The following is a 115,343-nucleotide window of genomic DNA, read 5'->3' on the forward strand; positions in this document are numbered from 1 at the left end:
ACTTGTGCATTTGAACTAGGATTGTTCTCCCCCTAAAAAAAGAAGCAGGGCGCCTTCGTCACGATGCCGTAAGGTGCCCTTGTTCTATTCCCGCGACAAGGAGTGAGTAAGTTGAAACAGAAAAGCCGCGGTGTGATCCTGGCACTCCTTCCGTTTGCACTGATGGTGTTGGCATTTCAGCTGGTACCTGTATTGTCCATGCTGACGGGAAGCTTCCAAAAGGCAGATGGGACTGGGTTTACGCTAGGTAATTATCTGCACGCACTGCAAAGTGCCTATTACATGCAGGCAATTAAAAACAGCTTGCTGATCTCTTTAACCTCTAGTCTGATAGGGATCATTGTCGGACTTTTTTGTGCCTATTGTATTACTCGGTTCACTCCAAGGGTAAGGGACAGACTCTTAATGTTGTCGAATATGACCTCTAACTTCGCAGGGGTTCCCTTAGCTTTTGCATATATTATATTGCTCGGAAATAACGGGGTATTTACGCTCTTATTCAAACAGTGGGGCTGGAGTGTTTTTACTGATTTTGATTTATATAGCTGGTCTGGTCTGATTCTGGTGTATGTATATTTTCAGGTTCCGTTAGCTTTACTGCTCTTATATCCGTCTTTTTATGGCATTCGTGAGCAGTGGAGAGAGGCAGCATCCTTGCTGGGGGCTGGGCCGTGGCAGTTCTGGAAGACGATCGGGCTACCAATTCTAACGCCGGCGATCTTCGGCACACTGGGGATACTGTTTGCCAATGCGATGGGGGCTTATGCTACGGCATACGCTTTAGTTGGCGGCAATTATAATCTGCTGGCGGTACGTATCGGTTCGCTCGTTGCCGGAGATGTGGTGACTCAGCCGGAAATGGGCAGTACGCTTGCTGTTCTGCTGGGTCTGACTACGATTTTGGCCGTCTATTTGAATCACCTGATGGTTCGGCGTACGGAGAGATTCGGAGCTAAAGCGGTCAGTAAAACGAATGTAAAAGCCAAGTCTTCTCGGCGCTTATGGACAGCAGCTAATGAGGAGGCTCGGCAATGAATATACGTAAAGCGGGCTTCGCTCCACGGACCTTTATGCTATTGCTCATGGTGTATTTATTACTTCCACTGTTGGCAACCGGTATGTATGCTTTTGCGTTGGACTGGCAGAATACCTTATTGCCTCAAGCTTGGACACTGGATTGGTTCAGCGAAATGTTTAAGGATATTCGTTTTTTAGAGGCGCTTTGGACCTCGCTGTATTTATGCCTGATTAGCGTGGTGCTGAGTCTGGCCGTGATGCTGCCAGCTGTTTTTGTCATCACGATTTATTTTCCACATTGGGAGAGCTTTATGAAAGTGATTGTTGTTCTGCCCTATGCCGTGCCCGGTGTAGTGGCTGCGGTGGGACTTATCCGTACCTATTCCACGGGTCTCTTTGACATCGCTGGAACAGCTTACTTACTGGTAGGAGCGTACTTTGTGGTCATCCTTCCCTATATGTATCAGGGCATTCGTAATAGTCTGTTGACCGTTAACGCTGTAGAACTGCTGCATGCCGCGGAATTGCTTGGTGCCCGCCGCAGAACGGCCTTTGTGAATGTGATTTTACCAAATATCTGGCCTGGGGTTATCGTCTCGACCCTGTTATCCTTCTCCGTTCTATTCGGCGAATTTGTCCTTACAAACATGCTAGTTGGGGGGCATATTCAGACGATTCAGGTATATCTTTATCAAAGAATGGGCGAAAGCGGACATTTAGCCAGCGCGATTGCAATCTCGTATTTTCTGTTTATTCTAGTCCTTTCAATGGTACTGATGAAGCTTGGCAAAAAGATGGGAGGAGGCGTTAAGGGATGAACGATTATCTGAAGCTGCAGGGGATACGCAAAATGTTCGGTGATACCTGTGTGCTAGACAATATAGATTTGGAGATTCGCGAAGGGGAGCTTGTGACGCTGTTGGGCCCCTCCGGTTGTGGAAAAAGCACATTACTGCGCTGCATTGCTGGCCTTTCGGAGCTGGATGGCGGAAGAATTCTCTTGGAGAATAAAGATCTGGCCAATCTGCCGCCTCGTAAACGCGAGGTAGGCATGGTGTTTCAGTCCTATGCTTTGTTCCCTAATCTGACGGTGAGCCAAAATATTGAGTATGGCATGAAGATGCGCGGCTTATCCAAATCTGCCCGACGTAGTCGCATTGCAGAATTGCTGGCTTTGGTTGATCTGGAGGAGAAGCGGGACGTCTATCCGCAGTCACTCTCCGGTGGACAGCAGCAGCGGGTAGCGCTGGCCCGTTCTCTAGCCGTGCAGCCCAAAGTGTTACTGCTGGATGAACCCCTGAGTGCACTCGATGCTAAGATTCGTAAGAATCTACGTGCCGAAATTCGCGATATTCAGAAGCGCTTTAACATGACGACACTATTCGTTACACATGATCAGGAGGAAGCACTGATTCTATCCGACCGCATCTGTATTATGAACGGGGGACGAATTGTTCAGGATGGAACACCGGAAGGACTGTATACTGCGCCGCGCACAGAGTTCGTTGCTCGATTCATGGGCAGTTATAACGTGTTAACTCGGCCCGAAGTAATGGCGCTGTTCCACGGAATAGATAGTGGTATGGACAGCTTTGCTATTCGCCCTGAGGCTGTAACCCTACTGCATGAGGGAGCAGGTCAACAGGAGGCCGCTGCCGGAGCACAGCTTGTGAATGGAATCATTAAATCGGTATCTGTGTTAGGGAATATCATTCGGTGTACGGTTGAGGCTGAAGGCATCCGATTAACGGTTGATCTTTTAAATGATGGACGCTGGCTGCGGGTTGGAGAAGGGGATAAAGTCACGTTAGCGCTGAACCCTTCCGAGCTTTTACATTTAGAGCGAGAAGGAGCGTGAGTAGAATGACGGAAATGACCAATAAACTTATTGTGGTGGTCTTAGACGGACTTAGATATGATGCAGCTCGCACATACATGGGGTATCTGGAGCATCTTGTGGAGCAGGAACTCTTATCTTGTTATCGAGTACAGTCGGAATTACCCAGTTTGTCACGTCCGCTGTATGAAGTGCTCTTAACGGGTACACCCGTATCCAAAAATGGAATTACGGCTAACCATATTGTCAGACCAAGCCATGAAGAGAGCGTATTCCATCTGGCAGTGAACGCTAATCTGCGTACAGCTGCTGTCGCCTATCATTGGGTCAGTGAGCTTTATAATTCTGCCCCCTTTGATCCGCTGGCTGACCGCCATCAGCACAATGTGATGAAGCCGATTCAGCATGGCAGTTTTTATTTCGAGGATCACTATCCTGATAGCCATGTGTTTGCCGACGCTGTATATTTACGGAGTGCTTTTGATCCGCATTTTCTATACATTCACTCCATGAACATAGATGATGCCGGGCATCGTTATGGCGGGGAGAGCAAGGAATATGAGCTTTCCGTGCGTACTGCCGACGGTTTGCTGGCCACTGTTTTGCCCATTTGGATGGAGCAGGGATATAAGATTCTGATTACGGCAGATCATGGGATGAATGCCAATGGGTACCACGGTGGAAAAACCACTTCTGAACGGGATGTGCCGTTATATACGTTTGGAGTAGATGGATTACCGCTGGAAAAAGAGGATCAAACCATTCCTCAGTTGCGGATCGCTCCGCTAATGTGCCACTGTTTAGGTCTTGCTCCTTCGGCTGCAATGAGTAAGGAAGGATTGCCTCCTTTTGTACAGAAGCAATTACAGCATGAAGTGGAGGAACCTGTAATTTTAGGATAAACATAAAATAGTAAAGCACGATAAAAATCATATACGGGAACGCTGGATTTTTGTATACTAAATAGTATATTCTACCTATTTAGGAGGTTGTCTTTTGAGCGCTTCTAGAGCTTTGAAATGGATTACAGGCTCGTTTGAAATTATTTTGGCAATTCCACTTCTGGGTGCTGCTATTGTAATTGGCACTGGTTACTCCGCACTGGGGTTGATGTTTATTCTTCACCTGGTTACTTTGATTTTATCTTCAAAGAACCAAGAATCTATTTATGGTTCAGTACTCGGAATTATAACTTCTTTACTCGCTTGGATTCCATTTGTGGGATGGGTATTGCACTTGATTACAGGGATTCTGTTGATGGTAAGTGGCGGGCAGAAGACTCGTCATTCTTCGAATCATACATATCCACAATAATTAGAAACAGCCTAATACAGCCCGATTCGGACGTTTGTCCGGTCGGGCTGTATTCATGTTATAATGAGGGCACATTGTAGCATGAAGTACACGAAAGGAGGCATATCCATATGGAAGTAACCGCACAAGAAGTAGCGGAATGGATGGTTAAGGAAATTCGTTTTACGGGTACCTTGTATCAGACTGCGGCGATTGAATATGTGAAAGAAAATTTTGGAGAACAATTTGTATTTGTGAATGAGAACGGCAATGCCTCACTGTCCAAGGAAGTAAAGAAAGCTTTCCGGAAGCTGCATGGCGGCAAAATTGCATGGGATCGGGATGGATTTTTGTGGGCGTGGACCTAAGCTGAACCCTGGCGTGTTATATTAAAAAGCAAGTTTCCAAGGAAGTGGAAACTTGCTTTTTTTGCGTATAAATTATACAGGAACTTCTCTTTGATCTTTCGTCATAGATGAGCTACAGAGTGGGCAGGGCTTTGAGGTCAAGTGATCCTCAGCTCCGCCTGCTTTCATGCGTGTCCAACCAGGACAGCTGCTGCTCGTGCAATTCCATACTGGAACGACATGGGTTTTTGTTGTGGTTGTTCGGCTGGTCGGCAAGGATCTTGTCGTTACCGCTCTTGTCGATACAGTTCTGCCCACCGTAGTCGCTACGGTAGCAGAAACGGCGGATCGAAAGGCGGATAACATGAAGCGGGAGACCTCCGCTTTTTTACCCCGATGTTGTGCGGGTGAGCTGATAAATAGCTCCTCTCGGGCTCTCGTAACGGCTACATACGCCAGTCTCCGTTCTTCCTCCAATGCTGCTAAGCTTGAAGCTCCGCTGCTTCCGGCCGCAAGCTTGCGGTCTTTTAGCCGGTCGCCCTCCAGTGCAGAGCTATGCGGAAGGATTCCCTCAGACGCTCCAATTAAAAAGACTACAGGGAACTCAAGTCCCTTTGATTTATGAATGGTCATTAATGCAATCCGGTTGCCTTGCTCTTTCGTACCAGGTTGACGATTATGCTCGTTGCGCTCGGTAACATTATCTATGAAATCAAGAAAGGCAGGGATGCTGTCAAAACGCGCCGCGGAGGATTCTAGCTCATCTAGCATTTCTTTTAACGTCTCTCGGTGCAGCGTCGCTTGATGCCGTTCATTCGCCTCGATGAAATAATCATAGAATTGGGTACGAATCTGACGGATCGCTTGTATCGGGGTCAGTTCACGTATATTCCGAATGAGATCGAGCCGATCTCTTAGCTTACCTCCCTTAAAGTCTTCCATGCCAGGCATAGACAACAGGTGGATCAGCGGTCCTTGCTTGGGCTGTCTCGCTTCCATCTGGCGGATGTGATTCATGCCTTTTTCACGGTTCATATACAGCGTTGGCAAGATATTCTCCATCGCTGCAAAATTCCGCCGATTTACGGAGAGTCTCAAATGATCCACTACCGGCGAGATCAACCAGTGCTCGTACAATAATTGTCCTTCTCCGTAATCAATATAAGGAATATCGCGTAAAAGGAGCAGTTCGAGAACGGCCCGATTGCTGCTGGACGCTCGGTACAACATGGCGAAGTCTCGATATTCTCTTTTGCCGGTAGAGACCTCATTTAAAATATGCTCGACCATCTGCTCAGCTTCCTCGTCTGCTGTCTGCGGACGCAGATACCGGGGCTGACTTCCGCTGCCTTTGGCCGCTTGCAGGGTTTTGGAGCGCCGGCGTGTATTGTGCTTGATAATGCCGTTGCCGAGACCGACTATGGCTGGGCCCGAGCGGTAATTAATATCGAGAGTAATGACCTTTGCTCCCGGATAGAGCTTCTCGAACTCCAAAATGAACTCGCTGCGCGCCCCGTTGAAGGAATAAATCGTTTGGTCATCATCACCAACCACCATTAGATTATGCTGTGGGTGAGCAACCATTTTGACAAGCTCGTACTGCAAGGCGTTAGTATCTTGAAACTCATCGACCATTACATACAAATATCTCATCTGCAATTCCTGCAAAAGCGCCGGACGCTCCTTCAGCATCCGATAAGCAATTAAGAGGACATCATCGAAATCAATTTTGAAATTGTCTTGTTTCCATTGTTCATATATTTCTAGAATGGATTTCATTTCTTTTTCGGCAGTGGTTCCTTCCGGTAGATCTTCCACGGTGCCCATGTTCATTTTGCAGGAAGAGAGTAGTGAGAGTAGGGTTTCTGGAGGATAAGCATCCTTCGGCAGCCCGAGTTCCCGCATGATCTGCTTCAATAGGATATGCTGGCGCCGTGTCTCACTGAAAATTTCCTGCTGCAATCCCTGTCTGCGTAAGAAAAACAGGAAAAAGGAATGGAACGTCCGAGCCTGCAGCCTTGCGACGTCCGCTGTGCTTACGCCCGGCAAGAGAGCGATACGTTCGCGCATTTCTGCCGCGGCTTTGCTAGAGAAAGTCAGCAATAGCAGTTGACTTGGCGAGACGCCGCGCACGGACAACAAATAACCGGTTCTGCAGATCAGAACCGAGGTTTTGCCGGAGCCTGCGCCGGCCAGTGTCAGCAGCGGCCCTTTATGATGCCGCACCGCGGCAATCTGCGGGCGGTTGAGCAGGATGCCGCCTTCCTCCAGCCTGCGGAAATAAGCGGAGTCCCCCTCTTCCCGCTTCACTAGTTCCTTGCTGGTCTGTGCTGAAGCTACTGCCGCTTGCGGGATGCGTTCGCCGGTTGCTCCCAGCGGGATATTATGAAATAAGAGCTTATTCAATAGATTCACCTTCATATATTTCGGTATAGAGTGTCCTCAAAGAATCTAATCTTATGATGCTTTGAGTTCATCTTAAATAGTGTCTTAAATTTAGCCAATCTACAATATACCATCCCAGCGTTTTTGCTGCACAGAAAAAAATGCTGGATATAGTGTGGATAAAGGGTGAGGTTTGGTTGAGTGGGTGAGGATCGGTGAGCGGAAAGTACGGTATAAACCCCGTAGAAATGCTGGAATTAGGCTCCGTGAGCGCCCCGCTCTTATGTTTACAGTAAAGCCCATTCCCTTTCCTTATCATGCTCATATCCTAAAGCAAAATCATGATATGGAGATGAACCTATGCCCTCGCCCCGTAAAGTCAGCATAAGACATGCCGCTACTATAGATGTACTGATTCCGGCTATTGAAAAAGATCTGGCTACACTGCCCTATGTAATTGACGCTGTTCGAGCACATGTTAAGCATCCCATCGGCGAAATTTTGATTGTTGCTCCCAAGAAGCAGCGGATCATCGATTTCTGCCGTGCTAAGGGCTGCACATTTATTAATGAGAATACGGTCCTGCCGATTACGAAAAAAGACATTCATTACCGTTCACGCACATGGGAACGGTCGGGGTGGTTGTTTCAGCAATTGCTGAAATTGAATGGTGACAAGCTGTGTACGGCTGACTATTTTTTAGTCATCGATGCAGATACGGTCTTAATCGCTCCTCATAGATTCCGTGAGAAGGGAAAGACGATTTTTTACAGCCGCAATTGGAGTCAGCCTCAGTACTTTACAACCTATAGGAAGCTGATGGGTAGAAAGGCGTCATCTACATCCTCTTTTGTGACCCATTACATGCTGTTTGAACGTAGTCAATTGGCCCAAATGAAAAGAGAAATAGAAGCAAAGCATCAGAAGCCCTGGTATTCGGCGATTTTACACAGTATGAACCGTACTAAGCAATTTGCTTTCTCTGAATTCGAAACTTATGGGAATTACCTGTATTCGAAGGAACGTGGGGGCATGAAGATCCAAACAGCACGCAATAAAGGTCTTCATATGAATGCAGGTCAGCTGTCCAAGCAGAAGCTGAATGAGCTGGCGAAAAAATACAGATCATTATCTTTTCATAAACGGAAGGGGTATGTGAGAACACCGGGTAGTAAGTCCAGCGCAGGGGGGCGATAACGTTGCAGATCGTGCTCCTTTCAGGGGGATCGGGGAAGAGGCTGTGGCCGCTGTCAAATGAGATCAGGTCAAAGGCATTTTTAAGACTTCTCCCAACAGAAAATGGCGGCATGGAGTCGATGATCGAGCGAGTATGCAGAGGGCTGGATGAGGCAGGATTGTTAGATTCAAGCTGCATTGTAACCCATCGCAGTCAGGTGGAAATTACCCGCAAATCTGTTGGAAATCAGGTTGCTTTACTGGCGGAGCCACAGAAGCGGGGAACCTTTACTGCAGTTGCACTGGCGGCGAGCTATTTGTATTCCGTAAAGAAAATAAACTTAGAAGAGATCGTTGTGGTCATTCCGGTGGACTCTTATGTAGAGGCTTCTTTTTTCAGTCAGCTTCGGCAGTTTCCCAGCGTGCTGTCCGAATCACAAGCGGATATTGCCCTGATCGGTGTTACGCCTGAATTCCCATCCACACAGTTCGGGTATATATTGCCGAGTGAAGGTTCAGAGGGGACGTCTTTTCTAAATGTGAAGCAATTTGCAGAGAAACCCGGCGAATTGGCGGCGGCCGAGTTCATTTCCCGTGGAGGACTTTGGAACTGTGGGGTGTTCTCCTGCTCATTAGGACACTTGCTCTCAAGTATGGTGGCACGGAAGCTTCCAGTAGATTACACGGAGCTAGTGGAGCTTTATGACGAATTGCCAGAACGAAGTTTTGACTATGAAGTGCTTGAGCATACGCAGCGAGCGGTAGTTATTCCTTACACCGGAGTTTGGGCGGATATTGGTAGTTGGGATGCACTTACCCCTCATTTGCAGGTAAAAACAATTGGCAGAGGGAGCATTTCTGAGGATTCAAAAGGAACCTATTTGGTGAACGAGCTCTCTTGTCCCGTGCATGTTATTGGTGCCCCAGGTTTGATTGTGGCGGCGGGTGCGGATGGTATTTTGGTTGCTGGGATCGAGCAGGCGAAACGGATTAAGCAGAAGCTGGAGGGTCATGCGGCGAAGCCGATGATTGAAGAAAAGCGGTGGGGAAGCTCGCGAATTCTCGATTTCTCACGAACAGCTGCAGGGGTTGAGGTTACGACTTCCAAAATCACGATGTTGGCAGGAAAGCACACCAGCTATCATTTTCACAGGCATACCAAAGAAATATGGTCCTTACTTTCGGGGGATGGAGAGTACCGTATGAACGGCGTTCTTCATGCAGTTACAGCCGGAGACACGGTCACAGTACCTGCCGGTGCGAGACATGGCTTGCGGGCGATTACACCGCTCGAATTGATCATTATTGAACTGGTGACGTCTCCTGATGTGGGGGACTATGTGCGTGTTTCTGCCGAATGGGCGGGGGAGGAAAGCGCTCCTGATCATTTGTAAATCAATGAATTGAAGTAAATCAACCGGGTCTTTTTGAAACCAGCGTACTTGTCCCGGTTGATTTTGAGTATAATCGTTATAAATTTGAGCCACCTTCGTACCTTTTGGACGGAAATCGAAATGTGACCTCCGTTCCCAGACCTAGAATACTGGTAATGGACAAGCCGTATTCTGGTCCGTACATTAGCATTGCCCGGTCATTTACATTTTTGAGCCCATAGCCTATCGACTGGGATTTTAGCAGAAGATTAAGTCGTTCTTGTGGGATGCCAACGCCATTATCCTTTACTTTGAAGAGGATACACTCCTCCACCATTTCTCCGGATAGAATAATTTTGCTTCCTTCTTCTTCTCTATTCTCGATGCCATGAATAATAGCATTCTCTATTAGAGGCTGAAGCATCAGGTTAGGCATGTAATAAGAGAGAATGGCCTCGTCGATTTGGTATTCTACCTCAAAGCTGTTGCTATGCATGTTAAGCTGAATTTGTATATAAGCTTGTACATTCAATAGTTCATCCGAAACCGAAATGATATTATTCCCTTTATTCAGGGTAGTCCGATAGAACGTGGACAGAAGCTGCGCCATTTCACTAATATCTGTGGCATGGATTCGAATGGCTCTCCAATTGATGAGCGAAAGAGCATTATATAGAAAATGGGGATTGATCTGAGATTGTAGGGCTTTCATTTCATATTCTTTTCGTGAAATTTCCTCAATATATACTTTATCGATTAACACTTTAGTTTTGTCAACCATATTGCCAAAACCTCTGATTAAATCTCCGATTTCATCTTTGGATGTACTGGTGACCGTAACTTCCAGGGATCCCTCTTCTACGGTACGCATATTATTGCGTAGACGCTTAATTTGTGAATTGAATTTTCGAGAGAATAGATTGGCAGTTATAGCAACGGCAGCAATACAGGCAACAATAACAAGCCCGATTGTCGTGAGGATTTTCCAGGCAGAATTCGTAATCATCTTCGTAGGTTTGCATAACATCACTGTCCATCCTGATATAGGAACTTCAGATTGCAATACAGTGTACTTTGTATTTTTCCATTGCAGCGTATCCATGTTGTCTGTGCTATTGGAAGGAATATATCCTTCTATACCAGGCGAGGCATAGATCGATTTTCCATAAGCATCTTTGACAAGAATCTCTGAACCCTGAGAGAGTAGGGGGTCAAAAGGATTAAATAGCGAATCGTAATTCACACGTGCATACAGCACATTTTCTTTAGGATTTTTCTGTTTCGTATTGATAATGCGTCGAACAGCAAAAATTTCCTTGTTATCCGTAAACCACAGGACATCGACTGACTTCATCAACGCCGGGTACCAATGTTTCTGTTTAATATCATTTAAGGCTCGGACGGTATTGCCATGTGCCAAAAGATTGGTTCCTGTATACAGCGTTATTTGTTCTACACCGGTATTTAGATACCGTGCCGTATTGAAATTTTGGTCAATCACATGGGTTAACTGATCATACATTTCATACATACTTGTATAGGTATGATTGGCTGAATTAATAATTTCCTGATTAAAACTCAAGAAATTCATGAGTTTATTGTAGACATCTAAATGACTATTTAAAGCTAAAGCCCCTTGATTTAAGGCTGCCTTCAAATCAGATTTGGATTGCTTAATGAGGGAAGATTTGGCTTCCTGATAGCAGAAGCTGCCCAATACAATAACAGGGATCATACTGATTAACATAAATGAAAGCATGATCTTGGTTTGAAACTTCAAATCGTGAATATTTTGCTTAAGTGTCCGCCAAAGTTGCATAATGCTCCTCCCGATATACAGAGGACTTCTGATTATACTGTCTATATTTTTCTGGTGTGTACCCATAGAAATCCCTGAAATTTTGGCAGAAGTATGAAATATTGCGATAGCCCACTGCGGTGCAAATGCTTGATATTTTTTGATGCGTATTTGTTAACAACTCTTTTGCGTTTTGCATGCGGACATTCTTAATATATTTATTAAGCCCACAGCCTGTCTGCTTCTTGAAGATGGAGCTAAGATAATGTGGAGATAAATACACTTTAGCAGCAAGCATTTCCAGACTGAGATCATCTGCATAATATTGTTCAATATATTGTTTGACGGCATCGACATCACGGTTCTGAATAGGCTCATGGTTGGTGGAGTTCTGATCAATCCGAGCGATACCTTCAAATATGATATCTTTGATGTCCCGCAAATCTTCAGATCCATATATGGTCTCGACGGCAGTCTGCAGCTCCATTTCTGATATCGGTGCAGCTTGTGTCATGATTTCTTGATAGATGGTGGAGAACATATACTTTACATACAAATGTGAATACTGTACTTGATGTACGTATTTTTGATATAAAATTTCAGTATTTGCCCGTAAGCTAAAAATATCTTGATCCTTCAAATTATTACGAATCTGATCTAGTAGATGACTATCTGTAAGGTCTGGATACAAGGCCTCAGAGAAATGTAAGTCATTTTGTGTATTAAATACAAAAGTATCTGGGAGAAAAAAACGATATTCCATCAATTCTTCTAATGAAGTCAAAATTGAACCTAAATCTAGTATTGAGGTTACTTCCTCTTTCATAGCGAGATAACAATTCACTTTATATTTATCAAGGATACAATGATGCAGGTGCATCGCTGAATGATTATCAAACTGGGAAGAAGGGGACTTTTGCTCAGGAAACAGTAGTAGGCTTTGACATCCGTTTAGATTTAAGTAATCAGCAGATGAGTCTACTAAACCAAGTACAAACTCTTCGAATTCCGAATCTACAGATTCAAAAAATGGCTTATCGAATTCTAACAAAAGCATTTTATTGTATTGGCTCGGTAATTCAATAGACAGCTCTTGAAGAGGAGGCGGGCTTCCGATGCCGTTGACTAGAGAGAAGAGTAGATGTTTTCTCACATAGCTTAGCTTTCTTTGAGACGCTTTTTCTTTTTGCTGCTGGTGCTTTAATTCCTGAATAACCTTTTCCAAAGTAGTCTGGAACGCTTCTATATTAACCGGTTTCAAAAGATACTCGGATACGCCCAGGGAGAGGGCTGTTTTAGCATACTCAAATTCAGCGAATCCGCTGAATAAGATCACCTTAAGTTTGGAGTGCAGCTTTAATGCTTCCTTTGTTAGCTGTAATCCATCCATTATAGGCATCCGCACATCGGTAAATAGAATATCGACAGAGTGTGCGCTTACATATTCAAGTGCTTTACGGCCGTTTTCTGCAACATGCAATTGGAGGGGGAAGCCAAGCTCCTTAATGAGGAAAGCAATTCCCTCTCGCTCCTCCTTATGATCATCTACCACCAGTATGGATAACATTATGTACCACCTTTCGACATGTAGTGACATTGATATTGTAGTATAACATCTTCGACCGTAGCAATAATTCCCCGATATTATCATCAATGATGAGTATTTATTTGTGTAAAACATAATTTTTTTGCGTTTACGATGGATGGCAAGAATCTATAAACTTAAGGAAGTAACGATATAAATTTTTTTGAAGCTGGCCGGCGCTTTGAAATCGTTTTCTAATACGAGTTTTTTATAGAAAAAGGGAGGCTCTTATAATGAAACATAAATTAAGAAAATCAAGCTCCATCATATTAGCATCACTATTAGCTGTTGCTATGGTAGGTTGTTCGAGTTCTAATAATTCTTCAGCATCTACCCCAAAGACAGATGCGAGTGATCCTGCATGGAAAGAAGCACAGACGACTCCGTTTGGCGCATATCCTGAAACGGTTTCTTATTCTGTTGGACAAGTGGCAACAAGCTATTCGGCACTTGCAGGAACCTCTTATGAGGGTGATAATTCCACAAACAATGTATGGACAAGATATTTCAAGAATAAGCTGAATATCCAAAATACGACCTCGTTTGAATCGAATGATGGTACAGACTATAGTCAGAAAGTTTCGATGGCCATTGTAAGTGGTGAAATCCCTGATCTTATGGTGGTTCCCGACTATGCGACATTGCAACAGCTTTATGAGAACGATCTGATTGCAGATCTGACAGAAGCTTATGAGAATACGGCCAGTGACCGTATTAAGGAAATTTATGATTCCTACGGTGGACGTGTTCTGGATAGTGCAAAGTTTGATGGCAAGCTGATGGCTATACCAACAACTGAAATCTCACATGGCCCTGGTATCCTCTGGCTTCGTAAAGACTGGATGGACAAATTGGGACTTGCTGATCCAAAAACAATGGCCGATGTCGAGAACATTATTAAGCAATTTGTAGAAAAAGATCCAGGTGGCAACGGAGCGGGTAAAACGCTAGGTCTTATTGTTGATAATGAAAACGTTGCTGGTGTTTCTGGTGGACAATTCTCATTTAATAATATCTTTTCATTATATGGTGCGTATCCAAAACAGTGGATTGATGATGGAAGTGGAAAGGCCGTATACGGATCTGTTCAACCAGAGATGAAGCCAGCACTGGCCAAGTTGTCTGAAATGTACAAGAATAACTTGATTGATCGTCAGTTTGCCGTACGTACTGGTGATGATCGCAAGGCGCTACTTACAAGCGGAAAAAGTGGTTCGTTCATGGATAACTGGTGGGGAAGCTGGACTGTGGCTGACACGCTTAAGCTGAATCCAGAAGCGAAATGGGTATCTTATGTTGCCCCACAATCAGAGGATGGCTCGCTTACCATGTTCACTGGAAATCCTTCCAGCAGTTATTTGGTTGTTCGCAAAGGCTTTGAACATCCTGAACTGGCAGCCAAGCTCGTGAGTGTTCAATATGACTATCAGCGTTACCAAGAAAAAGATGCAAAAGCTCTGAAAGAATTTGAAGATTATAAGAGCATGAATGTTGGCGGATCTCCACTTGCCATTAATATCGATTATTATGACGCTTTCTATCGTAATGTTGACATCATGAAAGAAGCATTAGAAACAGGAGATACAAGTAAATTGACTAGCAATGAGGATTTGACGGCTTATAACTCCTATAAGAAATATCTTGATAGTGAGAAGAATGGAGGAACACCAGATTCTAATGCATGGGCTGGCTACACTTCCAGTATTACAACAGCTAGTTTGGTGAAAGCCTCAAATATTAAAGAAGTGAATCCATTGTTCTTTGGAAGTACAGCATCCATGACTTTGAAATGGCCAACACTTACTAAAATGGAGCTTGAAATGTATTTGAAAATCATTACAGGTGAGCAGAAACCTGACGCATTTGATAAGTTTGTAGAGAGCTGGAATAAAACTGGCGGCGAAGTCATTACTAAGGAAGTTAACGAAGCGATAGCAACCAAATGATGTTGAAAGAGATGATCCGTAAATGAAAAATAAAAAAGATCAGACAGCATTCCATCTCATGATGGCGCCAGGCATGATTTTCCTAATTATCTTTTCGTTTATTCCAATGTTCGGGATTATAATGGCTTTTCAGAATTATATTCCGGCTAAAGGAATGAGTGGTTCATCCTGGGTAGGTCTTGATAATTTCAAATTTATGCTACAAATTCCAGACAGCAAACAGATTTTCAGTAATACGATCGTTATCGCGTTATGGAAGATTATTGTGGGTACTTTTACATCCATTGTGTTTGCCCTGTTATTAAATGAAATTCGTGTGAAGTTTGCTAAGCGATTTGTACAGACAGTTGTATATCTGCCGAACTTCTTGTCATGGGCGATCTTGGCTACTGTAGTCATGAACATCTTCTCTTATGAAGGTCCCGTTAATGCCATGTTAAGCTGGTTTGGGATTGACCCAGTCTTGTTTATGGCCAGCAATACCTGGTTTAGACCGATGCTAGTATTAACAGATGTTTGGAAAGGTTTCGGGTACGGTTCAATCATCTACCTAGCTTCCCTGACATCTATTGATCCCGGACTTTATGAGGCGGGCTCCATCGATGGAGCCAACCGGTTTAAGAAACTGTGGCATATCACGTTGCCAGGTTTGATGCCAACTATTTTGCTGGTTACAACCTTGAACTTGCCGAATGTATTAAATGCTGGTTTTGATCAGATCTTCAATCTGTATAATCCTTTGGTGTATGAATCTTCGGATATTATTGATACCTACGTTTATCGGGTGGGTCTGGTAGAAAGACAATACAGCTTAGGTACAGCAGTTGGCCTATTACGGTCGGTCGTTGGTATCGTACTGATTCTTTCTGCGAATAAATTGGCCCAAAAACTTACGGATTATCGTATTTTCTAAAGAAAGGGGGGTTCTCCCATTTACGCATCTAACATCAAGGGTCGTATTGCAGATGTTATTATCTGGGTATTTGTTCTAGCGTTCGCTTTGTCCTGTCTTATACCGTTAGTCAATTTAGTAGCCATCTCTTTCAGTGATAATGCGGCGGCTTCGGCAAATCTTGTAAGTATATTCCCGGTTAATCCGACATTTAGCTCCTATGAAAAATTATTGTCTGACAGCCAGTTCTGGCGTTCATTCATGATCTCTGTAGAACGGGTAGTGTTAGGTCTGCTTGTGAATATGGTACTGATGATTCTTACAGCCTATCCATTGTCTAAAAGTTCACGAGTATTCACAGGTCAGAAGATTTATATGAATCTCGTTATCTTTGCAATGTTATTCTCAGGCGGATTGATTCCAACCTTTATGGTAGTCAAAGAGCTTAACCTTTTAGACTCCATCTGGTCATTGATCTTACCGGGTGCTGTACCGATAGGGAATGTTATCTTGCTGATGAATGCATTCCGGGCTGTACCGAAATCGCTAGAGGAAGCTGCGAATATAGATGGAGCCTCGCAGTGGAGAATATTAGGGACAATTTATCTTCCGATAGTATTGCCTACGCTTGCCACGGTTACGCTCTTTACTATTGTGGGCCATTGGAATGATTACTTTGGTGCCCTGGTGTATATTAATAAAACGGCGAATTATCCATTGCAGACCTATATCCAACAGCTTAGCGTTGAGGTTCAGAATATTACAGATCCGGAGAAATTAATGGAATTAGCAAAGGTTTCGAATAAGACTTTGAACGCTGCTAAAATCGTAGTCTCCACGCTGCCATTGTTGTTGATTTATCCGTTTATGCAAAAGTATTTCGTATCAGGGATTGTCGTTGGTTCGGTTAAAGAATAAATATTAGTAGACAGCCGCTATGAAGCTTCATAGCGGCCTACTATTTTCAAGTAGGAGGCTTACAATGAATAGTAATAGTAATCAAGTTCATCCATCAATTCTGGATGAAATGAAGATGTTTATCTCTCCAGAAGCTAATCGGAGTATTTCATTTACGAATAAAGAGGCCGCATTTTATTTTACGCAATCTCATCATACGAATCATGTGGAACATGCCTTTTTTGAGGGATTGAATATTGCTAAGAATAGAATTTTTGGTGGATACACTTTATTTGTGGGTGAGCAGAAGCTAGACAATCGACAATCTGAAGTTTGGGCCTATCCTTACAAAATGGTGCGTAACCATGCGGATTTGACAGAAGAGCTGTGGTTGTTGGATTATCATAATCTATTAGAAATTAGTCTCGCTAATGTGCAGGAAGCCATAGGTATTACTTTAAGAGGAGAGAATGTTACTTATATCAACCAACTGGATCAAATCGCGTTCTTTAGCCCTATCGAGGGAGATTGGGTCATTGCAGTTAGTGCTATTAACCCTTCGCCTTTGCACATGGATAATGAAATTCTAATGGCCGACGCAAACGCTGGAGGCTATTATATCGCTGTAGGGAAGACGAACGAAGCAGCAGCAGGTTTAATCCTTAAAGCTAAGCGAGATATAGGTGCTCTGAAAGATGAACGTGTTAAGCGGATGGAAGAGTTCTTACACCACAATGCCCATCTAACCAGCAGTGATGATACATTTACTTTAGCGATGAATTGGTTGAACATCACCATGGATCAGTTGGTTACTAGACAGCAGGGTGATGGTATCTATGCAGGACTGCCATGGTTTAACGAATATTGGGGACGGGATCAATTCATAGCTCTTCCAGGCGCGGTGCTCGTTACAGGGCAATTCGAAACGGCTAGAAATATCTTGCTGTCATTCGCAGAATTTCAGAATACGGACGAAGATTCTAAATACTTTGGTAGGATTCCAAATATCTTATCTCCTGGAAAGGTAGATTACCATACAACGGATGGTACGCCGCGATTCATTATCCAGTTGCAGGATTACGTTAAGTATTCAGGAGATACAGCGATCATTAAAGAGCTTTATCACAATGTACAATATAGTATTGAAGGTTCCATAAAATATTGGGTAGATGATAAAGGGTACTTGAAGCACGCAGATAATGAAACTTGGATGGATGCCCGGGATGGCAACTTGGAGTCGTATTCTCCGCGGGATACCCGTGCCAATGATATTCAAGCACTCTGGTATAACCAATTGCTTGCTGGTGTTTACTTTGCTGAATATATGAATGACAAGGTGAATGCGGATAAATGGAAGGGTATTGCTGACACCTTGAAGCACCATTTTGAGTTGGATTTCTGTGATCAGGCTCATCCTTATTTAGCGGATAGACTAGACGCAGAGGACAAGCCGGAATTCTCCTTGCGCCCGAACCAGTTATTTGCTTTTGAAATGTTTAACGATAATGACTTTAAAGCAAGAGCGATTCGTACCGCATGGGAAGAGTTGGTCTACCCTTGGGGCGTTGCTTCTTTAGATAGACATCATCCTTTGTTCCGTCCATTTCATTTAACACCTCATTATCCGAAAGACGAGGCTTACCATAACGGTGCGGTCTGGATTTGGCTTAATGGTATTGCGATGCAGCGTATGATTGAAGCGGGGCAGGAAGAAACCGCCTATCAGCTATTCAAGAATATGAACTGGCAGGCCTTGAATCTAGGTGTTGTTGGTGGACTTTGTGAGAATATGGATGCTTATCCTGTGGAAGGGGAGAACTGGGCGAAGTTGACGGGGGCATACCTGCAAGCTTGGTCTAATGCTGAGCAGCTGCGTGTGTGGTATCAATATTTCTTAGGTATCCGTCCAGACCTGATTAACAATACACTGACCATTGCTCCAAGAATTCCGCAAGAGCTTGAATCCTTGGCTTATAATGTGAATATAGGAAAGGGACAGATCGAAGCCACGTATAACCGTGGACTTGAAGTCACTTACGCCTATACATTCAAGAATGTGGGACTGGAAGTTATGATCGATGTGTCTCCTTTTGAGAAGGTATCGCTTGAGGTTAAACCAAATATGGAGCTGGTTGTAAGACAAGAGGAACATTTACTGGCAGTCACCTTATATGATGAGAATCATCAAATACTCAAGGAGATTCAGTCAGGGCTGTCCGAATCACGTGTTATGCATAATAAGCAGAATAACGAGTTGTTAAAAGACGTTGAGTTTGCTAAGCCATTGAGCTTGGACAATCATCCTTGTATAAAGCGGTAGAAAAAAAACCTCTGACCCATCCTCAGGATGCTGTCAGAGGTTATTTAGCTGTTTATGATTAAGGTATGTTGGTTCAGAATTTAGCCAAAAGATGCTCAATTCCTACCGCTACCCCATCTTCATCATTACTGACGGTAACAAACTCAGCCATTTCCTTCAGAATGGGTGCCGCGTTAGCCATGGCAATTCGGTAGCCGGCCACCTCGAACATCGGTTGATCATTATAACTGTCACCCATTACGGCTACATCTGCTAGCGGGATGCCATAGTGGGCGGCGAGTATAGTTACACCTGAGCCTTTGTTGGCGTCCTCATGGTTAATTTCGATATTATTGACATGGGAGGCTGTAATAATGAGGCCAGGGATCGCGGCGAAGCGGGTGGAGGCTTCTTTGAGCAGCTCCCGGTTTAGAGAAAAGGCTAATGTTTTATAAATGACGTTTTCTTCTTTACTCCAGATCTCTTCCATACTTTCGACGTATGTTACAGCCGCTTGTTGAAACTGCTGATCGATCATTGCTTTGAGCAGCCAGCTGACCTCCTCGGGTACTTCTTCTTCACTTAGTGCAGATAGCTTCTCTAATCTTACCCGTTTATTGAGTTCCACATATACGTTGTCCTCTGTGTATACCTCGTAATACAAATCAGGAATTTCGTTCATCCAGCGTAATGCAGGAATGATGTCCTCCTTATTCAGCGGCTTACTTGCTGCAAGCGTGTGGTCAGACAATGTAACCACTGCGCCATTCAGACTGACTACAGGGCATTCCAGATCTGCCAGCCGAAGTTGTCGTTCCGCATCCATAAAGGAGCGTCCCGTAGCAATAATTACGATATGACCTAAATTCTGAGCCTTTATAATCGCCTCACGGTTCTTTGGGCTAATTTGTCCTTCTTCGTTTAGCAATGTACCATCCATATCTAAAGCAATAAGCATAGTGTATGATCTCCTTGTCCAGTCATAGTTGTGCCCTTCGCGGGCCAGTGAGAACGTTACTTGTATCTTATCATTAATATTCTGAAAACCAAAAACACCTTTTCATTCCTATTCTAATCGTATATTTTTAGAAAATAGTTCAGTCGTGGTACAATAGTGGTTAAACTAATCGACTAGCCGAGTCTATCGTCTGTTCATGTCGTGGGACGTGATCCGCCGATATTTTTCCTGCGTAAGGACATCGGCAGCTGTGTATGTAAGGGGGACTAATCGTGAGATCCAAAAACTTGGCCACCATGTCACTAGCTTTTATGGCATGTGGGTTTCTGATTACACTATTTCTACCTGAAAATCTCGCTGTAATTCTACTAAGAGGCGGCTTTGAGGCCGGGCTCGTCGGGGGGATTGCCGACTGGTTCGCGGTAACCGCGTTATTCCGCCATCCGCTCGGGCTGCGTATTCCACATACCTCACTGCTGCTCAAGAATCGGGATAAGATTATTCAGTCGTTAATTACCGCTATGGAGACTGAGCTGCTGAACAAAGAGAGTATTGAGAACAAGCTGCGCAAGTTTGGTATTATGTCTATGGGTTCCAAGCTGCTGACAAAGTTCTTTAGCAAGAAGAAGGTGAGAGCCCAGATCCTAGAGCAGCTTAGCGAATTCGTGTCACGTCTTCCGGTAGAAAAAGCCGTACCTTTTCTTCAAAAGGCCGCTTCCGATTATATTCGTGAAGCAGAGCTTGGGGTTGCGGCTGATAAAATTGTCACTAAATTAATGAACGATGGAAAAGATGTAGCGGCTCTGGATTATGCGCTGGAAGGGGTATCTAATTGGAGCGGTCGTCCTGAAACGAAAGCTATGCTGGGTAAGATCGCCAGTGAGAAACTGGCTGAAGTGAAGCTCGGTGGACTTAAGGGGATGGCTTTCCAGGCTTTCGTTGGATTTATGGATGCGGATATGCTTGGTGAAATGCTGCAAGGAATGCTACAGTCCGGTATTCGCGATTTCCGTGAGGAGGATAGCCCTTACCGTGAAGAGATCATCCGTGAAATTCGGGTGGCGCTGTTCCAGATTGTTAATGATGAGGCTAGAATGACTTCTGTAAAAGAATGGGCACTGCATGAGCTTGAGGGAGAAGCGGCAACCGCTTTTCTGCATACTCAATTGGGGAACGCACGTAGCAAGGCGCTTTCTTTATTGGAAGAGGATCGGGCAGCTGGCGGACGCAAGTTATTTGCACTATACGCCATGCTTGTGCGCCGTATCAGTAAGGAACAAGAGTGGATTGGTAGCTGGGAGGAGCGGATTCGCGCTTCATTAATTGCATTTGTAGAGGCTAACCACTTCCGAATTGGTCTTTTGGTGAAAGAGAATCTAGATAGCATGGACGATGCTAGTTTAGTGAATATGCTGGAGGATAAAGTAGGTAAAGATCTTCAGTGGATTCGCGTAAACGGCGCGTTATGCGGCTTTGTTGTAGGGCTTGTCCTTACGGTTGTTCAGTTTATTTAAATCAAAATAGTCCGTCTCCAGTGATTGGAGGCGGACTATTTTTTTTGAAATATATGAGAGTATAAGTTTCACACTATACTTTCTGTCTTATATTTCTCGCTTAAACGCTTATCGTCCTTATAAGGATGCCGAAGGCGTTTATGCTTGTAGGAATCTATTGTTGTACTAAGGCAGCTTGATAAAGCCGCTCCAAATCAGTTGCTGTACGTTGCCAATTGAAGGCATCAAGCGCATCCGCTCGTCCTTGTCTGCCAATGGTTGCTGCTACCTCCGGATTCCGGCCTAGTCGCAGCAAATCTCTAGCAAAGGGTAAGGCCTCCCGATATCGTTCCACCAGATATCCATTATGGCCGGAGTCGATAATCTCACGGATACCGCCATTGCTAGAAGCGATGACCGGTAGTCCCGAGGCCATAGCCTCTACATTAACAAGTCCAAAGGATTCATGATTCTGAGAAGGACATACGAAGCAGTCGGCTGCTTGATAAAGGGTATGGATATCCTCATGAGCTACATTTCCAAGAAAGGAGACGGATACGCCTAGTCGCCGAGCAAGCAGCTTCAGCTGTCGCAAATACGTCGGTTTCCCTTTGCCTGCAATAACAAGATGAGCGGGAAGGTGTTTATTTAAATGGTACATAGCACGTATCAATACGGGCACCCCTTTGCGGGGAATGACTCGACCGACGAACAATACGGTAAAGATTCTCGGGAGTCTGTAAAGTCTGCGAAGATGGTATTTTTCCTGTAACGCTACAGGAGTAAATCGATCAAGATCTGCTCCGAGCAGGACGATGCGGATTTCATTGTTCAATTGAGGGAAACGACGGCTTAGTCTTCGCTGTAGAGAGTGGCTATTCGCAATAATCAGATCTGCTCTAGCCAAGGCACTGGCAGTCTTAACTGTGTCCGGTGTGAATGTAAGAGAATGCAGAAATAGAAATACAGGAAGATGAGGGAGCCGTTTCTTTACAGCAGACATAAGATGGGGACGATTATCGATCTGAACGATATCAAATGACTCATTCTGAATGTAGTCTAACACCGAAGTACGATAATGAACGGGAGTACTTGCGGGTAATCGAATGATTCTTACCTGCTCCAATATGGAAGCATCGGGCAGTCCCGGCGCTCTGCGGCTCACAATGGTAACCCTATGTTTCTCAGCCAGCCTTCTGGCAATGGCCCAAATGCAGATTTCTACTGACCCGTCTCCTGGAACCGGGAGACGTTCCGGCGCAATAATACAAATATGCATGGTTCATGCCTCCTCTGATCCGCTAATGGTTATCCTCTTCCCACCATATGCAGCTTGAGTATCTGGAGATACATCTGAGAGCGGAGAGGGCGTTCAACCCATTCCATTCATATAGTCGGAGCATAAAATACTAAGGTTAAGCAAGGCTGTGATCATTATTTGAGTGACAGGGGAGAGGGCAATTGGGAACGAAGTTAAAGTCTGCGTTGACCAGCAAATGGATTAAAACCAAGGTGCTCATGCAAAGTTCCGAGATTTCACCGCTCATTCCAGAAACAGTGAAGTTTAGTAAAGCAAACTTAAGAACGATGCTCTTGAAATATGGGATGATTTACGTTAAGCCGGAACATGGCACCTATGGTAACGGTGTAATGAAGGTTGAACAGAGTAAGGATTCTCATGGAACAGAATACAAATACCAAAGTGGAACAAAGATAAAAACCTTTGGAGCCTATGACACCTTTTATTCATCCCTTAAGAAAGCGACACGCGGACGTAGTTACTTGATTCAGAGAGGGATTGTTTTGCTAAAGCACGGAAAGCATCGTTTTGATATCCGTGTGATGGTCCAGCTCAGTCCGCGTGGCAAATGGGAAACTACCGGATTGATTGGCCGAGTAGCTGAGAAGGGCAAGATTGTTACCAATTATCATAACGGTGGTACGTTAATGTCTATGGAGAAGCTGCTGTCGCCTTATTTGAACGATGCTCAGCAAACTCAGATGCTTAAGATATTGCGAAAGCTAGGTGAGGATACCGGACGTTTCTACCATAAGAAATATCCTGGCTTTAAACAGATTGGTGTAGATGTAGGATTAGATAACCACATGACGCCTTGGATTATTGAAGTGAATACGAGTCCAGATCCATATATTTTTAAACATCTTTCTAATAAAAGCATGTACCGCAAAGTGATGGCTTACCGCAGAGCAAATGAGAAAAAGAAGTCCGCTAACTGATTTGCTTCTTCGTATTCGCAATAACAAGGGAAATCTTTTGTTCGAGCTCAATTATTTTTTGCTTATGGGTTGCAATCTGACGATAACCGGAGACCAGTGCAGCTAAGGACTGGGTAGTTAGGGTAAGGTTTTGTTTGCGAATCGCTGCTTTAAAGTCAGTCCAATCTGCTGAAATACGTTTGTTTAAAGAGGTGATCACGCTCTTGTTAGATTTGATCGTGATTTGAGGACTTTCAATGCCAGACAAGGTTTTGCGAGTCTCGGCTATCTTTTGGGAACGTTTCTTTTTCGCGGCGTTCAGCTGATTCTGCTTGTCACTGATCTCTTGGCGTGCCAACTGAACCAAGATCTTCATAGCATCACCTTGGGCACGCAGTACGGTATTTAAGGTCTTGTCCTTAAGAGACTTGGCGATACTAATTCGCTTGTTAAGTGCACTATACTGGTCGAATAAGGGCTGATAGCGCTGCTTGCTGCTCTTAACGGAGGCTTCCAATCGGGTCACTGCTTCAAGATCAATCCCTTTAATTTGTTGACGTACCACAACCAGCGATTGCTCATTATTGTAGTGAAGGATTCGGATTTGCTCCTCGCGCTGATCATACTGCAGCTTTAAGGTGGATAAATCATTGTAAAGAGAAGTCAGCTTAACCCTGGCAGGACCTTCTGCCGTTGCGGCCGTCAGATCAAAAGCCGCTTTAACAGAAGGGGTTAATTCTGTTGTAGATGCAGCAATAGCTTCGGATGATGTGCTTAGCAGTAGCAGGATCGTAAGCAGTAGTAAGGGCACTGACTTAAATATTTTCATTTATTCTCCTCCTATTGTCGCAACCTAATGGCAACAAAAAAAGCACCCGTAGCAAAGGCAAAAGCCTTTATTACGGGTGCTTCCAGCGTAATAGGTCACGAACGATATTATTAAAATATAAGAAAGTATAAGTTTCACGCTATACATTATTCTTATATTTCTCGCTTAAACGCTTATCGTCCTAACGAGGACGCCGAAGGCGTTTGTACTTGTGTTTAATAATAGTTTGCCCCAAGCCATCCAGTCAATATTTAAAATTAAGCTATTCCCTATTCAAAATGATACGCAGGACATTTCTATACTCACTTCCTTAGGATGGAATAAAGGATGCAACGTTCGCAACAAAGGAGGTCTGGCGTAGATGGATAACGCGGTGGAATATAGCACAATGTTGGAACATGCATTTATGAGGTCCCCAGAGGGAATAGCCGCACTGTCTTTATACGATGGTAAGGGCAAGTGGCTGAAGGTCAATCCGGCTTTTTGCAATTTACTTGGCTTAACGGAAGCTGAGTTTCTTGCTGGGGCTATTTTTGCAGAAATGGAAAATAGACAGACGTCTTCGAAAGAGCTTTCCTATAGATTGGTGATGGACGAGCTTCGGAATTCTCCAGCAGGGAGCTGGAAGAAGGAAGAATGCTTTCGCAAAGGGGATCACCTGGTATGGCTTTCCCTGACATTCTCAGGATTTGGAACAGTAGGACAAGCCCCTTCGTGTATTATTGTGTATGCCGAAGATATTACAGAACGAAAGATTGCAGATCAACAAATGGCAGTTCAACGAGATCTAGAGGAACAGATCTATCAAAGTGAACGTAATTATAGATTGATGTCCGAGAATTCGCTGGATTTAATCTCGCGTCATGCAGTTGAAGAGCGTAAACAGTTTGAATTCAAGCTTCAGGAGAATGAACAGCGCTATAAATCTTTATTTGAATATAATCCCTCTGCTGTGTACTCAATGAATTTGCAAGGAGATTATTTAACGGCCAATGCGAATCTGGAGAAGCTGACCGGGTATTCGCTGGAAGAACTGATCGGAATGTACTTTGGTCCCGTTGTGCATGAGAAGGATATGGAGAAGACACTGTATCATTTTAACTTAGCCGCTAAGGGATATCCCCAAAGCTATGAACTGACGCTTATTCATAAAGACGGTCATTTTGTAGAGATCAATACCACTAATATTCCGATCATTGTAGACGATCAAGTGGTTGGTGTATATGGTATTTCCCGTGACATTACGGAACGTATAAGATATACAGAACAAATTGAGAAGCTAAGCAATGAGTACACCCTGATATTAAATGCAGTCTCGGAGGGTATTTTTGGGCTCGATATGGAGGAGAAGGTGACTTTCATTAACCCTGCAGGTTTGCATATGCTCGGCTATGAACATGATGAGATCATGGGCCATTCTTATCTGGATCATATGCAGCAGACAGCACTTGATGGGATCCACTACAGGCCCGAGGAGTCCCCGCTTATCAAGGCTATTAGGTCAGGGGGATCTTATCAGAGCAAGGATGCAGTCTTATGGCGTAAAGATGGCACGAGCTTTCTTGCAGAGTACCAGGTAACGCCTCTTTTTGATAAAGGTGAACCTAAGGGTGTTGTAGTCGTGTTCAGAGATATTACGGATGAGAAGGAGATCATTCGTGCCAAGGAATCTGCGGAGAAAGCGGACCAAGCTAAATCAGAGTTTCTAGCCATTATGAGCCATGAAATTCGTACGCCTATGAATGGTATTGTGGGGATGACTGATCTGCTTGCAGAGACGGAACTAGATGAAGAACAACGTGAGTACACCAATATTATTAAGGAGAGTAGTAGCTCTCTTCTATATATTTTGAATGAAATTCTTGATTACAGTAAAATTGAAGCCGGAAAAATGATGATCGTACATGAGCCCGTGTATCTTCAAGAGGTACTGGACAGTGTAACGGATTTGTTTATGGCTAAGGCTTTGGAAAAAAATCTTGAGCTGTCTTACAGCATGGCACAAGGGGTTCCTACGTGCATTATGGGAGATGCAGGCCGATTACGTCAGGTATTGGTTAATCTGGTCAGCAATGCGATTAAATTTACTGACCGAGGCAATGTCTGTATTTATGTGGAGCAGAAATTGTCCGTGGTTTCAAAGAAATCGACTTTGAAGTTTAATGTCAGAGACACGGGGATAGGTATTCCTTTAGAAAAGCAGCATCAGTTGTTTCAATCATTTTACCAGCTGCACTCCTCGTTTAACCGTAAGTATGCCGGGACGGGGTTAGGCCTAGCCATTTGCAAGAAGCTTGTCGAGCTGATGGGCGGAGCCATTGCGGTGGAGAGTAGTGAAGGAAACGGCTCTAATTTCTATTTTACGCTACAGATTAATCCTGAAAGTAAATATGAGGGCGATGAGGTAGATATTACTCTGGCAGAGCAGAAGCCCGCACAGGAAATGGAATCACAATCTAATTCAGAGGGATCTATGGATGTTGGTGGAAATGTGATTTTACTTCCGGAAGGCTCTGCCCTTTCAGCTTCTAAGCCAAACTCTTCAAAGGGAGAAACATCCTGATGAAGCATAGAAACTCCAGTCTCAGTAACAAACTATCAGTAGATCCATACACACAGTGGGAGGCTGGGGTTTCATCCCCGTCTTCTGCATGTGGACCAGCGACCCTGGCAGCTTTAACGGAGTATTGGAATACCCGGCTAAGAATGGGCTTTATTCGTGGCAAAGGTCATTTTCACTCTAAAGCAGCTCATATTAATTACATATACAGTCATCACGGAGGTACCCCTTTAGGCATGAGTGTACGTCGGTTTGTAAAGGGAATCACAGCTTATATCCACTCCTCAATCTCGCCAAAAGGGGGACATAAGCTATCTATCTCTACTTTTAACGATTTCGATGTGTATAAAGTGGAGATTGATGCAGGTCGGCCAGTAGCTGTTAAATTTGATAAATGGTTTAATTTTCGGTGGAGAGGGAATTTTGCTTACGATTACCACTGGGTATTAGGAATAGGATATGAAGTACCTGATAACGGGGATTGTCCAATCCTCATCGTTCAGGATAATGGTGTGAGGTATAGGGATGGAAGGATTGCTCTCTGTAAAGAACGCCGCATCCCATATTATGCAAATAAAGACATCATCACAATGGTGGGAATGAATATCTTAGAAACGCCAAGTTAGTCGTGATTTAGCTATGCAATTACCCTGGAAAAATGATCTGGTTATTTTGAGTCCAAACGTTTGCACAAATTTGAGGATCATACTATAATCCAGTTAATAACTGGAAAGGGGATAGGTGCTTTGTCCGTACAAAAGGAAATGAAGGAACCGATTTTTTATGGTGATCCTGCGACTACTAGAGGGATTTCCGTATTTGCTCAGGAGTTTGATCAGTTGTTTAGTTATGACGGGGATGATCTCGGACTTACATATTCATCGGCCTCTTCATCATTTTGCTTGTGGGCTCCTACGGCTCAGGAGGCAGAGCTAGTAATTTATGATTCATGGCAGGGAGCTGCGGAGTCCGAATATGCTATGATCCGCGATATTCGGGGAACGTGGAGAGCTACGGTTGACGGTGATTTAGATGGCAAGTTCTATACCTACCGAGTTCGTCTAGGTGAACAGTGGAATGAAGCAGCTGATCCTTACGCACGGGCTGTTGGCGTGAATGGGGACAGAGGCGCTATTCTAGATTTGCGCAAGACGGACCCTGAGCGGTGGACAGAAGATAAGCCGTCGTTTGAGGATCCTGTAGACGCCATTATTTATGAGCTTCATTTGCGTGACTTATCCATTCATCCAGCAAGCGGAATGGCTCATAAGGGTCAATATCTCGCTTTGGCGGAAGAAGGAACCCGCGGACCAGAGGGCATTCTCACCGGACTCGATCATATCGCAGATCTCGGTGTAACCCACGTGCAGCTATTGCCTATTTATGATTATTCTACAGAGAGTGTAGATGAGACGAAGCTGGATGAGCCGCATTTTAACTGGGGTTATGATCCGAAGAACTACAATGCTCCTGAAGGCTCCTATGCTACGGATCCTTATGTGCCCGGACTACGTATTCAAGAACTAAAAACAATGATTCAAGCGCTTCATGATCGTGGACTCCGCGTCATTATGGATGTAGTTTACAACCATGTGTACGACGGATACCGCGTGAATTTCACTAAACTGGTTCCTGGCTATTATTTGCGTTATAAACAAGATGGAAGCCTGTCGAATGGCTCAGGCTGCGGAAATGACGTGGCTACAGAACGTATGATGATGTCCCGCTTCATTGTGGACTCCGTGGTCTATTGGGCTAAAGAATACCATATCGACGGCTTCCGCTTCGATTTGATGGGCTTGATGGATGTCGATACAATGCGGGAAACCCGGCGGCGTCTGGATGGAATAGATCCGTCCATCATGACGATCGGTGAAGGCTGGATGATGGGGACTGAGCTACCGGTGGAACGGCTCGCTCATCAGAAGAATGCTTCCCTTATGCCGGGAATCGGACATTTTAATGATGATTTCAGGGATGCTATTAAAGGAAATATCTTTTTGTATGATCAGCCGGGCTTCATCAGTGGAATGATGGGTCTGGAGCCTGCGATCAAAGCAGGGGTTGCGGGAGGAATTGACTTCAGCCCAGGAATTAAGCAATTTGCCGTGGAGCCTCAGCAAAACGTTAATTATGTAGAGTGTCATGATAATCATACCTTATGGGATAAGATCGTATTGTCCACCGAGGGTGAGACGGTTACGCAGCGCCGTTCCATGCATAGACTGGCTTCTGCGATAGTGTTCATGAGTCAGGGGATTCCTTTTATCCATGCAGGGCAGGAGTTTATGCGTACGAAGGACGGGGTGGAGAACAGCTATAAATCTTCGGTCGAAATCAATCGTATGGACTGGGAATTGTGCGCCGCGCATCAGGAAGATGTGGCGTATATGAAACAGTTAATCGCACTGCGTAAAGCTCACCCGGCCTTCCGCATGCGAACAGCAGCTGACATTCGGAACCATTTGGTTTTTGAAAAAGCACCCGCAAGTGCAGTAGCTTACACGCTACGTGGTCATGCTGGAGAAGATGCAGCGAAGCATATTTATGTTCTTTTTAATGCGAATGCTGAACACACTACTGTGGTTCTGCCGCAGCTTGGAGCATGGAAGACCATCTTCGGGGCTGATCTTACGCAGGAGCTGACTGGAAATAAGCTAACTGTAAATGGGATTGGGACAGTAGTCCTGACGGCGTAATAAATAGTCTTTTACAAGATCATTATTGAAAAGCATGCAGAGTAACGTACTTTAATCAGGTACATTACACTGTGTGCTTTTTTTGTTTTTCTATTTCCTTAATTTGATTGTTTCATTTTACATAAAAAGGTGACATTACTCATTTTCGATGATGATATTGGATGTTAATATGAAGACATTTACTTTGGTGCTTTAGAGTGGTATAGGCTTGGCAGCAGACAAACATAGAAAGTATCTTTCTTTTTTAGCGGTTCAGAAAGTATATATTTGTGGGGTATTTAGAGAGGATGAGAGAGATGGGGAAAGCAACCGGATTTTTGGAATTTGAACGGCAGACGCCTTCGGAGTGTGAGGCGCTGGAGCGGATTAAGAATTGGGATGAATTCTCGATCCCTATGGATGAAGAGAAGCTGCGCGAGCAAGGCGCACGTTGTATGGACTGTGGTACGCCATTTTGTCATGTAGGACGTCTGTTATCTGGTATGGCTTCCGGCTGCCCTCTACACAACTTGATTCCTGAATGGAATGATATGGTTTATCGTGGAAACTGGGAGGTTGCACTGCAACGTCTGCATAAGACCAATAACTTCCCTGAATTTACTGGACGTGTATGTCCGGCACCTTGTGAAGGTTCTTGTACAGTAGGGATGAACGGCAAGCCTGTAACGATAAAGTCGATTGAAAAGTCGATTGTAGATAGAGGTTTTGAAGAAGGTTGGATTGTTCCTGAGCCACCGCTTATTCGCACAGGTAAAAAGGTAGCCGTAGTGGGCTCGGGTCCAGCAGGTCTTGCCTGTGCAGCTCAGCTTAACAAGGCGGGGCATTCGGTGACCGTGTATGAACGGGCAGATCGGATTGGCGGTTTGTTAACGTATGGTATTCCGAACATGAAGCTGGATAAGAAAACGGTTCAGCGCCGGGTAGACCTGCTGAAGGCTGAAGGCATTACATTCGTAACTCGTACAGAGATTGGGAGAGATATCTCGGCGACACAACTCAAGGCGGAGCACGATGCTGTTGTTTTGTGTGGCGGGTCTACGCAGGCACGAGAGCTTCCTCTAGAGGGTCGTGAGCTGCGGGGCATTCATCAGGCGATGGAGTTTCTGACACTGAATACTAAGAGCTTACTGGATTCAGAGCTTGCTGATGGCGAATACTTGTCTGCGGCAGATAAGGATGTAGTTGTAATCGGTGGCGGGGATACTGGCACAGACTGTGTAGCTACGTCGATCCGCCACGGTTGCCGTAGTGTGATCCAGCTTGAGATAATGCCACAGGCTCCACTGACCCGTCAGCCTAGCAATCCATGGCCGGAATGGCCAAAGGTTCTTAAGGTGGACTATGGTCAAAAAGAGGCAGCTTCACTGTATAAGGAAGATCCACGTCGTTATCTGGTTTCGACGAAACGTTTTGTTGGTGACGATGGTGGATATGTGCAGGAGCTGCATACCGTGCGAATTGAGTGGAATCGTAATGAACAGGGAAGGATAGTTCCGGTTGAAGTACCAGGCAGTGAAGAAGTTCTAACGGCACAGCTGGTACTACTCGCATTAGGATTCACAGGGCCCGAAGAGATTGTGCTAGGTGAGCTTGGGGTGGCACGTGATGAGCGCGGAAATGCCAAGGCGGAGTTCGGAGCACAAGCGACCAATGTAGAAGGGGTATTCACAGCAGGTGATATGCGCCGCGGACAAAGCCTTGTAGTTTGGGCCATTGATGAGGGGCGTCAGACAGCCCGCGAAGTGGACCGATTCTTGATGGGATCATCGAACTTGCCGTAAGAATAGAGGCATATAGGGCAGGGCGTTCCTTTTGGAGGAACGTCCGCTTTTGCGTTGTTTGCCTGTTCAAGGTTAAAATTGAAACCTAAGCACAAGATCTATTTAAGTCGAAAAGGAGAATACATGATGAAGCTAATGTTTATTTCCGATATTCACGGTTCTTTATTCTGGTTAGAACGGGCTTTGGAAAAGGTAGAGGAAGAACAGCCAGACAGTCTTGTAATCGTAGGAGACTTTTTATATCACGGTCCCAGAAATCCACTGCCGAAGGGTTATGACCCGCAGGGAGTTGCTAATAAACTGAATGAATATAACAAAAAGAAGCCTATTACGGCAGTACGTGGTAACTGCGATGCTGAGGTAGACCAGATGCTGCTGCAGTTCCCGATGATGGGCGATTATGTGATGCTCCTGCATGAAGGCAGACGAATCTATGTTACACACGGTCATGGCTTTAGTATTGAGAATTTACCGGCACTGTCTGAGAAGGATATCTTTATTCAGGGGCATACCCATCTTCCGGTTGCGGATGTAAAAGAGGGCGTATACGTGCTGAATCCTGGTTCGATATCGCTGCCTAAGGAGAATCATCCGAATTCCTATGGTATTCTTGAGGGTGGAGAATTCATCGTTAAGGATTTTGAGGGCGATGTGGTAAAAAGGATTACACTATAAGCTCAGTCAGATCCCATATGACCCGAATTCCTTCCAACATTATTAGTGTTCCAGGGAATTGAGCACTAGAACATATTATTGTATGATGAGGTAGGAGTTTTAGGGCAGGGCTGGCTCCAAATATAATAGTAAAGGTAGTTAACACATGAATCCTAAAGATTTGAACTATACAATGCCACCGGAATGGGGCAAGCATGAACGTACTTTTATCTCCTGGCCGGTGCAGGAATCTATGTGTTTCCCGGATAACCACGAGTCGGTATGCCAAGGTTATGCTGACATTATTACAGCTATTGCGGAGTTTGAACCGATTACGGTCATCGTTAACCCGGAGGACGTGGAAAAGGTAGAACGTCTGGTCAGCGGACCGAATGTAACGCTGCTGCCTATAAAGCATAGCGATGCTTGGCTGCGTGATAACGGGCCTACCTTTGTTGTTAATAAAGACGGCGTTCTAGCAGGCGTGAACTGGAAGTTTAATGCCTGGGGCGGTAAATATTCACCTTGGGATCTGGATGATGAGGTAGCTCCACAGATTCTCGAACACTCACAAGTGACACGCTTTGATGCGCCGCTTGTGATGGAAGGCGGCTCGATCCATACGGATGGAGAAGGCACCTTGATTACTACAGAAGAATGTCTGCTCAATACGAACCGCAACCCGGATTTGAAGCGCGAGAATATTGAAGAGTACGTGCGCAATTATACAGGTACAGAAACTATTATCTGGCTTAAGCGTGGTCTAAGTGGTGATGAAACCGATGGTCATGTGGATAATATCGCTTGCTTTGCTGCTCCAGGTAAAGTCATTATTCAGGTCTGTGAGGATTCGCAGGACGAGAATTTTGAGATTACACAGGAGAATCTTCGTATTTTGGAGAATGCCATAGATGCAAAAGGGCGTAAGCTGGAGATTATCAAGATTCAGCAGCCTCCACGGGTGGATCATGACGGCAGCCGTCTGACGCTCAGTTATTTGAACTTCTATTTCGTAAATGGTGGAATTATATTGCCTGTGTTTGGCGGTACAGCGGTGGAAACGGATAAGCTTGCTGAGGAAGTACTGGCTGGTTTGTTCCCGGAACGTAAGATTCGTACCGTTAACGGTATGGCGGTCATCACCGAGGGCGGGAATGTTCACTGCACTACGCAACAGATGCCTGCTCAGCAATAATTGAAGGAAACTAAACGTCCAATGGGACATTTATATATATAAGGAGGACAGATTCTTGAGAAATGTAAAAGTAGCTGCGACGCAAATGAGCTGTTCCAGCAATATTGATGAGAATATCAGCAAAGCCGAAACCTTGGTCAGAGAAGCGGCGGCACAGGGAGCACAAATTATTTTGCTGCAGGAGCTGTTCGAGACACCGTATTTCTGCCAGAAAGAGAAAGCTGATTATTACGCATATGCAACAGAGCTTGAGCATAACAAAGCGATTAATCATTTCACAGCTATAGCCAAGGAACTGCAAGTGGTGCTGCCAATCAGTTTTTATGAGAAAAAGAACTACGCACGTTACAATTCACTAGCTATTATCGACGCCGATGGAACGATATTGGGGAAATACCGCAAGAGCCATATTCCAGATGGCCCAGGGTATGAAGAGAAATTCTACTTCAATCCGGGAGATACTGGCTTTAAAGTATGGAACACTCGCTATGCCAAGATTGGTGTAGGGATTTGCTGGGATCAGTGGTACCCGGAAGCGGCTAGAGTGATGAGCCTGATGGGAGCAGAAATTCTGTTCTATCCAACCGCTATCGGATCAGAACCACAGGATGGATCGATCGACTCTAAGGATCATTGGCAGACTTGTATGCTTGGGCATGCAGCGGCTAACCTTATTCCAGTCATTGCCTCCAACCGTATCGGTGAAGAAATTGATGAAGATTCTAGCATTAATTTCTACGGCTCTTCGTTCATTGCGGGACCGCAAGGCAATAAAATTGTTGAAGCAGGCCGAGACGAGCAAACTGTAATAGTGAGTGAATTTGATCTGGATGCTTTGGAAGTCGGACGGATCGAGTGGGGCGTCTTCCGTGATCGCCGGCCGGATCTGTACAAAATGATTGGTTCTTATGATGGGGACATCATTCTTTAATAGAATTTACAGGTGAATGTGCTAAAGGCATTGCTAGAGAGGATAGAATCTCTGGCAATGCCTTTTTTTGGTGTTTCAACTTTCTGTCAAAAGAGCTGTAAAAGTCTGGAAAAGTAGAATATTGCTATTTTATCAGGTATATTAGAAGAGTAAACCGTGATTCAGGGATCTACTATGAAAATTCTGTCGGATACGTGGAGAGGAGGCTCTGGGATATCTTTTGTTATCATAATCTTACGGTGATAGAAGGAGAATACGATGAGCACATTTAAAAGCTGGTTGAACACAACCAAAAACGGACTAACAGATCAAGTGAAGAAATTCAAAAATAAAGATTTCATGAATGCGGTAGTTGCGGGTTGCGCCTTAGTTGCTGCTGCCGACGGTAAGATAGAAGAAGCTGAAAAGAACAAAATGGCCGGCTATATGAATATGAGCAATGAGCTAAAGGTGTTTGACATGAGAGACGTCATTACCCAGTTCAACTTTTATGTAAGTAACTTTGAGTTCTCACCAGAAATCGGTAAGCAGGAAGCACTGAAAGCCATCGGTAAGTTTACTGGCAAACCAGATGTAGGACGTGTAATTGTGGGTGTGTGCTCAGCTATTGGATCAGCTGATGGTGATTTTGATGACAATGAAAAAGCAGTTGTGCGGCATATTTGCGGTGTCTTGGGATTAAACCCTAGTGAATTCAGTTTATAAATGATGTAATACCCTATACATGAGTTCGGATGAAACGTATTTAGTTCTTTAGCGTATCACTCATATAACATCCAAAAGCTAGACTACTAGATGGTGATTCTTTTTAGAGAATGGAGGTACGTAAAGTTGGCTGGAATTAATCTGGTAAAAGGTCAGAAGATTGATCTCACAAAAGGTAATGCAGGCTTATCTAACGTAATTGTAGGTTTAGGCTGGGATCCGGCTGCGCCGGCTCGAGGATTCTTCGGTGTGAAGAAACAGGCCAACGTGGACTGTGATGCCTCAGCATTGATGCTTAATGAGAATGGTAAGTTAGTTAAGAAGGGAAACCTGATTTGCTTCCATAATAAGCAAAGTCCTTGTAACTCTGTCATTCACTCTGGAGACAATCTCACGGGTGATGGAGACGGAGACGATGAACAAATCATGGTCAACCTGAATGCTATTCCTTCTGATGTGCACAAGGTTCTTGTAGTGGTGAATATTTATGATGCCACAAATCGTAAACAGGATTTTGGTCTGATCAAATCAGCGTATATCCGTGTTATGAATGCTGTAGGCAATAATGAACTAATCCGCTTTAACCTATCTGATAATTACAATGGCTACACGGCACTGATTTGTGGGGAGCTGTACCGACAAGGTGGAGAATGGAAATTCGCCGCAATTGGTGAAGGTAGTCACGCGGCACATATCAATCAACTGGCAGAACGCTACGTATAATCCAAATAAAAGAAAAGAGGAATGTTATCATGGCAATTAATCTATCTAAAGGTCAAAAGATCGATTTAACAAAAACAAATCCGGGTCTATCCAAAATCACAGTAGGTCTTGGTTGGGACACTAATAAATATGATGGCGGTAAAGATTTCGATTTGGACGTTTCTGTATTCTTGACTAATGCGAACAGCAAAGTTGAAAAAGAAACGAACTTTATTTACTTCAATAATAAACAGAATGAGAATGGTTCAGTTGTTCATACAGGTGATAACCGTACGGGTGACGGCGATGGTGATGATGAGCAGGTTCAAGTGGATCTTCTGAGTATCCCAGCAGATGTGGAAAAGGTAGCTTTCACTATTACGATTTATGAAGCTGACGCAAGAAGCCAAAACTTCGGACAAGTTTCCCGTTCTTATGTACGTATTGTAAATGATTTAAACAATGAGGAGCTCATTCGTTTCGATTTGGGTGAAGACTTCTCTATTGAAACTGGTGTTGTTGTTGGTGAGCTATACCGTCATGGTGCAGAGTGGAAGTTCAATGCCATCGGTAGCGGCTACAAAGACGGCTTGAGCGGTTTGACTCGCGATTACGGCCTGCAATAAGCCTTGTAGTATAGAGCTTAGAGTTACACAGTGAACTGAATCTACTCAATGAAAGAAGGTTATGTCCGTGACGATCAGTCTCTCCAAAGGACAGCGAATTGATCTTACCAAGACTAATCCAGGTCTGACAAAGGTAGTAGTTGGATTGGGCTGGGACACTAATAAATATAGTGGAGGTCAAGAATTTGACCTCGATGCTTCAGCGTTTCTGCTTCATGAAGACGGCAAGGCTAAAGGTACAGATGATTTTGTATTCTATAACAATCCAAATGGTGGTGCGAGTTCTGTAATCTACACTGGAGATAACCGTACAGGTGAAGGTGACGGAGATGACGAGCAAATCATCGTTGATTTCACCAAAATCCCTGCCCATATTCAGCGTATTGGGATAACAGTAACCATTTATGATTACGAATCTCGTGCACAGAACTTTGGACAAGTCTCCAATGCTTTTGTACGAGTTGTGGATGCTTCGTCGGATCGGGAAGTACTTCGTTTCGACCTGGGTGAAGAATTCTCAACAGAGACAGCCGTTGTATTCTGTGAATTCTACCGCAATGGTGCGGATTGGAAGTTCCAGGCTATTGGTAGTGGTTTTGGCGGCGGTCTTAGCGCATTGTGTAGAAATTATGGGCTGGACGCGCAATAGCATCTTCCGGGCGGGGTCATCACCGATCCTGCCCTTTTTTTAATTCTTTATGGATTCCCTCACAAAGGACATGGAAGGGATCTCGAAGGATAAACTCCATTATGTGGGGTTATTTAAAAATATAAGCAAGTTAAGGTTCATACGATACTATATATCTTATATTTCTCGCTTAAACGCTTGTCGTCCTTATAAGGACATCGAAGGCGTTTATGCTTGCTCCATTTATAAAGGTGGTGTAAGAATGGGTATTACAGTTGTTAAAGGACAAAAGGTCGATTTAACTAAAGGCAATCCTGGACTTGATTGTCTTATCGTAGAGATTGGCTGGCAATCGCCATCTTCACTTGAGATTGATACTTCTGCTTTTCTGCTTGGAGCGCAAGGTAAAGTAAGCAAAGATGAGGATTTGATATTTTATAATAATCCGTCTACACCTTATATCAGATATAAGGAAATGCCTATATCAGACAGCCTCAAGCAATTTGACGTGGAACTAAACAAAATTCCTTCTGATGTGATGAAACTCGCGTTTACACTTACCATTTATGATGGCGAGAAGCTAGGTCAAAGTTTTAGGCAGGTAAATCAGGCCTATTTTCGGATTCTGAATCAAGTAACAGGTGCGGAGCTTCTCCGATGTGATCTTGAAAATCATTTCTCCGTGGAAACGGCTGTTGTGGTAGGAGAATTATATAGATATAACGGTGAATGGAAATTCAGCGCCATTGCCGCGGGTTTTGCTGGTGGTCTACAGGAACTGTGTAAGAACTTTGGGTTAGAAACGAACGATGAACCAGCACCGGCACCAATACCAGTGCCTAAGCCTGCTGCTCCACCGCAGCCAGAGCTTAAACGTCAATCAGCGCCGGTAGCGGAGCCTAAGATTCAGATTCCACCTTCTCCTGCAGCTGCGCCTTCAGCTGTAACACCCCCTCCGGTCAATCTCAACCTGAAGAAGATCGAACTGAAGAAAAAAGGTGATTCGATCAACCTGAAGAAATCAGCTGGTGGTTTGGGTGAATTGCTAATTAACCTCAACTGGAATCAGAAGCAGGGTGGAGGGCTATTTAATCGTAAAAATGGTGTGGATTTAGATCTTGCTTGTCTATATGAGTTGAAGAATGGCAGCAAGGGAGTAGTTCAGGCGCTGGGCAATGCTTTTGGCTCATTGAACCAACCTCCTTATGTCATGCTTGATGGAGATGACCGGACAGGCTCTGTAACAACCGGTGAGAATCTGCGGATTAACGGCAGCAAAATTGCTGATATTGAACGGATTCTAATTTTTTCTTTTATTTATAAAGGTGTTACCAATTGGTCAGAAGCTGACGGTGTTGTCACGATTACCCAGAGTGGCGGCCCCGATATTATTGTCAATTTGGACGAGCATAACAACCGCAAAGGCATGTGTGCTATCGCGTTATTTCGGAATGTGAATAACGAGACATTCAGTGTTGAACGGCTGGTCCAATATTACAGTGGTCATCGGGAGATTGATGAGGCATATGGTTGGGGACTGCGCTGGGTTGCTGGCAGTAAATAGACGATTTTTTCGGAGGCGCAAGTGTAATGGATTGGTTCGCTGATTTTTTTAGGAATATTAGTGAGAACTACGGTCATTTTTTCTCATGGAGCGATGTGGTAGGTACGCTCTCAGACCCGGTTAGCTGGGGCATTATTGGTAGTTTAGTTCTGCTAGAGGGACTGCTCTCTGCAGATAATGCGCTTGTTCTCGCCGTCATGGTTAAGCATTTACCTAAGGAACAACAGAAGAAGGCGCTCTTTTACGGTATTATAGGCGCTTATGTATTCAGGTTTTTGGCTATCGGTCTAGGGACATTTCTTATTAAATTTATGTTGGTTAAGGTTCTTGGTGCAGCCTATCTCTTTTATATCGCCTATGGCGGGTTATTTAAGGGCGGTGGCGATGAGAAGATCGAGAATAAGGGGTTCTCTTTTTGGAAGACGGTTTTCCTTGTTGAATTAATGGATATTGCTTTCAGCATTGATAGTGTTATTGCTGCATTTGGTGTTAGTAACCAGGTTTGGGTGCTCTTTATGGGCGGAATCATAGGCGTTCTGATGATGCGGGGAGTAGCGCAATTATTCTTGAAGCTTATTGATAAAATTCCGGAACTTGAGCGTGCCGCCTTTGCGCTTATTGCCATTATTGCTGGTAAAATGCTCGCGGGCGCTTTTGGGTACGAAATGCCACATGTATTATTCTTTTCAATCATTATTCTTGTATTCGGTGGTACGATCCTTTACAGCGTACTGCGTAAGAAAAAAGAAGCCCATAGAAATGCTTGATTTCAAAGCTAGTTGAACACTGCTGCTTTCAGGTAATCGTATATGTTTATAGCGTAGGCCTTCACTTATATATGAGAGAACCGGATAGGGTATAGCTGGTTCTGCCACTCTCTATAGGAGAGGCCTGCGCTTGTTTTGCTTGGCTTCGCAAAACTATAAGGGGGAACCATCTTGAGATACTTCGATTACCTGACGAAAGAACAAGAAATAGCCTTATTTTATAATCCGCCGATTTCATTTAACCATAATACTACGAGTAAAGATTTGCTGGCTCATGCTGTTGGAGCTGCCCTTTATATGCCAGCAACTCGTGCTAGTGTTCCCGAAGACATTTTGAAGCTCAAAAGTGCAGGACTTGTAACCGTTATTATTGATCTGGAGGATGCGATCGGAGATAACGAGGTTGACCATGCAGAGGAGTCTCTCATTCAGCATCTTATTTTTCTCGCCGCATATGAGGAGAACGAGCCAAGCGGGAGTGATAGTCTTCCGCTCCTCTTCATCCGAGTTCGTAACCCGGAGCAGCTACGGCAGCTGATTTTTCGGTTAGGGTCTTTGGTTACGATGTTAACAGGGTTTGTTTTCCCTAAGTTTTCGGTCGACAACGGAATCCAATATTTCGAGGCGATAGCCGATTACAATAGAACGCGCAGTTACTCAGACCCAGTGCTTTATGGCATGCCAATTCTGGAAAGTGCGCCTATTATTTACCGGGAGAGCCGGGTAGATAGTCTTTTATCTATTCGTAATTTGCTAGGCAATTACCGCGAATATGTGTTGAACGTTAGAATTGGAGCAACAGACTTCTCAAGTTTATTCGGACTGCGCCGTAGTCCTGATATTAGTATTTATGATCTTACCCCTATTCGAGACTGCATATCGGATATTATTAATATTTTTGGCAGAGTGGAAGAAGGGTATGTAATTTCCGGACCAGTCTGGGAATATTTTGCGAATAAAGGGCATCGGGTGCTCAGACCACAGCTACGGCAGACTCCATTTGAGGACACCTATGGTAAAAACGGCCGCGACATGCGAAATAGTTACATTTCTAGCAGCATGGATGGGCTTATTCGTGAAGTGATTTTAGATAAAGAAAATGGGATCTTGGGCAAGACGATTATACATCCCTCACATCTCAGACCTGTTCAGGCCATGTACACGGTAATGCACGAGGAATATGTTGACGCCTGCAGTATCGTAGAGAGTAACGATGGTAGCCTAGGCGTCTTCAAGAGTCAATATTCTAATAAGATGAACGAGATTAAGCCGCATTTGAACTGGGCAAAACGGATTTTACTACGATCACAAATATACGGGGTGTTACATGAACAACAGCATTTTGTCGGATTATTACCCGAAAACGAATTTACACACGTATAACATAGTCGAGAACCTGCAGGTTATGGTTACCGAAACATCTAATCCCTTTCATTTGCCTGTGGATACTTTATTCTCCATGGCAGCCCGGATTAATAAGAAACGCTCCTTTTTGTTCGTCAGCAAGGTACTTGGTAAACATATCCCTGTTAATCCGTACACCTCTCTGCTAAGTGGTGCTGCATTAGCGCTGCTGTTATATCAGGAGATGAACGGTAATTCTGCGGATAATGATAGGATGGAAGATTTATTAGATAAAGCTGTACACGGACTGATACATCCTGAGTCTGCCAAGGAAGCCTATGAGCATTTATTAGCTGCACGATTAGTTCTTCCTAGGCCTGTTGTCTTTATTGGCTTTGCTGAGACTGCAACTGCACTGGGTCACAGTGTGTACAACATGTTTGCTGATGCAGCATCATATATTCATACTACCCGTGAACATATCATCGATTTGGAGTCCATTGTTAGCTTTGAAGAAGAGCATTCACATGCGGTTGACCATCTATGTTACGCCTTGAATACTAAGCTATTATCAGGGACTGAGCCGATTATTTTGGTGGATGATGAGATTACAACAGGGAATACAGCCATTAATACGATCCGTGATATTCAGTCCAAATTCCCTCGGGAGGAATACGTAGTCGTTTCTATTTTGGATTGGAGGAGCGGTAATAATCTTCATACCTATAGCGAATTAGAACAGGAACTGGGGATTCGGATTAAGTCCTTATGTTTGCTTCAAGGAAGTATTGAAGTAAAAGGCACGCCTTTGCTAAATGCTGGGAATGACAAAGATTTGTTATCGTCTTCAGTGGAATCCGAAGTAGTGACCACTTATGTAGTGGACGGTTTAGAACGTCTGCAGGCAACATCCGTAGATTCATATGGTGACACCAACTCGTCTCCTTATGTGAAAAACAGTGGACGTTTCGGACTGGAGTCGCTGAATAATGATGATCTTGATGTAGGGGTAACCCGGATAGCCGCTCAGCTAAGAGAACTACGAGGGGGGAATTCTAAGACTCTAGTGATGGGTGTAGGTGAATTTATGTACCTTCCTATGCGGATAGCGGCTGAGATGGGGGAAGGCATTTCGTATCAGTCCTCTACTCGCAGTCCAATCCACCCTGAACGTCGACCAGATTACGGAGTGCATAGTGCTGCCGCATATCCTTCAGCTAGCGATCCGGAAATTACAAACTTTATTTATAATGTGGATTCTGATCAGTATGATGAAATATTCGTGATGATTGAGCGTGATGTACCGCATGAACGAATGAAACCCATGCTTGATATACTGAAGACACTTGCTCGCCATAAAGTGCATCTTATTGTACTGACTCCTGAAGGAAGAAGTGGAGGGCCTCCAGTATGAAGGGAACAAGTAATCATAAAGTCATGGACAAAAAAATAGCAGAACCGGTTCCCTTAGGTAGCTATCCACCGTCAGATGTTACGTTTCTGCTTAAGGATCTTAGTGACGTTTCGCTGGAGCTGGCGACGGAGGAAAGGGAGGAGGCTATTCAATCGGGTGTCCATTATTCTGAGATGTTACCCGTTGAATATCAGCCTACCGAGCAGTATGTCGACATGTTTCATGAGATGCTGCAGCAATCAGCTAAGAAGGTTGCTTTAGCTGTTGCCATTGTTTCTGAAATGATTGTCTCGAGAAGAGGACGCAGTACAGTGCTTGTCTCTTTAGCTAGAGCTGGAACACCCGTTGGTATACTGATTAAGCGTTATATAACTGAGAGATACGAGGTAGACTTGCCGCATTATAGTATTTCTATTATTCGAGGAAAAGGTATAGATGAGAATGCGATACTCTACATTCTGCAGAAGCATGGACTTGATGCTGATTTGCAGTTTGTGGATGGGTGGACAGGAAAAGGGGCTATCCGTGGGGTGCTGATTGATTCTTGCAATACCTTCTATGAGAAGTATGGTATTCGCTTAAATGATGATCTTGCCGTATTGGCTGACCCTGGAAGCTGCGCAGGTATGTTTGGGACTAGAGAAGACTATCTCATTCCTAGCGCCTGCTTAAACTCTACCGTTTCAGGGCTGATGAGCCGAACGGTGTTACACGCTGATCTCATTGGTCCGGAGGAATTTCATGGTTCAAAGTTTTATAAGGAGTGGCTGAATGCGGACGAGTCCAATGTATTTATTGATACGATTTGCCCGTATTTTCCTTCCGTAGTAGAAGAAGCGAAGAATATTGCTGAACAGATGCTGGAGCATCCGCCAGAAATTACTTGGCAGGGTCTTCGTGATATTCAGTGTATTCAGGAGACTTTCGGAATAGATAACATTAATCTGATAAAGCCGGGAGTCGGCGAAACAACCCGCGTATTACTACGTAGAGTACCTTGGAAAATTCTTGTCGATACTATGGATAATCCGAATCTAAAGCATATTCTTCTCTTAGCGAAGGACCGGGGCGTTCCTGTTGAGATCTTTCCTGGGATGACGTACTCCTGCTGCGGAATAATTAAACCGCTGAAGGGGGAGACAGAATGATATATGCTAGTGATCTAGATCGTACTTTGATCTATTCTTTAGGTGCAATAGGTGTGCCGGAGAATACTCCAGGTCTAATTCCGGCGGAAATTATCGAGGGAAAGACGAGATCCTATATTTCGCAGCATGCATTAAATCAGCTGATGGATCTGAACACACGGATTATTTTCATCCCGGTTACTACGCGTACGATACAACAATATAAGCGTATTAATCTGTTTCAAGAAACAGTAATACCGGACTATGCGGTTACAAGCAATGGGGGGAATATCTTAATCGGTGGTGTTGTCGATAAGGAATGGAGAGAATCAATCGGTAGATTGGTAGCTCGTCACTCTGCTGGGGCTGAAGAGGTTAGATCATATATCAAGGCGGTTGTACGTGAGGATTGGATCATTAGTGAGAATTATTGTGATGATCTATTCTATTCCTTCATGGTTTATCGGGAGCAGTTACCTTTAGATGAAATCACTAATCTATCAGATCGGCTCTATAATCTTGGCTGGAGGGTTTCTTTACAAGGCCGCAAGCTGTACGCTGTGCCGGCTGCCGTGAACAAAAGCGACGCTATACTCCATTTGCGGCGCACCGTTCGTTCTGAACCTATGGTAGCCTCCGGGGACTCACTGCTAGATAAGAGTCTGCTTGAGAGTGCCGACTATGCTATTGCTCCTTGCCATGGTGAAATATTTGCAGAGCAACAGAGTGGTCTTGTAAAATCAAGATATCCATTTACGAAAGAATCAGGCGTATTTGCTGGAGATGAGATTTTGCAGTATGTAAATATGATCTATAATAATCTAACTGCATTGGGAGTGGGGCCACTATGAAAAAGGTAAATATTTATTTCAATCGTTGGTTTTCCGTGGCTTACCATTATATGAATCTCCTTCGCAATAACGAGGATGGTATACCGGTTCAAATCTTTGCAACACACCCGGATATCCGCCATATGTCGCTACAAGGTGCTGACTTTGCTGAAACCGAGCCGGCGCTGAAGGGAATAGAATATGTTCAGTTTTGCGTTGATTTCTGTCGGCGTAATGAGATCGATGTCTTTATTCCACGGTTGCATATGCTTGATATTGCTCTCCATGTGGCAATGTTTGATGCGATTGGTACTAAGGTTCTGGTCTGTAGAGATCTTGATCTGCTGGAGTCCATTATGGACAAAGGTAAATTTTACGAGAATGTTAGTGAGCAGGGCATCATGAGTATCCCGGATTATCATGTAGTTAGTACAGCGGAGCAGTTTAAAGACGCTTACACGGACCTTGTTGCCAAGGGACATCGTGTTTGCTTTAAACCTACTGAAACAGAAGGCGGGTTAGGCTTCCGAATTATCGACAATACCCGCGATCCGCTTCAAGAGCTTTTTGGGTATGTAACTCCATTGATTACGTTTGAGGATGCCTATCATATTCTTGCAAGCAAAGAGAGCTTCCCTGATTTGATGGTGATGGAATTACTGGAGGGTTACGAGTATAGTATAGATTGTCTGGCAGATGAGAACGGTAAGCTATTAGTGGCTGTGCCACGTCGAAAAGTGGGCGGTCGTCTGCGATTGATGGAGCATATTCCTGAACTGGAGGAGATTGCAGCTAGAGTTGCAGAAGTTTACAAGATCCCCTTCAATTTCAATATTCAAATGAAATACAATGGAGATATTCCAAAGTTGTTGGAAATTAACCCACGAATGTCCGGTGGACTGCATATGTCATGTCTGTCAGGGATTAACTTTCCTTATTTAGCCGTCAAAAGCGCACTCGGTGGCGAGGTTCAGCCTATGAATTTTGAAGGTGATGTATTGGCTAGCCATCTGGAGCAACCGATGATTATGAAAATAAACGGCCAATCTGTCATTCCGGATGCCGTGAATTGAGCGTTCATAAAGTCGCTCACAAGAGGTGAGAACAATTCAGTTTAAATCGAAAGTGTTGCTTTACGCCGGTATCGGTTATGTTGTTGCTGTATTAACGAGCTCTTTTCTGCCCGAATTCATCTCTCTGCTGTTGCCTTTAGCGGGTGCGGGGATAGGTGCTCTGGTAACGAGAAGTCCAAGAACCAATCTCCCAGCGGAGGTGTTGCCAGCAGGCCCTGTGACGACACCTATTGCTAAGGCACCCGCTGAGAGTGCTCCTCAATTAAGCACCACGACAAATGATACCACATCAGGTAATCACAGCTATGACAGTAGAACTGAGAGCGCGGTGAAGATTGGACCGGAGTTCGCTCCGGTTGTGGAGTATCTTAGTATTCTGGAAGATATGATTATCTCAGAAGGGCAGAAGGATACGCTGGATAATGAAATTGTCGAGAAATCATTGGCGCTCTTCGCGAGGCTTCAACGTGTAATTCCACTGCTGCAGGAGCTGAATAACGGCGAGATTAATCATACGGTCCGCAGATTGATTCTGAAGGATTTGAATGGTGTAATCAATCCGTTCTTACGGCTAGGCGGTGAAGCAAAGACGAAGAATCGGAGAATGCTGCTGAACGGTCTAAGAGATGTCGACTCCAAAATATCGGATATCGCGTCCACGATCGAACATAAAGACCTGATGGAACTTCAGACGAAGGCGGAACTGATTCATCAGCGGTACAGCAGTTCCGAACTATAGGAGGGAATCCCATGTCCACGCAGTTGATCCAATTAAAAAAAGAAGATGAACAAAAGGTAGTCGAGGAAGCGGCACAATTAATTGAGAAGGTATCCCAAACGGATACGGTTACACTGGATTCCTTGATGGATGATATCGGCAAGCTTGGGGTTAAGACGCAGGAAAAAGCAGGACAAACCTTGAAGCTGCTGGATCGCCCAGTGAATGACCTGATGTCTGGTAAGCGCGTTGAAGTGCCTAATATGATTATGAAGCTGCGGAATGAGTGTGAGAATCTGCAGCAAAGTAAGAATGTGAGCTTCTTTGGCAAGATGCTGCGCAAGAGTCCAATGAAGAACTATGTGTATAAATATCAGTCGGTTCGTACGAACATTGATGCCATAGTTACAGGGCTTCGCGATGGTAGAGATACCCTCGAAGAGAGCATTGTGAATATGCGTCAGCTGAAACGTACCTCTATGGAAGAGATCTATAACCTACAGACCAAAATTGCTTTCGGCACTAAGTTGAAAGAATTGTTCGAGGTAGAGATCGCGAAGCCAGAGAATGAGTACCGTAAAGCTTATCTGGAGCGCGGATTGCGTAAAGTGATGGTTCGAATTCAGTCGATGACAGAAATGATTCTGCTGTACAATCAAGCGATTGCTGCTACAGACATCATTAATGATAATAATGACAAGCTGATTGATTCCGTGAATAACGCAATTGATAAGACCTCTAATCTGATCACGGTGTCGGCAATGATTGCGATGTCTTTAGCGGATCAGGAGAACGTCATCAATGCTGTAGAAGCGACGAATAAGACGATTGAAGATCAATTTAAAGAAAATGCACGTCTGCTGCGTACCACTACAGAGAAAACAACCGAGTTGCTGTCTAAGCCTTCTATGTCTATGGAAGCTGTGAATCAAGCGATTGGTGATCTGCTTAGCGCACTAGATACTTCAGAACAGTCCAACCGTCGTATTATTGAGAGCTGCCAAGATTATACGTCTAAAATGACGGCAATCAATACTCAGTTGGGTAATCGTTTAGGACTAAATGAGGCGGACAAGCCGCAGGCACTGAAGCAAGGAGAGGCTGAGAGTCAACTGAGCAGTTTCTTGAACTAAATTGTTTCTGACAATAATAAAAATACAGAGAATAGATTGAGATGCCTGTTGAATTCATTCAACAGGCTTTTTTTAACGCCAATACTCAATCATAAAGTCCTATCTTCACACATAAGTTGTCACAAGACTACATGTGGAGGAAGTGAGGATAGGCATATGATCTTAGGGTGCTTGATACTCGTGCTTATCATCGTAGCCAGTAGTGAAAGAGCAGAAGCGATTGCAAAAATGAATGAGGACACTTAGGATTTTTACCATGATTTGGTTCAAGTAATTTCCAGCGGGTTATTGGGTATAATAACGCAAGATTGCACGATTAGCCCATAACTAGCTGGAAAACCCAAATTCCTAAGGAGGTCACATGGAGAACGAGGCGCTGCTACAGGTTGAACAATTAGCACTTAAGAAACAGAAGATCTATCGGCAAAGTATATTGCGCTATATTGCCAGAGCCATGCTGGCCAGTATGTTTATCGGGTTCGGCGTAATTGTAGCATTCAAGACAGGCAACTACTTCTATATGGAGCATTCACCGTTTGCGTATCCAATGGCTGCGATTACTTTCGGAGCAGCGATCATCCTAATCTCATACGGTGGAGGGGACTTATTTACCGGAGATACTTTCTATTACACGTACACGGCTTTGAGACGCAAAATGAAATGGTCCGAGGTTGTACGCATGTGGGTCATGAGTTATATAGGTAACATTCTTGGTGCTGCTGCATTTGCACTGTTGATTTTTTTAACAGGGCTGTTTTACAGTTCTGATGTAAATGGTTTTTTACTATATGTGGTTGAGCATAAAATGGAGGCTCCGGCAGGGCAGCTTTTTTTCCGCGCTATCCTCTGTAACTGGCTCGTTTGTATGGCTTTTTTCATCCCGATGAATATCAAAGGCGATGGGGCCAAAATGTTCGCAATGGTCTTATTCGTATTCTGTTTTTTCATCTCCGGTTATGAGCATAGTATTGCCAATATGTGTACCTTTGCAATTGCATTAGTCCTTGACCATCCGGGAACGGTTTCGTGGGGCGGTGTGGTGCATAATCTTGTGCCCGTTACAATCGGAAATCTAATTGGCGGCGGGGTTCTGATGGGGGTTATGTATTATTATGTGAACAAACCTTTTTTGGATGATCCGAAACATTAAGAAGAAATAATGTGAATCCGCAACTTCGCTCTTTAAAAGAGCGGAGTTTTTTGTGCTGTAAGATATTTCTTCATCTTTGGGATATTTTGATTTTTTAGGGTTGAAAAGGATTAGGGGGAAAGAAGTAGAATACATATTAGTATTGCAAAATTGAAGAATCATACAGAATGGGGTAAGGCTTTGGAAAAGACAACAGGGATACTGACGGATGAGACTATCATTAAGGCTTCCAATCAGCATTGCATTGATCAAGGAATAGATCCAGAGCAGCCTCCTATTTTTCCAAAATGTTATGCTGCAGATGAATTGGGGTCACAACTCCATGTATATAGTGAAGTGATTGAGGTTATTGATTTTTTTGTAAACAAGTTCCTTTCTTCAGTAAAAGGTAATCCGATCCTTGTTACGATATCGGATGATGCAGGTTATCTATTGGCGTTCAAGGGGGATCCGACGATTATTGATCTCGTAGGGCAGGTTGGCATCAAAGAAGGTGTGCAACTAAACAAAGAAGTGGGTACAAACTCAATTGCATTGTGTCTGGAACATCAGCGGCCTTTTCAGTTGAAGGGACAAGATCATTATCATCAAATTCTTCATCGTTTAGTGTGCTGTACGGCTCCTTTTTATAAAGAGGATGGGCTTGAAATATTAGGGACGATATCATTTATGGCGGATATTGATGTGGCGCATCCCCACTTATTGCCTTTGCTCTGTACCATGGCTGACTCTATCGAACGCGAGATTTTGCTGCGTAGGGGGAATGCTGAGCTTCAGCTTTTAAATCGAATTCTATTGGATACCAATTACTTGGGTGTTATTATAACGGATGAACTTGGAACGGTCGTCAATATAAATGAGAACTGCTTAACCATGCTTCATTTGGATGGTGAGCATCAAGCATCTGTTATCGGTGCCAGTGTCTTCGAAATTCGGAATGTGGGCTCTTATTTTCAACATGTCATTCTTCAGCAAGAGGCATGTGCTGGGCTGGAAGTGATTCAGGAGAGCAACGGTTTATTTGAGCATTATATGCTGGATGTGCTTCCGGTTTACGATTCGAATGCATGTTTAGCTCGTGTGATAGGGAGTCTTCGTAATATCACAGAGATGAAAAAAACGGAAGAAGTGTTGCGCAATACAGAGAAGCTAGTGGTCGCTGGACAACTAGCCATGAGTATCGCACATGAGATTCGTAATCCGCTAACTACAGTCAAAGGAATGCTTCAACTAGCCAATAAAGATTCGCAACTGCTACATTATGATCTTATCATGTCAGAAGTAGAAAGAATGAACCTCATTGTGAGCGAGTTCCTCATACTAGGTAAACCGCAGGCCGCGCATTATAGGGTAGAACAATGTAGCACGATTCTGCAGGAAGTGCTCAGCATTTTTGCGATTCAAGTGGAGATGAATAATATATCATTGAAAACACAATTCCATTGTGATGCGAATATCTTGTGTGACCGTAATCAGATTAAGCAGGTCTTCCTAAACATCCTAAGAAACTCAATGGAAGCCTTGCCCTTTGGCGGAAGCATTACAGTTGCCCTAGATGTGGAGAATGGATTCCAGACGATTACCTTCAAAGATAACGGAGAGGGTATGAACAAGGAAGTGCTGGATAAATTAGGGCAGCCTTTTCACACAACCAGAGGTGACGGTAATGGACTGGGAATCATGATTGTTAAAAAAATAGTGTCTGCACATAGAGGACGCGTGGCCATAGCAAGTGAAGAGGGCGTAGGTACAGCTGTTACGATTTATCTGCCAATAAAATAAAGGGCTTATCTTGGCTATTTCTTCGTCGTGCGAGCAGTAATTCATAATAAAAGACTCTTCCGCCTATGCAGGCTGGAAGAGTCTTTTATTTGGAGAAAGTCTACCACTTGGATCCGCCTGATGAATTTCGGCCGGACTTCCCTCCGCCGCCCCAAGAAGATCCGCCGGAGGATTTGCCACCGCTGCCGCCTCCACCCCAGGAGGAGCCTCCGGACGAGCGTCCTCCACCGAATCCACCTGATGAAGGTGGGCCAGAGGACATTCGTTTGCGAGCCTGTGCGCGACGTTGTTGTTCTCTCAGCATAGCTAATTGAGCTAGTCGCTCTTCTTCTTCCTTCTGACGAACGAGTCGGTTCGCTTCATTCACAAAGGAATTGATCTGTGAATCATAAGAACGGCCAAGGGATTCCAGTTCCTCAAGATTGTAAGGCCGGGATGCCAAACGATGTTCCAGTGCACTGTATTCCGGCAGTAAGGATAGCTCGAAGCGAATTCTAGAAGATAACCCTCTGCTATGCAGCATACGCTGGGTTGTTTCCACCCGGCTTTGCCCTTCGGAAAAGAGGCGAGTGACCTTATCCAGTCTTTCATGAAGTGCATTTAGACTTTCTGAGACACCATCGAACTGCTTTGCAGCTTCATCTTGGAGGGATAGCAACTGTTCTAGCGCATTGTGGGCCTTATCATATTCGCCGCGCTCATCACTGGTCCAATTCTCAATCTGCGCCACTTCACTAGCACCTTCCCGAAGGCGTGTGCTCCACGCTGTAAGGATGTTCTCCACAGTTGATACATGTTGTTCTTCAAAATACATACGTGCTTCGGTAATCCGGCTTTGCAGTCCGTCTCGCCGCTGTTTTAATTGGCTCCACTGGGTACGGAATAACTCTAAATCTCTGCGGTTATTCTGCCGAAGAAGTGCTTGTTGTTCTGTCATAGCAACAGCCTCATCCAGGAGAAGGTCAAGAGTAGCGCCTATCTTGCGCACCTCATCCATATCTCCAACACGCAGCGGCGCTTCAAGCGTTAGCGATTCTGCGCGGGCCTGCTCCAGACGGTCAAATGGTTTTACCTTCATGTTGTGGAGTGAACTCTGCTCGATGATGTTTGTGATTTTGGCACGGGTTGCAGCTAAAACCGTAGGGAACTTATTTAGCTTATCATCGTAGAGATCGACATCCTTCAGGTCTTGTTCAATCTTTTCTTGGCGATCTTGTGCATCCTCGGTAATTTCTTGTGCGGCGATAGGGTCAAAAAGCTCCAATTGATCTGCCTTAGAGGTCTCCTCGGCAAGCTCCTTGAGCTCTTCTACAATTTCTTGAAGTGCATAGCCAGTTTCTTTAACCGCACCCTGCAGCTGCTCTTCAAGCTCTGGTGCATCCTCTTTCAGCTCTGTAATTCGCTGTTTAACATTGCGATCAGCTTCACTGATGACAGCAATGTTCTTCTCTTCTTCCTCGAGCGCTGCGCGGAAGGAGGCCTCTGTCTGCTGTAATTGTTCCACGGCTGCCTTAAGGGCAGTCAAATGATAAAAGGGTGGCTGTACACCTTGCCCATCACTTTGCAGTGAAGAGATTTCAACAAGCTTTGCAGAGAGCCGTTTTGAAATGCCTTCTACCAGTACCTCGGTTTTTCCCTGAACGATCCCTTGAAATGGCTTTAATGACTCCAATGCTCGATTTGCCTGTACTAGCAAATCGGATAATTGCTCTTGTTGTGCGTTTAGCTGTTTGCGTCGACGTAGACCTGTGACCACTATGAATAGCACAAGTAGTATTAGTCCGATTCCGATTAGAATGGCGGCAATCGTAAACATGGAGCTATTGGAGCGGCTTCCGGTACTGACCGAGGTCCCTGGTTTACCGGAGGTTCCGTTCCCTGAACCGCTATTCGTACTGCCAACTGCACTACCACTTCCTGCATTTCCTCCAGTATTTCCGGTACTCTCCCCGATGGAATGGACCGCTTTAATTAGAGCCTTTGTCCCTCCAGCGAAGTCACCTTCTCTGGCATAAGGGATGAAATAAGTATTAACTAGCGCTGTAATGGCAGCACTTCCTGATTTTCCTCCCTGATTTTGGGACCAGGCATTTAACGAGGTTTGAAAGCCCGGATTGTTAAAATTTAGTTCAATGGACTGGTCGCCAGCGGAGATCAGCAAGAGAATATCGCGTGTGGATAATCCCCAAGAGGTGTAAGTATCCTCGGCGTACTTATCGGCCGGAGTGCCGTTTAGGGAATCTACGGTGAGTACATGCATAGTAATCAGATCTCCAGTGGCAGCAGCAGAAATGGACGTCGCTTCTGCGGAACTGAACATTCCAGCTTTATCGGTTACTAATCCCTGCTCAGCAGGGATTTCGGCGGCGTATGCACCGGGTATCCATAACACGCTGATCAATAAGAATAAAGCTATATACTTTTTCAAGCTGACACGCTCCAATCTGAAGGACTTTGTATTCAGTATATTATGCTGATAATTATACTATATCATTAACCCTCAAGTGACCCGGGGATACCTATTCTTACATAGCTGCCAATCATAAAAGCAAAAAAAGCCGCATTCCCTAAAAGGAATGCGGCGAATATTCAGAAAGGTTATCTTGTCGGCAGACAGAGAATGTATTGCAATCTGGATTTAATTTCTTTTTGCCATTTTAAATCTCCAACTTTAACGGCAAGATTGAGCAGATCCAGATAATCGTCAACCTGTAGTGTTGTTCGGGTAGAGGTAACGTTCATGGGTGATCAGTCTCCTTTTAACTTAAATATAGTAAAGTGAAATCAATAACTTATTTAATAATGATAATCATTATCAACTTGTATCATTATTGCTATTATCCACATTTTCCATCTAAAAAGCAATATAAAAATGTAGCATCCGTAATTTTATATAATTTACAAAGGGAAGGGTTCATTGATGGGATTTGCGTATATTATGTGACGAGGAAAGAAAAAGCAGGGGTATTGCCATATTTTGTCGAATAACATTTAGGATATTACTGTAAATTCAGTAAAAAGGGGGAACGAGCGATGAAGCAGTGCAGACTGTTGCTTCTGATTAGTATTTTATTTATGCTCTTACCTCCTACTGCTCTTCACGCCGAAAGAAAGGAGATCGAATATCAAGTAGAGCTGGAATATCCACCTTATAAATATATAAAAGATGGGTACATGACCGGTTTTGATATTGAATTGAGTAATATGATCTTTGAGAAGCAGGATTATGATGTCCACTACAGTACAGGGAAGTGGCCTGATGTGTATAATCGGCTCGTTCAGGGTGATATCGAAACAGCGGGTCTAATGGCAGTAACGGAAGGACGAAAACAAGAGTTGTTATTTTCAGATCCTGTTTTCAAAAGCTATATTTCCATCTACGCAAGGCGAGGGCTTAAGGGTAAGATTGATTTAAATAAGCTTGGAGGTTATAAGATAGGTCTAGGAAACGGGCAGTATTCTGAAACAGTACTGAACGGGAAATTGGGAATTAATGATTACGTAGAATTTGCTACGATTCCTGAAGCCTTGGAGGCTTTAGGAAAAGGGGAGATCGACCTTCTATTTGAGAATCAGGAGGTGGTCGATTATCTGCTCGTTGAACAGGGGAAGACAGACAGTATTATTAAGGAAATGAATGATCTTTATCCCAGGGATGTAGCTTTTGCAATCAATAAGTCTGCACCGGAGTTAGTTTCTTATGTTAACGAGAGATTGGGGGAATTGAAGCATTCGGGTGCTTTTGAAGAGTTGTACCAGAACTATTTTTTCGTTCATTCTGATTATTATAAAGGCATGATCCACAAAAGATGGGTTTACGGAGCAATCTTTCTATTCTGTCTTCTTATCCTGGGTGGAGTCCTGCTTAAAATGAATATTAATCGTTTACGGCGTGCTGTTTATTCAGAGCATCAATTTTTTGAAGATGTTATAGAGCATAGTGGCATGGTAGTTTGGGCGGTGCAGGCAGATAAAAAGGTAGTGCGGTTTAATAAATTCGCTGAACAGATGACGGGTTTAAGTGAAAAAGAGGTACTGGGTGTAAATATTGAGGATATCGCAGGTCTGGAAGGCAGCACGGCTATAATCCGGGATCTACTGAAGCAGGCAATACGTCTCGAATATGTCAGCAACGTAGAAATTAAACTCCCAGACCAGTCATCTGAAGCGCGATATTTCTCATTCCGGACAGCCTTATTAAAAGGACTTGATAAGCAAGCAGCCGATATCTTTGTCCTTGTAGGTGTGGATATCGATAATCGTAAACAGAATGAGCTTAGGCTACAGTTAAGTTTTAAAGAATTGGAAGCTACATACGAAGAGTTATCAGCGACAGAGATCGATCTACAGGAGCAATTTAATAAGCTACAAATCAGTGAAAGGCGTATTCGGCTCTCCACAGAAGGTTCTGGTGCGTATATGTGGGAGTTTGATTTGGAGGCGAGACACTTTAATTTATCGGATCGATGGTATGAACTCATGGGTTACACGAAGGATGAAATCAATTCGTTTGAAGATGGAGTGCTTAGTATTGTTCATCCGGAAGACCTTGCTACAACCCTCAAGCTTAAACAAGATCACCTGAAGGGTGTCACACCTATTTTCGAAACGGAGTTCCGCATGATTACCAAAGATAATCAAATCGTGTGGTTTGAGGTTAGGGGGAAGGCTACCGTTAATCCAAAGGATAAAGTTCTGTTATTCATGGGCTCCTTGATTGATATCAGCGAACGGAAGCAAGCGGAGCTTAAACTGAGCAACAGCTACCAAGAGCTTGGGGCGACCTATGAGCAGCTCGCGACTACTCAACAGGAGCTCCTAGTACAATATAATATGCTTCTAGACAATCAGAAACATATGCATCGTCTGGCTTATGTGGATGCGCTTAGTAACTTACCTAACCGTTTATGTCTGCTGGAGACCATGGAGAAGTATCTAAAGCATCCGGGAGGGAAATTTGCACTGCTGTTTCTGGATTCAGATAATTTTAAATACATCAACGATACCCTAGGTCATAAATCCGGGGATGTACTCATCCGGAAGGCAAGTGAGAGATTGCAGTCACTGATGCGGGAAGGAGATATGCTCTCACGGCTAGGTGGAGATGAATTTGTTATTTTTATTAAAGATACAGAGGATCGTGAGGCTGTATTGCGTCTGGCAGAGCGTATAATGAGAGCGTTCAGGCAGTCCTTTTTAATAGGAGAGAGTAATCTGTACGTCTCGCTAAGCATCGGAATTTCCTTTTATCCAGAGGATGGGGAGACGGCCGAGCAAATTTTGAGTAATGCGGATGTGGCGATGTACCGTGCTAAAGAGGATGGCAAAGGAACTTATGTAGTCTATGACAAATCGATGCATACAGCGTTTAATGAACGAATGAATATAGAGAAACATTTGCGCAGTGCTATGAACAATAATGAATTTGAACTGAACTATCAGCCCCAGATGGATATCGAATCCGGATTCATCTCTGGCTTTGAAGCTTTAATTCGTTGGAACAGCCCATCTCTCGGTTCTGTATCTCCACTTTCTTTTATAAAAATTGCTGAGGATTCAAGACTGATCATCGATATTGGTGAATGGGTGCTTCGCGAATCTTGCATCTTTATGAAAGGTATTCAAGATCGTACTGGTGTTCCTTATAAAATATCGGTCAACATTTCGATTATTCAGCTATTCCAGAACGATTTTATCGAGAGGGTACAGGATAGTCTGGCAGTAAGTGGCCTAAATCCAAGCTGCCTTGAGCTGGAAATCACCGAGTCTATTTTTATGAAATCATTTGAGAGTATTCTGGGTAAGCTGCAGTTTCTAAAGTCTAAGGGCATTAGTATCGCCTTGGATGATTTCGGAACGGGTTATTCATCACTTAGCTATTTGCAGCAATTGCCGATTTCAACGCTCAAGATGGATAAAACCTTTATTGATTCGCTTTCAGAAAAAGCTGACAGCCAGTCTTTTGTGCAGTCCATTATACAGTTGGGGCATAATATGGGACTGAAAGTTGTAGCAGAGGGTGTAGAAGAGGTCATTCAGATGGATGTGCTCAAGCAATTAGGCTGCGACAAGATCCAAGGCTACCTGATTAGCAGACCTGTGCCAAAGCAGGCAGTCGAAGAGCTTTTGGAAACACAGAGGCGCTATGGGATACAGCAGTCAGATTCAAGCAGATGAACACAAAAACACTTACCGTCCATTAGGGACGCCGAAGGCGTTTTTGCTTGTGTTCGGCCTTTAGCTGATTACGATTTTGTTCTTCCCGGTGTTCTTAGCCTCATAAAGTGCATCGTCTGCTTTCTGAAATGTAGAGTTTTTGGAATCTGTACCTATAAAATCGTGCATACCGATACTGACGGTTACGTTTTTGTCGTTCATTTCCGCAAAGGGGGTATCGGAGATGGACGTTAGAATATGCTTCATAATCTCATGAGAATGATTAAGGGTCTTAGAAGTCAGAATGACGACAAATTCTTCCCCGCCAAAGCGAGCCGCGAAATCATCAGGACCGACATGCTCGAGGAGGATCGCTGCAACCTTTTGCAATACGATATCTCCAACGGAGTGCCCATAGGAATCATTTACTTTTTTGAAGTTGTCGATGTCCATGACGGCTAGCTGCATAGGAAATGGATTACTCTGCTGATGATCGATCAGCCATCCTAAGTATTCATGAAACGTCTTATGATTATAAAGGTCCGTCAGAGGATCGATCTTGGATAGCCGGTCCATGATTATATTCTGAATGCGTAACTCCTGTTCTGACTTTACGGAGTTCTCCAGGGATCGCATCAAATCACGCCCGCGACCGATAACTGCAAAGCCTGCTAAAGCAGTAGAAGCAAAAATAAGAACAATAATGATAGTTTGGGCGATGGGGACATACCCGTGATTAGATGCCTTGATGAATAAAATGATCGTGTACAGTAGACAAACAGCAGAAGAGGCTATCATATAACTAGACTTCATATAGATCATGGATACAAGCAGCGGCAGCAGCATAATTAATGACTTAACATACAGTTCATCATTGAGATTGATGATAATAAGAAGCGCAAATAAATGGCTCGCTACTGTAATCGCTAGCTCGGACCATTGGGGTTTCCATCTATAGATAAATTCCAGAATAATGATCAAAGTCAATATGACGGAATCAGGAATCAGCGACTGAGTAATAAACTCTCCTCTGGTTAGGGTATCCGAATGTTGGCCCCATAAGCATTGAGAAACAAACATATGAATACTTAAATCCACAATCAGGATGATCCAGAATGCATTGAGCAGCACGCGATTCCAATGGGTCTGACGAGGAGTTTGAGATGTAGTATGCATAATGTGTTCCTCTTTTCCAGTGGCAATTTGCTTATATATTCGACAATAATTACGGATTCCCTCTCGACCAATTATCTCCAAATATATTCGTATATTACGGTAACGTTGGTATAGGTCCTCCATAGATATGGATTTGCGTGTGGAAGGACTGATCGAAAAGGAATAGTATAGAAAGTATTTCCTTTAATTAACTCTGCTGATATAATGTTAGAATACATAACATCAATCGAGTGGAGTGGGAATAATGATGCAGATTCGTCGAAGCCAGATTTTTGTAGTCGTCCTGTTGCTCCTGGTCAGTGTTTACAGTTTGTTGATAGACATGTTTTGGATTCATAAGCTGGTAATCATCCTGCTTATGGCTTCTCTAGGCTGGGTCCTGCTAAATTTGTCCCGCTACGTTTATCGTAAAGAAGTACTGCTGAAGGAAGCTAATAGTAAGGTGGAGCTGCTTGGCAATGAGATTGTAGTTACTTCGGACCGACTGCATGGTGCACTCGAAGAAATCAGCCGTCATACAGAAAAGCTGCAGCGGACAGCTGATTATTCACATGAATATGAAATGGATTTGCGGATTCGCAGTAACGAAGCTAAAGCTAACATTGAAGATGCTTATCGGACAATGGGCGGAGTAGCATCCGTTACCACACATATCGAAGAGTTGACGGAGAGACTGGGGTCAAATATGCAATATGCCCGTCAAGGAATGACAACCATGGTAGATTCCTTGAGCATCGCAGATGCTGTGATGAAGGATTTACAGATGCAGAGCGGGGACATGTTAGCTAAGTTTACTATCTTGAGTAATCATATTGCGATGGTAGAAGAGATCAATACGCTTATTAACGGAATTGTGGATGAGACCTCGCTGCTAGCACTTAATGCTTCCATAGAAGCGGCCCGGGCCGGGGAACAGGGCCGCGGATTTGCGGTGGTGGCCAGCCGGATTCGGCAGCTGGCTGATCAAAGCAAGAGCTCGGTCGATCGTTCCTCCGGCATCTTGCTCGACATTAATAACGGAGTACAGCAGGTGCTGGAATCCGTTACGAAAGAGCAAGCTTCAGTGGAACGTGGGGTGAACGAGGTCGGCACGGTGAAGCTTCGACTCGATGATATTGCTTCGAGAGTCGATGAGGTAGGCAGCGCAGTAACGGAAACCATCGATGCTGCCGCGAAGCAGGGCAAGCTGATAGTTGAAGTGACGACGGAGCTGAGTGGGGCAGTGGCTATCGTGAATGAGACGATTGCCAATGTGGATCTTACGCTGGAACAGGTGACACGGCAGCGGAGCCAGATCGGGCAGCTGAACGAAGTCAGCGCCAATCTGTTAGCCGAGTCGCAATCGTTGCAGCAGTCGGTTACCGGCATTGCGGGTCGAGAAGAAATCGAGATGAGCCAATATGCAGCCCGGCTTCAAGAAATGCAGAGTCTCTTGGAGACAATTTCAGCTAAGGAAGAACTGTACGACCCAGATACTGAAGTTCATCAAGGTGTTTTGATCTCTTACATTAAAAAAAATCCGGATGTACAAGCCATTTGGTCCAATCGGACGGATGGGACCTTTATCTATTCCGAGCCAGCGGCTGGCCTCTTGAATGCCAAGCGGCGTGATTGGTGGAATGGGGCCATAAATGAAGGTGAATATGTCTCGAAGCCTTATGTATCTGCGATTACGAAGCGTTCTTGTGTTACATTATCCAGAGCGATTAAGAATCGTCAGGGAGATGTCGTTGGTGTAGTAGGTATCGATTTGGCGGTGTAATAAAACCAGAAAAGCAAGCCCTGCTATATTAGCGGCTTGCTTTTTGTTATTTTAGGTAGCGCTGATCTGCAACTGTTTCCACGTCGCCTGCCAGTTCTTTTTAATAACGCGTTGTTCATAAATAGGGAGTAAGCTCGGGTTTTCAGTAAAATGTGGGGTAGGTCGTAATACTACATGAATAACATCGTAAATTCCGTGTGGAGCGACTAGGAGGATTTTCCCTGATGGATCTAGGGAGAGTCCAAGCGCTGTAGCGGTTTCCGGAAACTTGGATATCGCATCAACAGCTGATGTATACGGTGGAAGTTGATTGACGGTATGCATTCTTGCTTCATTCTTAACAGACCAGGGAATAGCAGGATTCAGGCTTCGTAGTCTCGCCTCCCAATCCTTCTCCACCTCCTCTTGAAGATTGCTGTCGTCATAATAAATAACATCAACATCTGGCAAAGGTGTCCGTTCTTCGAAGCCGTGAAGGGTGTCCCAAATTTTTGCACGCACAAAGCCGGCGCAAACCCACCAGTCAGGTAACTGCAGCGATCTAGCATTCTCTAATATATCCATCATCCAGGGATCATTTTGTACAAGCTGTATGATATCTGCCTCATGTTCTAATTTTTGCAAACCGCCCACCTCCGTATATGTATGCTTTTATTCTGTTCCTATCATACAACAAGAGTTTCAATAGAGGTATTAAAGGATAGGCTGAATGGACAGAGGCATGAACTATCTTTATAATAAGTCGACATCTAGTCCTTTGGAGGCGGAGACCGTGCAATATACGTTTACGATATTACTGCAATTATTCGAAAGAGCTGCACTACTGCTGATGTGTCTGTTCGTGCTGACTCGTCTGCCGCGGTTTAAAGAGATTTTTCAAAAAGGAACCTACGCCCCGCAGGAGCTTGCCATTGCGACTACGATCTTCAGTTTATTCGCTATCTTTGGTACCTATAGTGGGATTAATGTGGAAGGCTCGCTTGTGAATGTACGAATTATCGCCATCGTGTCTGGTGGGATTTTGTTCGGGCCATGGGTAGGGCTCATAACAGGCATCATCTCAGGGGTTCACCGTTTTCTAATTGATATTGGAGGGGTAACCTCTCTTCCTTGTCTGATTACGAGTATTACCGCAGGGATTGTGTCAGGGGTAATATACCGCCGCACTTCAGGTGAACGTCGCTGGATGGCCGGTATTTTGGCCGGGATGGCCTGTGAAGCCCTGACGATGTTGCTCATTCTGGTGATGGCCGAACCGTCATCGCTGGGTGTGGATATCGTGTCCAAAATTGCTTTTCCGATGATTATGAGCCAGATTAGTGTTGGTCTGATTGTCATGCTAGTGCAGAGTGTGGAGGGTGAAAAGGAACGGATTGCAGCGAAGCAGTCCAAGCTGGCACTGGATATTGCCAATAAGACCTTGCCATATTTTCGCAATATTAATCCCGAGTCGCTTCGTACCATCTGCCAAATTATCAAAGAAGATATCGGTGCAGACGCTGTAGCTATTTCGGATACAAGACTCATTCTCGCTTACGTTGGTGTTGGAGAAGAGGATTATACTACGACCAATGAAATTATAAGCGAAGAAACGAAAGTGACGTTGTCCAGTGGTGAGATTACGATCCGTAACGACGATAGTGATTATGTGAATCCGGAGATTAAATCGCTGATTATTATTCCATTGAAGGAAAAAGGTGAAGTGACGGGAGCGCTCAAAATCTATTACACCAGAGCCCACAAGATCACTTATTCTTTACAAGCTATGGCTGTAGGTTTGTCGCAAATGATCTCTACGCTAATGGAAGTATCGCGGGTTGAGGGCATTAAAGAAATGGCGAACAAAGCGGAGCTAAAGGCGCTGCAGACAAGCATTAACCCACACTTTCTGTTCAATGCGCTGAACGCGATTGCGTCCTCGATCCGGATTAATCCGGATAAGGCGCGTGAGTTGATCGTGAATCTGTCCGGTTATATGAGATACAATCTGGAGCTGACGGATGAATTTATCGACATTAAACGAGAGCTACAGCAGGTCCAGCAATACGTTGAGATTGAAAAGGCGCGCTTCGGAAGCCGTCTTAACGTGCTTTATGATATTGATGAGGTTCAAGTTCGGATTCCGAGTCTGATTATTCAGCCGCTTGTAGAGAATGCGATCATCCATGGCATACTGAAGGTAAGAGGGACGGGAACGGTAACGATTTCTGTAAAAGATCAAGGCGATAATGTGCGGGTTGGCATTCGGGATACCGGAGCTGGCATCAGCGAAGATACCATAGAGAAGGTCTATGCTGGCGATATGCCGGAGAATAAAATCGGACTATTTAATGTACATCAACGGGTCAAGCTGATCTATGGGACAGGACTTACCATTCAGAGATTGGATAAAGGGACGGACATCTTTTTTGATGTCAAAAAGGAGGGGCTATGAGAGCGATCATCGTAGAGGATGAAGAGCTGGCAAGACAGGAGCTGGCTTATTTAATAGAGACACACAGCGGGATCGATATTGCCGCACAATTTGAAGATGGGCTGGATGCACTCAAATTTTTACAGGTTGAGACGGTAGATGTGATCTTTCTGGACATTAACATTCCCTCGATAGACGGAGTGCTGCTGGCTCAGAATATTAGCAGATTCTCGGTAAAACCTTATATAGTGTTTATTACTGCGTATAAGGAGCATGCCGCTGAGGCATTTGAGATTGAAGCGTTTGACTATATTCTTAAACCCTACAGTGAGGTTCGCATTAAAGCTATGCTGCACAAGCTAGAGGGGGCATTCGTTGCTCGCGGAAGACAGGGGGAAGAGGAACGTAATCCCGTCAGTGATAAGGTGAATCTGTGGAAAAACGAAAAGATTATCGTAGTGAATGCCGACGATATTTATTACGCCTCCGCACAAGAGAAAAGTACGAGCGTAATAACTAAAGGTGAGGAATATAGTATGGCGCTCAGCATCAGCGATTTTTATAATCGACTGCCGGAGGATCGTTTTTTTCGCTGCCATCGTTCCTATATCGTTAACCTGTCCAAAATCAAGGAAATCATCCCTTGGTTCAACAATACGTACTTGCTGCGTTTGCATGATTTGGAGTTTGAGGTGCCCGTAAGTCGCAGTAAGGTAAAAGAATTCAGGCAGATCATGCGCTTATAAATGCAGTTCATTCTTCATTTGCGTCATTTCATGCCAGATTTCTCTCAACATCCGCTGGTTTAGCTACAATAAAGAGGCGATAGAAGCTCTTGTAGCACATCACGAGAGAGAAAGAAGGAATAGACCATGACTTCGACGAAAGACAACAAAAACGCAAAACGGTGGCTTATCGTATTAGGAACCGTAATTATGCAGATGGGTCTAGGTACCATTTATACATGGAGCTTGTTCAATGCACATCTGGTAACAAAATTCGGATGGGAGCTTAACGCTGTTTCGATTACGTTTTCGATCACGAGCTTTGCACTCGCTTTTGCGACTTTGTTCGCAGGGAAATTGCAGGATCGTTTTGGTCTTCGCCGGTTAACTGCCACCGCAGGGATTGTGCTTGGTCTAGGATTGATTCTTAGCTCTCAGGCGAATTCGCTGCTAATGTTCTATATATTGGCTGGGGTAATCGTTGGTTTTGCAGACGGAACAGCTTATATCACTTCATTATCTAACTTAATTAAATGGTTTCCGAATAATAAAGGCTTAATCTCCGGTGTGTCCGTGGGTGCTTACGGAACGGGGAGCTTGATATTTAAATATATCAATGGTAGTTTGATCGACTCGGTGGGTGTGTCTAATACGTTTATGTATTGGGGCATGATTGTTATGGTGATGATTGTAATCGGTTCCTTACTTGTCAGAGAAGCTCCAGTACAAACGGCATCACTGGGTGCAACATCAGCTTCGACTATCGCTAAACCGAAGGACTACACGGTAAAAGAAATGCTACGTACAAAAGAAGCTTATCTGTTATTCATCATTTTCTTTACCGCTTGTATGTGTGGTCTGTATTTGATCGGTATTGTTAAAGACATCGGGGTGCAGCTGGCTGGACTTGATGTACAGACGGCAGCTAATGCCGTAGCGATGATTGCAATTTTTAATACAGCAGGGCGTTTAATCTTGGGTGCCTTGTCTGACAAAATGAGCCGTTTGAAGCTGGTAGGTGCTTCGCTTGCAGTAACGGCAGCCGCTATGCTGACCCTTAGCTATGCGACGCTGAATTTCGGACTGTTCTTCACTTGTGTAGCAGCCATTGCATTCTGTTTCGGGGGTAACATTACAGTGTTCCCGGCGATTGTCAGTGACTTCTTTGGTCTTAAAAATCACAGTAAGAACTATGGAATCGTATATCAAGGTTTCGGTATTGGAGCCCTTTCCGGTTCGTTCATCGCCGTCTTCCTGGGCGGGTTTAAACCTACTTTCGTGATCTTTGGTCTCTTGTGTCTGCTGGCCTGCATCATCGCGATTTCGCTAAAACCGCCAGTGGAGAAAGCGGAAGAGAAGAAGGCGCTTCGGCTCAAAGCTACAGAACGGACGGCTTAAGGATATTTATAAAAGACGTACAACTGACAACAGTTGTACGTTTTTTTATTGGTTAGAAGTGTGTTCAGTACGTGGAGTGTGCCCCCAAAAATACCTGTGGAGTCTAAGAGCTATACAGACTGCATAGCTCTTATTAGCCTATAAATGTGTATAATTGGAGTGAATTTGAGCAAATGGCAGCATTTGAGTCCGACTGTAGGCGGAAGCTGCATATTTTTCTGAAATAAGGTTTCCTTGGTCTGTTAAACATTCTATATCACGCTGGAATTACTTCTGTGTAACAAAGGTTTATACTGATTTGCTCCGATTTTGGTGTACATAGGCACTTTTTTCTAGGCTCAAGTGTTATAGAAGATATAAAGGGTAAGGAGGTGCTTACATCGCCACAGGATTTGTTAGACCCCAAGGAATTGGAAGAGTGCATAGCTAGTGTGCAAAAAGGCAATACCGACCAATATGCTTTTATTGTCCAAGCTTTTCAAATGCCGATCTATCGCTATTGTTATCGTTTGTTAGAGAACAAGCAGGATGCGGAGGACGCAGTTCAGGATATTTTGGTAAAGGGCTATCAATCTATCCATCAATACAAATTGCAAATGCATTTCTCGGCATGGCTTTATCGTATCGCGTATCATCATTGTTTAAACCTGCTGCGCAGACGCCGTTTGCAAAAGCGGGTCATGAGTATCTTCAAGCCTGATTTTATGTCTGCAAGTCCTGAACAAGAGCTGGATGATCGGTTGTTTAATCCCTCATTGTCAGCCGCATTAACACAGTTATCGCTGGAAGAGAGGAATATGCTTATTTTGCGGGTCTTTGAAGAGAAGACTTATGCAGAGATAGGCGAAATTCTTGGGGTCAGTCCGAATGCACTGACGAAGAGAATGAACCGGATCAAGCGGAAGGTGCAGGAAGCTATAAAATTGGAGGAGGAGATCAAATGGAACGAACCACAATCAGCGATGAATACCAAGATATAATCTATGCCTCGGCCGGCAATGAACTTCTGGGTAAAATCGATGTAGAAGAGAAGGTCATGGGTCGTATCCATGGCATATCCTCTCGAAAGCGGGCTTTTTCGCTGCGGATGATGAATAAAACAACGGCATTTGCCAGTATGTTAGCATTGTTCCTGCTGATCTCTGTGACAGCCTATGCTGCATCGGAATATATCCAGATCCGCAATAGTGAAGGCGTAGTGAAGGTCCAGCATGTTGCCCCGAATGAATTGGCAGGAGTAGCCTCCTATGATAAATATGCGCAGCAAGCCGATACATTTGCTAAACCGGGTGAGCTGATTGCATATTTGATGAACAACAAAGCAGGTGCAGAAGGCATGGCGACACAATTGCAATTTAAGTATAAAGAGCAGCGGATAGGCGTATACTCTGATTTCTTAAAGGAAATCAAACGGACAGAGGCACCGATGCTTCCTGCAATGGCATCAGGGTATGCCTTTAAATATGGGGTTATATACCCTAATTATCCGACAACGGATGCAGATAAGAAAAGTTCTCGATACCAGGAGACATTACAAGATCTTACAGCCCAGGCAAACAAAGAGAAGGGGAGCCATAATATATTTATGAAGGCTATTCCATGGTCGGAACCAGGCTGGATCAGTGCAATTTATTCGAAGAATAATGCTTTTATAGGTATCTCTGCCACGATCATGCATGGCGGGAAAGTGTTCGTGGAGCAAGAACCTGAGAATCAAGCGGATAAGATTGTAGTAGCAGGTACGGAGGTTGTTTATAACAAAGTAGTAAAGAAAGAGGTCAGTTACGACTATCTGAATTGGTATAACGAGAAGCAGGATGCGTATTATACGCTCACTAGCTACGGAGATAAGATTTTGACCAAGGAGCAATTTCTTCAGGTGGCTGGTGAGCTGCTGAAGTAGATTCTTGTAGTTTTGTAGTTGCATGCGCTAAGTTAGTTGTACTATATACAATTAAAGTTAACTAATACCTTTATATAAGCCCTGTAGTTGTATTTAATACAGCTATTGATGCTTAGATTAGTGGAAATAAACGTTTTTGCGATTTTAGTTGTAGAGAATGCAATGAAGGAAGAGGATATGGGAGATCAGAAATAAATAAGTGTACAAAATGCAGTTAGATCATATGCAAGGTAGGAAGCATTGCTGACAGCGCCGGGCTTTCTAACCTAGGGATTCATGATTCACCTTGTACTTATGAAATAATTCATCTCAAAATTTGATTCAGATATAAAAGAAGGTATCCCTAATGCGAAGCTTTAGGGATACCTTCTTTATATTCTTAAGTCGAAAGATCCATCAGGGTTAGCCTTCCAGCAGCAGCGCTTCTGGATCTTCCAGCAATTCCTTCACTTTGACAAGGAAGCTAACCGCTTCAGAGCCGTCAACGATCCGGTGATCGTAGGAAAGGGCGATGTACATCATTGGGCGGTTAACAGTTCTTTCTTCGTCCAGCGCGATGGGGCGCAATTGAATCTTATGCATCCCTAGAATACCCACTTGAGGCGTATTCAGAATCGGAGTGGATAACAGGGAACCGAATACACCACCGTTTGTGATGGTGAACGTTCCGCCTTGTAGCTCGGAGAGGCTGAGTGTATTGGCGCGTGCTTTGGAAGCGAGATCGCCAATTTGGCGTTCGATTTCCGGGAAGCTTAGGCGATCCGCGTCACGGACAACCGGAACCACCAGACCTTCCTTAGCTGCAACTGCAATACCGATGTCGTAGAACTTCTTAACGACCAGATCTTCACCGTCGATCTCAGCGTTCAGCAGTGGATAGGTCTTCAGTGCTCCGATCACAGCTTTGGTGAAGAAGGACATGAAGCCTAGTCCAACTTCATGCTTCTCTTTGAACGCATCCTTACGGCGTTTACGGATGTCGAGGATCGCGGTCATATCCACCTCGTTGAAGGTGGTCAGCATGGCTGCAGTTTGCTGCGCTTCAACTAAGCGGCTGGCAATCGTGAGCCGTCTGCGCGACATGCGCTTGCGCTCCACGTGCTTGCCATCGTCCGGCGCGGCTTTGCTCGCTGCCGGCTTCGCTGGCTCCGGCTTGGCTTGCGCCGCCGGAGCTACCGGTGCAGCGGCCTGTGGCGCTGCTGCACCATGGCCCGACACATCGGCCTGACCAATCCGGCCGATAGGATCACGGGCGCTAACATCGCCGAGGTCGATGCCGCGCTCCCGTGCCAGCTTGCGTGCGCCCGGCGATGCCAGTGCAGCGGGGCTTTCGCCACCCGCTACAGCGACTTCGGGCGCTGCTACAGGTGCGGCTGCTGCGCTGCCGCTTGCCGGTGCCGCTTCAGGCGCTTTGCTCTCAGCGGCCTGCGGTGTACTGCCGCTAGCGGCTCCAATGATGCCGATGGCTTCGCCAACGGCTACGTTCTCGCCCGCTTGACGCAGGATGGAGGAGATGACACCCTCCACCTCCGCACTAATTTCCAAATTGACTTTATCCGTCTCTAACTCAGCAAGCACATCACCTTGACCTACCGTGTCGCCTTCTTTAACCAGCCATTTGTAGATGGTTCCTTCGGATATAGATTCTCCCAGATCGGGTACTAAGATTTCTGACACAGGCCGTTACCTCCCCAAACATAATGGTTTACGCTATTGTGATACCATCCTCTTAAGAGGATGGTACAGCTGTTTGTACTTGTGAATTTGCTTTTAGGGCCTCTGAAACAATTCTACGCTGTTCAAAGCTATGAACATCTGCATAACCACTCGCAGGACTGGAACGTTCAGGACGTCCGATATATCTTACGCTAGTGTTGTTCGGTGCGATGGCGCGTAACCGAGGTTCGGTATAACTCCATCCGCCCATATTCTTCGGCTCTTCTTGCACCCAGACAATTTCCTGAAGGGATGTGAAGGAGCTTAAGTGAGCACTCAGTTCAACTTCTGGGAACGGGTAGAGTTGCTCCAAGCGTAGTACATGTAGCCATGACCAATCTTTGTCTGAAGCAGCCTCTAGCTCTGTTTGGATGTCGATAGCTACTTTACCGCTGCAGACTACTAGACGTTTGACCTCACCTGGTTTCTGGCCTAGCAGGGGCTCTGCTAATACAGGCTGGAATTGTCCGGAGGCGAGCTCAGTACCGGCAGATGTGCTGCGCGAATTACGAATGAGACTCTTCGGCGTCATAATCACCAGTGGTTTAGCGTCTTCCTGTCCACATAAAGCAGCTTGGCGCCGCAAGACATGGAAATATTGAGAAGCAGTGGTCAAGTTGGCAACGGTCCAGTTCTCTTCCGCGGATAACTGCAGGAAGCGTTCTAATCTACCACTGGAATGCTCGGGTCCCTGTCCCTCGTAACCATGCGGTAACATGACGACGAGATTGCTGCGCTGTGTCCATTTCGCACGTCCGGCGGCAATGAACTGATCAAATATAACCTGACCTGCATTGGCGAAGTCGCCATATTGTGCTTCCCAGATGACGAAAGTTTCTGGTGCGAACACATTATATCCATACTCAAAACCTAGCACAGAAGCTTCAGATAGCGGACTGTTATATACGCCAAAGGAAGCACGGGAATTACTTAGCTGATGAAGCGGAGAGAATAATTCTCCTGTTTTGCTGTCGTGCAGTACTAGATGGCGGTGTGCAAAGGTGCCGCGCTGTGCATCCTGACCGCTAAGTCGAATTGGCGTTCCATCCTTCAGGATGGTAGCGAAAGCGAGAGACTCGGCGAGTGCCCAGTCGACCTTTTCACCCTCATTCAATGCATCCTTGCGACGCTGCAGAATACGTTCCAGTTTCGGATAGACTTGGAATCCATCAGGTACGGTTAGTAGCTCACGATTAATCTCTTGCAGACTGGAGATCGGTACGGCTGTAGTCCCTGCCGCTGAGCGCTCTGTTTGAAGAGGAACGAAGGCTTTTGGTTCTTTTTTCTTGTGATTGCCTTCCTTCATACTATCGTATGCACGTTGCAATACGCCTTCTGTTTCAATGTGCATCTTTTGTACATCTTCAGCTGTAAGGATTTTCTCACGCTGTAGCCGCTCCGCATACACCTTGTAAACGGTTGGATGATTACGCACCTTGCCGTACACGATAGGTTGTGTAGTTTCAGGATCATCCATTTCGTTATGTCCATGACGACGATAACCGATGAGATCAATAACGAAATCCTTTTTGAATTGATTGCGATATGCGCTAGCTAAACGAACAGCTGATATACAGGCATCGGGATCATCAGCGTTGACATGGATAATTGGAATTTCATATCCTTTTGCGATGTCACTCGCATAATGCGTTGAACGGGAGTCTTCACTTTCTGTCGTAAAGCCGATCCGGTTATTAACAATGATATGGATCGTCCCGCCATTCTGATAACCTTGAAGTTTGCCAATATTAAGTGTTTCTGCAACAATTCCTTCACCTGGAAAAGCAGCGTCGCCATGCATTAGCACCGCTATAGCTTTACTGGTATCAATCTTCGGCAATCCGGCTGTGCTCCGATCTTCTTGAGCAGCACGAGTGAAGCCTTCCACGACAGGATTGACGAATTCCAAGTGACTTGGGTTATTCGCTAGTGTTATTCTTGTGCGTACGGTTTCTCCTTCGCGAACAGCGCGGTCTGCACCGAGATGGTATTTCACATCACCCGTCCAGCCATAGTTAATGCCTGTAGAGCCTTCGGAAGGGAAAAGCTCCTTGTTTGGAGAATGATGAAACTCTGAAAATATAATATCATAAGGTTTGCCCAAAATATGGGCAAGAACGTTGAGGCGACCACGATGCGCCATGCCCATCAGAATATGCTCTGCACCGTCATGCGCAGCAGCGCGTACGATTTCATCGAGCATCGGTACGAGAGCGTCATTGCCTTCCAAGCTGAAACGCTTCTGACCCACAAAGGTTTTGTGGAGGAAGGTTTCGAATTGCTCGACTTGGATCAGGCGGTTTAGCAGCTCTTTACGTTCTGTATTATTTAAAGGCGCTGGTGAGCTTGTGGATTCTGCCTGTCTGTTCAACCATTTCAGTTCTTCTTCTTCATGCACATGCCCGAATTCATAGGCGATCGTCTTGGTGTAAGCCTGACGCATACGCTGAACTGCATCCCATCCGGTATGCACATCATTCGGGGCATTCTCCCAAATGAGCGTGGCAGGTAGTGCGATCAGATCCTCACGAGTCAGCTCATAGGTTTCGAGTTCGAGATATTTAGCCATGGGATTGTGATCACGCTCAAGCGGATCAATATCAGCGGCCATATGGCCATATATACGAATATTAGCGATTAGCTTGGAAGCTCTTACTGCCTTTCTAAGCCATTCGGTGTCTCCCGAAATGCGAGGCTGTGGAGCCGGTTCGCTGTCCGGTGTTAGGGGTGGGGGACCCGAATTTGTAAAAAGCTCGCGATAATTATTCTCTACGGTGGATGGATCTTTCACAAACTGTTCATATCTTTCTTGAATGTAGCCTAAATTGGGTCCGTAATACTTACTCCAAATGGATTCGTTATAGGGCTCTTTGGCTGCCATGAATACATCCTCCTTAACGGATGAACTCCATACGTGACATTTTGTGTCAACGCTTACTGGAGCTGTGATGATTGCGGTTTCATTTCTCATCTTATTGTGCTACTTTCCACACGTGTAATCAATTCATTCTTTCGTCCAATACGTTCGCAAAATGGTATGGGTTAGCTTGTTCTAATGAAAAGAACGCTGTTTCTTCTCATTACCCATTCCTAAGGCCCACTAAAATGATTCTAATATCCTTATTTTTAACTAATAGGGAAGGAAGCATCATTATATTGTCTTAATTAATTTTATGAATAGGACGAGTATCGTGTTAATAGGACAAGATATCACAGAAAAGAGCTTCTATTTTTTGTTTTTTAATGGAAAAACTAATCAGAAATCGACACACTTTTCCACTTTAGTATAGTATAATGTTATTGCAGTTAGCGTTTTTCATCCTTTTTGAAGTAGATCCTTTCGTGTAAAGGGTCCAGTAAAAGGTAAACCTGCCGAAAGACAGGGGCACAAAGTCGCGGGTCTAAGGTAGAAATACTATGACAGCCGGATTGCCTGGGGACGTAAAATCTTAGGAGGAGATTTTTTGGACAAGTCCAACCAGGGAAGCAACAGAGAACAGCAGGTTATTGATGTAGACGTAGAGTGGGTACATTTATTATTAGCAGCTAAGAAGGCTGGCATAAAGGCAGATGAAATTCGTCGATTCTTTCAGGAGAAGACTGTGCAAGCCGTGCAGTAATACATTAGAGCGTTATATACCGAAAAAGGGCATGGCGATAAATCGCTGTGTCCTTTTTCTATAAGTTGTACACGATACATGGTTAGAATATAAAACGCCTAGGCCATCCATGTTAGGAGGGCGAAGGCGTTTATGTTTGATAGTATGAGTAGAAGAGGATCTTATTAGATCAGATGAAGGATTAGTCCTTCTGATCCAGGCGCCATTTCTGGTAGTCCAGAAACTCCTTGAATTCGCGTTTGCTTATGCCTGAGGCCATAGCTTCCTGCACCAATCGGAACCATTCCGAATCTAAAGGCGATTCCTCAGCATCATTAGGCTCTCCATAGAGCAAAGCATGGATGGATACCTGAAGCGCATCGGCGATCTTTTCGATAAACTGGATGGAAGGATTGGATTGGATGTTTCTCTCCACATTGCTAAGATACGATTTAGCAACATCCGCTCTGTCCGCAAGCTCAGATAGGGAGAATCCCTTTTCTAGGCGGAGATGCTGGATACGTTGGCCCATATTTTGTGCCACTATGCTGACGCCCCTCCGTATTTTTTGTTATTAGTATAGCAAATATCGATAAATTCGACAAAGTTTATTGTAAAGAGAAAAGCAGCATCTACTTATCCGCTTTCCGGAATAAGAATCTGCTGCTCTTCGAATGGAAGACTTATTAGATTATCTAGCGACTCCAGCGGATTGCTTAGCAAAGAAATCCCAAGTCAGTGTCAACACATCTTTTTGGAAAATGTTCTGATCTTTACCGTCATCCACAAATTTGAATTGGACGGTGAAGCTATCAGATGTACCTGCTTTAATGCCGGATGCCTCATTACCTATGAACGGTAGCTTTTCTACGAGATCTGGTGTTAAATTTTTCAATTCAGCTAGTGTTGTTTTATAAACAACAATATCTGGGATTAAGTTGCCGCTCTTGTCCTTATTTTGTATGAATTCGACTTGGATGAATTGACCTAAATCAACACCGTTGTTGTTACCACCTACATCATTAACGTCGTACTTTGTTTTAAGAACAATAGATCCGATATCGATGTTACCATCATTATTCAATTTGAAATCTCTCTTGATTGTGTCACCTGGTTTCAATTTATCCAGATTAACGATAACAGAAGGGTCAGAGTTCAAATCGAGTGTACCCGCTGCGAATGTAGAGGTACTTGTTGCAGTGTCACTAAAGTAAGCGAAAGTTCCTCCACCAATCAATGATAAACCCAGTGCTGCAGATGCTACGCCAAGACCCAATGTTTTTTTGATACCCATAATTAAAATTCCTCCTCGGTTTTTGTGGTTTTTTTATAAAATTTATATATTGTAACTTCCGGTTCGTAAGCGGAAGCGGACAATCAACGGATTACTGTATTTCAGTTGGGGGTGGAGAGGTGGGCAGTATAGCAGCATTTTTCTTTTCGAGTGCAGCTACAGCCTTCCATGATGAGTACAGGGCATAGAGCAGGAGCATCAAGCCTGGTACGATCATGAGCACGACACTTCCAGCTTTGGAAACTGCGAAATTCATAGCGTAACCTACGTAAGGTACGGTAACCCCGGTATACTCAGCTACAACATTCGTTGAACTGGTAGGGTTCATATCAGGCGCATCATTGTTATCGCCTTTCGTACGATACATGGCTTCACCAGTAGCGTTGTTCATTGTTGCTTCCACAACACGGTGAGTAATGAGCAGGTTTTCTTCATTTCTAAAGGTGATAACATCGCCTTTTTTGAAGCGATTCATATCTCCTCCGGGTTTTAAAGCGACAATCGATCCGGTGTGAATCCCTGGTTCCATCGAACCTGAGAGTACGGATTTGATCTGGTATCCGAAGAAGGCAGGTTCACCGCCGGAGGCCTTTGATAAAACTACAGCTACCACCAGCAGGATAAAGATGACAAGCATGATGCTCGATAATGTATTGTTGATCATTTTTTTAATCCGCATATTATTCTCCACCTTTGTCTTGTTGAGGGGCCGCAGGAGCTGGTGTTGCTGCCGGTGGGGAAGAGGTTGTATCTTCCGCCTTTGGCGTCTCCTGAGGAACCTTTTGCTGTGGTACATCTTGTGGAATCGTTGGCTCTTCACCAACTCCCGGAACGACTGGGTTAGTGGCTGGGGCTTCAGGTTGTTCTTTATTTATGTTTTCTGGAGCTGCTTCACCTGTCGGTGGAGTCACTTCCGTTTTTGTTTTCTCTTCTGCTTTCGCTTTGTCCTCGGCTTCTTGCTTTTCCTTCTTCTCCAGGGCCAAACGCTCTTCTTCTTTCTTCGCTTGTTCCAGCGCCTCTAATCGGGCTTTCTCAAGGGCTTCCAATTGTTGTTCACGGGCTTGACTGATCAATTGGAGCTGACTCTGAAGATTGCTGATTCCTGAAGTAGCGGATTCTTTAAGGTCATTCATTTCAGTGTTGAGATTCTCATAAGTGGAGGTCAGTTCGCTAGAGATATTGCCGGCCGGCTGACTAAAAGGAATCAGGAAAGGCAACGGCTGCTGAAACGCCTCATTGCGTAACTCGGGTTGTCCATATACATCACTGGTCACTACCGAAGCAAATGGAAGGCCGATGTCGTGTATGGAGTTTAGGTACTGGATAACTCCCTTTAATGAAGCATTTAGAGATTCAGAGATTACCCCACTTTGATTTAGGCTGCTTTGCAGCTCTCTGAAGAATGGTTCATCCTTGATTTCTAGACAGTTTGAATCTAGAGAGGTCATATATCCTCCAATCTGGAATAGGACGGCTGCTGCTGCGTTCAGCTCACCATTGATTTCGTTCCAAATTTGGCTGTTGGTGGCCAGTTGCTCATTCACGCCATTGATTTGAGATTGAAGTGCGGAGATTTGTGTGGAAATCTCTTGCGCTGCGACATCAAGCTCATCCAGCGTCATGCCTTCTATTCCCGAAACGTCTGAGAGACTGCCTGAAGGGGTATAGCTTTGCAGAGATCCTTTTAAAGCAGTAGCTCTTTCGATATGATCTTTGAGTTCTGTTAGAAGCCCCTTGATCGAGTTTGGAAATACTTCGCAAAAGCTAATGGTGCTAGTGGTTTGCGCAGTAGCTCCAAAACCACCATAGGTACTACCCACTTGCTGCGAGGTAGTCAGAAACAAGACGGAGACAGCCATTCCTGATTGCAGAACACGTAATCCGATTTGCTTCTTTCGTTTAGGCCTTCTTTTTGCTGATCTGGGTCTCAGAGGAATACCTCCCCTCAATGTCTTGAGTTTCTTTGGTTCGTTATTATTGTTCTTTATTAAGAACAACTTCTGTAATGAATAATACATGGAATAATTTGAAAAGAAAACTGTCAATAAGTCTCATTTGTGCTCTATAAAGAACGATAATGTTAATTTATCTCTATTTATCTCGGTTTATCGCTTGATATCTATTTTTATTCGCAATAAAGAACGATATAAGAGGCGACTGTATTAAAAATAGCCTAATCGCGCGTGAAGCACGATTAGGCTATTAAGAATTCTTGCGAGTTTTAATTGTGGGTTCAGTTAGGGAAGACGAGTACCACGTGAACTAACATATAGGTCATACCATTCTTTTCGAGTAAGCTCCAGCTTGTCCGCATCGGCGCAGGCAGCGATGCGCTGCGGATTCACAGTCCCAATCACAGGCTGAATAGCTGCCGGATGTGTCATTAGCCAGGATAGCACTATGGCTTCGGGTGTTGTTCCTTTTTTATCTGCAATTTGTTTAACCATGGCGGCTGTCTGGACGATATTCTCTGGCTGATCCTCTAATGAACGTCCGCTAAATATGCCTTGTGCGAGTGGGCCCCAAGCTTGAAGCTGAATGTTCTCCATTCGGCAATGTTCAAGGGTTCCTTCGGGAAAGGTAATATCCTTCCAAGGCTCACGGTTTACACTGATTCCAGCATCGACCCAGCTGAGCTTGGCTAGGCTCATGTGTAGCTGGTTTACGATAAAAGGTTCATCGCAATAGGCTTGCAGCATTTTGATCTGCGCTGCACTCATATTGGAGACGCCGAAATGACGAACCTTACCAGCTGTCTTCAATTGATGTAATGCGGAGGCCACTTCCTCCGGATCCATTAAAGGATCAGGTCGATGCAGCAGCAGAATATCAATATATTCCGTTCCTAGTCGTGATAATATTCCATCCACACTGCTTAGAATATGCTGGCTTGAGAAATCAAAGACATTAGAACTGTCTCCAGGCTCCATTAGCTTAATACCGCATTTTGATTGGATAATGATTTCTTCGCGGAGTCCTGGGCGTTCTTTAAAGATCTGACCGAATACCTTCTCGGCTTTACCACGGGTATAAATATCTGCGTGATCAAACATATTGATACCAATAGATCGTGCAGCGTCGACGGCTGCATGTCCTTGCTTAACATTCTCGGTGGTGATCGGTTCATGATCCCAGCCCCCACCAAATCCCATACAACCTAGAGCAATACGGCTGGCTGGTATACCGCGCTTGTTTAAAGGCAGCGTTCTCAACAATGTGATTCCTCCTAGGGAAATATGATTGCGTACACGTACATATTGTACACGCTTAGATTCTAGTATGGTATTTATTGTCTCTGGAAAAGTAAAAAAAGAGTAGAGGCCCTAAGGACTCTACTCTGTATTAAGTGGTGTTCCAATGTCATTCAACTTGCGTGCTACAACATCATCATAGAGACGTTGCAGCCATTTTAGTTCAATAAGGGTGTGTTCATAGGTGCCGTACATGAGATGAAGGGCGGAACGAGGAACAATAGGAATATGTTCTTCATATACCTGATAAGCCAGATTCACCTGATGTTCGGTTTCCCGAATACGTTCTTCGAGCAGCTTCTCCACCTTGTTTTGATCAACATGACGGGACATGGCTAGAGCCATATACATCGGATGATAGAAGGGCTCGTTCTTTTTAATTTGCTGTAGAATTAACTGCTCGAATAAATTTTTACCTTGCTCAGTAATACCGTAAATGGTTTTGTCTGGGCGATCACTGCTGCTAATCACTTCTAAAGCTTCGATATAACCATCTTGTGCAAGTTTATCGACAGCGTAGTAGAGAGACCCAAGCTGGAGCTTTGTAATCCGGTCCATGGAGCGCTCTTTCATGACTAGTGTAATTTCATAGGGATGCATATTTCGTTCAAGCAATAGTCCGAGAATAGCCAATTTCATCGACATATAATTACCTTTTACCCTCGGACGCCTGAGCAGTTTTACTCGGGATGGTGAGGCGGTCTTTCGGCATCAGCAGCACAAAGACTAAACCAAGGACGGCAGGAATCATGGCCCACATAAAGGTATGTGCGATTGAAGAGGACAGTGCACTAGATATTTTCTCCAAAATTTCAGGTGGAATCTTGGCTCTTGCTTCAGGTGTCAGGGCTGCCCGTGGATCGCCGAAGGCTGCTGACTGCTCACTTCCGCCAAAAGCTTCGCTAATGCTGCTAGTGAAGTTGTTACGCTGAATAATACCGAAGATCGTAATCCCCAGCGTCATCCCAAGCGAGCGCATAAAGGTACTTGTTGAAGTTGCCGAACCGCGTTGGCGCATATCGAAATTATGGATAGCCGCCATGCTTAGCACGGAGAAGGAGAAGCCCACGCCGAATCCAGTTAAGGCCATGAATACATTAAGCATGAGACGGGAGGTATCTGGTGATAAAGTGCTTAGACTGTAGACACCTGCTACAAAACAGACAGCGGATAGGATCATAATGTTGCGGAAGCTGGTTTTGGTTGTAAGTAGCCCACCGGTCTGACTGCCCACGACCGTACCGATCATCATCGGCATGAGGATCAGTCCAGAGTTCGTAGCGGAGCCGCCAAATACGCCCTGTACAAAGATAGGAATGTAGATGGTGGCTACGATAAAGGCAGAGCCATAGAACAAGGCTGTCACACTGCTTGTTGCAAACAACCGTTTACTGAACATCGCGAACGAGATAACAGGTTCAGCCGCCACTCTCTCAATGAGGATGAATGCCAGCAAGAGTACAGCGAAGCCGGCGAATAAGCCGAGAATGACACTGGAATCCCAAGCGTATTGATTGCCTCCCAGTTCTAGCGCAAACATTAGGCAGATAATGGCGCCGACGAGAGTGAAGGCTCCGCCCCAGTCGATGCGCTGTTTAGCGTGAGAGATCGATTCTTTGTACGAAGTTGCGATCAGAAACAGTGCAATAACTCCGAGCGGCAGGTTAATGTAGAATACCCATTGCCAGCCTACATAGTCGGTAATATATGCACCTAATAATGGTCCGAGTACACTGGAGATTCCGAAGACGGCACCGAATAGGCCAGTCAGCTTTCCTCTTTTTTCAGGCGGGTAAATGTCGAAAACGATAGTGAAGGCGATAGGCATTAGTGCACCGCCGCCGATCCCTTGAATAGCCCGGTAAATACTGAGTTGTGTAATACTGGTTGCAGTACCGCACAGTGCTGAGCCAATCAGGAATACAATCAGTCCGAACATGAAGAAACGTTTACGTCCATACATATCCGAGAGCTTGCCGAAGATTGGGGTCCCAGCCATTACCATGACCATATAGGCCGAAGTGACCCATACGATTTTGTCCAGACCGCCAAGGTCGGAAACAATGGTTCCCATAGCTGAAGCTACAATGGTATTGTCCATCGCGGACATCAGAATACCGAGCAGCAGGCCGATAACTACGAGTTTAAGATTACTTTCTTTAGTATGCATGCTTCGCAGGCTCCTTTTTCTAATAGTGATAAATCCGTTCAAAAAATGTTCATAGGTTAGAAGCAAAATTTATTATATTCAAATTTGAATAGGGTAGCAATAGTTTTTTTAAAATATAAGAAGTATAAGTTTCACACCATACTATATGTCTTATATTTCTGCTTAAACGCTAACCGTCCTTATATACCGAAGGCGTTTATGCTTGAAAAAATGGGATTTAGGGGATAGGAAATAAAGAACATCTCTTGACATACCCTACGGGGGTATATTATATTATTGGCAAGGAGGCTGATCCTTATGTTTACTAGTAAGCAAGAACAAACTGAGAAATCCTGTGAAGCTGACTGTCATTCTTCAGTATCTGGAGAACGAATGAGTCATCATTCGACAGATTTCAAAAATGGTTTGAATACTCGCCTCAACCGGATTGAAGGCCAGATCCGCGGGATAAAGGGTATGATAGAGCGGGATACTTATTGTGACGATGTGCTCAATCAGCTCGCAGCGGTTCAAGCGGCACTAAACGGTGTTGGTAAGATGCTGCTGGAAGGGCATATGAAGAGTTGTATTGTTGAACGAATCGAAGCCGGTGAACATGAGGTTATCGATGAGCTGCTAATCACGGTTAACAAATTAATGAAATAATAAGCTAATGCTTCTTAAGCATAGCTTCATAACATTTACTGGAGGTAATAATAATGTCGAACGCTACATTAAATGTCGAAGGAATGTCTTGTGGTCACTGTGTCAACTCTGTAGAGAAGGCTGTAGGTAATCTTGGAGCTACTGCTAAAGTTGATCTTGCAGCTAAAAAAGTTTCCGTTGAGTATGATGAGAACAAGGTGAGCCTTGGAGCTATTAAAGAAGCTATTGAAGAGCAAGGGTATGATGTAGTTTAATTTGAAGCACAGTAATAAGGCTTGGAGCTGTTATGGGGATGCCATAAGCTCCAATGCCTTTTCTTTTTATAGAAATTATCATACTCTATAGGGGTATGAGGAGGCTTTGGAATCATGGATAAGTTAAAAATAACAGCTTCACCCAATGAACAGCAAGCGACCGTACAGATTACAGGCATGACCTGTTCTGCTTGTGCAGCTCGAATTGAGAAAGGTTTGTCCCGGATGGAGGGTGTTTCTCGCGCAAATGTAAATTTGGCCTTGGAACAAGCCACTGTCGGATTTGATCCTTCTGTATCAGGGTTACCACAAATTGAAGATAAAATCCGCGCTCTTGGTTATGATACCGTCAAAGAGACCGCGGATTTTGATATATCAGGCATGACCTGCGCTGCATGCTCGGCGCGGATCGAAAAAGTGTTGAGTCGTACGCCGGGGATCGCAGCAGTGAATGTGAATTTAGCGCTGGAAACGGCACATGTAGAATATACTCCCGGTAATATTAGTCCAAGAGAGATCATGGAGAAGGTAAGCAATATCGGATATAAAGCTACACTTAAAGAAGACCGCAAGGATCATGTGGACCGTCGTGTACAGGAAATTCAGCATAAGAAGTGGAAGTGGATCATTTCTGCTATTCTTTCTTTCCCGTTGTTATGGGCGATGGCAGGTCATTTCTCATTCACAAGCTGGATTCCAACACCGGAGATATTTATGAATCCTTGGTTTCAGCTTGTTCTGGCGACCCCCGTACAGTTTATCATCGGCTGGCAGTTCTACGTAGGCGCGTATAAAGCACTTCGTAACGGGAGTGCCAATATGGATGTGTTGGTCGTACTGGGGACATCAGCAGCGTATTTCTACAGTCTTTATCTGACGATTGATTCATTAAGTATGAAGGGAATGAATCATACCACTCAAATGTATTATGAGACGAGTGCTGTACTCATCACGCTCATCCTCGTGGGTAAATGGTTCGAGGCGCTAGCCAAAGGACGTTCCTCTGACGCCATTAAGAGCTTAATGGGGCTTCAGGCAAAGACGGCTCTCGTGATCCGTGATGGCAAAGAAATGAATATCTCGACAGATGAAGTGATTCCCGGCGATATTGTATTGGTGAAGCCCGGAACAAAGGTGCCGGTGGATGGCGAGGTAGTAGAGGGTTCCTCTTCTGTGGACGAGTCTATGTTGACCGGAGAAAGTATTCCTGTAGAGAAAAAAACCGGAGATACCGTTATCGGTGCTACATTAAATAAGAATGGGATCTTAAGAATCAAAGCTAACAAAGTAGGAAGAGACACTGCACTCGCTCAAATCATTAGAGTAGTGGAGGAGGCCCAAGGCTCCAAAGCGCCTATCCAGCGGATCGCGGATGTCATCTCAGGTATTTTTGTACCGATTGTTGCAGGCATTGCGATGATCACTTTCTTGGTCTGGTACTTCTGGGCAGCACCTGGTCAATTTGCCGATGCCCTTGAAAAAGCTATTGCGGTGCTCGTAATCGCTTGTCCATGTGCGTTAGGTCTTGCAACGCCGACCTCCATTATGGCGGGATCGGGCCGCGCTGCGGAGCTTGGTATCCTGTTCAAGGGTGGTGAGCATTTAGAAGGCGCACAAGGGGTTAAGATCGTTGTTTTGGATAAGACAGGTACGGTTACAAATGGTAAGCCCGTGCTGACTGATATCGTGACTACCACTGGAATTGCCGCTTATGGTAAAGAAAGCGCCGAGAATCGTTTATTAGCTTTAACTGCGGCAGCCGAGAAATTATCAGAACATCCGCTTGCGGAAGCCATCGTAGCAGGAGCTGCTGACAGAGAATTGATCTTACCCGCCGCTGAACAGTTTGATAATGTACCTGGACGGGGAATTATGGCTGTTGTCTCCGATCAACAAGTTAGGGTGGGTACACGGCGTATGATGGAAGATCATCAATTGGACATCACAGAGTGGACCCCAGTCATGAAGAGACTGGAAGAGGCAGGAAAGACAGCTATGCTTGTAGCGGTGGGCGATGAGATTGCCGGGATTGTCGCTGTTGCCGATACGATTAAACCAACCTCAAAAGCAGCTGTAGCTGCGCTTCATGCGATGGGCATAGAGGTCATTATGATTACAGGTGACAATAAAATCACCGCAGAAGCTATTGCGAAGCAAGCAGGTATTCGAAAAGTGTTAGCAGAGATTCTGCCGGAAGGCAAAGCGGAGGAAGTTCGTAAGCTGCAGCGGAATGGGACAAAGGTAGCTATGGTTGGAGATGGCATCAATGATGCTCCTGCACTGGCTACTGCAGATACGGGCATGGCGATCGGTACAGGTACGGATGTAGCAATGGAGGCTGCAGATATTACACTGATGCGGGGAGATCTGAAGAGCATACCCGATGCCATTATGATGAGCCGTAAAACGATGAGTAATATTAAGCAGAATTTGTTCTGGGCACTTGCATACAATACAATAGGTATACCGATTGCTGCACTCGGATTTCTAGCTCCATGGCTAGCTGGAGCTGCGATGGCATTCAGTTCTGTGTCCGTCGTTTTGAATGCACTTCGTTTGCAGCGGGTAAAGCTGTAAGAGAAACCTAACTATGTAAGGAGTGGCCGCTGTGCAAGAAAACAACGAGACAATATCTCTATTAATGAACCATGCATCTGTCCGCAAGTATCAGGATAAGCCAGTAAGTGAAGAGCAGCTTGCAGCTATTATTGAAGCAGGCCAAATGGCTTCGACTTCCAGCAGTGTACAAGCCTATAGTGTCATTGCAGTGACTGACCCGGCACTAAAAGCAGAGCTTGCCGGATTAGCGGGTAATCAGGCTTATATCGAACAATGCCCAGTCTTTTTGGTCTGGTGCGCGGATTTATATCGGCTGCGTGAGGTCACAAAACCTCATTTACAGGGAGAGACATCGTATGAAGATTCTGCGGAGAACCTTATTGTAGCTACCGTTGATGTTGCGCTTGCTGCTCAGAATGCTGCTGTAGCTGCGGAATCACTCGGGCTCGGGATTGTTTATATCGGCGGAATCCGTAACCGGATCGGGGAGGTTTCTGATTTGCTTGGACTGCCTGAGCTGGTTTACCCGGTATTTGGAATGTGTGTGGGCTATCCTGATGGAGCTACAAGCCTGCGTCCGCGTCTGCCATTAGAGGCTGTTTTACATCGCAATCGCTACAATGCCGAAACGACAGTGGAGCAGGTCAAGACTTACGATAAAATCTCTTCAGACTATATGCGTGAGCGGACTCATGGTGCCAAGGATACACCTTGGTCTGTGATTATGGCAGAACGGTTGGCACAGCCAGTGCGAATGCATATGAAGGAATTCCTTCTCGGAAAAGGATTTTTCAAGAGGTAGTCTAGTATTTCGCTTAAAGAGGCTGCCCTATTCGTAGTTAAAACTATGGATAGGACAACCTCTTTTTTTTTGTGAAGGTGACAGTTGTCATCTTAAAGAAATGACAGTCCATACTAATGTATGGTCTCCTTTTTCCATATGATAGAAATAGATCAAACGCATTCGGAATCGGAGGGGTTACGAAATGGACAATGTTATTGAGATGAATGGAGTTAGCAAATTATATAAGGATAAGAAAGCAGTAGATAATATCAGCTTCAACATTGCCAAGGGTTCGATTACAGCTATTCTTGGACCAAACGGAGCAGGCAAAACAACAGCATTGGGAATGTTATTGGGGCTATTAGAACCCACTGAAGGTACAGTGAAAATATTTGGACAACATCCAAAAGATAAAATCGTACGTGAAAAGACCGGCGCGATGCTGCAAGAGGTAAGTGTGATGGATCGGCTGAAGGTTCGGGAGATCATTGCTCTGATCCGTAGCTATTATCCACAGCCGATGGATATGGAGTTTCTAATTAAAGCTACAGGGCTTGCGCCAGCGGATCTGAATAGATACGCTGAGAAGCTCTCGGGCGGTCAAAAACGTAGTCTAGGCTTCGCGCTGGCCCTGGCAGGTGACCCAGAGCTGATCTTTTTCGACGAACCTACGGTTGGACTTGATATTACTTCCCGGCGGCGTTTCTGGGATACGGTTCGTGGACTTGCGGAGCAGGGTAAGACGATAGTGTTCACGACACATTACTTACAGGAAGCTGAAGATATTGCGGATCGTATTCTGTTGTTTAGCAAAGGCCATTTAGTTGCAGACGGAAGTCCAGATGAGATTAAATCGCGGATTGTAAAGCGTTCGGTGTCCTTTTTGCCAATAGGTGATCGATCTAAATTACGCAGGAGCCTGCTGGAACTAACCGCTATTGAAGATTGTTATGAAAAGGAAGGTCGAATTCATGTGACGACAGACGATACGGATGAAGCGCTGCGAGCGATTTTTGTTAATGGACTTCCCGTGAAGGATGTTCGGATCGATCAGGGACGTTTGGATGATGCTTTTGAACAACTGACCATGAACCAAGAGGAGGCTATCTAAAGATGAGATTAATTACTGTACAGTGTAAAGCCGAGATGCTGCGGATCATCCGTAATCCTTATTACGTGTTCTGGTCCTTGCTCATGCCCATTATGTTCTACTTCATCTTCACCCGCGTGGTTAATACAGGTAACGATGACCCGACTTGGCGCGCTCACTACTTAATGTCGATGGCAACCTTTAGTGTAATGGGCTCAGCGATTATGACGCTTGGCATCCGTTTAGTACAAGAGCGAACACAAGGCTGGACCACCTTTATTCGGATTACCCCGCTACCGGGTTCTGTTTATTTCTTCGGAAAAATGTTCGGGCAAACGATGATGCATCTGTTTTCGGTCATTTGTATTTTTATCGCAGGATATTTAATCAACAGTGTCTCCTTATCTGCGGGTCAATGGGTGCTTAGCGGGCTGTGGATTCTGATCGGTTCCCTTCCATTTTTGGCGATTGGTACGCTTGTGGGTGCTATGAAACGGGTGGATACAGCTAGTGGAGTCAGCAACGTGATTTATATGGCGCTTGCTGTAGCGGGGGGCATGTGGATGCCGATTGAGATTTTGCCGCAATTAATGCAGAAGATTGGTCATTGGTTACCTTCCTACAACTATGGAAATGGGGCATGGGAGATTGTGCGTGGCTCAGCTCCGCATTGGAGTAATGTCTTGATTTTGCTCGGGTATTTGGTAGTTTTTATGTTACTATCGGTTTATATCCGAAAAAAACAGGAAGCGGTGTGAATGAATGGCTGAGCGTGCGCAGTTCCGGTTATTTCCACAAAAACAAGGGTTTTTCCCTTATGTATGGGCTGTTTATCTGGTTTTGCCCATCCTGAATTTGCGTGGGGAGACTGGATTGAAGCTCATTCTAGGCGGGTTGATGATAGCGGTGTTTGCCATCAGCTATCGCCAGCTGTATTGGGTTCGGGGTGGAGTCTTTAATGTCTGGCTAATGATTCAAATGGTGATCATCGTGGTGCTTAGTTTGTTTTATACGCCCTTTAATCTTTACATGGGCTTTTTCACCGCAAATTTTATAGCTTACTATACGGAGAATAAAGGGTTCAAAATTGCATTTACTTCTTTTGTGGTCATGGTACTTTCTGTGCTGGTCTTAGTGGGTCGTGAGATGGAGTGGGGAAGCATGATATTTTTAGCTCCATTTATCATTATTATGTTGATTAGCCCATTCGGAGTGAGATCCATGAATCGGAATCAGAAGCTGGAGAAAGAGCTGGATCAAGCCAATGAGGTGATTAAAGAGCTGGTGAAGCGTGAGGAACGGATGCGAATCGCTCGTGATTTACATGATACGCTCGGGCATACGTTGTCCTTGATTACATTAAAAAGCCAACTCGTAGAGAAGCTGGTGACCAAAAATACGGAGCGAGCCCAAGAGGAGGCGCGGGAAATTCAGCGTACTTCGCGGGCTGCGCTCCGTCAGGTGCGTGAGCTAGTGTCGGAAATGCGTGCGATCTCAGTAGCAGAAGAACTGGCAGAAACCGGGGAAATGCTGCGCACGGCGGAGATTGCCTTGGAAGTGGAAGGGGATATCTCGCTAGAGGGAGTATCCGATCTGACGCAAAATATTCTCAGCCTTTGCATCAAAGAAGCGGTGACTAACATTGTGAAGCATAGTAGAGCAGATAAATGCTTTATCGGGGTGGAAAAGACCGCCGGAAAAGTTCGAGTTACCGTTAAAGATAACGGAATTGGCCTCCAGAACGGTGAGAGATGTAATGGTGAGCTTAGTGATGGAAATGGTATGAAGGGGATGGCGGAACGACTATCCCTGATTGATGGCTCTCTATCGCTAAGCTCAGAAGAAGGTCAGGGAACTACGCTGATCGTTATGATCCCTCTAATCGTTAAGGAAGCAACAGGAGGTGAGAGTACATGATAACCATCGTTATAGCGGAGGATCAACGTCTGCTTCGGGGAGCGATGGCATCCCTGCTGGATCTTGAGGATGATATCGAAGTCGTCGGAGAGGCCTGTGATGGAGCTGAGGCGTTAGCTTTAATCGACAGGCTTCAGCCGGACGTATGTCTCATGGATATTGAAATGCCGTTCAAGAGCGGGCTGGAGGTTGCAGAAATATTGCGGAGTAAAGGCTGTCCGACTCGAATTATCATCTTGACTACCTTTGCCCGTCCGGGCTATTTCGAGCGTGGAGTGAAGGCTGGTATACAAGGGTATTTGTTGAAGGACGAGCCTGTAGATAAGCTGGCCGAATCTATTCGACGTGTCATGGCTGGACATCGGGAGGTATCCCCCGAGTTAGTTTTTGGTAGCTTGCGGGAAGAAAATCCACTAACAGCACGGGAGCGAGAGATTTTAAAGCTGGCTGGTGAAGGGCAAACGGCGGCGGAAATCGCGTTTTCGCTACACCTTTCTTATGGAACTGTTCGCAATTATATTTCTGAAATACTCAATAAGCTGGAAGTGAAAAGTCGAATTGAGGCGGTACGACTGGCAGAGGAAAAAGGTTGGATTTGAGGGGAGCAGGGCATTATTATGCAAATATTTCTGATTCGTCATGGTGATCCGGACTATTCCATAGATGGTCTAACAGAATTCGGGCATCAGGAAGCAGCAGCACTAGGAAAACGCATGGCATCTATAGGTCTGGATGAATTATATGCTTCACCACTGGGTAGGGCACAGACAACAGCCAGTTATGTGGCCAAAGAGACGGGACTTGTCATTCATACAGAGCCTTGGACTTGTGAACTGGATTGGACAGAGATTATGTTGGATGGACAATTGGCATCTATTTGGGATAGTCCCGGAGAACATATTAGCGAACTATCGAGTGGAAAAAGAGTATGGTCTGATGAAACAGATCATTGGTTGAAGCAAGAGGAATACAGATTGCGGTTTAGCGAATTACAAACGGCTTCAGATCAATTCTTGCTTCGACACCATTATAGAAGAGAAGATGGCCTTTATCGTATCCTTGAGCCGTCTACCAAGAAGATTGGAGTAGTATGCCACGGTGGCTTTGGTCTCGCATGGCTAGCTCATTTATTACAAATTCCGTTAGCCTTGACTTGGTCCGTATTCTGGCTTGCGCCAAGCTCGGTAACGACGATCTTGTTTGAAGAGCGCAGCAAGCACTTTGCGGTTCCTCGATGTATTGGACTAGGAGACGTTTCCCATCTTTATGCTGGCGGCATGAGCTATCGCCCACGGGGATTAATGGGCAATCATGTTTAAGGTGAATGATGAAGAGCGAGTAAGGATATTTCTTAATGAGTGAAAGCCATCCCTGAGAGGATGGCTTTTTTGCTGGATTTTATATGATCGGAATAGGTGACTTTTCAACGTGGATTTAGTTTCACCTGTGAACCTTTACCACCTGTCTGAATGCCAGTATCCTTCGTTCCGACTTCCTTCAGGTCAGTTACTAGTCGCTCCAAAACGGACTTGGAAGCAGCGGCTTCTTTGGCGCCGGATGCCTTCACAACTAATTGCACTGGCTTGCCGGAGCGAAGATGCTTGTCTGCCTGACGGAGCTTCGTATCGTAATCATGCTCCTCAATATGAGCAGTGAAGCGTAGTTCTTTGACCTTCTCTTTGCTGCCACCTTTTGCAGCTGGGCCACCACTAGCCTTGCGTGCTGAGGCTGCCTCCTTCTGCGCGGCCGCTTTTGCTTTGCCCTTTGCAGTTAGGCTACAGGGCGGCGGGCTGCTCATTAGCGAGGTACAAACTAGATCTGCACCTGCAGCGCGAGCCATTGCTAATGCCTCTTCTCTAGATACAATGCCCAGCTTCTCACCTCTAAGTCCAGTTAGGACTACTTCGGATGCTCTTATTTGTTCATTGATTAATACTGCCACTTCTATGAATCCTCCCCTGATAACTAAAGATAAAGCTATCATATATGGAACTAGCTTGAGGTTCAAATGTGAAGAGTAGGATTTGTGTGAAAAACATTGACCTAAATCCGTAACCTTTGGGAACTTCGTGGGCACTTGTATATAATACGGAAGAAGGGAGCGAGCGAAGGTATGCTTCAGTATATTGAAGAAGCGAGACGAGGAGACCGTCAAGCTTTTGAACAGATCGTTAGGCATTTTACACCAATGGCGAATGCAGTTGCGTATGAAAAGCTCCACGATTATCAATTAGCGGAGGATGCTGTGCAGGAAGCCTTCACAGAAGCCTTCCTGAATTTGAATAAATTACGGGCAGTAGAGGCATTTCCGGGCTGGTTTAAAGCGATTGTTACAAGGCAATGTTATCGAATCTTGCGAAGAAAGCAGCATCCTGCATTACCCTACGATGAAGCTGTGCAATCGACAGAATCTTCATGTAGTGTGGCGGACATTATTGAGAAAAAAGAAGCGCGGCGTCTGCTCCACGAGTCTATAGCTGCATTGACATCCAATATGCGGATTGCCGTTCAATTATATTATTTTCAGGGATATTCCCTTCAAGAGATTGCTGACTTTCTGGGAACCTCAGTCCCGGTATTGAAGAAACGACTCTTTGATGCTCGCCGCAAGCTTAAAGGTGCGCTACCTGTTGCGGATGTCCTCTCCGTGTTCAATCATTTGTACGAAGGAGGAAAAGGTGTGCTTCATATTGTAAACGGAGATGTAGTGGGAGATAAGCTGCGTCAGGGAATTGTGCAAGGGGATGTATTAGTATGGAGAGAGGTCTACTCTCATGGGCCGGTCTTTTTAGAGCCTGCGGAACAGAATAACCGCTTAGTAAGAGCGCATTATTTAGAACAAACGATGGGGATTCCGCAGAAGGAATTTATACAGAGCAGTAAGGAACAGGAAAAGATCTTAGCTGATTTTCATAAATATGATGAAGTTGTATTATGGTTCGAGCATGATCTATTCGATCAGACGATGCTGTGCTATTTGCTCCATTGGTTCTCGAAGCAGAAGAAGGGATCCACGAAGCTGAGTTTATTGTGCATTGGAGAATATCCCGGCATTGAGCTGTTTCGAGGACTTGGACAACTGTCTGTAGAGCAAATGGAGACTTTATCAGGAACGTGGAAGTTAATCGGCGACAAGGAGCTAGAGTTAGGCCAATCACTCTGGGAAGCCTATGTATCACCTAATCCAGAAACGCTGCAACAACGTTTAACCACAGATACGTCCACTTTGCCATTTGCACATGACGCCTTCATAGCGCATTTATCTCGGTTCCCATCAACCAATAATGGACTTGGTATCGTAGAACAGATGACTCTGGAGATGATTCATGCTGGAATGAACTCCCCTTACGAGTTGTTCAAAAATGTGGGGGATAAGTTACATATCTTAGGTATGGGCGACTTGCAATATTGGCATATTCTAAGACAGATGGCACAACGCCCGTACCCATTGCTGCAAACCTATGGGTTCAATGATTTTCCTGGTTATAACGATCCAGTAATGCCATTCAAAGACTGCGAGCTTGCATTAACCGAGCTAGGCAAAAGTGTATGGGCTGGAAATGAAGACTGGGTTCAGAAAAAAGGAGTCGATGAATGGTATGGAGGGGTGCATCTGCAAGGATCGACTCCACGATGGCGATGGAATTTTTCTTCGCAAACGATTCAATGATATAAAGATTGTAAGTTAGAGAAGGGGCTGTCTCAAAAGTAGTGAATGCTACTTAGAGGCAGCTTCTTTTCTTGAGAATAATTAGGGGAAAAATCCCTGAAAAATACTGACTTTTGCTTTAAATGAATAGAATTAGGGAATTTATCCCTAAAATCGGGGTAATATCTATACTTTTCAACAAATCGGTCGAATTTTAGGGAGATATTCCCTGCTATGAACGAATTCGTCAATTCCCCTGTTTTCCCCTTTAAACCAAAGGGTTTTCAATCCCTTGGGCACAGAGACAAAATGCAAGTCGTCGGCTGGCAATCTGCTATCCGTGGGTTGGTTACCACATGTTATGCCTACGTCGAAAGAGCTTCCGCAAACTAATTTCGCACGTCAGATCAGGGATCCTGTGCATAGGGAATTCACGGATTCTCCTCGTACCTTTCTCTTTGTCTCCATGCCCCAAGGATTCAAATCTCTTGGGATATTTTTTATTCTTTCTTATTCGAATTATGCCATTCTTCGTTCTGCGTCTACCGCAATCGACCAGATGAATCCAACTAACTCACGACCTACTGCAGCCATGGTTAAATTTCGGTGCTTCCCGCGTCTGACTAACTTCAGATACTTGCTGTGTAACCGTTCTTGGGCCTTCCACGACGTTTCATGCACATGAGCACTTTGCCCCTCCAATCGCACGGTTAAATCTCCTTTAATCGCTGGACGGTGACGGTAACTCCATGCAGACTCTACCAGTGCGCGCCTTACTCCAGAATTTCCGACTTTTGTAAGACTACCTCTTTTGGTGCTTGCTCCCGATGAATACTCCCGTGGGACGAGTCCCAGATAACTCATGAGCTGAGCCGGTGAACGAAAACGCTCGAAATTCCCAATCTCAACCACTAAAGTCATAGCTGTCAGCAGAGCGATTCCCCGCAGACCTTGCAATGCTTGAATGACAGGTGCGTAGGGACAGATCTGCGCTTCTTCTCGCATTGCGGCTTCAAGGCGCTTGATTCGCTCCTCCACTTCCCGGAGCTGTTGCAGGGATTCGGTGAAAACTCGTTCTTGAGCTGCATGATCAAACCTCAGCATGGACAACCATTCCCGGTACCTTTTGGTCCAGCGTTTTTTCATGCCCTCTGGCTTGTGAATTTGATGGCGCAACAAAAAATGAATGAGTCGTTGCCGAGCCCGATGTAGGTCTTGCCTAGCATCTTCTCGCGCACGAATAAGATCTCGTAAGGCTTCGAGTTCTGGAGTCGGTACATAAATCGCAGTCAATTCTCCTGCACGGTGGAGCTGAGCCAGTTTTTCAGCATCCCGTCGATCTGTTTTTATGGCATCGCCAGGGCGCTGTGGCATACGCGAAGGTGCGATCACCACGCAGGAAATCCCCATCTTCGTCAACCAGCGGTACAAGTCATATCCGGTAGGTCCAGCTTCATAGCAGACCTCTAGCGTAATCCCTGAACCTTTGAGTTTCCGAATTATTTTAGCGACTGCATCAGGGGTATGGGGAATGGCTCCATAATATCGCGCGGGTTCTCGACCCTCATCTGCAATGGCCACCGCAATTTTTTCTTTAGATACATCCAAACCAACGTATTTTATGGTATTCTTCATAGTAACAGCTCCTTTCGTATGTAGCTCTGAAATGGTTGTCCTTTTAACTTCCATTTTAACCTACGGTGTGCGAAACAGGGGCTGCTTTTCGTTCATCATAACTAATCACTAGACAAATGAACAGAATATCAGATTTTTTAGGGAGAAATTCCCTGATTATCTATCGGAGGCTCCGCGGACGGAGTGTTGTCTCAAACTCTTTTCAAAACGTTGAAGCCTGCCGCAGTTTTTTACTTTAGTCATTATTCATAAACGTCTTATGATAGGCGTTACGATATTGGGTTGGTGTCATATTTTCGTATTTGCGGAAGAGGCGCATGAAATATTTATCGTCGGTGAACCCCGTCTCTATCGCGATTTCCCTCACGCTGAGGGCGGTTCTGGTTAGCAGCTCCTTCGCTTTAGTCACACGTACGGAATGAATATACTCCAAAGGCCCCATCGAGGTGTGTTGTTTAAATAGACGAGCTAAATAATCTTTGTTGTAATTGAATTTCTCCGCGATGATGGCCACCGTAAGAGGCTCTCCTGCATGAATCCTTGTCCACTCAGCTATTTTGACAAAGGTGACATCTTGCTGCGGACGGATTAGCTTACTGGCGAACGGCTGAAGCGCATGCTCAGACAGCTCAATTAAGAGTGAGGTTAACAAATAATTAACACTGGAATAGGTCAAATATCCTGAGTTAGCTACATGGAGGATTTGATTTGCCAGAATATGAATCCTGTCACTGTGCTCGATTTTTATGAACTGCGGCAGATATAGATCATGTACAGACCATAAGCGCTGTGTACGCGACAAGATTTCTTCTGCTTCAGGCTTCATTTCCTCCTCACTCAGCAATACCCCCTCGTGGGTCAGCTCGAAATGAAACCAATAAAATTTAACCCCAGGCCATGATTCTCTATAGCCGACATGCGTGCAATTAGGCATGAGCAGTAGAGCTTCGTCAGGTCCTACTTCAAAGCGTTTATTTTCCTCACTTAAATACACCGTTTCATTCACGCCTATGATTAGCTCGTAATTGCCCATTGCACGTTCTACATGTTTCCATGGCGTTTCTGAGATGAATTCTCCTGCTGCCGTAAAATGAACAGGTACATCTGCATTTATTTTCAAATAGGTCATGCGGTCCTCCTAGCCATCAATAAGTCGGATTTGTCCACTATTTGTATGGCTGATCTACCGACAAATCAACGTTCGGGTGTTATCTTATGGATACAAATATACACTTGTCATATCACCCTGACAAGATTGCGAGGGAGCGATTTCATTGAAGACGCAAGCTTTTGCTTTGCAGAATGTACGCATTGAGTCAGGTCCGCTTCTCCATGCGATGGAATTAAATACGGATTATTTACTCATGCTGGAGGCTGATCGTCTTCTGTCGCGTTTTCGTGAATATGCTGGCTTAGAGTCTAAGGCTGCTCACTATGAAGGCTGGGAATCTCAAGGCATTAGCGGCCATACACTAGGTCATTATCTATCTGGCTGTGCGTTAATGTATGCCTCAACAGGGAATGAAGAGCTGTTTAAACGCGTGAATTATGTAGTAGATGAACTAGAGCTGTGTCAGGCTGCGCATGGTAATGGCTTCATTTCCGGCATTCCTCGTGGCAAAGAGTTATTTGAGGAAGTGAAGGCAGGCGATATTCGCTCACAGGGCTTTGACCTTAATGGGGGTTGGGTGCCGCTATATACGATGCATAAGCTGTTTGCAGGTCTCCGCGACGCTTATCGCTTGGCCGGCAATCAGAAGGCGCTCGTTATTGAAACGAAGCTGGGGCTGTGGCTTGAAGATATTTTCGCAGGGCTCAGTAAAGAGCAGATCCAAGAGGTGCTGCGTTGTGAGTTTGGCGGTATGAATGAAGCGCTGACGGATTTGGCAGAGGATTCCGGGGATGAACGTTTCCTTGCTTTAGCCGAAAGCTTTTACCATGGAGAAGTCCTTAATGATCTTGCCGAAGAAAAAGACACATTAGCAGGAAGACATGCCAATACTCAGATTCCGAAGATTATTGGTGCGGCAAGACAGTATGAGGTAACGGGACAGAAGCATTATGCAGGCCTCTCTCGCTTCTTCTGGGATCGGGTCGTTAATCATCATTCATACGTGATCGGCGGCAACAGCTATAATGAGCATTTTGGCGAACCGGATAAGCTGAACGATCGATTGGGAGAGGGTTCATGTGAGACGTGTAATACCTACAATATGCTGAAGCTGACCAAGCATATGTTCCAGTGGGATGCTTATGCGGCATATGCGGATTACAACGAACGTGCAATGTATAACCATATCCTAGCTTCTCAGGAACCGGTAGATGGACGTGTGTGTTATTTTGTATCTCTCGAAATGGGTGGACATAAGTCGTTCAACTCCCAGTTTGAGAGCTTTACATGCTGTGTAGGCTCAGGAATGGAAAGTCATTCTATGTATGGATCAGCGCTATACTTCCATAGTGAGGATGAGCTGTATGTTAATCAGTACGTGCCTTCAACGGTGACTTGGAAAGAGCAGGGTGTCCGTCTGACGCAGGAGACCAAATTCCCAGAAGAGGGACAAGGTGTATTGCGGATCAGCGCAGCGCAGCCCAGGAAGTTCGCATTGAAGCTAAGATACCCGTACTGGGCTGAGCAAGGAATGAGCGTTAGCGTAAATGGTGAAGTCGTGCCTGTGAATGTAGGTAAATCCAGCTACCTAGCTTTGGATAGAGTATGGCAGGATGGAGACGTTGTCGCATATGATATTCCGATGTCGGTAAGAATCGAAGCGATGCCGGATAACCCGAATCGTATAACGTTCCTTTACGGCCCCCTTGTGCTGGCAGGCGATTTCGGGCCAATAGATGCGGAGCTGAATCGTGACCGCGCGCTTGCTTCCGTATTAATCGGTGATCGCGAGACGCTAACAGACAGCCTCATTCAGTCAAATGTGAGCAAAAATATGTTCCGGATGAAAGGTTTAGGATATGCAGGAGACCATGAGCTTCGTCCATTCTACCCTATGCATGATCATCGTTATTCCGTGTATTGGGATTTGTTCACGTCAGAGGAGTGGAAGCTGGTGGAGGCTGAATATCGCGAGGCTGTTGAGAACAATCTAGTACTTGAACAGCTAACCGTAGATTCGGTGCAACCTGCTGAAATGCAGCCGGAACGAGACCATAATTTCAAAGGGGAGCATGTAGGCTTAGGCAAAATCTACAACCGCAAGTATCGCGATAGCTGGATCAATGGCTGGTTCTCCTTCACAATGGAAGTCTTGCCAGAGGAGCAAGTGGATCTGGTGGTAACGTACTTGAAGTCCAACGATACTTCGGTGGCCTTCGATATTACGGCAGATGGTGAACGGCTTGGACTAGGTGTCCTTGAGTCTGAAGAGATGAACAAGCTGGTGACGATTCGTTACGAGCTTCCGCAGTTGGTCACGGGTGGTGCATCAGCTACTACAATCAAGTTTGCTTCGCATGAAGGACATAAGGTGGGCCAAGTGGCCGGACTACGTATCGTTAAACGTAATTCTTGAATAATAAAGCTTCGAGAATTATAATAGGAGCAATTCTTTTAATTGAGGTGAAATGGATGTCGTTCCGTATCGTTCGAAGTAACTAGTTATCGGGCTGGGTGAAACGCGTACCAGCTATCAAGGGAGAAGTCTATCCTTTTGATCCATGAACTAGAGCTTTGAACGGTGCCATAGGCAGCTATTTCTATAAAGCCAGGCACTTAACCTATTTAACTTAGAGAACCGTGTATTTGTGAATGGTTTTTTACAGTGGGATGGTGGGGGGTGCCTGGCTTTTTTGCATTCAATTGAAAGAGGAGGAGAACGTGATGTTAAAAAAGAGTCTAGCCCACCTAAAGTGGTGGATTTGCGGTTATATTTTATTGGGTTTTACGATTCAGCTGCTGAGTAGTTTAGGGATTGTTGTGTTTCAAAAAATATTAGACAAGGCCACGATGATGGGCAGCTTTGGTGAAATATTGAATTTGATTATGATGTATGGGGTTTTGCTGGCTGGGGTGGTAATTCTAAATTATGTAGATGAATACCCTAGCGTGTATTTATCGAACAGTATAACGGAGCGATTAAAGATACTTGCACTATCTAAAATATCCAAAATCGACTATCAAGCCTATCAGGATATCGGCACAGGGCAGATGATTAAAGTGATCGAGAATGGAGCGGCGGCTGGGAACAGCATGATTTTCTCCTTTTTCCTTAAAACATTACATGAGTTATTGCCCACGCTGCTGTTCAGTCTCATCTTTATCAGCTTCTATGATTTAAGGATCATGGTAGTCATTGCAGCGGGCTACGTGGTCGTCTTTTTGATAACGAATCTGCTGTTGAAATTTCTGTATGCGATGAAGGCAACCATTCTACAGGAACAAGAAAAGATGTCCAGATTCTCTATCCGTGGATTTATGGAATTGGTCGTCTTCCGGACGAACAAAAGATATGAGAAAGAGATCGATAAATTAAGCCAGACCGCACGCACTATCATTCACAAAAATGCTCAGCTACAAATGATCCATGAAGCTTTTTTCGCGATATTTGAGTTGTTTGTCACGATTATTAAAGTTGTTGTCCTGATTTACGGTGTAAAAAGCATTGTCGCAGGTGAGACATCACTTGGTATTGTGGTCGCTTTGTTTATGTTTATTGATAAGATTTATTCGCCGATTGCTATCTTCAATGTCCTCTTTGTAGATTACAGACTGAATAGAGTGACCTACAAAAGATTCGAGGAATTTATTCATGCCCCAGAAGATAAGAATCTAGAACGAGGAGAAGTTATCACTGAGATCCAAGGTAATATTGAATTTAGGGATGTATCTTTTGATTATGGACAAGTGAAGATCTTGAATCATCTATCCTTTTCGATTGCGAGAGGAACGTCGGTTGCTATTGTCGGATTAAGTGGGGGCGGGAAATCAACCCTGATTAAGTTAATCGTAGGCTTATTAAAAAAGGACGAAGGTGAACTCTTATTGGATGGTAAAGATATCGATGAGATCCATCTGGATAGCTACTATGATCATATCTCTTACTTATCACAAGACACGCCGATTTTTGACGCTACGATTAGGGACAATATTATATTTGATGAGCATTCCTTATCCGATGAAGTGTTGTATGAAATTTTGGAGAAGGTTCATCTGCAGGAAAAGGTAAGCCAATTACCGGATCGTCTAGATACATTGGTAGGTGAAAAAGGCGTCAAATTATCAGGCGGGGAAAGACAGCGATTAGCTTTTGCCAGAATCATTGCTCAGAAAAGAAACATTCTAATTCTGGATGAGCCAGTGTCAGCACTTGATAATATTACGGAGCAAAGCCTTATGGAGACGATTTTGCAGGAATTTCAGGACAAAACCATCATTATTGTTGCACACCGGCTAAATTTTATAAAAGATGTTGATAAGATACTGGTAGTGGATCAAGGTTCGGTCGTGGGTGAAGGGAAGTTTGATGATTTGATAGTGCATTGTGAAGCTTTTAAAGCGTTGTGGAATAGAAAAATATCGTTTACAAATGCTGATTAAATTGTTAACCTCTTCTAAAAAGAGGTGCAGTCTATGGCATGGCCAACACATATTGTAGCAGCAGGTGGATTCGCAGAAAATGAACAAGGAGATATCCTTTTAGTAAAGACGCATGATGGTGGATGGGTATTCCCTGGTGGACAAGTAGAGGTCGGAGAGAACCTGGTGGATGCATTAATTCGAGAGATTAAAGAGGAAAGTGGAATAGATGTCACGGTATCTCAATTGATTGGTGTGTATTCGAATACAGGCATTCATAAATGGTATGACGGTGTAACAGATGTTCCGACCAAGGTCATGTTTGATTTTATCTGCAAGCCCGTGGGTGGGGAATTATGTACCTCGGAGGAAACCTCTGAAGTGATGTGGGTGGCAAAAGAGAAAGTGCTTGATTGGATTACACAACCGGCTATTCGTACCCGCTATCAAGCTTATTTGGATTACGATGGGAATACGAGGTATATGGATTATGTAACTGGGGACACGTTTGAAGTTAATTTGGATCGAACGGTGTAAAATAAAAGTGATAGGCCATCCTGCAAAGGATGGCTTTTTTGATTATGCTTTGATGCCCTCAAAGGCAGAGGTGATCAAATATTTCACAAAAGCTTCGTCTAGCTCATCCCCTGTGATTAGAAGCCGATAAAATATCGGTCCATAGAGCAGATCAATCGTGATCCCAATATCCAGCTCCGTTTTTAATTGGCCTCGGGTCACCCCGCGCTCCAACAACTGTCGCGCCTCTTGGCGGCGGGGAGCGAAGAACCTCGCACGATAGGCCTCAGCAAGGCCAGCATCGAATTGTCCCTCACCGATCAATTCGGTAATTACTTTTCCTTCTCGGCTGCGAAAAAAATTAGCCAGATTCGTGGCATGGATCATAATATCGTCCCTGACCGAACCGGTGTCCGGCACTGGTAATCTTGCGGATGCTGCAGTGAGGTAGCCGTCCATGACCACAGCTGCTTTGTTAGGCCACCATTTATAAATGGTCGCTTTACTTACCTTGGCCCGTTCCGCAATTTTCTCTACGGTCACCGCACCAAATCCAGTCTCCAGCAGTAGATCATACGATGCTGCCAGAATAGAAGCCTCCGCTTCGTTATTGCGCGGCCGTCCTCTTTTTTTATCCATAAGAGATGCCTCCTGACTAATCTATCCTTTATTTTACTTGCGATCAAAAAAAGAAACTGTACGTTCATTATACAAAATATTTTAAGAAGTAGCCAATCACCTATTTACAAAACTAAACGTTCAGTATATATTTAAACCAATTAGTAAACGTTACGTACAGTATTTAATATCGAAGGGTGGAGATCTTATGAATCAAGGTAATCAAATGAATCCTGTTAGTTCAGTAAATCCGGCAAAGGAACATTCGGAAGGAAAAACGATCCCTGGATGGATTACATTGTTACTGGCGGCCTCCTGCGGACTTATTGTGGCTAATCTGTATTACGCCCAAACCCTGATCGGACAGATTGCCCAGGCTACGCAGCTTTCTTCTGGGGCAGCGGGTCTGATTGTAACTTTGACCCAGGTAGGATACGTTCTTGGACTTTTGTTCGTAGTACCGCTTAGCGATATTATTGAAAATCGCCGCCTGACCGTGGCGTCACTGGCTGTGGTGGTGGTGTCACTGGTAGCAGCCACACTAGCTCCGAATGCTGCGATCTTTCTGGGAGCGTCTCTGTTCATTGGCCTTGGTTCCGTAGCTGCCCAGATTCTTGTGCCGTATGCGTCTTTTCTGGCTGCTGAAGAGCAGCGCGGCCGGGTGGTCGGTAATGTAATGAGTGGGCTGCTGCTCGGCATTATGTTCGCCCGGCCACTGGCTAGCTTTGTCTCTGGATTGTGGGGCTGGCATGCGATTTATGCCATATCGGCAGTAGTGATTGCCTTATTAACACTTCTATTGTCCCGTGTGCTGCCGCAGCGCCAGCCTGTGCCTACAATGAATTATGGTGGATTGATCCGTTCGCTAGGTACTTTACTGAAGAATACGCCAGTGCTGCGCCGCCGGGCAATATATCAGGCTAGCCTGTTTGGCGCTTTCAGCCTGTTTTGGACGACAGTCTCTTTGCATCTGTCCGATACGTATCATTTAAGTCAGCAAGGCATTGCCTTGTTTGCACTGGCTGGAGTAGCCGGGGCTATCGCTTCTCCCATCGCCGGGAGATTAGCCGACCGCGGCTGGACCCGGTCGCTGACCGGTCTTGCGTTTGTGCTGGCAGCTGTGGCTTTTCTTCTAGCTTACTTGTTTCAGGAGGATTCGAGAGTAACCCTTGGATTGCTGGTCGCAGCGGCCATCATGCTGGATATGGGGGTATCGGGTAATCTAGTGCTTGGACAAAGGGCGATTTATTCCCTTGGGAACGAGGCGAGAGGACGTTTGAACGGATTATTTATGGCGATATTTTTTGTAGGAGGAGCCGTTGGTTCTTCACTGGGGGGCTGGGCATATGCGTACGGCGGCTGGAGTCTGACCAGCTTGATCGGGCTGGCTCTGCCGATCTTAGCCTTCCTGTACTATTTAACGGAGAAGAAGCAAGCGTAAGAAGTTCAAATAAAGGCATTACAAGGACTGCTCTCCAGGCTGAATATATTCAGCCTAGAGAGCAGTCTTTTTTGGAATTCCTAAACGGTATAAGGATTTTGGCGAATCATTTGAATAAGGTTTGCCGCCGAGGCGGATAACGGTTCATTTTTTCGCGTACAAATCGCAATGCTATTCTTCAGATGTATGCCTTCAACATAAACTCGGCATAACTCTCCCCGTTCAACATCTTCGCGAACAACGAGTGAAGAGACGAAGTTGGCGCCATACCCGGCGATAACGGCTTGGATCGCTTCATGAAGTCCGTTAAATTGCAAAGAGATTGTGGGAGCTGGCGTATTATATGTACGGCATAACGATAATAATCGCTCTCTCGTCGAACTCCCTTCCTCACGCATGACAAAAGGCTCCTTCATCATTTCGGATAAAGAAATCTGCTTATTCGCATAGGGGTGATGGGGTGCGACCACAAACCATAACTCATCCTGAAATAACTCCTCTGTCCGGATCGTATCTGGATAGGCCTCGGAAATCCCTCCGTAAATCGCCATATCCACGTCTACATTTAACAGCTGCTTCAGGGCATCGCTTGAATTGGTGGTCGTAATCACCATTTCTACTTGCTCATATTGTTGCTTGAACTTTGCGATCCAGGTAGGGATAAGGAAATGAGCAGGCAAATACGTCGCGGCTAGGCGTATACTTCCATTCGTGCCGTTAACATAATCCTGAGTGAATTGTTCGATCTGCTGTTCGACAGCGAAAAGTCTTTTTGCGAGTAGGGCAAGCTCCTCACCCGCATCCGTTAAAGCAATTCCTCTACCTTGAGGCTTGAACAGGGCGAAGGATAGTTCCTTTTCGAATTTCTTGATCTGAGCCGTAATCGCAGGCTGACTGATATTTAATACTTCAGAGGCGCGTGTCACGCTACCCGTTGATGCGATCACATGGAATAAGCGTAAGGCGTGTAGATTCATGGTTAAGCTCCTATCTGCTATCGTTTGATTCATATATTAAATATATAGTTTAGGTTTAAAGATATATTATATTTATGATTATAACTGATTTACAATACAGGTATAAAGTTGAAGTTGAAGTTGAGTTTGAACTTGAATCTTTAGTTAGGGAAAAGGAGTAACGAAGAGGAGGTTTGGAACTGTAGGAGCGTCAGTGATCGACTAAAAGCTTTCCGTAGGAAAGCTCACTTCGTAAGCATAAGCTCTCCGGATTTCAACCACTAGTATTGGTTATAAAGGAAATCTGGAGACAACAGCGGTCGGAAGTCCAAACCCGCCTCGTAGTTACGACTGATCCCTAAATGGGTAATAACAGGTTTATTTTAACTAGAAGTTATTTCAAAGGAGAAGTGATAAATATGAATCAAACGAATACATGGGATAAAGTCGATCAGTACATTACAGAGCGCCTAATTCCGCAGGACTCCGTGCTGGAGGAAGTATTGACCGCTAATCAATTGGCAGGGCTGCCGCCCTTTGATGTCTCACCAAGTCAGGGCAAATTCCTTAACCTATTGGTTCAAATGAAAGGGGCACGCCGGATTCTGGAGATTGGCACTTTGGGTGGGTACAGCACAATTTGGATGGCAAGGGCGCTCCCGTCTGACGGACATATCGTTACTTTGGAGCTAGATCCGTCGCATGCTCAGGTGGCTGGGGCTAATTTCTCGCTTGCTGGGGTGGACGATGTGATAGAACTGCGTATAGGAGATGCGTTGGGGCAATTGTCTCAGATGAAGCAAGAGGGCGTGGAACCCTTTGACTTTATATTCATTGATGCCGATAAACCCAACAACCCTAACTATTTACAATGGGCGCTTCAATTTTCCCGGCCCGGTACGGTGATTATAGGCGATAATGTGATCCGTGAAGGTGAGGTCATTAACAAGAATAGTAAAGATCCTCGTGTTGTAGGCGTTCGCGAATTTTATGATCTGTTGGCTAAAGAGCCTAGGATTTCGGCTACGGCCCTTCAAACGGTGGGGAGTAAAGGGTATGACGGATTCGTATTAGGGATTGTGAATAGCTAAGTTATGTATTGCAATATCCAACAATTGTAATATAATCTATGGAAAATCTAATAGTGAGAGGTACTTTCTATGCAACCTACATTTGAAACACAAAGGTTAACGCTAAGACCGTTTCAATCTACAGACGCAAGTAAAGTGCAAGACCTTGCTGGGGATATAGAAGTAGCTAGAACAACCCTGTCTATTCCCCATCCCTATCCGGATGGAGCGGCTGAATCTTGGATTAGTGCCTGTAGGAGGAGTGCAGCCGAAGGGGATGGGTTTCCATTTGCTTTAATTAGTAGAGAGAGTAATGCCTTACTAGGCTGTATGAGTCTAAATATAGACAAATCGCATAAAAGAGGGGAACTTGCCTATTGGGTAGGCAAACCTTTTTGGGGGAATGGTTATGCGACTGAAGCGGCTAAGAAGCTGATTGATTTCGGATTTGAAGACCTGTCATTAAATAAAATATGGGCAGCGGCAATGACTAGAAATCCAGCTTCCTCTAACGTTATGAAAAAAGCTGGAATGAGATTTGAAGGGGAATTTAAACGGCATATTTTAAAATGGGATAAATTCGAGGATATAGTCTTCTACGGGTTAACTAGAATTGAATATGAAGATAGGAGATAAGTGGTATGATAACAACAAGGGGTTCCTAAGCCATGCTGGCTTGTGGAACCCCTCCTTTTTTAAAGTGACTCTTTAATCACCTTTTTATAGTAGAAAACAGACAGCACTGCAAAGATCGAATACAAAGCCGTGTATAAGAGCATTACCAGAATCATCGGTGTCCAAAGCTCAGTGCCGAAGAAGAACCAGCCTGACTTGACGGCAAAGTAGCTGTGAAGCAGGCCTATAACTAATGGAATCCCGAAATTGAACAATTGTTTCATCTGAATCCCTCTAAGCAAATCACCCTGCGTGAATCCAAGCTTTCTTAGGATCGTATAGTTAGGCTTTTCGTTCTCACTCTCATCCATTTGTTTGAAATAAAGAATACATCCGGAGGTAATTAGGAACGTTAGCCCCAGAAAAGCAACGATAAACATGATCAGTCCCATAGTTTCCTTTTGATTTTTTTTCGTCTCCAGTTGAGAGTCACGCCGGTTGTCTTTTTCAAATTTCATGTTCTGAAAAAGATCATTCGCCTGCTCAACGCTTGACCGATCTTTCATATCGATTCCGATATTAAGAGAGGACTTTCTTTGCAGGGCTGGATCTAGATCGTTTTGTAAGCGTTCGAAGATCGTTTCGTCTACAATAGCAACGGGTAAGCCGCCACCTGTGAAAGATAATAAAATAGGTGCATCCATATTTATTTTTTCATAAGCTTGTGGAATAACCTCATGCAATCCCTTCAATTCAATGGGGCCTTTGTCTTTCATAGCAATCATATTATCCAGTGCACTACTTGTCTTTGTAAAATAGGTCTCATCCGGCGATACATCGATACCTTCAAGTGCCTTTTCACTAATCACAGGAAGGGTCATGATATCAGAGATTATACTAGAGTCCTTTGTATTTTCACCCAGAATCTTCTTCACATTTACATCTACCTGAATGACCTCGGTCTTTTTTTCTGTAAACACTAAGTTCTTCGCAGTTAATACCTCTTTAAATCGTTCGGCTTCATGGATATCGGTAAGAATAAAATCTGACGGAACGTACAGCTTCGCATTTTTCTCAGTAGAGTAGAATGAGATGTAGCTCAAGGATAATAGACCTATTGCTAGTGCCGACACCGTTGTAATGACGGTCAGTAATACGGCGTTGGATTTCATTCGGAACATAATGGAGGAGAGAGACAATACCTCTTTAATGTTCAGATACCCATTTTTCTGTTTACGAATGAGATGAAAGATAAAGCTTACGGAGCCTTTATAGAAAAGATAAGTCCCAATGATAACCGAAGCCAGAATAGTAATCATGGCTATAGATAGCTCAGTCATTGATGTTAAATCTCCACTAAATAATCGAGATGAAATCGAATAGCCAAGTATAATGAATCCAATACCAGCGATCCCGATGATCATTTCGAAGAAGGACAGCTTTTTCACGGTACCTTCTGTGGTTGAGGTCACTCGGAATAAGGACAAAATGCTTTGTCTTTTAATAAAGCTATAGTTCATCAGCATGATTAAGAGATAGATTATAAAAAATACAATCAGCGTTTGGACTAAAGCCGGAGTAGAGAAACGAAGGGAAGCAATCGCATCGACCCCAATCGTTTTAAAGAGAATCATTAGAATTAACTTTGAAACAGAAAAACCTACGGCGATTCCTAGAATTAAAGAACCGAAATACAGGATAAAGTTCTCTGCCGAAAGAATCAGGAATATTTTACCTTTGGTCATTCCAATTAACTGGAACAAGCCAATTTCCTTGCCCCGGCGTTTGATGAAGATGGTATTAGCATATAACAGGAAAATGGATACAATCCCGACCAGTAAGACCGAGGCAGCCTTAATTGCTGCGCCCCCTTTGACCGAGCCTTCTACCGCATCCATCGAGGGATCAAATTGCAACGTAACAAAGGCGAAATATAAGGCCACGCTAAAGACGAGAGCAAACACATACAGGTAGTAATTTCTGATGTTTTTTCGCAGATTTCGCAGCATCAATACATTAATGCTCATTCTGCACACCACCTAATACACCTTGTGTTTTTATGATGTCGTTGAAGAAGACTTGTCTGGATTGTTCCCCTTTATTTAATTGCGTATAGATCGTACCATCCTTTATAAAAATAACTCTACTGCAATAGCTAGCTGCCACTGGATCATGGGTAACCATAACGATCGTTGCTTTTCGTCTTTGATTTAGTTCACTTAGCTTGTTTAACAAATCAGAAGCAGATTTAGAATCCAAGGCCCCTGTAGGTTCGTCAGCAAAAATGATACTCGGCTCATGAATGAAGGCCCGAGCTGCGGAGGTACGTTGTTTTTGCCCCCCAGAGATTTCATTCGGGTACTTATTTTTTAATTCTAAAATCCCCAGTTCCTTTGCGACATTCTCGAATTTCTCATTGGCAATTTTCTTAGGGGTGTTAGTAATGGATAGAGGTAACAGGATGTTCTCCTTCACCGTCAGCGTATCTAAGAGATTGTATTCTTGAAAAATAAATCCTAAATGATTTTTCCGAAACTCAGCTAATTGCTTTTCTTTCATAGTCGAAATTTCATTACCTTCGATGGTAATTGATCCATTGCTGATCTTATCTATAGAGGAGAGAACGTTAAGCAGGGTGGTTTTTCCTGAACCGGAAGATCCCATAATGCCAACAAATTCTCCTTCTTCAATAGAAATATCCAGTCCGCTCAACACGGATTGTTTATTTAATTTGTTTCCGTAGCTTTTATGAATTTTAGTGGCTTCTAGAATTGCCATATTGATTCACTCCCTTTTTATACTCGTTCTTTTTGTATAGCCTTATTATAAAAGGCTTTGCCGTTCTTATCCTTCGATTGCCCGAACAAAATAAAAAAGCATGTGACATTGTTGTCACACGCTTGAGAGCTTCACGAATTCATTTTTAAGCGGAAAGGTTAAAGTGAACGCCGTCCCTGATCCGAGGCTTGACTCAACTCCGATGATGATCAACAAGGATTGTGCTGCTTTTTTGGCTAAATATAAGCCCATACCTGTGGCGGCATTGTCGCGATGCACGGTGGTGGAAGTAAATCCTCTATCAAATATTCGAGGCAAATCCTTTGGATCTATCCCGCGCCCACCATCCTTCACCTCAAGAACGATATGCTCAGCTTGCTGATAGCTACTCACTGTAATATCTGAAGCCTCACTATATTTCACGGCGTTGGTTAGTAGTTGTCGGATAATAAAAGCCAGCCATTTGGCATCACTAAGCACTTCAGCTACTTCCAAGTTCAGTTCAAAGCCGAGTCCCTTCTGAATACACCAGGATTGCAACGTCTTAATCTCCCCGAAAATAAGCGTTTCTAAATCGATATGTTCTATATACAAATCATTCTCAATAAAGGGAATCCGCCTTTGATGGAGCTGCTGGTCCAGTAAGAGATGTATTCGCAGCCATTCATAGGTCAGATTTTTCTTCATTCCGTCATCTTCCATACGTTCAATCATTAGGTGCATCGCGGTCAAAGGGGTCTTCACCTCATGAATCCACGACAAAAGCTCGTCTTTCTCCTGCTCTAGCGTCATTTGATTATGTGAAGCAGTCTGTTTCAACCATCTGGCTTGATTGGTGATGCTCTCTTCAATCATTTTCTCAAATGGACTTTCGGGGGAGGCGATACTGGTTAAATCCAGATCATCCTCTCGCTCCGCCAAGCTTTTATAGAATCTGGTTTCCCTGGGATAGCGAAGGATTAAGAACATTACGAACAAAAACATCGACAAGGAGACCAGATAGAGGACCGAAGAGAATGGAATCGACGGGTCCATATAGGTGACAAAGAGTATAAACAGGTTGGTAAAGAGAACAAGGAGGATCCAGCTGCTTCTTTCCAAGAGATATTTCTTAATCATAGGGTTTCCTCTTCGATGGCCATATACCCTTGTCCCACTTTCGTTTCAATGAAATTACCTAATTCAAGCTCATCCAGCTTCTTGCGCAGCCGATTTACGTTGACGGTAAGGGTGTTGTCACTAATAAAACGTTTATCATCCCACAAGCTATTGATTAATTCCTCGCGGGTGACGATTTTATTCTTTTTTTCAATAAGTAGTTTTAATATATAAATCTCGTTTTTCGTAAGCTCAATCGATCCCATTTCATTCGTCAACAGATTTCTCTCATAATCCACGGTTGCTCCGCACCATGTTTTGAGTTCAATGTTCTCTGTGTTGTAATTGTAGACGCGCCGAAGAATCGCTTGTACTTTGGCAATGAGTACATCGAAATGGAAGGGCTTTTGAATATAGTCATCGGCTCCAAGCTGCATGGACATCACCATATCCGTAGGATGATCGCGTGACGATAAGAAGATAATCGGAAGGTTGGAGTGAGAGCGAATCATTCGACACCAATGAAAGCCATCAAATTTAGGTAATTGGATGTCGATGATGACTAAATCAGGTTTGATCTCTATAAATTCCTGCGTGACATTGCTGAAATCTTGAATGCCATACACATCGTAAGACCACTGGGTAAGTCGCTCTTTGATCTCATTAAACAGCGTTGTATCATCTTCTATTAATAATAGCTTGAACACATCTTCACCACACTTTTAGTTAGCTTTACAGCATTTTGGATAATACATCCTGATAATGCTTGAACTCTTTGGCTTCATTTAGATTAGGGCATGTTCTTAAGGATAGCAGAGCGCTTTCGATTAAGAACGCTCTCGGTTCCTTATTATTCATGATTTCTTCTTGGATAAAGTACAACAGCTTTAGATAATTAGTGCGGTTCGTATCACCTGGCGCGAAGGATCTCTCTATTATTTTCTTCAGGCTGATTGTCGCAAAGGATAGATCATTATTGAAAAAATCACTGTATTCCGCTGCGGGCAATAACTTGTCCACATGTTCTGGTGAGATGAGTTGAATTCCCATGTCACTTACTTCTTCAACAACCTTTTGGATAAGAGTAGTGCAATAATCAATGATTTGTTTAGAGGTGATGACTTCATTCATAGCACTGTTGATTTGCAGCATATTCTGCAGAATCCCGTTAAAAATAATGGCTCCATCCAGTATATAAGGTTTTTTATCCGCAGGAAAAATATGAAGAAAACGTTCATATACCCAAGTTAGCAGGTTGAACTTCGTTTTTTTGATAAATGTAATTAAGTCTGGATCATTGGAGACTAAAGCATCTTCAACGAGCTGTAATAATCTATTTTTTTTATTGATTTTCATGACCAGCTGAACCTGCTCGGCAAATATCTTAATGTCAGAGGGGTCTTGACCAATGAGCATTGAATTTCGCCCTTCTTCAAGCTGAATATGAATAGATGTGAATACAGCCTTGAAAAGATCCCCTTTGGAAGGGAAATAGTTATAAAAAGACCCTTTGGAGATCCGGCTATGATTCAAAATATCCTGAATGGAAGTGGCGTGGTACCCTTTTTCAATAAATAATTCATGTGCTTTATGAATCACTTGCTCTTTTCGTTTATTAATCATCTGAGATGCCCCTTTAAGCTGGACTCTTTGTTCCAATATAGACTAGCTTATATTTCCTCTTATTACAATTTCAATTTTAAATGAATTTTGTCTTGCCAAGCAGTAAATAAGGGAGTAATATATTCTACACTGGTTTGTAACTAGAGTTCAAATTTGAACCAATAGTATGATTATAGAATGGAGGATTCCAAAATGAAAGCAAAAGAAAATAAAGCGTCCTACGGGATATTGGCAATCCTTATGATTGGTGCATTTGTTGCTTTACTGAGTAATACCTTACTCAATATAGCTTTACCATCGATTATGAAGGATTTTGATGTCAGTGCCTCAACAGTGCAATGGCTATCTACAGGTTATATGCTCGTGAACGGGATCATGATTCCCTCGACAGCATTTTTGATTCAAAAGTATACCGCGAGACGGTTGTTTCTAATCGCCATTGGATTATTTGCGATAGGAACCTTTATCGGAGGGTTCGCACCTAGTTTCCCTGTGTTATTGATCGCCAGAATGGTTCAGGCTTCCGGGGCTGCAATCATGATGCCATTATTAATGAACGTATTGTTCACTACCTTTCCGCCTGAGAAACGTGGTTCAGCTATGGGGATGTTCGGGTTGGTTATGATTTTTGCACCAGCGATCGGACCTACATTATCTGGATGGATTATTCAGCACTATGAATGGCCTGTTCTATTCTTTATGATTGCCCCAATCGCTGTATTGGTGTTCATTCTGGCCTTCTTTAAATTACATGATCCTAAAAAAGATGTGGCGATTAAGATCGATTTCCTATCTGTGCTTTTATCCGCAATTGGTTTCGGGGGTCTTCTATATGGCTTCAGTTCCGCTGGGAATAAAGGATGGGATGATCCAATGGTCTACTCCGCTCTTATTATCGGGGCGATTGGATTAGTAATATTCATTATGCGCCAATTGAAGATGAAGGAGCCTATGCTGAACTTCAGAGTGTACAAATATCCGATGTTTGCGTTATCCTCAGCGATTTCGATTACGCTAAATATGGCAATGTTCTCGGCGATGATGCTGATGCCGATCTACCTGCAAAATATTAGAGGGATTTCACCACTGGATTCAGGACTTCTAATGTTGCCTGGTGCGTTAATTATGGGTGTTATGTCACCAATCACAGGTAAATTGTTCGATAAATTCGGAGGTAAAGTATTAGCACTAGTCGGTCTAGCAATCGTAGTGATTAGTACGTATTTCTTTAGTGATTTGACTGAAACGACTAAATATTCTACACTCATGATTCTATATTCTGTAAGAATGTTCGGGATCTCTATGGTGATGATGCCAGTGATGACTAATGGACTGAATTCTATTCCAGCCAAATATACGCCGCATGGTACAGCGATGAACAGTACGATTCAGCAAGTATCAGGAGCGATTGGTGGGGCACTGCTCGTAACTATTATGTCTAACAGTACCACTTCACATGTGAAGGATATGGTCGCTGATGCTGTAAGTAAATTAACGACTAAACCTTCGGCAGACCAATTGCTTGGTATACAAAATCAAGTTATTGCGAAAGCTACTATTGAAGGAATTAACGATGCATTTTTAGTCTCTGTAGGCGTAGCGATTATTGCATTTATTCTAGCCTTCTTTATTAAAAGAGGCATTCAGCCTAAGGAAACAGCAGAAGAGAAAGTGACTGCGAAGCCAGTAGCTGCCAAGCAGGTTACAACGCATTAATCTATATTCAAAAAGGCGCTCACCTTTGATATGCTCCCGTCATAGTAGACAGTAGAAAAAACAAAAACTTCTACTGCTACAATGACGGGAGTTTTTCTAATGTCTAAAAGAAGTCCAGCATCTTTAGAAGTAAAATTACATGTCGTACGGCTGTGCCTTGAGCACAAGTCGAATCCAAACTATGAGGCAAAACAGCGAGGTCTTAGTTCGCACACGGTTAGAGAATGGATTAGGAAATATAAAGCAGATGGTTTGGACGGGTTAAAGGAATCGAGAACATGGAAAACATACTCTAAGGAATTCAAACTGGCTGCTGTTAACGAAGTGTTGTCTGGTCGTTTCTCCGTTGAAGAGGCGACAAACAAGCATCATATTTCAAGTAGAAGTGTTTTGATCAAATGGATTACCAAGTATACTAATGAGATAGAATTAAAACCTACACATAAAGGAAAAGGACTATCTCATATGAACAAAGGACGTAAAACAACTTTCGAAGAACGTATTGAAATTGCACAATATACCATCGCTAATGAATTGGATTATCAGAAAGCGATTGAAAAATACGGTGTATCTTATCAGCAAGTTTACGCATGGGTTCGGAAATATCAAGCTGGCCGTGAGGAAGCTCTTCAGGACAATCGAGGTCGTAAAAAGCCTGTAGAAGAACTAGAGGAGCATGAACGTCTTAAGCTACGGATTAAAGAGCTAGAAGCGCGAAATGAATACCTAGAGATGGAGAATGACTTCGCAAAAAAGTTGGCAGAGATCAAGCGACGAAATACACGCTAACCCTCGTTCGACAAGTAAACTTGTATCAAGCGATTCAAGAACTGAACAAAGAAAAAGGTCACGCAATTACGAAGTTGTGTGCGTTAGCTGGGGTTGCTCGATCTGCCTATTACAAGTGGTTAAAATGGAAACCCTCTTGCATAGAACTTGAAACTCGTGCGTTAGCGAAAGAAGTAAAGCTACGATATGACAAGCGAAAAGGGATTCTTGGCTACCGTCAAATGCGCACGCAATTAAACCGAAAGCTCAAAAAGCAGTACAACAAAAAGCGTTATTACCGAATTATGTGTGCTCTTGGGCTTAAAGCAGTCATTCGCAGAAAACGAGCAAGTTATGTGAAAGCTACGGAGATCCATGTAGCTGAAAATGTAATGAACCGTAACTTTGATGCCAATTCCCCTAATTCAAAATGGTGTACAGATGTGACAGAACTGAAGTACGGGAATGGGCGCAAAGCCTATTTGAGTGCCATTATTGATGTATATGATAATTCCATTGTTTCATGGGTATTAAGCCATTCCAACAACAATAAACTCGTGATGGATACGTTGAAAAGGGCTTACGCGAAGAATCCTGGCGTATCTCCTCTTCTACAAAGCGACAGAGGTTTCCAGTACACGTCACATGAGTATAACCGACTTCATGTGAAATACGGATTTAAGAAAAGCATGTCTCGTGTGAGCCGATGTTTGGATAACCAACCTATTGAGCGTTTTTGGGGTACTTACAAGGCAGAAAGCTATTATCTTACAAAATTTGATACCTATGAAGAAGTCCTCACGGAGGTTAGCAAATATATTCACTACTACAATAATTACCGCTATACAGAATGTTTGGATGGCTTGTCACCTAACGAATACCGACGAGCTGCATAACGAAAATACCTCAGCTCTAGTAATACGAGCTGAGGTATCTAAACTAACTATTTTTGTTTTTTACACTGTCCACTTGACAGGGAGCACTTCACTTATAGGTGATGCGCCTTTTTTTGCAAATATAAGAAAGTGTAGATTATTTATAATGATGGGTTAATCTTGGACCATCCTGAATGACTGTGATGGAATTATCGTTCGCGACATATAACCTATTTGTTAGTGGATTCAGGACAATATTTACGCCTGTTACGGAGGGGAATACCGCAATTCTTTTAAACGTGCTGGCGTTATAAACAGACATTCTGTTCTTATTGAAATTACTGACAAATAAGTGATTTGTAATCGGGTTGATGAATGTGCTGGAGGAGGAGGATAACACTCTAGTTGTGATCACCTTATTGGTATTTCCATTAAGCACAAAAAGCTTCCCTTGTTTAACCTGTTGAGCGCTAGACACGTAAACACGGTTCGTAAGCGGATTAAGGATGACCTCACCTTGTAACCTTCCAAGCTGTACATTCTTGAGGAGCTTGTTGGTTCGGCCATTGATCACGGAAAGAAAGCGGCTTAAATTATTCGCTACATAAATACGGTTGGTAATCGGATTTAATGCTGGTATGGTAATGGGGTTCTTGCCAACCTTTATAGTTGCTATCACGGTTTGTGTACTGCCGTTGATGACAGATACGGAGTTGTTTATCGTATTCGTTACATAAATGCGATTGGTACGTTTATTGATGACGATAGCGGAAGGACGGCCGCCGATGTGGATAGTGGTTCGAATACAGTTCGATCTGCCATCGATCACAGTTACGATGCCAGAGGCACTCGACACATAAATCAGGTTCGTACGAACATTAACGTTAACACTATCAGGGTTTCTGCCTACTTGGAGGGTCTTGATTACACGGTTTGTCCGTCCGCTAATTACAGATACCGTCCCATCGCGGAAGTTGGTGACGTACACACGGTTTGTTCTTGGATTGATGGCTAGCTTGAGCGGAAATCTGCCTACTTGTATGGTTGCAATGATCCGATTGGTCAGGGTGCTTAATACACCAACAGTTCCGGCTGTAGTGTTAGGATTTACGAAGTATACCCGATTGGTGATGGGATTTACCTCAATATCTCCGACAGGTACGGATGTAGGAACTGTGGTTATGATGGTGGGTAACGCCATGATATAACCCCCTCTTCAAATGACTAGATGATTCATTATATTTGGGCAAGGGCAAAAGGGTACTACATATATCGTTGCAAGATGTAACTCCTGGGTGTAGAATAATTTTCCTATATACATTTGAAATAGTGTGTAAGCGCTATATTTTAAAGGGAAATGAGATGCACTGGAGGTTGGAGGATAAGATGATGAAATCAGTGTTGTCGGATATTTTACTAACACCTGATAAGTTACAACTTCATAGCGAATTACTAGAGGAGATTGGAAAATACATTACGCAAGAGATCCTAAATCATCCGTTATTGCAAGAAGTTCGTCAGAGGGTAAGCATTATCCTTGATGGATCGACCGCACTCGGGGTGGTAGATGGGCAGTCGGATGTAGATATAATCATTATTTGTGAGGATGAGTCTTACAACCGTATTAATCATCGGTTCGAGGAAGCAGGCCTGATTCCGGAGCATAGTAGTTTTTTTATGGATTTAAGGCTTCCGTGTGGGAAGACAGGGCATTATACACTCCATAAAATATCTGATATCAAAGAAGCTTTAATGAACGGGGATATGAAATGGCTGTGGAATGCATCCGTATCCTATATTTACTACGATCTGCTGGAGCTGAACTCACTTTTTCATTCCTATGTTCCACTCCAACCTGAAGTGCTAATGAAATTTCGTAAGAATTCATACATACAGCTAAGAAGCTATGCCAGAAGTCTAGATCATCCTGTAGTTCGTGGCGACGCCTTTCCCATCTTGTTCTTAGCGGTTTCCCTTTATAAAGAGGCTTTACGCTGTGCAATCACTATTGAAGGTTATCCGTATCCCTATGACAAATGGCTTGTTCCCGTAGCGCAGCAAACGGTCGTAGGTCGAAAGATTTTGGAGTGTGCAGGCGATTTTTGGAGTTATCTTAGGGAGGATGAATCCTTTGCTCCCATGTACCAGGAGGACAATAATTTTGTCAAAATGGAAAAACAATTTCGAAAGATACTTTTGGAGGAATTCCGCCTGCGGGGGATCGATGAACCTTGGTTAATAGAGTGGTGGAAGTTTATGAAGGAGTAAACGGGGTAATGATGCGACTATCCTTATGGATTACGGTAAGGTATACTGGAATGAACTTTTCAGTAAGAGGTGATTAAATGGCTGGGACAGTCTCTATATTAGGCGTTCCTTTTTCAAAACTAACACTAAACGAGACAACACTTCATCTAACAAAACATATTCAAGCCGGAGAACCGAAGCTATTTCATTTGATTACGGCGAACCCGGAAATTACGATAACAAGTCAATCGGACGAGCTGCTTCGAACCATACTCCATGAGGCAGATCTGATTACTCCTGATGGGATTGGCATTGTGCTGGCATCGAGAAGAAAAGGTGACCCAATAGCTGAACGAGTTACGGGGTATGAACTACTTCTTGAACTGCTCGCACAAGGGAATAAGCTGGGCTGGAGCTTTTATTTCTTAGGCACGGATGAGCATACCAGCTGTAAAGCGGTTGAAAAGATTACAGAGCTATATCCGAATGTGAAAATTGCCGGAAGACATAATGGTTTTATTACTAAAGAAGAGGAACCGGCCATTGTGGCAGAGATTCAGCACGCACAGCCAGATTTCCTGATTGTCGCGATGGGGGCTCCATACTCTGACAAGTGGGTTTATAAGCATAAACAGGCGCTTTCTCAGGTTAAGGTTGTTTTTGGTGTCGGGGGAAGCTTGGATGTTATAGCGGGAAAAGTGACTCCAGCCCCTGCGATATGGAAGAAACTCAATTTGGAGTGGTTGCATCGGCTGTTATTCGCCCCTGTAGCCAAAGGACAAAAGTCGCGCTGGCGCAGACAAGCAGTTCTTCCTAAATTCGTGTATCGAGCAATGATAAGGAAATGAGGTATAGCAGTAAATAGATAGTCTTTCACGATTTCTGCAATTTGTAGAAGTAGTGAAGGACTTTTTTTGTGGTCGCTTACAGGAAATATGCCCTAAGTATTTAAGGGAGAATATCGACTGATGAAATTCCAATATATTCTTGATTGCTTTTTTAAGAATGTTGTAATAAAATATTATCAAGATAATAAATTATTATCAAAATAAATTAGACGCAATACGAAAGGAGTGAAATGCTCACATGATAGAAGATCGCAGCTGTCTAGAGTCCTATTTTCCAATCGCTTCTTTTATTGCTTCAATTATAGGTTCGAAATGTGAGGTTGTTATTCATGATATAAGCAATCCAGAGCGTTCAATTATATTTATTGAGAACGGATACATTAGTGGGCGTAAAGTAGGCGATAGTTCAACCGATCTAGTGCTTAAGCTGTTGAAGGATGAGTCCTACCGTGAGCAACCGTTTATTGCTAACTATAAAGCACGTGGTTCGCAAGGTCAGGTATTTCGCTCCGCTACTTATTATATTAAAAACAGCAGCGAATTGGTCGGTATGATGTGTATTAACATTGATGTCACTCATATGGAGGTTGCAGCTGAGTGGATACAAAACATTTTGCAAGGAGGATCAACACTTCCACCAGTACCGTTAATACCACAACAAGAGGTTGTAGAGAAGCAGACGGAAGAGTATTTACAAGGAAACGTAGATGATCTGCTTCAGCACATGATTGATTCGGTGCTCGGTAAAATTAATGTCCCGGCAGAGCGATTGTCCTCGCAGGAGAAGATTGAACTTGTGAAAGTACTTAACGAGCAGGGTGTGTTTCTACTTAAAGGTGGAGTTTCTCAAGTCGCTAAGTCCTTGATGATATCTGAGCCAACCGTTTATCGTTATTTGCAAAAAATTAAGTGAGAATAAACAGTACTCTTAAGAGAGGAAGTGGGCTAGATGACAATAGATTTTGATAAGGTTGTTAGCCGATATGGGACCAATTGCGCGAAATGGGATGGTATGGCGCAAGTTTTGGGCAGAGAAATGATAGCGCTTTCCGTTGCGGATATGGATCTTCAAGCCCCTCCACAGGTGATAGAGCGAGTAACGGAGATGGCGAAGCATGGCATATATGGATATACCGATCCTTTTCCACCTTATTATGAGGCAGTTCAGGGATGGATTAAAAAAGCTTACGATTGGGAGGTTCCGCAAGAATGGATCGTGTTTTGCCCTCGTATTGTGCAAGCGGTTTCTCTGATCATTCAGAACTTCACTCAACCCGGTGATCAAGTGTTAATCCATACGCCAGCCTATCAGCCGGTTGCTAAATCAGTAGAGCTAAATAACCGCGTATTAGTGGAAAGTCCACTTCGTGAAGTGAACGGGCGTTATGAGATCGATTTTGCTGATATGGAGTTACGGATGCAAGCAGGGGTTAAAATTGTACTGCTCATCTCACCGCATAATCCGGTTGGACGGGTATGGACACGAGCTGAACTAGAACGAATCGTTAGCTTGTGTACAAAGTATGATGCTTATATTGTATCGGATGATATTCATGCCGATTTTATCCATGAAGGTCATGGGCATACGATAATCGGGAAGATATCGACCGAGGCTGAGCAGCGATCCTTTATCTGTACTTCCCCAGGGAAGACCTTCAATCTTGCAAGCCTTGAAATTGCTAACATCGTGATTCCGAATGATCAGTTGCGGGAGAAATTCAGACGTTGTTTACAGCAAGCGGGCTGTCATAACCCCACCTTTTTTGCAGTACCTGCATTAGAAGTGGCTTATACGGAATGCGATGAATGGCTGGAAGAATTACGAGGATATATCACAGCCAATATCGCTTGGGTGAAAGCGTATATAGCTGAATCTATGCCTGAACTTCGCGTGATCGAGTCAGAAGGAACCTATCTGTTATGGGTGGATTGTAGGGCAATCAGTACCAACGAAGCAGAGCTAAAGCAGTGGATCGAGTCGGATGCAAAGGTTAGCGTGAGCTTTGGGACAGGTTTTGGGACATCAGGAGAAGGCTTTATCCGCTTAAATATTGCGACGCCACGGCCCTTGTTGCAGGAAGCTTTTGAACGGCTGAATCGAGCTTATCCATTAAAAAAGTAAAAATAGTAAAAAACAATTGATCAATGACCTTGAAAGACCTCATTAGTAGCTTTTCTCAGATCCATATCAAGGGGGAGAATAACCATGTCCAAATCAGAAACACCAAGAGTCAAGAAACAGCCGACGATGTTCTTAGCACTACTGCCTATTATTACGATGGTTGTGCTACTTAGTTTAGGGTATGTCTTGTTTGAATTACCACCTGAACCACTTATTATTACCTCTGCGGTTGTTGCTGGTATTATCGCGATTATTCTTGGTTATAGCTATAACGACATACTAGAATCTATCGCTGGCAAGATCGCGAAAACGATGCCTGCCATTCTTATTCTGATCATGGTTGGTTTTATGATTGGGGCATGGATGGTTGGTGGAACGATCCCAATGATGATTTATTATGGATTGAAAATCATTAATCCACAATTTCTGCTTATCACCGCATTTATTGCGACAGCTGCCGTTTCACTTTGTACGGGCACGTCTTGGGGGTCAGCGGGAACGATCGGGGTCGCCTTTATGGGTGTTGGCGCGGGTATGGATGCGAACCTAGCAGCAGTAGCTGGTGCGGTTGTTGCAGGTGCTTATTTTGGTGATAAATTGTCACCGCTTTCAGACACAACGAATATTGCTGCGTTAGCAACAGGTGTCAATCTTTATGAGCATATTGGACATTTACTATATACCACACTTCCTTCGTTTAT

Annotated in this window: 99 protein-coding genes and 1 riboswitch (2 of these 100 running past the window's edge); of the genes, 69 read left to right on the plus strand and 30 right to left on the minus strand. The window is 44.2% G+C overall.

The annotated features are described in order from the left end of the window. From ACN6KS_RS01565 to ACN6KS_RS01595, 7 genes are all read left to right on the plus strand, one after another. Nucleotides 1-19, plus strand: the end of a protein-coding gene (locus ACN6KS_RS01565; RefSeq protein ID WP_440961184.1) for an ABC transporter substrate-binding protein. The gene continues 1,094 nt to the left of window position 1, outside the view; the window shows 19 of its 1,113 coding nt (coding positions 1,095-1,113); the start codon falls outside the window, past its left edge; it ends in the stop codon at nt 17-19. A 92-nt stretch (nt 20-111) separates the two neighbouring features. After that, nucleotides 112-1,035 carry an ABC transporter permease gene (locus ACN6KS_RS01570; protein WP_440961185.1) on the plus strand — a complete coding sequence of 308 codons (924 nt, stop codon included), beginning with the start codon at nt 112-114 and terminating at the stop codon, nt 1,033-1,035. Beyond that, the gene (locus ACN6KS_RS01575; RefSeq protein ID WP_440961186.1) at nt 1,032-1,835 is read left to right on the plus strand and encodes an ABC transporter permease; all 804 of its coding nucleotides are present in this window, start codon (nt 1,032-1,034) and stop codon (nt 1,833-1,835) included. The genes ACN6KS_RS01570 and ACN6KS_RS01575 overlap by 4 nt, the downstream gene beginning before the upstream one ends. Then, nucleotides 1,832-2,875 carry an ABC transporter ATP-binding protein gene (locus ACN6KS_RS01580; protein WP_440961187.1) on the plus strand — a complete coding sequence of 348 codons (1,044 nt, stop codon included), beginning with the start codon at nt 1,832-1,834 and terminating at the stop codon, nt 2,873-2,875. Before ACN6KS_RS01575 ends, ACN6KS_RS01580 begins: the two co-directional genes overlap by 4 nt. 5 nt (nt 2,876-2,880) lie before the next feature. Beyond that, nucleotides 2,881-3,756 (plus strand): alkaline phosphatase family protein, encoded by an 876-nt coding sequence (locus tag ACN6KS_RS01585; RefSeq protein WP_440961188.1) that lies wholly within the window; start codon nt 2,881-2,883, stop codon nt 3,754-3,756. A gap of 94 nt (nt 3,757-3,850) precedes the next feature. Continuing rightward, nucleotides 3,851-4,168 (plus strand): hypothetical protein, encoded by a 318-nt coding sequence (locus tag ACN6KS_RS01590; protein WP_440961189.1) that lies wholly within the window; start codon nt 3,851-3,853, stop codon nt 4,166-4,168. 110 nt (nt 4,169-4,278) lie between these two features. Beyond that, entirely contained in the window at nt 4,279-4,515 is a 237-nt protein-coding gene (locus tag ACN6KS_RS01595) for a DUF6953 family protein (protein ID WP_339799838.1), read from the plus strand. 72 nt (nt 4,516-4,587) lie between these two features. On the opposite strand, the gene ACN6KS_RS01600 is transcribed toward ACN6KS_RS01595, so the two are convergent. Further along, complete coding sequence (locus ACN6KS_RS01600) at nt 4,588-6,900, minus strand: UvrD-helicase domain-containing protein (RefSeq protein WP_440961190.1); 2,313 nt, start codon at nt 6,898-6,900, stop codon at nt 4,588-4,590. A 339-nt stretch (nt 6,901-7,239) separates the two neighbouring features. On the opposite strand from ACN6KS_RS01600, the gene ACN6KS_RS01605 reads away from it, so the two are divergent. Together ACN6KS_RS01605 and ACN6KS_RS01610 are read left to right on the plus strand one after the other, a co-directional pair. After that, nucleotides 7,240-8,076 carry a DUF6492 family protein gene (locus ACN6KS_RS01605; RefSeq protein WP_094873858.1) on the plus strand — a complete coding sequence of 279 codons (837 nt, stop codon included), beginning with the start codon at nt 7,240-7,242 and terminating at the stop codon, nt 8,074-8,076. A gap of 11 nt (nt 8,077-8,087) precedes the next feature. Further along, nucleotides 8,088-9,449 carry a sugar phosphate nucleotidyltransferase gene (locus ACN6KS_RS01610; RefSeq protein ID WP_440962362.1) on the plus strand — a complete coding sequence of 454 codons (1,362 nt, stop codon included), beginning with the start codon at nt 8,088-8,090 and terminating at the stop codon, nt 9,447-9,449. A gap of 76 nt (nt 9,450-9,525) precedes the next feature. On the opposite strand, the gene ACN6KS_RS01615 is transcribed toward ACN6KS_RS01610, so the two are convergent. Next, nucleotides 9,526-11,247, minus strand: coding sequence for a sensor histidine kinase (locus ACN6KS_RS01615; protein WP_440961191.1), 1,722 nt, complete (start codon nt 11,245-11,247; stop codon nt 9,526-9,528). After that, complete coding sequence (locus ACN6KS_RS01620) at nt 11,225-12,793, minus strand: response regulator (RefSeq protein WP_179281725.1); 1,569 nt, start codon at nt 12,791-12,793, stop codon at nt 11,225-11,227. The genes ACN6KS_RS01615 and ACN6KS_RS01620 overlap by 23 nt, the downstream gene beginning before the upstream one ends. 251 nt (nt 12,794-13,044) lie before the next feature. Between ACN6KS_RS01620 and ACN6KS_RS01625 the strand changes: the two genes are divergently transcribed. From ACN6KS_RS01625 to ACN6KS_RS01640, 4 genes are all read left to right on the plus strand, one after another. Next, nucleotides 13,045-14,757, plus strand: a complete 1,713-nt coding sequence (locus ACN6KS_RS01625) for an extracellular solute-binding protein (protein WP_094873865.1) — start codon at nt 13,045-13,047, stop codon at nt 14,755-14,757. Between the two features lie 22 nt (nt 14,758-14,779). Then, the gene (locus ACN6KS_RS01630; protein WP_094873867.1) at nt 14,780-15,670 is read left to right on the plus strand and encodes an ABC transporter permease; all 891 of its coding nucleotides are present in this window, start codon (nt 14,780-14,782) and stop codon (nt 15,668-15,670) included. An 18-nt stretch (nt 15,671-15,688) separates the two neighbouring features. Then, a complete protein-coding gene (locus ACN6KS_RS01635) occupies nt 15,689-16,567 on the plus strand; it encodes a carbohydrate ABC transporter permease (protein WP_094873869.1) in 879 nt (292 codons plus the stop codon). 64 nt (nt 16,568-16,631) lie between these two features. Then, nucleotides 16,632-18,866, plus strand: coding sequence for an amylo-alpha-1,6-glucosidase (locus tag ACN6KS_RS01640; protein ID WP_440961192.1), 2,235 nt, complete (start codon nt 16,632-16,634; stop codon nt 18,864-18,866). Nucleotides 18,867-18,939: 73 nt separating this feature from the next. Here ACN6KS_RS01640 and ACN6KS_RS01645 read toward each other — a convergent pair whose 3' ends face one another. Next, the gene (locus tag ACN6KS_RS01645) at nt 18,940-19,803 is read right to left on the minus strand and encodes a Cof-type HAD-IIB family hydrolase (protein ID WP_094873873.1); all 864 of its coding nucleotides are present in this window, start codon (nt 19,801-19,803) and stop codon (nt 18,940-18,942) included. A gap of 272 nt (nt 19,804-20,075) precedes the next feature. Here ACN6KS_RS01645 and ACN6KS_RS01650 point away from each other — a divergent pair, with 272 nt between their 5' ends. Then, nucleotides 20,076-21,317, plus strand: a complete 1,242-nt coding sequence (locus ACN6KS_RS01650) for a DUF445 domain-containing protein (protein ID WP_094873875.1) — start codon at nt 20,076-20,078, stop codon at nt 21,315-21,317. A 154-nt stretch (nt 21,318-21,471) separates the two neighbouring features. Here the strand turns inward: ACN6KS_RS01650 and ACN6KS_RS01655 are convergent, their stop codons facing one another. Further along, complete coding sequence (locus ACN6KS_RS01655) at nt 21,472-22,575, minus strand: glycosyltransferase family 4 protein (RefSeq protein ID WP_440961193.1); 1,104 nt, start codon at nt 22,573-22,575, stop codon at nt 21,472-21,474. Nucleotides 22,576-22,757: 182 nt separating this feature from the next. Between ACN6KS_RS01655 and ACN6KS_RS01660 the strand changes: the two genes are divergently transcribed. Then, entirely contained in the window at nt 22,758-23,534 is a 777-nt protein-coding gene (locus ACN6KS_RS01660) for a YheC/YheD family protein (RefSeq protein ID WP_440961194.1), read from the plus strand. Here ACN6KS_RS01660 and ACN6KS_RS01665 read toward each other — a convergent pair. Then, nucleotides 23,527-24,342 (minus strand): hypothetical protein, encoded by an 816-nt coding sequence (locus tag ACN6KS_RS01665; protein WP_094873878.1) that lies wholly within the window; start codon nt 24,340-24,342, stop codon nt 23,527-23,529. The two genes, ACN6KS_RS01660 and ACN6KS_RS01665, sit on opposite strands and share 8 nt — an antisense overlap. A gap of 361 nt (nt 24,343-24,703) precedes the next feature. On the opposite strand from ACN6KS_RS01665, the gene ACN6KS_RS01670 reads away from it, so the two are divergent. From ACN6KS_RS01670 to ACN6KS_RS01775, 22 genes are all read left to right on the plus strand, one after another. Beyond that, nucleotides 24,704-26,905, plus strand: a complete 2,202-nt coding sequence (locus ACN6KS_RS01670) for a PAS domain S-box protein (RefSeq protein WP_440961195.1) — start codon at nt 24,704-24,706, stop codon at nt 26,903-26,905. Continuing rightward, nucleotides 26,905-27,528, plus strand: a complete 624-nt coding sequence (locus ACN6KS_RS01675) for a C39 family peptidase (protein ID WP_341133588.1) — start codon at nt 26,905-26,907, stop codon at nt 27,526-27,528. Before ACN6KS_RS01670 ends, ACN6KS_RS01675 begins: the two co-directional genes overlap by 1 nt. Before the next feature lie 120 nt (nt 27,529-27,648). Continuing rightward, nucleotides 27,649-29,601: a type I pullulanase gene (pulA, locus tag ACN6KS_RS01680; RefSeq protein ID WP_094869630.1), complete on the plus strand. Its 1,953-nt coding sequence runs from the start codon at nt 27,649-27,651 to the stop codon at nt 29,599-29,601. A 296-nt stretch (nt 29,602-29,897) separates the two neighbouring features. After that, a complete protein-coding gene (locus ACN6KS_RS01685; RefSeq protein WP_440961196.1) occupies nt 29,898-31,382 on the plus strand; it encodes a glutamate synthase subunit beta in 1,485 nt (494 codons plus the stop codon). A gap of 126 nt (nt 31,383-31,508) precedes the next feature. After that, nucleotides 31,509-32,057 carry a phosphodiesterase gene (gene yfcE / locus ACN6KS_RS01690; RefSeq protein WP_094869632.1) on the plus strand — a complete coding sequence of 183 codons (549 nt, stop codon included), beginning with the start codon at nt 31,509-31,511 and terminating at the stop codon, nt 32,055-32,057. A gap of 145 nt (nt 32,058-32,202) precedes the next feature. Continuing rightward, nucleotides 32,203-33,231 (plus strand): agmatine deiminase family protein, encoded by a 1,029-nt coding sequence (locus ACN6KS_RS01695; RefSeq protein ID WP_440961197.1) that lies wholly within the window; start codon nt 32,203-32,205, stop codon nt 33,229-33,231. 55 nt (nt 33,232-33,286) lie between these two features. After that, nucleotides 33,287-34,162 carry an N-carbamoylputrescine amidase gene (gene aguB, locus ACN6KS_RS01700; RefSeq protein WP_094869634.1) on the plus strand — a complete coding sequence of 292 codons (876 nt, stop codon included), beginning with the start codon at nt 33,287-33,289 and terminating at the stop codon, nt 34,160-34,162. A gap of 258 nt (nt 34,163-34,420) precedes the next feature. Then, the gene (locus ACN6KS_RS01705) at nt 34,421-34,867 is read left to right on the plus strand and encodes a tellurite resistance TerB family protein (protein WP_094869635.1); all 447 of its coding nucleotides are present in this window, start codon (nt 34,421-34,423) and stop codon (nt 34,865-34,867) included. A gap of 126 nt (nt 34,868-34,993) precedes the next feature. After that, nucleotides 34,994-35,590, plus strand: coding sequence for a TerD family protein (locus ACN6KS_RS01710; protein WP_341133593.1), 597 nt, complete (start codon nt 34,994-34,996; stop codon nt 35,588-35,590). Nucleotides 35,591-35,619: 29 nt separating this feature from the next. Then, the gene (locus ACN6KS_RS01715; protein WP_094869637.1) at nt 35,620-36,195 is read left to right on the plus strand and encodes a TerD family protein; all 576 of its coding nucleotides are present in this window, start codon (nt 35,620-35,622) and stop codon (nt 36,193-36,195) included. Nucleotides 36,196-36,262: 67 nt separating this feature from the next. Beyond that, nucleotides 36,263-36,844 carry a TerD family protein gene (locus tag ACN6KS_RS01720; protein ID WP_094869638.1) on the plus strand — a complete coding sequence of 194 codons (582 nt, stop codon included), beginning with the start codon at nt 36,263-36,265 and terminating at the stop codon, nt 36,842-36,844. Nucleotides 36,845-37,085: 241 nt separating this feature from the next. Beyond that, a complete protein-coding gene (locus ACN6KS_RS01725) occupies nt 37,086-38,387 on the plus strand; it encodes a TerD family protein (RefSeq protein WP_440961198.1) in 1,302 nt (433 codons plus the stop codon). Nucleotides 38,388-38,413: 26 nt separating this feature from the next. Next, nucleotides 38,414-39,154, plus strand: a complete 741-nt coding sequence (locus ACN6KS_RS01730; protein WP_094869640.1) for a TerC family protein — start codon at nt 38,414-38,416, stop codon at nt 39,152-39,154. A 171-nt stretch (nt 39,155-39,325) separates the two neighbouring features. Next, on the plus strand, nt 39,326-40,537 hold the full coding sequence (locus ACN6KS_RS01735; RefSeq protein ID WP_231573371.1) for an HpcH/HpaI aldolase/citrate lyase family protein: 1,212 nt from the start codon (nt 39,326-39,328) through the stop codon (nt 40,535-40,537). After that, nucleotides 40,482-41,912 carry a phosphoribosyltransferase family protein gene (locus ACN6KS_RS01740; RefSeq protein ID WP_440961199.1) on the plus strand — a complete coding sequence of 477 codons (1,431 nt, stop codon included), beginning with the start codon at nt 40,482-40,484 and terminating at the stop codon, nt 41,910-41,912. The genes ACN6KS_RS01735 and ACN6KS_RS01740 overlap by 56 nt, the downstream gene beginning before the upstream one ends. Beyond that, nucleotides 41,909-43,060 carry a cysteine protease StiP family protein gene (locus ACN6KS_RS01745; protein ID WP_440961200.1) on the plus strand — a complete coding sequence of 384 codons (1,152 nt, stop codon included), beginning with the start codon at nt 41,909-41,911 and terminating at the stop codon, nt 43,058-43,060. The genes ACN6KS_RS01740 and ACN6KS_RS01745 overlap by 4 nt, the downstream gene beginning before the upstream one ends. Next, on the plus strand, nt 43,057-43,890 hold the full coding sequence (locus tag ACN6KS_RS01750; RefSeq protein WP_440961201.1) for an HAD family hydrolase: 834 nt from the start codon (nt 43,057-43,059) through the stop codon (nt 43,888-43,890). The genes ACN6KS_RS01745 and ACN6KS_RS01750 overlap by 4 nt, the downstream gene beginning before the upstream one ends. After that, a complete protein-coding gene (locus ACN6KS_RS01755; protein ID WP_094869644.1) occupies nt 43,887-44,942 on the plus strand; it encodes an ATP-grasp domain-containing protein in 1,056 nt (351 codons plus the stop codon). Before ACN6KS_RS01750 ends, ACN6KS_RS01755 begins: the two co-directional genes overlap by 4 nt. 34 nt (nt 44,943-44,976) lie before the next feature. After that, nucleotides 44,977-45,681 carry a hypothetical protein gene (locus ACN6KS_RS01760; protein WP_094869705.1) on the plus strand — a complete coding sequence of 235 codons (705 nt, stop codon included), beginning with the start codon at nt 44,977-44,979 and terminating at the stop codon, nt 45,679-45,681. An 11-nt stretch (nt 45,682-45,692) separates the two neighbouring features. Further along, on the plus strand, nt 45,693-46,793 hold the full coding sequence (locus ACN6KS_RS01765) for a toxic anion resistance protein (protein ID WP_042184271.1): 1,101 nt from the start codon (nt 45,693-45,695) through the stop codon (nt 46,791-46,793). Nucleotides 46,794-47,154: 361 nt separating this feature from the next. Beyond that, nucleotides 47,155-47,943, plus strand: a complete 789-nt coding sequence (locus tag ACN6KS_RS01770; protein WP_094869645.1) for a formate/nitrite transporter family protein — start codon at nt 47,155-47,157, stop codon at nt 47,941-47,943. A 180-nt stretch (nt 47,944-48,123) separates the two neighbouring features. After that, nucleotides 48,124-49,725, plus strand: a complete 1,602-nt coding sequence (locus ACN6KS_RS01775) for an ATP-binding protein (protein WP_094869706.1) — start codon at nt 48,124-48,126, stop codon at nt 49,723-49,725. Nucleotides 49,726-49,825: 100 nt separating this feature from the next. Here the strand turns inward: ACN6KS_RS01775 and ACN6KS_RS01780 are convergent, their stop codons facing one another. After that, nucleotides 49,826-52,153: a TPM domain-containing protein gene (locus ACN6KS_RS01780; RefSeq protein WP_440961202.1), complete on the minus strand. Its 2,328-nt coding sequence runs from the start codon at nt 52,151-52,153 to the stop codon at nt 49,826-49,828. 170 nt (nt 52,154-52,323) lie between these two features. Further along, entirely contained in the window at nt 52,324-52,467 is a 144-nt protein-coding gene (locus ACN6KS_RS01785; RefSeq protein ID WP_167348483.1) for a hypothetical protein, read from the minus strand. Nucleotides 52,468-52,758: 291 nt separating this feature from the next. Between ACN6KS_RS01785 and ACN6KS_RS01790 the strand changes: the two genes are divergently transcribed. Next, on the plus strand, nt 52,759-55,902 hold the full coding sequence (locus ACN6KS_RS01790) for an EAL domain-containing protein (RefSeq protein ID WP_440961203.1): 3,144 nt from the start codon (nt 52,759-52,761) through the stop codon (nt 55,900-55,902). Nucleotides 55,903-55,962: 60 nt separating this feature from the next. Here ACN6KS_RS01790 and ACN6KS_RS01795 read toward each other — a convergent pair whose 3' ends face one another. Further along, nucleotides 55,963-57,057 carry a GGDEF domain-containing protein gene (locus ACN6KS_RS01795; RefSeq protein ID WP_440961204.1) on the minus strand — a complete coding sequence of 365 codons (1,095 nt, stop codon included), beginning with the start codon at nt 57,055-57,057 and terminating at the stop codon, nt 55,963-55,965. Between the two features lie 244 nt (nt 57,058-57,301). On the opposite strand from ACN6KS_RS01795, the gene ACN6KS_RS01800 reads away from it, so the two are divergent. Then, a complete protein-coding gene (locus ACN6KS_RS01800; RefSeq protein WP_440961205.1) occupies nt 57,302-58,819 on the plus strand; it encodes a methyl-accepting chemotaxis protein in 1,518 nt (505 codons plus the stop codon). A gap of 51 nt (nt 58,820-58,870) precedes the next feature. Here ACN6KS_RS01800 and ACN6KS_RS01805 read toward each other — a convergent pair whose 3' ends face one another. Beyond that, nucleotides 58,871-59,386: a nucleotidyltransferase family protein gene (locus ACN6KS_RS01805; protein ID WP_179283662.1), complete on the minus strand. Its 516-nt coding sequence runs from the start codon at nt 59,384-59,386 to the stop codon at nt 58,871-58,873. A 262-nt stretch (nt 59,387-59,648) separates the two neighbouring features. Here ACN6KS_RS01805 and ACN6KS_RS01810 point away from each other — a divergent pair, with 262 nt between their 5' ends. The 5 genes from ACN6KS_RS01810 to ACN6KS_RS01830 all read left to right on the plus strand — a co-directional run bounded on the left by ACN6KS_RS01810 (nt 59,649) and on the right by ACN6KS_RS01830 (nt 65,258). Then, complete coding sequence (locus ACN6KS_RS01810) at nt 59,649-61,253, plus strand: sensor histidine kinase (protein ID WP_280787205.1); 1,605 nt, start codon at nt 59,649-59,651, stop codon at nt 61,251-61,253. Continuing rightward, on the plus strand, nt 61,250-61,978 hold the full coding sequence (locus ACN6KS_RS01815; protein WP_094869650.1) for a LytR/AlgR family response regulator transcription factor: 729 nt from the start codon (nt 61,250-61,252) through the stop codon (nt 61,976-61,978). The genes ACN6KS_RS01810 and ACN6KS_RS01815 overlap by 4 nt, the downstream gene beginning before the upstream one ends. A 126-nt stretch (nt 61,979-62,104) precedes the next feature. Then, nucleotides 62,105-63,355, plus strand: a complete 1,251-nt coding sequence (locus ACN6KS_RS01820) for an L-lactate MFS transporter (protein WP_094869651.1) — start codon at nt 62,105-62,107, stop codon at nt 63,353-63,355. A 371-nt stretch (nt 63,356-63,726) separates the two neighbouring features. Further along, nucleotides 63,727-64,335, plus strand: coding sequence for an RNA polymerase sigma factor (locus ACN6KS_RS01825; RefSeq protein ID WP_094876722.1), 609 nt, complete (start codon nt 63,727-63,729; stop codon nt 64,333-64,335). Then, entirely contained in the window at nt 64,296-65,258 is a 963-nt protein-coding gene (locus tag ACN6KS_RS01830; protein WP_440961206.1) for a hypothetical protein, read from the plus strand. The genes ACN6KS_RS01825 and ACN6KS_RS01830 overlap by 40 nt, the downstream gene beginning before the upstream one ends. A 402-nt stretch (nt 65,259-65,660) precedes the next feature. On the opposite strand, the gene odhB is transcribed toward ACN6KS_RS01830, so the two are convergent. Then, on the minus strand, nt 65,661-66,935 hold the full coding sequence (odhB, locus tag ACN6KS_RS01835; RefSeq protein ID WP_094869654.1) for a 2-oxoglutarate dehydrogenase complex dihydrolipoyllysine-residue succinyltransferase: 1,275 nt from the start codon (nt 66,933-66,935) through the stop codon (nt 65,661-65,663). A gap of 52 nt (nt 66,936-66,987) precedes the next feature. Beyond that, nucleotides 66,988-69,855 (minus strand): 2-oxoglutarate dehydrogenase E1 component, encoded by a 2,868-nt coding sequence (locus ACN6KS_RS01840; protein ID WP_440961207.1) that lies wholly within the window; start codon nt 69,853-69,855, stop codon nt 66,988-66,990. Between the two features lie 471 nt (nt 69,856-70,326). Continuing rightward, a riboswitch (cyclic di-GMP riboswitch) is annotated at nt 70,327-70,411 on the plus strand. 27 nt (nt 70,412-70,438) lie between these two features. Between ACN6KS_RS01840 and ACN6KS_RS01845 the strand changes: the two genes are divergently transcribed. Next, nucleotides 70,439-70,594 carry an anti-repressor SinI family protein gene (locus ACN6KS_RS01845; RefSeq protein ID WP_143812120.1) on the plus strand — a complete coding sequence of 52 codons (156 nt, stop codon included), beginning with the start codon at nt 70,439-70,441 and terminating at the stop codon, nt 70,592-70,594. Between the two features lie 181 nt (nt 70,595-70,775). Here ACN6KS_RS01845 and ACN6KS_RS01850 read toward each other — a convergent pair whose 3' ends face one another. The 7 genes from ACN6KS_RS01850 to ACN6KS_RS01880 form a co-directional block, all read right to left on the minus strand. Continuing rightward, nucleotides 70,776-71,105 carry a helix-turn-helix domain-containing protein gene (locus ACN6KS_RS01850; protein ID WP_256989782.1) on the minus strand — a complete coding sequence of 110 codons (330 nt, stop codon included), beginning with the start codon at nt 71,103-71,105 and terminating at the stop codon, nt 70,776-70,778. 159 nt (nt 71,106-71,264) lie between these two features. Beyond that, nucleotides 71,265-71,867, minus strand: a complete 603-nt coding sequence (locus ACN6KS_RS01855; RefSeq protein WP_440961208.1) for a TasA family protein — start codon at nt 71,865-71,867, stop codon at nt 71,265-71,267. Nucleotides 71,868-71,958: 91 nt separating this feature from the next. Beyond that, a complete protein-coding gene (gene sipW / locus ACN6KS_RS01860; RefSeq protein WP_094869658.1) occupies nt 71,959-72,546 on the minus strand; it encodes a signal peptidase I SipW in 588 nt (195 codons plus the stop codon). A 1-nt stretch (nt 72,547) separates the two neighbouring features. Then, nucleotides 72,548-73,816, minus strand: a complete 1,269-nt coding sequence (locus ACN6KS_RS01865; RefSeq protein ID WP_179281564.1) for a hypothetical protein — start codon at nt 73,814-73,816, stop codon at nt 72,548-72,550. A gap of 288 nt (nt 73,817-74,104) precedes the next feature. Continuing rightward, nucleotides 74,105-75,082: an aldo/keto reductase gene (locus tag ACN6KS_RS01870; protein WP_256990484.1), complete on the minus strand. Its 978-nt coding sequence runs from the start codon at nt 75,080-75,082 to the stop codon at nt 74,105-74,107. Nucleotides 75,083-75,199: 117 nt separating this feature from the next. Next, nucleotides 75,200-75,763, minus strand: a complete 564-nt coding sequence (locus ACN6KS_RS01875; protein ID WP_042184294.1) for a PadR family transcriptional regulator — start codon at nt 75,761-75,763, stop codon at nt 75,200-75,202. 4 nt (nt 75,764-75,767) lie between these two features. After that, complete coding sequence (locus ACN6KS_RS01880) at nt 75,768-77,288, minus strand: MDR family MFS transporter (protein WP_094869660.1); 1,521 nt, start codon at nt 77,286-77,288, stop codon at nt 75,768-75,770. Nucleotides 77,289-77,660: 372 nt separating this feature from the next. Between ACN6KS_RS01880 and ACN6KS_RS01885 the strand changes: the two genes are divergently transcribed. From ACN6KS_RS01885 to ACN6KS_RS01925, 9 genes are all read left to right on the plus strand, one after another. Continuing rightward, entirely contained in the window at nt 77,661-77,933 is a 273-nt protein-coding gene (locus ACN6KS_RS01885; RefSeq protein ID WP_256989783.1) for a metal-sensitive transcriptional regulator, read from the plus strand. A 53-nt stretch (nt 77,934-77,986) separates the two neighbouring features. Then, nucleotides 77,987-78,187, plus strand: a complete 201-nt coding sequence (copZ, locus tag ACN6KS_RS01890) for a copper chaperone CopZ (protein WP_042184300.1) — start codon at nt 77,987-77,989, stop codon at nt 78,185-78,187. A gap of 114 nt (nt 78,188-78,301) precedes the next feature. Beyond that, on the plus strand, nt 78,302-80,764 hold the full coding sequence (locus ACN6KS_RS01895) for a heavy metal translocating P-type ATPase (protein WP_440961209.1): 2,463 nt from the start codon (nt 78,302-78,304) through the stop codon (nt 80,762-80,764). Nucleotides 80,765-80,795: 31 nt separating this feature from the next. Then, entirely contained in the window at nt 80,796-81,548 is a 753-nt protein-coding gene (gene nfsA / locus ACN6KS_RS01900) for an oxygen-insensitive NADPH nitroreductase (RefSeq protein WP_440961210.1), read from the plus strand. A 184-nt stretch (nt 81,549-81,732) separates the two neighbouring features. After that, nucleotides 81,733-82,641: an ABC transporter ATP-binding protein gene (locus ACN6KS_RS01905; protein ID WP_094876713.1), complete on the plus strand. Its 909-nt coding sequence runs from the start codon at nt 81,733-81,735 to the stop codon at nt 82,639-82,641. Between the two features lie 2 nt (nt 82,642-82,643). Next, complete coding sequence (locus ACN6KS_RS01910; protein WP_094869711.1) at nt 82,644-83,378, plus strand: ABC transporter permease; 735 nt, start codon at nt 82,644-82,646, stop codon at nt 83,376-83,378. 4 nt (nt 83,379-83,382) lie between these two features. Further along, nucleotides 83,383-84,537, plus strand: a complete 1,155-nt coding sequence (locus tag ACN6KS_RS01915; RefSeq protein WP_440961211.1) for a sensor histidine kinase — start codon at nt 83,383-83,385, stop codon at nt 84,535-84,537. Then, a complete protein-coding gene (locus ACN6KS_RS01920) occupies nt 84,534-85,136 on the plus strand; it encodes a response regulator transcription factor (protein WP_042184310.1) in 603 nt (200 codons plus the stop codon). The genes ACN6KS_RS01915 and ACN6KS_RS01920 overlap by 4 nt, the downstream gene beginning before the upstream one ends. A gap of 18 nt (nt 85,137-85,154) precedes the next feature. Next, nucleotides 85,155-85,856 (plus strand): histidine phosphatase family protein, encoded by a 702-nt coding sequence (locus ACN6KS_RS01925; RefSeq protein WP_094876712.1) that lies wholly within the window; start codon nt 85,155-85,157, stop codon nt 85,854-85,856. A 104-nt stretch (nt 85,857-85,960) separates the two neighbouring features. Here ACN6KS_RS01925 and infC read toward each other — a convergent pair whose 3' ends face one another. Beyond that, nucleotides 85,961-86,479, minus strand: coding sequence for a translation initiation factor IF-3 (gene infC, locus ACN6KS_RS01930; protein WP_094869666.1), 519 nt, complete (start codon nt 86,477-86,479; stop codon nt 85,961-85,963). Between the two features lie 171 nt (nt 86,480-86,650). On the opposite strand from infC, the gene ACN6KS_RS01935 reads away from it, so the two are divergent. After that, nucleotides 86,651-88,207: a sigma-70 family RNA polymerase sigma factor gene (locus ACN6KS_RS01935; protein ID WP_440961212.1), complete on the plus strand. Its 1,557-nt coding sequence runs from the start codon at nt 86,651-86,653 to the stop codon at nt 88,205-88,207. A gap of 498 nt (nt 88,208-88,705) precedes the next feature. Here ACN6KS_RS01935 and ACN6KS_RS01940 read toward each other — a convergent pair whose 3' ends face one another. Together ACN6KS_RS01940 and ACN6KS_RS01945 are read right to left on the minus strand one after the other, a co-directional pair. After that, nucleotides 88,706-89,821, minus strand: coding sequence for an IS110 family transposase (locus ACN6KS_RS01940; protein ID WP_440960470.1), 1,116 nt, complete (start codon nt 89,819-89,821; stop codon nt 88,706-88,708). A gap of 235 nt (nt 89,822-90,056) precedes the next feature. Further along, the gene (locus tag ACN6KS_RS01945) at nt 90,057-90,950 is read right to left on the minus strand and encodes a helix-turn-helix transcriptional regulator (RefSeq protein WP_280787150.1); all 894 of its coding nucleotides are present in this window, start codon (nt 90,948-90,950) and stop codon (nt 90,057-90,059) included. Nucleotides 90,951-91,095: 145 nt separating this feature from the next. On the opposite strand from ACN6KS_RS01945, the gene ACN6KS_RS01950 reads away from it, so the two are divergent. The 3 genes from ACN6KS_RS01950 to ACN6KS_RS01960 all read left to right on the plus strand — a co-directional run bounded on the left by ACN6KS_RS01950 (nt 91,096) and on the right by ACN6KS_RS01960 (nt 95,888). Further along, nucleotides 91,096-93,348 (plus strand): beta-L-arabinofuranosidase domain-containing protein, encoded by a 2,253-nt coding sequence (locus ACN6KS_RS01950; RefSeq protein WP_440961213.1) that lies wholly within the window; start codon nt 91,096-91,098, stop codon nt 93,346-93,348. A 308-nt stretch (nt 93,349-93,656) separates the two neighbouring features. After that, entirely contained in the window at nt 93,657-95,372 is a 1,716-nt protein-coding gene (locus ACN6KS_RS01955; protein WP_440961214.1) for an ABC transporter ATP-binding protein, read from the plus strand. Nucleotides 95,373-95,405: 33 nt separating this feature from the next. Continuing rightward, nucleotides 95,406-95,888 carry an NUDIX hydrolase gene (locus tag ACN6KS_RS01960; RefSeq protein WP_094869671.1) on the plus strand — a complete coding sequence of 161 codons (483 nt, stop codon included), beginning with the start codon at nt 95,406-95,408 and terminating at the stop codon, nt 95,886-95,888. 42 nt (nt 95,889-95,930) lie between these two features. Here the strand turns inward: ACN6KS_RS01960 and ACN6KS_RS01965 are convergent, their stop codons facing one another. Continuing rightward, complete coding sequence (locus ACN6KS_RS01965) at nt 95,931-96,506, minus strand: TetR/AcrR family transcriptional regulator (RefSeq protein ID WP_094876706.1); 576 nt, start codon at nt 96,504-96,506, stop codon at nt 95,931-95,933. Between the two features lie 187 nt (nt 96,507-96,693). On the opposite strand from ACN6KS_RS01965, the gene ACN6KS_RS01970 reads away from it, so the two are divergent. After that, complete coding sequence (locus tag ACN6KS_RS01970; protein ID WP_256990483.1) at nt 96,694-97,926, plus strand: MFS transporter; 1,233 nt, start codon at nt 96,694-96,696, stop codon at nt 97,924-97,926. A gap of 80 nt (nt 97,927-98,006) precedes the next feature. Here the strand turns inward: ACN6KS_RS01970 and ACN6KS_RS01975 are convergent, their stop codons facing one another. Next, the gene (locus tag ACN6KS_RS01975) at nt 98,007-98,903 is read right to left on the minus strand and encodes a LysR family transcriptional regulator (RefSeq protein WP_094869673.1); all 897 of its coding nucleotides are present in this window, start codon (nt 98,901-98,903) and stop codon (nt 98,007-98,009) included. Between the two features lie 398 nt (nt 98,904-99,301). On the opposite strand from ACN6KS_RS01975, the gene ACN6KS_RS01980 reads away from it, so the two are divergent. Continuing rightward, the gene (locus tag ACN6KS_RS01980; RefSeq protein WP_094869674.1) at nt 99,302-99,973 is read left to right on the plus strand and encodes an O-methyltransferase; all 672 of its coding nucleotides are present in this window, start codon (nt 99,302-99,304) and stop codon (nt 99,971-99,973) included. Between the two features lie 69 nt (nt 99,974-100,042). Then, nucleotides 100,043-100,588, plus strand: coding sequence for a GNAT family N-acetyltransferase (locus ACN6KS_RS01985; protein ID WP_440961215.1), 546 nt, complete (start codon nt 100,043-100,045; stop codon nt 100,586-100,588). A gap of 59 nt (nt 100,589-100,647) precedes the next feature. Here ACN6KS_RS01985 and ACN6KS_RS01990 read toward each other — a convergent pair whose 3' ends face one another. The 5 genes from ACN6KS_RS01990 to ACN6KS_RS02010 form a co-directional block, all read right to left on the minus strand. Further along, on the minus strand, nt 100,648-102,594 hold the full coding sequence (locus tag ACN6KS_RS01990) for an ABC transporter permease (RefSeq protein WP_440961216.1): 1,947 nt from the start codon (nt 102,592-102,594) through the stop codon (nt 100,648-100,650). Next, nucleotides 102,584-103,345, minus strand: coding sequence for an ABC transporter ATP-binding protein (locus ACN6KS_RS01995; RefSeq protein WP_094869677.1), 762 nt, complete (start codon nt 103,343-103,345; stop codon nt 102,584-102,586). Before ACN6KS_RS01995 ends, ACN6KS_RS01990 begins: the two co-directional genes overlap by 11 nt. Nucleotides 103,346-103,459: 114 nt before the next feature. After that, on the minus strand, nt 103,460-104,464 hold the full coding sequence (locus ACN6KS_RS02000) for a sensor histidine kinase (RefSeq protein ID WP_440961217.1): 1,005 nt from the start codon (nt 104,462-104,464) through the stop codon (nt 103,460-103,462). Beyond that, on the minus strand, nt 104,461-105,150 hold the full coding sequence (locus tag ACN6KS_RS02005; protein WP_094877892.1) for a response regulator transcription factor: 690 nt from the start codon (nt 105,148-105,150) through the stop codon (nt 104,461-104,463). Before ACN6KS_RS02005 ends, ACN6KS_RS02000 begins: the two co-directional genes overlap by 4 nt. 25 nt (nt 105,151-105,175) lie before the next feature. After that, the gene (locus tag ACN6KS_RS02010) at nt 105,176-106,066 is read right to left on the minus strand and encodes a TetR/AcrR family transcriptional regulator (RefSeq protein ID WP_341133615.1); all 891 of its coding nucleotides are present in this window, start codon (nt 106,064-106,066) and stop codon (nt 105,176-105,178) included. 192 nt (nt 106,067-106,258) lie between these two features. Here ACN6KS_RS02010 and ACN6KS_RS02015 point away from each other — a divergent pair, with 192 nt between their 5' ends. From ACN6KS_RS02015 to ACN6KS_RS02025, 3 genes are all read left to right on the plus strand, one after another. Further along, nucleotides 106,259-107,782 (plus strand): DHA2 family efflux MFS transporter permease subunit, encoded by a 1,524-nt coding sequence (locus tag ACN6KS_RS02015; protein ID WP_094869679.1) that lies wholly within the window; start codon nt 106,259-106,261, stop codon nt 107,780-107,782. Between the two features lie 99 nt (nt 107,783-107,881). Continuing rightward, complete coding sequence (locus tag ACN6KS_RS02020) at nt 107,882-108,571, plus strand: helix-turn-helix domain-containing protein (RefSeq protein WP_440960103.1); 690 nt, start codon at nt 107,882-107,884, stop codon at nt 108,569-108,571. Nucleotides 108,572-108,591: 20 nt separating this feature from the next. Continuing rightward, nucleotides 108,592-109,446 (plus strand): IS3 family transposase, encoded by an 855-nt coding sequence (locus ACN6KS_RS02025; protein WP_440960104.1) that lies wholly within the window; start codon nt 108,592-108,594, stop codon nt 109,444-109,446. A gap of 136 nt (nt 109,447-109,582) precedes the next feature. On the opposite strand, the gene ACN6KS_RS02030 is transcribed toward ACN6KS_RS02025, so the two are convergent. Beyond that, nucleotides 109,583-110,626, minus strand: a complete 1,044-nt coding sequence (locus tag ACN6KS_RS02030) for a YncE family protein (RefSeq protein WP_440961218.1) — start codon at nt 110,624-110,626, stop codon at nt 109,583-109,585. A 185-nt stretch (nt 110,627-110,811) separates the two neighbouring features. On the opposite strand from ACN6KS_RS02030, the gene ACN6KS_RS02035 reads away from it, so the two are divergent. The 5 genes from ACN6KS_RS02035 to nhaC form a co-directional block, all read left to right on the plus strand. Continuing rightward, nucleotides 110,812-111,693, plus strand: a complete 882-nt coding sequence (locus ACN6KS_RS02035) for a nucleotidyltransferase domain-containing protein (protein ID WP_440961219.1) — start codon at nt 110,812-110,814, stop codon at nt 111,691-111,693. A 77-nt stretch (nt 111,694-111,770) separates the two neighbouring features. Further along, nucleotides 111,771-112,520 carry a WecB/TagA/CpsF family glycosyltransferase gene (locus tag ACN6KS_RS02040; protein ID WP_440961220.1) on the plus strand — a complete coding sequence of 250 codons (750 nt, stop codon included), beginning with the start codon at nt 111,771-111,773 and terminating at the stop codon, nt 112,518-112,520. A gap of 238 nt (nt 112,521-112,758) precedes the next feature. Beyond that, the gene (locus tag ACN6KS_RS02045; RefSeq protein WP_094869683.1) at nt 112,759-113,433 is read left to right on the plus strand and encodes a helix-turn-helix transcriptional regulator; all 675 of its coding nucleotides are present in this window, start codon (nt 112,759-112,761) and stop codon (nt 113,431-113,433) included. 36 nt (nt 113,434-113,469) lie between these two features. Then, nucleotides 113,470-114,642 carry a MalY/PatB family protein gene (locus ACN6KS_RS02050; protein ID WP_094877898.1) on the plus strand — a complete coding sequence of 391 codons (1,173 nt, stop codon included), beginning with the start codon at nt 113,470-113,472 and terminating at the stop codon, nt 114,640-114,642. An 84-nt stretch (nt 114,643-114,726) separates the two neighbouring features. Next, on the plus strand, nt 114,727-115,343 hold the beginning of the coding sequence (nhaC, locus tag ACN6KS_RS02055; RefSeq protein WP_440961221.1) for a Na+/H+ antiporter NhaC. The gene runs 862 nt beyond the window's last position; 617 of the gene's 1,479 nt are visible here — the first part of the coding sequence; it begins with the start codon at nt 114,727-114,729; the stop codon falls past the right edge of the window.

It is taken from the genome of Paenibacillus nitricinens (genome assembly GCF_052056485.1).
GTDB classification, from domain to species: Bacteria; Bacillota; Bacilli; order Paenibacillales; family Paenibacillaceae; genus Paenibacillus_AQ; species Paenibacillus_AQ nitricinens.

Coding starts and splice junctions, on each gene's coding strand:
- ACN6KS_RS01575 (WP_440961186.1), top strand. CDS start 1,032: ATGAATATACGTAAAGCGGGCTTCGCTCCACGGACCTTTATGCTATTG.
- ACN6KS_RS01580 (WP_440961187.1), top strand. CDS start 1,832: ATGAACGATTATCTGAAGCTGCAGGGGATACGCAAAATGTTCGGTGAT.
- ACN6KS_RS01585 (WP_440961188.1), top strand. CDS start 2,881: ATGACGGAAATGACCAATAAACTTATTGTGGTGGTCTTAGACGGACTT.
- ACN6KS_RS01595 (WP_339799838.1), top strand. CDS start 4,279: ATGGAAGTAACCGCACAAGAAGTAGCGGAATGGATGGTTAAGGAAATT.
- ACN6KS_RS01605 (WP_094873858.1), top strand. CDS start 7,240: ATGCCCTCGCCCCGTAAAGTCAGCATAAGACATGCCGCTACTATAGAT.
- ACN6KS_RS01615 (WP_440961191.1), bottom strand. CDS start 11,247: ATGCAACTTTGGCGGACACTTAAGCAAAATATTCACGATTTGAAGTTT.
- ACN6KS_RS01620 (WP_179281725.1), bottom strand. CDS start 12,793: ATGTTATCCATACTGGTGGTAGATGATCATAAGGAGGAGCGAGAGGGA.
- ACN6KS_RS01625 (WP_094873865.1), top strand. CDS start 13,045: ATGAAACATAAATTAAGAAAATCAAGCTCCATCATATTAGCATCACTA.
- ACN6KS_RS01630 (WP_094873867.1), top strand. CDS start 14,780: ATGAAAAATAAAAAAGATCAGACAGCATTCCATCTCATGATGGCGCCA.
- ACN6KS_RS01640 (WP_440961192.1), top strand. CDS start 16,632: ATGAATAGTAATAGTAATCAAGTTCATCCATCAATTCTGGATGAAATG.
- ACN6KS_RS01645 (WP_094873873.1), bottom strand. CDS start 19,803: ATGCTTATTGCTTTAGATATGGATGGTACATTGCTAAACGAAGAAGGA.
- ACN6KS_RS01655 (WP_440961193.1), bottom strand. CDS start 22,575: ATGCATATTTGTATTATTGCGCCGGAACGTCTCCCGGTTCCAGGAGAC.
- ACN6KS_RS01665 (WP_094873878.1), bottom strand. CDS start 24,342: ATGAAAATATTTAAGTCAGTGCCCTTACTACTGCTTACGATCCTGCTA.
- ACN6KS_RS01670 (WP_440961195.1), top strand. CDS start 24,704: ATGGATAACGCGGTGGAATATAGCACAATGTTGGAACATGCATTTATG.
- ACN6KS_RS01675 (WP_341133588.1), top strand. CDS start 26,905: ATGAAGCATAGAAACTCCAGTCTCAGTAACAAACTATCAGTAGATCCA.
- ACN6KS_RS01685 (WP_440961196.1), top strand. CDS start 29,898: ATGGGGAAAGCAACCGGATTTTTGGAATTTGAACGGCAGACGCCTTCG.
- yfcE (WP_094869632.1), top strand. CDS start 31,509: ATGAAGCTAATGTTTATTTCCGATATTCACGGTTCTTTATTCTGGTTA.
- ACN6KS_RS01695 (WP_440961197.1), top strand. CDS start 32,203: ATGAATCCTAAAGATTTGAACTATACAATGCCACCGGAATGGGGCAAG.
- ACN6KS_RS01705 (WP_094869635.1), top strand. CDS start 34,421: ATGAGCACATTTAAAAGCTGGTTGAACACAACCAAAAACGGACTAACA.
- ACN6KS_RS01715 (WP_094869637.1), top strand. CDS start 35,620: ATGGCAATTAATCTATCTAAAGGTCAAAAGATCGATTTAACAAAAACA.
- ACN6KS_RS01725 (WP_440961198.1), top strand. CDS start 37,086: ATGGGTATTACAGTTGTTAAAGGACAAAAGGTCGATTTAACTAAAGGC.
- ACN6KS_RS01730 (WP_094869640.1), top strand. CDS start 38,414: ATGGATTGGTTCGCTGATTTTTTTAGGAATATTAGTGAGAACTACGGT.
- ACN6KS_RS01740 (WP_440961199.1), top strand. CDS start 40,482: ATGAACAACAGCATTTTGTCGGATTATTACCCGAAAACGAATTTACAC.
- ACN6KS_RS01745 (WP_440961200.1), top strand. CDS start 41,909: ATGAAGGGAACAAGTAATCATAAAGTCATGGACAAAAAAATAGCAGAA.
- ACN6KS_RS01750 (WP_440961201.1), top strand. CDS start 43,057: ATGATATATGCTAGTGATCTAGATCGTACTTTGATCTATTCTTTAGGT.
- ACN6KS_RS01755 (WP_094869644.1), top strand. CDS start 43,887: ATGAAAAAGGTAAATATTTATTTCAATCGTTGGTTTTCCGTGGCTTAC.
- ACN6KS_RS01765 (WP_042184271.1), top strand. CDS start 45,693: ATGTCCACGCAGTTGATCCAATTAAAAAAAGAAGATGAACAAAAGGTA.
- ACN6KS_RS01770 (WP_094869645.1), top strand. CDS start 47,155: ATGGAGAACGAGGCGCTGCTACAGGTTGAACAATTAGCACTTAAGAAA.
- ACN6KS_RS01785 (WP_167348483.1), bottom strand. CDS start 52,467: ATGAACGTTACCTCTACCCGAACAACACTACAGGTTGACGATTATCTG.
- ACN6KS_RS01790 (WP_440961203.1), top strand. CDS start 52,759: ATGAAGCAGTGCAGACTGTTGCTTCTGATTAGTATTTTATTTATGCTC.
- ACN6KS_RS01795 (WP_440961204.1), bottom strand. CDS start 57,057: ATGCATACTACATCTCAAACTCCTCGTCAGACCCATTGGAATCGCGTG.
- ACN6KS_RS01800 (WP_440961205.1), top strand. CDS start 57,302: ATGATGCAGATTCGTCGAAGCCAGATTTTTGTAGTCGTCCTGTTGCTC.
- ACN6KS_RS01805 (WP_179283662.1), bottom strand. CDS start 59,386: ATGATGGATATATTAGAGAATGCTAGATCGCTGCAGTTACCTGACTGG.
- ACN6KS_RS01810 (WP_280787205.1), top strand. CDS start 59,649: ATGTGTCTGTTCGTGCTGACTCGTCTGCCGCGGTTTAAAGAGATTTTT.
- ACN6KS_RS01815 (WP_094869650.1), top strand. CDS start 61,250: ATGAGAGCGATCATCGTAGAGGATGAAGAGCTGGCAAGACAGGAGCTG.
- ACN6KS_RS01820 (WP_094869651.1), top strand. CDS start 62,105: ATGACTTCGACGAAAGACAACAAAAACGCAAAACGGTGGCTTATCGTA.
- ACN6KS_RS01830 (WP_440961206.1), top strand. CDS start 64,296: ATGGAACGAACCACAATCAGCGATGAATACCAAGATATAATCTATGCC.
- ACN6KS_RS01840 (WP_440961207.1), bottom strand. CDS start 69,855: ATGGCAGCCAAAGAGCCCTATAACGAATCCATTTGGAGTAAGTATTAC.
- ACN6KS_RS01850 (WP_256989782.1), bottom strand. CDS start 71,105: ATGGGCCAACGTATCCAGCATCTCCGCCTAGAAAAGGGATTCTCCCTA.
- ACN6KS_RS01855 (WP_440961208.1), bottom strand. CDS start 71,867: ATGGGTATCAAAAAAACATTGGGTCTTGGCGTAGCATCTGCAGCACTG.
- sipW (WP_094869658.1), bottom strand. CDS start 72,546: ATGCGGATTAAAAAAATGATCAACAATACATTATCGAGCATCATGCTT.
- ACN6KS_RS01875 (WP_042184294.1), bottom strand. CDS start 75,763: ATGTCGATGAAATTGGCTATTCTCGGACTATTGCTTGAACGAAATATG.
- ACN6KS_RS01880 (WP_094869660.1), bottom strand. CDS start 77,288: ATGCATACTAAAGAAAGTAATCTTAAACTCGTAGTTATCGGCCTGCTG.
- ACN6KS_RS01885 (WP_256989783.1), top strand. CDS start 77,661: ATGAGTCATCATTCGACAGATTTCAAAAATGGTTTGAATACTCGCCTC.
- copZ (WP_042184300.1), top strand. CDS start 77,987: ATGTCGAACGCTACATTAAATGTCGAAGGAATGTCTTGTGGTCACTGT.
- ACN6KS_RS01895 (WP_440961209.1), top strand. CDS start 78,302: ATGGATAAGTTAAAAATAACAGCTTCACCCAATGAACAGCAAGCGACC.
- ACN6KS_RS01905 (WP_094876713.1), top strand. CDS start 81,733: ATGGACAATGTTATTGAGATGAATGGAGTTAGCAAATTATATAAGGAT.
- ACN6KS_RS01910 (WP_094869711.1), top strand. CDS start 82,644: ATGAGATTAATTACTGTACAGTGTAAAGCCGAGATGCTGCGGATCATC.
- ACN6KS_RS01915 (WP_440961211.1), top strand. CDS start 83,383: ATGGCTGAGCGTGCGCAGTTCCGGTTATTTCCACAAAAACAAGGGTTT.
- ACN6KS_RS01920 (WP_042184310.1), top strand. CDS start 84,534: ATGATAACCATCGTTATAGCGGAGGATCAACGTCTGCTTCGGGGAGCG.
- ACN6KS_RS01925 (WP_094876712.1), top strand. CDS start 85,155: ATGCAAATATTTCTGATTCGTCATGGTGATCCGGACTATTCCATAGAT.
- ACN6KS_RS01935 (WP_440961212.1), top strand. CDS start 86,651: ATGCTTCAGTATATTGAAGAAGCGAGACGAGGAGACCGTCAAGCTTTT.
- ACN6KS_RS01940 (WP_440960470.1), bottom strand. CDS start 89,821: ATGAAGAATACCATAAAATACGTTGGTTTGGATGTATCTAAAGAAAAA.
- ACN6KS_RS01945 (WP_280787150.1), bottom strand. CDS start 90,950: ATGACCTATTTGAAAATAAATGCAGATGTACCTGTTCATTTTACGGCA.
- ACN6KS_RS01955 (WP_440961214.1), top strand. CDS start 93,657: ATGTTAAAAAAGAGTCTAGCCCACCTAAAGTGGTGGATTTGCGGTTAT.
- ACN6KS_RS01960 (WP_094869671.1), top strand. CDS start 95,406: ATGGCATGGCCAACACATATTGTAGCAGCAGGTGGATTCGCAGAAAAT.
- ACN6KS_RS01965 (WP_094876706.1), bottom strand. CDS start 96,506: ATGGATAAAAAAAGAGGACGGCCGCGCAATAACGAAGCGGAGGCTTCT.
- ACN6KS_RS01970 (WP_256990483.1), top strand. CDS start 96,694: ATGAATCAAGGTAATCAAATGAATCCTGTTAGTTCAGTAAATCCGGCA.
- ACN6KS_RS01975 (WP_094869673.1), bottom strand. CDS start 98,903: ATGAATCTACACGCCTTACGCTTATTCCATGTGATCGCATCAACGGGT.
- ACN6KS_RS01980 (WP_094869674.1), top strand. CDS start 99,302: ATGAATCAAACGAATACATGGGATAAAGTCGATCAGTACATTACAGAG.
- ACN6KS_RS01985 (WP_440961215.1), top strand. CDS start 100,043: ATGCAACCTACATTTGAAACACAAAGGTTAACGCTAAGACCGTTTCAA.
- ACN6KS_RS01990 (WP_440961216.1), bottom strand. CDS start 102,594: ATGAGCATTAATGTATTGATGCTGCGAAATCTGCGAAAAAACATCAGA.
- ACN6KS_RS01995 (WP_094869677.1), bottom strand. CDS start 103,345: ATGGCAATTCTAGAAGCCACTAAAATTCATAAAAGCTACGGAAACAAA.
- ACN6KS_RS02000 (WP_440961217.1), bottom strand. CDS start 104,464: ATGATTAAGAAATATCTCTTGGAAAGAAGCAGCTGGATCCTCCTTGTT.
- ACN6KS_RS02010 (WP_341133615.1), bottom strand. CDS start 106,066: ATGATTAATAAACGAAAAGAGCAAGTGATTCATAAAGCACATGAATTA.
- ACN6KS_RS02015 (WP_094869679.1), top strand. CDS start 106,259: ATGAAAGCAAAAGAAAATAAAGCGTCCTACGGGATATTGGCAATCCTT.
- ACN6KS_RS02020 (WP_440960103.1), top strand. CDS start 107,882: ATGTCTAAAAGAAGTCCAGCATCTTTAGAAGTAAAATTACATGTCGTA.
- ACN6KS_RS02030 (WP_440961218.1), bottom strand. CDS start 110,626: ATGGCGTTACCCACCATCATAACCACAGTTCCTACATCCGTACCTGTC.
- ACN6KS_RS02035 (WP_440961219.1), top strand. CDS start 110,812: ATGATGAAATCAGTGTTGTCGGATATTTTACTAACACCTGATAAGTTA.
- ACN6KS_RS02040 (WP_440961220.1), top strand. CDS start 111,771: ATGGCTGGGACAGTCTCTATATTAGGCGTTCCTTTTTCAAAACTAACA.
- ACN6KS_RS02045 (WP_094869683.1), top strand. CDS start 112,759: ATGATAGAAGATCGCAGCTGTCTAGAGTCCTATTTTCCAATCGCTTCT.
- ACN6KS_RS02050 (WP_094877898.1), top strand. CDS start 113,470: ATGACAATAGATTTTGATAAGGTTGTTAGCCGATATGGGACCAATTGC.